Origin of the sequence: Stutzerimonas chloritidismutans AW-1, from assembly GCF_000495915.1 — a bacterium.
Classification (GTDB): domain Bacteria; phylum Pseudomonadota; class Gammaproteobacteria; order Pseudomonadales; family Pseudomonadaceae; genus Stutzerimonas; species Stutzerimonas chloritidismutans.
The window spans coordinates 1-114,021 of record NZ_AOFQ01000058.1; the positions used below are offsets into that span (position 1 = coordinate 1).

The 114,021-nt window shown below is 61.6% G+C and carries 106 protein-coding genes and 4 pseudogenes (1 of these 110 only partly in view); 34 read left to right on the top strand and 76 right to left on the bottom strand.

Translation table 11 applies throughout. The annotated features are described in order from the left end of the window. Positions 1-213: 213 nt before the first annotated feature. Together F753_RS43625 and grxD are read right to left on the bottom strand one after the other, a co-directional pair. Entirely contained in the window at positions 214-576 is a 363-nt protein-coding gene (locus tag F753_RS43625; RefSeq protein ID WP_031298192.1) for a VanZ family protein, read from the bottom strand. 190 nt (positions 577-766) lie between these two features. Continuing rightward, a complete protein-coding gene (grxD, locus tag F753_RS43630) occupies positions 767-1,093 on the bottom strand; it encodes a Grx4 family monothiol glutaredoxin (RefSeq protein WP_014819496.1) in 327 nt (108 codons plus the stop codon). 272 nt (positions 1,094-1,365) lie between these two features. On the opposite strand from grxD, the gene argF reads away from it, so the two are divergent. Both argF and F753_RS43640 read left to right on the top strand, forming a co-directional pair. Beyond that, on the top strand, positions 1,366-2,286 hold the full coding sequence (gene argF, locus F753_RS43635) for an ornithine carbamoyltransferase (RefSeq protein ID WP_014819495.1): 921 nt from the start codon (positions 1,366-1,368) through the stop codon (positions 2,284-2,286). Continuing rightward, positions 2,283-3,380, top strand: a complete 1,098-nt coding sequence (locus F753_RS43640) for an ABC transporter ATP-binding protein (RefSeq protein WP_023446467.1) — start codon at positions 2,283-2,285, stop codon at positions 3,378-3,380. The genes argF and F753_RS43640 overlap by 4 nt, the downstream gene beginning before the upstream one ends. On the opposite strand, the gene tadA is transcribed toward F753_RS43640, so the two are convergent. The 22 genes and pseudogenes from tadA to F753_RS43740 all read right to left on the bottom strand — a co-directional run bounded on the left by tadA (position 3,377) and on the right by F753_RS43740 (position 24,536). Beyond that, positions 3,377-3,859, bottom strand: coding sequence for a tRNA adenosine(34) deaminase TadA (tadA, locus tag F753_RS43645; protein WP_014819493.1), 483 nt, complete (start codon positions 3,857-3,859; stop codon positions 3,377-3,379). The genes F753_RS43640 and tadA overlap by 4 nt on opposite strands. Before the next feature lie 19 nt (positions 3,860-3,878). Next, positions 3,879-5,249 carry a multicopper oxidase family protein gene (locus F753_RS43650; RefSeq protein WP_023446468.1) on the bottom strand — a complete coding sequence of 457 codons (1,371 nt, stop codon included), beginning with the start codon at positions 5,247-5,249 and terminating at the stop codon, positions 3,879-3,881. 373 nt (positions 5,250-5,622) lie between these two features. Beyond that, a complete protein-coding gene (locus F753_RS43655; RefSeq protein ID WP_023446469.1) occupies positions 5,623-5,868 on the bottom strand; it encodes a DUF2274 domain-containing protein in 246 nt (81 codons plus the stop codon). Continuing rightward, positions 5,865-7,142: a TraB/TrbI/VirB10 family type IV secretion system protein gene (locus F753_RS43660; RefSeq protein ID WP_023446470.1), complete on the bottom strand. Its 1,278-nt coding sequence runs from the start codon at positions 7,140-7,142 to the stop codon at positions 5,865-5,867. Before F753_RS43660 ends, F753_RS43655 begins: the two co-directional genes overlap by 4 nt. A gap of 2 nt (positions 7,143-7,144) precedes the next feature. Beyond that, complete coding sequence (gene trbG, locus F753_RS43665; RefSeq protein ID WP_023446471.1) at positions 7,145-8,131, bottom strand: P-type conjugative transfer protein TrbG; 987 nt, start codon at positions 8,129-8,131, stop codon at positions 7,145-7,147. Next, on the bottom strand, positions 8,128-8,832 hold the full coding sequence (trbF, locus tag F753_RS43670; protein ID WP_023446472.1) for a conjugal transfer protein TrbF: 705 nt from the start codon (positions 8,830-8,832) through the stop codon (positions 8,128-8,130). The genes trbG and trbF overlap by 4 nt, the downstream gene beginning before the upstream one ends. A gap of 13 nt (positions 8,833-8,845) precedes the next feature. Beyond that, entirely contained in the window at positions 8,846-10,030 is a 1,185-nt protein-coding gene (trbL, locus tag F753_RS43675; protein ID WP_023446473.1) for a P-type conjugative transfer protein TrbL, read from the bottom strand. Next, positions 10,027-10,350 (bottom strand): hypothetical protein, encoded by a 324-nt coding sequence (locus F753_RS43680; RefSeq protein ID WP_023446474.1) that lies wholly within the window; start codon positions 10,348-10,350, stop codon positions 10,027-10,029. Before F753_RS43680 ends, trbL begins: the two co-directional genes overlap by 4 nt. 11 nt (positions 10,351-10,361) lie before the next feature. Next, positions 10,362-11,126, bottom strand: a complete 765-nt coding sequence (gene trbJ, locus F753_RS43685; RefSeq protein ID WP_023446475.1) for a P-type conjugative transfer protein TrbJ — start codon at positions 11,124-11,126, stop codon at positions 10,362-10,364. Further along, a complete protein-coding gene (gene trbE, locus F753_RS43690; RefSeq protein WP_023446476.1) occupies positions 11,123-13,570 on the bottom strand; it encodes a conjugal transfer protein TrbE in 2,448 nt (815 codons plus the stop codon). The genes trbJ and trbE overlap by 4 nt, the downstream gene beginning before the upstream one ends. 16 nt (positions 13,571-13,586) lie before the next feature. Continuing rightward, positions 13,587-13,856, bottom strand: coding sequence for a VirB3 family type IV secretion system protein (locus F753_RS43695; protein WP_023446477.1), 270 nt, complete (start codon positions 13,854-13,856; stop codon positions 13,587-13,589). Further along, the gene (locus F753_RS43700) at positions 13,853-14,236 is read right to left on the bottom strand and encodes a TrbC/VirB2 family type IV secretion system protein (protein ID WP_023446478.1); all 384 of its coding nucleotides are present in this window, start codon (positions 14,234-14,236) and stop codon (positions 13,853-13,855) included. The genes F753_RS43695 and F753_RS43700 overlap by 4 nt, the downstream gene beginning before the upstream one ends. Further along, on the bottom strand, positions 14,233-15,261 hold the full coding sequence (gene trbB, locus F753_RS43705; RefSeq protein WP_023446479.1) for a P-type conjugative transfer ATPase TrbB: 1,029 nt from the start codon (positions 15,259-15,261) through the stop codon (positions 14,233-14,235). Before trbB ends, F753_RS43700 begins: the two co-directional genes overlap by 4 nt. Next, a complete protein-coding gene (locus F753_RS43710; RefSeq protein ID WP_023446480.1) occupies positions 15,258-15,719 on the bottom strand; it encodes a ribbon-helix-helix protein, CopG family in 462 nt (153 codons plus the stop codon). The genes trbB and F753_RS43710 overlap by 4 nt, the downstream gene beginning before the upstream one ends. Continuing rightward, complete coding sequence (locus F753_RS43715; protein ID WP_023446481.1) at positions 15,716-17,722, bottom strand: conjugal transfer protein TraG; 2,007 nt, start codon at positions 17,720-17,722, stop codon at positions 15,716-15,718. The genes F753_RS43710 and F753_RS43715 overlap by 4 nt, the downstream gene beginning before the upstream one ends. A 393-nt stretch (positions 17,723-18,115) precedes the next feature. Further along, positions 18,116-18,379: an EexN family lipoprotein gene (locus F753_RS43720; RefSeq protein WP_023446482.1), complete on the bottom strand. Its 264-nt coding sequence runs from the start codon at positions 18,377-18,379 to the stop codon at positions 18,116-18,118. A 43-nt stretch (positions 18,380-18,422) separates the two neighbouring features. Next, positions 18,423-19,319, bottom strand: a complete 897-nt coding sequence (locus tag F753_RS0125205; RefSeq protein ID WP_031298195.1) for a LysR substrate-binding domain-containing protein — start codon at positions 19,317-19,319, stop codon at positions 18,423-18,425. A gap of 292 nt (positions 19,320-19,611) precedes the next feature. After that, positions 19,612-19,812, bottom strand: a complete 201-nt coding sequence (locus tag F753_RS50250; RefSeq protein WP_156924055.1) for a DUF1329 domain-containing protein — start codon at positions 19,810-19,812, stop codon at positions 19,612-19,614. Further along, positions 19,787-20,815, bottom strand: a complete 1,029-nt coding sequence (locus tag F753_RS43725; RefSeq protein ID WP_031298197.1) for an IS30 family transposase — start codon at positions 20,813-20,815, stop codon at positions 19,787-19,789. The genes F753_RS50250 and F753_RS43725 overlap by 26 nt, the downstream gene beginning before the upstream one ends. 56 nt (positions 20,816-20,871) lie before the next feature. Next, positions 20,872-22,035: pseudogene (locus tag F753_RS43730) on the bottom strand (DUF1329 domain-containing protein); the annotation flags it as partial. A 268-nt stretch (positions 22,036-22,303) separates the two neighbouring features. Next, positions 22,304-23,470, bottom strand: coding sequence for an alkane 1-monooxygenase (locus F753_RS43735; protein ID WP_023446487.1), 1,167 nt, complete (start codon positions 23,468-23,470; stop codon positions 22,304-22,306). A gap of 31 nt (positions 23,471-23,501) precedes the next feature. After that, positions 23,502-24,536, bottom strand: a complete 1,035-nt coding sequence (locus F753_RS43740; protein WP_023446488.1) for a 2Fe-2S iron-sulfur cluster-binding protein — start codon at positions 24,534-24,536, stop codon at positions 23,502-23,504. 147 nt (positions 24,537-24,683) lie between these two features. Here F753_RS43740 and F753_RS43745 point away from each other — a divergent pair, with 147 nt between their 5' ends. The 5 genes from F753_RS43745 to F753_RS43765 all read left to right on the top strand — a co-directional run bounded on the left by F753_RS43745 (position 24,684) and on the right by F753_RS43765 (position 33,945). After that, the gene (locus tag F753_RS43745; protein WP_023446489.1) at positions 24,684-25,691 is read left to right on the top strand and encodes an AraC family transcriptional regulator; all 1,008 of its coding nucleotides are present in this window, start codon (positions 24,684-24,686) and stop codon (positions 25,689-25,691) included. Between the two features lie 435 nt (positions 25,692-26,126). Next, positions 26,127-28,031, top strand: coding sequence for a DUF1302 domain-containing protein (locus F753_RS43750; RefSeq protein WP_031298199.1), 1,905 nt, complete (start codon positions 26,127-26,129; stop codon positions 28,029-28,031). A gap of 30 nt (positions 28,032-28,061) precedes the next feature. Beyond that, positions 28,062-29,435 carry a DUF1329 domain-containing protein gene (locus tag F753_RS43755; RefSeq protein ID WP_023446491.1) on the top strand — a complete coding sequence of 458 codons (1,374 nt, stop codon included), beginning with the start codon at positions 28,062-28,064 and terminating at the stop codon, positions 29,433-29,435. A gap of 330 nt (positions 29,436-29,765) precedes the next feature. Then, a complete protein-coding gene (locus F753_RS43760) occupies positions 29,766-32,105 on the top strand; it encodes a LuxR C-terminal-related transcriptional regulator (RefSeq protein WP_023446492.1) in 2,340 nt (779 codons plus the stop codon). Positions 32,106-32,283: 178 nt separating this feature from the next. Continuing rightward, positions 32,284-33,945 carry a GMC family oxidoreductase gene (locus F753_RS43765; RefSeq protein WP_023446493.1) on the top strand — a complete coding sequence of 554 codons (1,662 nt, stop codon included), beginning with the start codon at positions 32,284-32,286 and terminating at the stop codon, positions 33,943-33,945. Positions 33,946-33,957: 12 nt separating this feature from the next. Here F753_RS43765 and F753_RS49255 read toward each other — a convergent pair. Then, positions 33,958-34,533, bottom strand: a pseudogene (locus F753_RS49255) (IS4 family transposase); the annotation flags it as partial. A 23-nt stretch (positions 34,534-34,556) separates the two neighbouring features. Here F753_RS49255 and F753_RS43775 point away from each other — a divergent pair. Beyond that, positions 34,557-35,519: pseudogene (locus F753_RS43775) on the top strand (GMC family oxidoreductase); the annotation flags it as partial. Positions 35,520-35,564: 45 nt separating this feature from the next. Here the strand turns inward: F753_RS43775 and F753_RS43780 are convergent. From F753_RS43780 to F753_RS43825, 10 genes are all read right to left on the bottom strand, one after another. Further along, a complete protein-coding gene (locus F753_RS43780; RefSeq protein WP_023446496.1) occupies positions 35,565-36,572 on the bottom strand; it encodes an AraC family transcriptional regulator in 1,008 nt (335 codons plus the stop codon). 179 nt (positions 36,573-36,751) lie between these two features. Next, complete coding sequence (locus tag F753_RS43785) at positions 36,752-38,725, bottom strand: relaxase/mobilization nuclease and DUF3363 domain-containing protein (protein WP_023446497.1); 1,974 nt, start codon at positions 38,723-38,725, stop codon at positions 36,752-36,754. A gap of 436 nt (positions 38,726-39,161) precedes the next feature. Then, entirely contained in the window at positions 39,162-39,725 is a 564-nt protein-coding gene (locus F753_RS43790) for a S26 family signal peptidase (protein ID WP_023446498.1), read from the bottom strand. Next, positions 39,722-40,231 carry a DUF2840 domain-containing protein gene (locus F753_RS43795; protein ID WP_245218671.1) on the bottom strand — a complete coding sequence of 170 codons (510 nt, stop codon included), beginning with the start codon at positions 40,229-40,231 and terminating at the stop codon, positions 39,722-39,724. The genes F753_RS43790 and F753_RS43795 overlap by 4 nt, the downstream gene beginning before the upstream one ends. Positions 40,232-40,251: 20 nt before the next feature. Then, complete coding sequence (locus tag F753_RS43800; RefSeq protein WP_031298202.1) at positions 40,252-40,503, bottom strand: hypothetical protein; 252 nt, start codon at positions 40,501-40,503, stop codon at positions 40,252-40,254. Beyond that, positions 40,500-41,138, bottom strand: a complete 639-nt coding sequence (parA, locus tag F753_RS43805; RefSeq protein ID WP_023446501.1) for a ParA family partition ATPase — start codon at positions 41,136-41,138, stop codon at positions 40,500-40,502. Before parA ends, F753_RS43800 begins: the two co-directional genes overlap by 4 nt. 241 nt (positions 41,139-41,379) lie before the next feature. Further along, a complete protein-coding gene (locus F753_RS43810; protein WP_031298203.1) occupies positions 41,380-42,213 on the bottom strand; it encodes a replication initiator protein A in 834 nt (277 codons plus the stop codon). Between the two features lie 26 nt (positions 42,214-42,239). Then, complete coding sequence (locus tag F753_RS43815) at positions 42,240-42,536, bottom strand: helix-turn-helix domain-containing protein (protein WP_023446503.1); 297 nt, start codon at positions 42,534-42,536, stop codon at positions 42,240-42,242. An 84-nt stretch (positions 42,537-42,620) separates the two neighbouring features. Continuing rightward, positions 42,621-43,412 (bottom strand): DUF2285 domain-containing protein, encoded by a 792-nt coding sequence (locus F753_RS43820; protein ID WP_023446504.1) that lies wholly within the window; start codon positions 43,410-43,412, stop codon positions 42,621-42,623. 271 nt (positions 43,413-43,683) lie between these two features. Then, entirely contained in the window at positions 43,684-44,034 is a 351-nt protein-coding gene (locus F753_RS43825) for a DUF2958 domain-containing protein (protein WP_023446505.1), read from the bottom strand. Between the two features lie 296 nt (positions 44,035-44,330). Here F753_RS43825 and F753_RS43830 point away from each other — a divergent pair, with 296 nt between their 5' ends. After that, positions 44,331-44,621 carry a helix-turn-helix domain-containing protein gene (locus tag F753_RS43830; RefSeq protein ID WP_023446506.1) on the top strand — a complete coding sequence of 97 codons (291 nt, stop codon included), beginning with the start codon at positions 44,331-44,333 and terminating at the stop codon, positions 44,619-44,621. Positions 44,622-44,668: 47 nt separating this feature from the next. Here F753_RS43830 and F753_RS43835 read toward each other — a convergent pair whose 3' ends face one another. Together F753_RS43835 and F753_RS43840 are read right to left on the bottom strand one after the other, a co-directional pair. Next, on the bottom strand, positions 44,669-44,977 hold the full coding sequence (locus F753_RS43835) for a DUF736 domain-containing protein (protein ID WP_031298204.1): 309 nt from the start codon (positions 44,975-44,977) through the stop codon (positions 44,669-44,671). A 626-nt stretch (positions 44,978-45,603) separates the two neighbouring features. Next, positions 45,604-46,260 (bottom strand): TetR/AcrR family transcriptional regulator, encoded by a 657-nt coding sequence (locus tag F753_RS43840; RefSeq protein WP_023446508.1) that lies wholly within the window; start codon positions 46,258-46,260, stop codon positions 45,604-45,606. A 122-nt stretch (positions 46,261-46,382) separates the two neighbouring features. Between F753_RS43840 and F753_RS43845 the strand changes: the two genes are divergently transcribed. The 6 genes and pseudogenes from F753_RS43845 to F753_RS50375 all read left to right on the top strand — a co-directional run. Next, positions 46,383-47,384, top strand: a complete 1,002-nt coding sequence (locus F753_RS43845; RefSeq protein ID WP_023446509.1) for an HlyD family secretion protein — start codon at positions 46,383-46,385, stop codon at positions 47,382-47,384. After that, positions 47,381-49,174: an ATP-binding cassette domain-containing protein gene (locus F753_RS43850; protein ID WP_023446510.1), complete on the top strand. Its 1,794-nt coding sequence runs from the start codon at positions 47,381-47,383 to the stop codon at positions 49,172-49,174. The genes F753_RS43845 and F753_RS43850 overlap by 4 nt, the downstream gene beginning before the upstream one ends. Further along, on the top strand, positions 49,171-50,307 hold the full coding sequence (locus F753_RS43855) for an ABC transporter permease (protein WP_023446511.1): 1,137 nt from the start codon (positions 49,171-49,173) through the stop codon (positions 50,305-50,307). Before F753_RS43850 ends, F753_RS43855 begins: the two co-directional genes overlap by 4 nt. A gap of 4 nt (positions 50,308-50,311) precedes the next feature. Continuing rightward, complete coding sequence (locus F753_RS43860) at positions 50,312-51,427, top strand: ABC transporter permease (RefSeq protein ID WP_023446512.1); 1,116 nt, start codon at positions 50,312-50,314, stop codon at positions 51,425-51,427. 14 nt (positions 51,428-51,441) lie between these two features. After that, the gene (locus tag F753_RS43865; RefSeq protein ID WP_023446513.1) at positions 51,442-52,971 is read left to right on the top strand and encodes an efflux transporter outer membrane subunit; all 1,530 of its coding nucleotides are present in this window, start codon (positions 51,442-51,444) and stop codon (positions 52,969-52,971) included. A 337-nt stretch (positions 52,972-53,308) separates the two neighbouring features. Next, positions 53,309-53,422 (top strand): annotated as a pseudogene (locus F753_RS50375) (DUF7740 domain-containing protein); the annotation flags it as partial. Between the two features lie 242 nt (positions 53,423-53,664). Here the strand turns inward: F753_RS50375 and F753_RS43870 are convergent. Continuing rightward, the gene (locus F753_RS43870) at positions 53,665-55,689 is read right to left on the bottom strand and encodes a ParB/RepB/Spo0J family partition protein (protein WP_023446515.1); all 2,025 of its coding nucleotides are present in this window, start codon (positions 55,687-55,689) and stop codon (positions 53,665-53,667) included. Between the two features lie 80 nt (positions 55,690-55,769). Continuing rightward, positions 55,770-56,600 (bottom strand): DUF932 domain-containing protein, encoded by an 831-nt coding sequence (locus tag F753_RS43875; RefSeq protein WP_031298207.1) that lies wholly within the window; start codon positions 56,598-56,600, stop codon positions 55,770-55,772. A 599-nt stretch (positions 56,601-57,199) separates the two neighbouring features. On the opposite strand from F753_RS43875, the gene F753_RS43880 reads away from it, so the two are divergent. Continuing rightward, positions 57,200-58,009: a hypothetical protein gene (locus tag F753_RS43880; RefSeq protein WP_023446517.1), complete on the top strand. Its 810-nt coding sequence runs from the start codon at positions 57,200-57,202 to the stop codon at positions 58,007-58,009. A gap of 56 nt (positions 58,010-58,065) precedes the next feature. Here the strand turns inward: F753_RS43880 and radC are convergent, their stop codons facing one another. Continuing rightward, positions 58,066-58,575, bottom strand: a complete 510-nt coding sequence (gene radC, locus F753_RS43885; RefSeq protein ID WP_023446518.1) for a RadC family protein — start codon at positions 58,573-58,575, stop codon at positions 58,066-58,068. A 615-nt stretch (positions 58,576-59,190) separates the two neighbouring features. Between radC and F753_RS43890 the strand changes: the two genes are divergently transcribed. Then, on the top strand, positions 59,191-59,787 hold the full coding sequence (locus F753_RS43890; protein ID WP_023446519.1) for a hypothetical protein: 597 nt from the start codon (positions 59,191-59,193) through the stop codon (positions 59,785-59,787). A 105-nt stretch (positions 59,788-59,892) separates the two neighbouring features. Here the strand turns inward: F753_RS43890 and F753_RS43895 are convergent, their stop codons facing one another. From F753_RS43895 to F753_RS43905, 3 genes are read right to left on the bottom strand one after another with little or no spacing between them, the layout of a single operon-like run. Next, positions 59,893-61,884, bottom strand: a complete 1,992-nt coding sequence (locus tag F753_RS43895; protein ID WP_031298209.1) for an SMC family protein — start codon at positions 61,882-61,884, stop codon at positions 59,893-59,895. Beyond that, complete coding sequence (locus F753_RS43900) at positions 61,872-62,393, bottom strand: hypothetical protein (protein ID WP_023446521.1); 522 nt, start codon at positions 62,391-62,393, stop codon at positions 61,872-61,874. The genes F753_RS43895 and F753_RS43900 overlap by 13 nt, the downstream gene beginning before the upstream one ends. Continuing rightward, on the bottom strand, positions 62,386-63,627 hold the full coding sequence (locus tag F753_RS43905; protein ID WP_023446522.1) for a hypothetical protein: 1,242 nt from the start codon (positions 63,625-63,627) through the stop codon (positions 62,386-62,388). Before F753_RS43905 ends, F753_RS43900 begins: the two co-directional genes overlap by 8 nt. A 253-nt stretch (positions 63,628-63,880) precedes the next feature. On the opposite strand from F753_RS43905, the gene F753_RS43910 reads away from it, so the two are divergent. Then, positions 63,881-64,252 carry a helix-turn-helix transcriptional regulator gene (locus F753_RS43910; protein ID WP_023446523.1) on the top strand — a complete coding sequence of 124 codons (372 nt, stop codon included), beginning with the start codon at positions 63,881-63,883 and terminating at the stop codon, positions 64,250-64,252. Positions 64,253-64,266: 14 nt separating this feature from the next. On the opposite strand, the gene F753_RS43915 is transcribed toward F753_RS43910, so the two are convergent. The 6 genes from F753_RS43915 to F753_RS43940 all read right to left on the bottom strand — a co-directional run bounded on the left by F753_RS43915 (position 64,267) and on the right by F753_RS43940 (position 70,528). Further along, positions 64,267-64,791: a helix-turn-helix transcriptional regulator gene (locus F753_RS43915; RefSeq protein WP_023446524.1), complete on the bottom strand. Its 525-nt coding sequence runs from the start codon at positions 64,789-64,791 to the stop codon at positions 64,267-64,269. 4 nt (positions 64,792-64,795) lie between these two features. Beyond that, positions 64,796-65,071: a hypothetical protein gene (locus F753_RS43920; protein WP_023446525.1), complete on the bottom strand. Its 276-nt coding sequence runs from the start codon at positions 65,069-65,071 to the stop codon at positions 64,796-64,798. 60 nt (positions 65,072-65,131) lie between these two features. Next, positions 65,132-66,388, bottom strand: coding sequence for a tyrosine-type recombinase/integrase (locus tag F753_RS43925; RefSeq protein ID WP_023446526.1), 1,257 nt, complete (start codon positions 66,386-66,388; stop codon positions 65,132-65,134). 301 nt (positions 66,389-66,689) lie between these two features. Further along, positions 66,690-68,270 carry a glutamine-hydrolyzing GMP synthase gene (guaA, locus tag F753_RS43930; RefSeq protein WP_023446527.1) on the bottom strand — a complete coding sequence of 527 codons (1,581 nt, stop codon included), beginning with the start codon at positions 68,268-68,270 and terminating at the stop codon, positions 66,690-66,692. A 110-nt stretch (positions 68,271-68,380) separates the two neighbouring features. Further along, positions 68,381-69,850, bottom strand: a complete 1,470-nt coding sequence (gene guaB, locus F753_RS43935) for an IMP dehydrogenase (RefSeq protein WP_014819490.1) — start codon at positions 69,848-69,850, stop codon at positions 68,381-68,383. A 126-nt stretch (positions 69,851-69,976) separates the two neighbouring features. Then, entirely contained in the window at positions 69,977-70,528 is a 552-nt protein-coding gene (locus F753_RS43940) for a hypothetical protein (protein WP_023446528.1), read from the bottom strand. Between the two features lie 130 nt (positions 70,529-70,658). On the opposite strand from F753_RS43940, the gene xseA reads away from it, so the two are divergent. From xseA to F753_RS43960, 4 genes are all read left to right on the top strand, one after another. After that, positions 70,659-72,035 carry an exodeoxyribonuclease VII large subunit gene (gene xseA / locus F753_RS43945; protein ID WP_023446529.1) on the top strand — a complete coding sequence of 459 codons (1,377 nt, stop codon included), beginning with the start codon at positions 70,659-70,661 and terminating at the stop codon, positions 72,033-72,035. 80 nt (positions 72,036-72,115) lie between these two features. Beyond that, positions 72,116-72,940 (top strand): M23 family metallopeptidase, encoded by an 825-nt coding sequence (locus F753_RS43950; protein ID WP_023446530.1) that lies wholly within the window; start codon positions 72,116-72,118, stop codon positions 72,938-72,940. A gap of 19 nt (positions 72,941-72,959) precedes the next feature. Beyond that, positions 72,960-73,517 (top strand): hydrolase, encoded by a 558-nt coding sequence (locus F753_RS43955; protein WP_023446531.1) that lies wholly within the window; start codon positions 72,960-72,962, stop codon positions 73,515-73,517. 78 nt (positions 73,518-73,595) lie between these two features. After that, positions 73,596-74,885: a mechanosensitive ion channel family protein gene (locus F753_RS43960; RefSeq protein WP_014819485.1), complete on the top strand. Its 1,290-nt coding sequence runs from the start codon at positions 73,596-73,598 to the stop codon at positions 74,883-74,885. Positions 74,886-75,050: 165 nt separating this feature from the next. On the opposite strand, the gene F753_RS43965 is transcribed toward F753_RS43960, so the two are convergent. Continuing rightward, positions 75,051-77,246 carry a TonB-dependent copper receptor gene (locus F753_RS43965; protein ID WP_023446532.1) on the bottom strand — a complete coding sequence of 732 codons (2,196 nt, stop codon included), beginning with the start codon at positions 77,244-77,246 and terminating at the stop codon, positions 75,051-75,053. A 53-nt stretch (positions 77,247-77,299) separates the two neighbouring features. Next, the gene (locus tag F753_RS43970) at positions 77,300-77,653 is read right to left on the bottom strand and encodes a DUF2946 domain-containing protein (protein WP_023446533.1); all 354 of its coding nucleotides are present in this window, start codon (positions 77,651-77,653) and stop codon (positions 77,300-77,302) included. Between the two features lie 308 nt (positions 77,654-77,961). Between F753_RS43970 and leuA the strand changes: the two genes are divergently transcribed. The 6 genes from leuA (at position 77,962) to F753_RS44000 (ending at position 83,856) form a co-directional block, all read left to right on the top strand. Further along, positions 77,962-79,632, top strand: a complete 1,671-nt coding sequence (leuA, locus tag F753_RS43975) for a 2-isopropylmalate synthase (protein WP_023446534.1) — start codon at positions 77,962-77,964, stop codon at positions 79,630-79,632. Between the two features lie 299 nt (positions 79,633-79,931). Continuing rightward, positions 79,932-80,987, top strand: a complete 1,056-nt coding sequence (locus F753_RS43980; RefSeq protein ID WP_023446535.1) for an NAD(P)-dependent alcohol dehydrogenase — start codon at positions 79,932-79,934, stop codon at positions 80,985-80,987. 89 nt (positions 80,988-81,076) lie between these two features. Then, positions 81,077-81,934, top strand: coding sequence for a carboxylate/amino acid/amine transporter (locus F753_RS43985; RefSeq protein WP_023446536.1), 858 nt, complete (start codon positions 81,077-81,079; stop codon positions 81,932-81,934). Between the two features lie 99 nt (positions 81,935-82,033). Then, on the top strand, positions 82,034-82,765 hold the full coding sequence (locus tag F753_RS43990; RefSeq protein ID WP_023446537.1) for an endonuclease: 732 nt from the start codon (positions 82,034-82,036) through the stop codon (positions 82,763-82,765). Between the two features lie 82 nt (positions 82,766-82,847). After that, on the top strand, positions 82,848-83,474 hold the full coding sequence (locus tag F753_RS43995; protein ID WP_014819478.1) for a DUF2238 domain-containing protein: 627 nt from the start codon (positions 82,848-82,850) through the stop codon (positions 83,472-83,474). 4 nt (positions 83,475-83,478) lie between these two features. After that, entirely contained in the window at positions 83,479-83,856 is a 378-nt protein-coding gene (locus F753_RS44000) for a DUF2784 domain-containing protein (protein WP_014819477.1), read from the top strand. 122 nt (positions 83,857-83,978) lie between these two features. Here F753_RS44000 and F753_RS44005 read toward each other — a convergent pair whose 3' ends face one another. After that, complete coding sequence (locus tag F753_RS44005; RefSeq protein WP_023446539.1) at positions 83,979-84,773, bottom strand: amidohydrolase; 795 nt, start codon at positions 84,771-84,773, stop codon at positions 83,979-83,981. Beyond that, complete coding sequence (locus F753_RS44010; protein ID WP_023446540.1) at positions 84,761-85,909, bottom strand: pyridoxal phosphate-dependent aminotransferase; 1,149 nt, start codon at positions 85,907-85,909, stop codon at positions 84,761-84,763. Before F753_RS44010 ends, F753_RS44005 begins: the two co-directional genes overlap by 13 nt. A 158-nt stretch (positions 85,910-86,067) precedes the next feature. Between F753_RS44010 and cysE (F753_RS44015) the strand changes: the two genes are divergently transcribed. After that, positions 86,068-86,862, top strand: a complete 795-nt coding sequence (gene cysE / locus F753_RS44015; RefSeq protein WP_023446541.1) for a serine O-acetyltransferase — start codon at positions 86,068-86,070, stop codon at positions 86,860-86,862. A 4-nt stretch (positions 86,863-86,866) separates the two neighbouring features. Here cysE (F753_RS44015) and der read toward each other — a convergent pair whose 3' ends face one another. From der to trmJ, 19 genes are all read right to left on the bottom strand, one after another. Continuing rightward, positions 86,867-88,345, bottom strand: a complete 1,479-nt coding sequence (gene der, locus F753_RS44020; RefSeq protein WP_014819473.1) for a ribosome biogenesis GTPase Der — start codon at positions 88,343-88,345, stop codon at positions 86,867-86,869. Between the two features lie 102 nt (positions 88,346-88,447). Beyond that, positions 88,448-89,596 (bottom strand): outer membrane protein assembly factor BamB, encoded by a 1,149-nt coding sequence (bamB, locus tag F753_RS44025; protein ID WP_023446542.1) that lies wholly within the window; start codon positions 89,594-89,596, stop codon positions 88,448-88,450. Positions 89,597-89,599: 3 nt separating this feature from the next. Further along, complete coding sequence (locus F753_RS44030) at positions 89,600-90,241, bottom strand: tetratricopeptide repeat protein (protein ID WP_014819471.1); 642 nt, start codon at positions 90,239-90,241, stop codon at positions 89,600-89,602. 27 nt (positions 90,242-90,268) lie between these two features. After that, a complete protein-coding gene (hisS, locus tag F753_RS44035; RefSeq protein WP_023446543.1) occupies positions 90,269-91,558 on the bottom strand; it encodes a histidine--tRNA ligase in 1,290 nt (429 codons plus the stop codon). A 16-nt stretch (positions 91,559-91,574) separates the two neighbouring features. After that, positions 91,575-92,687, bottom strand: a complete 1,113-nt coding sequence (gene ispG, locus F753_RS44040; RefSeq protein ID WP_003298158.1) for a flavodoxin-dependent (E)-4-hydroxy-3-methylbut-2-enyl-diphosphate synthase — start codon at positions 92,685-92,687, stop codon at positions 91,575-91,577. Positions 92,688-92,694: 7 nt separating this feature from the next. Then, the gene (locus F753_RS44045; RefSeq protein ID WP_023446544.1) at positions 92,695-93,702 is read right to left on the bottom strand and encodes a RodZ domain-containing protein; all 1,008 of its coding nucleotides are present in this window, start codon (positions 93,700-93,702) and stop codon (positions 92,695-92,697) included. Further along, positions 93,699-94,457 carry a type IV pilus biogenesis/stability protein PilW gene (gene pilW / locus F753_RS44050; protein ID WP_014819467.1) on the bottom strand — a complete coding sequence of 253 codons (759 nt, stop codon included), beginning with the start codon at positions 94,455-94,457 and terminating at the stop codon, positions 93,699-93,701. Before pilW ends, F753_RS44045 begins: the two co-directional genes overlap by 4 nt. Positions 94,458-94,468: 11 nt before the next feature. Beyond that, entirely contained in the window at positions 94,469-95,617 is a 1,149-nt protein-coding gene (gene rlmN, locus F753_RS44055) for a dual-specificity RNA methyltransferase RlmN (RefSeq protein WP_023446546.1), read from the bottom strand. A gap of 19 nt (positions 95,618-95,636) precedes the next feature. Further along, a complete protein-coding gene (ndk, locus tag F753_RS44060) occupies positions 95,637-96,068 on the bottom strand; it encodes a nucleoside-diphosphate kinase (RefSeq protein WP_003284654.1) in 432 nt (143 codons plus the stop codon). A gap of 168 nt (positions 96,069-96,236) precedes the next feature. Next, on the bottom strand, positions 96,237-96,437 hold the full coding sequence (gene iscX, locus F753_RS44065; RefSeq protein WP_023446547.1) for a Fe-S cluster assembly protein IscX: 201 nt from the start codon (positions 96,435-96,437) through the stop codon (positions 96,237-96,239). Between the two features lie 11 nt (positions 96,438-96,448). Beyond that, complete coding sequence (fdx, locus tag F753_RS44070) at positions 96,449-96,787, bottom strand: ISC system 2Fe-2S type ferredoxin (protein WP_003298166.1); 339 nt, start codon at positions 96,785-96,787, stop codon at positions 96,449-96,451. Positions 96,788-96,792: 5 nt separating this feature from the next. Then, positions 96,793-98,655 carry a Fe-S protein assembly chaperone HscA gene (gene hscA, locus F753_RS44075; protein WP_031298218.1) on the bottom strand — a complete coding sequence of 621 codons (1,863 nt, stop codon included), beginning with the start codon at positions 98,653-98,655 and terminating at the stop codon, positions 96,793-96,795. Positions 98,656-98,696: 41 nt separating this feature from the next. Then, positions 98,697-99,218, bottom strand: a complete 522-nt coding sequence (gene hscB, locus F753_RS0125210) for a co-chaperone HscB (protein ID WP_031298220.1) — start codon at positions 99,216-99,218, stop codon at positions 98,697-98,699. 7 nt (positions 99,219-99,225) lie between these two features. Further along, the gene (gene iscA / locus F753_RS44080) at positions 99,226-99,549 is read right to left on the bottom strand and encodes an iron-sulfur cluster assembly protein IscA (RefSeq protein ID WP_003298170.1); all 324 of its coding nucleotides are present in this window, start codon (positions 99,547-99,549) and stop codon (positions 99,226-99,228) included. Between the two features lie 14 nt (positions 99,550-99,563). Continuing rightward, entirely contained in the window at positions 99,564-99,950 is a 387-nt protein-coding gene (iscU, locus tag F753_RS44085) for a Fe-S cluster assembly scaffold IscU (protein WP_003284664.1), read from the bottom strand. 43 nt (positions 99,951-99,993) lie between these two features. Continuing rightward, on the bottom strand, positions 99,994-101,208 hold the full coding sequence (locus F753_RS44090) for an IscS subfamily cysteine desulfurase (protein WP_014819462.1): 1,215 nt from the start codon (positions 101,206-101,208) through the stop codon (positions 99,994-99,996). 31 nt (positions 101,209-101,239) lie between these two features. Further along, positions 101,240-101,731, bottom strand: coding sequence for a Fe-S cluster assembly transcriptional regulator IscR (iscR, locus tag F753_RS44095; RefSeq protein WP_014819461.1), 492 nt, complete (start codon positions 101,729-101,731; stop codon positions 101,240-101,242). A 158-nt stretch (positions 101,732-101,889) separates the two neighbouring features. Then, on the bottom strand, positions 101,890-102,666 hold the full coding sequence (cysE, locus tag F753_RS44100; protein WP_023446552.1) for a serine O-acetyltransferase: 777 nt from the start codon (positions 102,664-102,666) through the stop codon (positions 101,890-101,892). After that, positions 102,666-103,502: a tRNA (cytosine(32)/uridine(32)-2'-O)-methyltransferase TrmJ gene (gene trmJ / locus F753_RS44105; RefSeq protein WP_031298223.1), complete on the bottom strand. Its 837-nt coding sequence runs from the start codon at positions 103,500-103,502 to the stop codon at positions 102,666-102,668. The genes cysE (F753_RS44100) and trmJ overlap by 1 nt, the downstream gene beginning before the upstream one ends. Positions 103,503-103,596: 94 nt before the next feature. Here trmJ and suhB point away from each other — a divergent pair, with 94 nt between their 5' ends. Then, entirely contained in the window at positions 103,597-104,412 is an 816-nt protein-coding gene (gene suhB / locus F753_RS44110) for a type III secretion system regulator SuhB (RefSeq protein WP_023446554.1), read from the top strand. Positions 104,413-104,495: 83 nt separating this feature from the next. Here suhB and ltrA read toward each other — a convergent pair whose 3' ends face one another. The 3 genes from ltrA to F753_RS44125 form a co-directional block, all read right to left on the bottom strand. Next, entirely contained in the window at positions 104,496-105,917 is a 1,422-nt protein-coding gene (ltrA, locus tag F753_RS44115; RefSeq protein ID WP_017517123.1) for a group II intron reverse transcriptase/maturase, read from the bottom strand. Between the two features lie 491 nt (positions 105,918-106,408). Continuing rightward, positions 106,409-107,920 (bottom strand): malate dehydrogenase (quinone), encoded by a 1,512-nt coding sequence (gene mqo, locus F753_RS44120; protein WP_080950556.1) that lies wholly within the window; start codon positions 107,918-107,920, stop codon positions 106,409-106,411. A 322-nt stretch (positions 107,921-108,242) separates the two neighbouring features. After that, positions 108,243-108,530 carry a PA4642 family protein gene (locus tag F753_RS44125; protein ID WP_003302753.1) on the bottom strand — a complete coding sequence of 96 codons (288 nt, stop codon included), beginning with the start codon at positions 108,528-108,530 and terminating at the stop codon, positions 108,243-108,245. Positions 108,531-108,722: 192 nt separating this feature from the next. On the opposite strand from F753_RS44125, the gene dauA reads away from it, so the two are divergent. Then, positions 108,723-110,453 carry a C4-dicarboxylic acid transporter DauA gene (gene dauA, locus F753_RS44130; RefSeq protein WP_023446556.1) on the top strand — a complete coding sequence of 577 codons (1,731 nt, stop codon included), beginning with the start codon at positions 108,723-108,725 and terminating at the stop codon, positions 110,451-110,453. 37 nt (positions 110,454-110,490) lie between these two features. On the opposite strand, the gene F753_RS44135 is transcribed toward dauA, so the two are convergent. Then, on the bottom strand, positions 110,491-111,402 hold the full coding sequence (locus F753_RS44135; RefSeq protein ID WP_023446557.1) for an SDR family oxidoreductase: 912 nt from the start codon (positions 111,400-111,402) through the stop codon (positions 110,491-110,493). 693 nt (positions 111,403-112,095) lie between these two features. On the opposite strand from F753_RS44135, the gene F753_RS44140 reads away from it, so the two are divergent. The 3 genes from F753_RS44140 to F753_RS44150 all read left to right on the top strand — a co-directional run. Next, on the top strand, positions 112,096-112,683 hold the full coding sequence (locus F753_RS44140) for a cytokinin riboside 5'-monophosphate phosphoribohydrolase (protein ID WP_023446558.1): 588 nt from the start codon (positions 112,096-112,098) through the stop codon (positions 112,681-112,683). A 405-nt stretch (positions 112,684-113,088) separates the two neighbouring features. Beyond that, complete coding sequence (locus F753_RS44145; RefSeq protein ID WP_023446559.1) at positions 113,089-113,565, top strand: DUF2726 domain-containing protein; 477 nt, start codon at positions 113,089-113,091, stop codon at positions 113,563-113,565. Positions 113,566-113,683: 118 nt separating this feature from the next. Continuing rightward, on the top strand, positions 113,684-114,021 hold the 5' portion of the coding sequence (locus F753_RS44150; protein ID WP_023446560.1) for an SgcJ/EcaC family oxidoreductase. The gene runs 148 nt beyond the window's last position; 338 of the gene's 486 nt are visible here — the first part of the coding sequence; its start codon is at positions 113,684-113,686; the stop codon falls past the right edge of the window.

The following is a 114,021-nucleotide window of genomic DNA, read 5'->3' on the forward strand; positions in this document are numbered from 1 at the left end:
ATACCGGGGCTTTTTTATTGCCGCTGGACTCTCACCAGGGACTGCGTCCCAGGTTATTCGCTTCGCTCACCCCTTCGGGGCCGCGCTAAAGCGCGTTCAGCTTCGCTGTCGAGTCTAGGTCGCGGAGCCAAATTTCAAAGCCTCGGTTGATACCGGGGCTTTTTTATTGCCGCTGGACTCTCACCAGGGACTGAGTCCCAGGTTATTCGCTTCCTACTCGGTCAGCGGTTCGCCCAGCCGCTGACGCCACCAGCCCTGCGCCACAACCGAGCAGCCCCAGCCCAGCAGCACGCCCAACACATTGGCCAGCATGTCCCAGCGCGAGGCGGTCCGATAAGGCAGCATGCCCTGCCCGATCTCGATCGACAGTGCCGCAATAACTGTCAGACCCAGCCCCCACAGGAATGGCACCCGCGGGAACGCCAGACGAAGGGTGAACGCCAGCGCGGCGAAACCCAGCAGATGATGCAGCTTGTCTTGCTGATCGAACAGCTGCGGTACCGGTTCCGGCTTCAAGCCGTTGAACAGGACGACCGCCAGCACGATCAGAAAGGGCAGCATTCGCATATAGGGCATCAGGTGGCGTCTCTCACTTCAAGGGATCAAACAGAACAGAGGGAAACACCCTCACCGCGACCTCTGACCCGGGAAAGACCATAAAGATCAACGCGTCAGCCGAGCGGCGTTATTCAGCAGAGCGGCACAAACAAAAATGCCCGCATCCTTCGATGCGGGCATCAGCAAAGCCTACGCGGTCAGACCGGGCTTAGGCCTCGGTCTTGCCGACAGCGGACTTGATCAGGGTCTGCAGCTCGCCGTTCTCGAACATCTCGAGGATGATGTCGCTGCCACCGACCAGCTCACCATTCACCCACAGCTGCGGGAAGGTCGGCCAGTTGGCATAGGTCGGCAGGCTGGCACGAATTTCCGGGTTCTGCAGGATGTCGACATAAGCGAACTTCTCGCCACAGCCCATTACCGCCTGGGTCGCGCGAGCGGAAAAACCGCACTGCGGGGCGTTGGGCGAACCCTTCATGTAAAGCAGCACCGGGTTGTTGGCGATCTGTTCTTTGATGGTTTCGATGATATCCATGGAGTACCTCGGCTAGACACGGTTGCCGCGCATTGTAACGGAAAAAGCGTGGGAAAGCCGAGCGGAGGACTCGGCTTTGTTGCGGCGCAAAGGCCGTCAGCACGGCGATTCAGCCCACCGGAGGCCGTGGGCTGCGGATTTGCGCCTATGCTCGCTTTCTGGATAAGATCGCGCCTTTCCCGTTTCGTCGCTCCCCGTGCGACCCCCAGTCGTCGGTCCCCTTTTTCTGTCGAAAAGCACTGGATCGCGCTGCGGCAATAAAGGTAGTTGATATGAGCGCAAGGCATTTTCTCTCACTGATGGACTGCACGCCCCAGGAGCTGAACAGCCTGGTCCGCCGCGGCATCGAGCTGAAGGATCTGCGCGAGCGCGGCGTCCTGTTCGAACCCCTGAAGAATCGCGTGCTAGGCATGATCTTCGAGAAGGCCTCGACCCGCACCCGACTGTCGTTCGAAGCCGGCATGATCCAGCTCGGCGGCCAGGCGATCTTCCTGTCCCCGCGCGACACCCAGCTCGGGCGCGGCGAGCCGATCAGCGATTCGGCCATCGTCATGTCGCGCATGCTCGATGCGGTAATGATCCGCACGTTCGCCCACTCGACCCTCACCGACTTTGCCGCCAACTCGAGCGTGCCGGTCATCAACGGTCTTTCCGATGACCTGCACCCCTGCCAGCTGATGGCCGATATGCAGACCTTCCATGAGCACCGCGGAAGCATCGCCGGCAAGACGGTGGCCTGGATCGGCGACGGCAACAACATGTGCAATACCTATATAGAAGCCGCCATCCAGTTCGACTTCCAGCTCAAGGTCGCCTGCCCCGAGGGCTACGAGCCCGACGCCGAACTGATGGCGCGCGCCGGTGATCGCGTGCAGGTAATGCGTGATCCGCGCGAAGCGGCTGCAGGCGCACACCTGATCAGCACCGACGTCTGGGCCTCCATGGGCCAGGAAGACGAGGCCGCCGCGCGCCTGGCCACGTTCCGCCCCTATCAGGTGGACCGCGCTCTGCTCGATTGCGCTGCCGAGGACGTGCTGTTCATGCATTGCCTGCCGGCCCACCGCGGCGAGGAGATCAGCCACGACCTGCTCGACGATCCGCGCTCCGTGGCCTGGGATCAGGCCGAGAACCGCCTGCATGTACAGAAGGCGCTGCTGGAGTTTCTCGTCGAGCCGGCCTACCACCACGCATGAAACACGAGCCGCCGCTGCTGCAACTGCGTGACCTGGCCTGCGGCTACGGCGAGCAGAGCATCGTCCAGCACCTCAACCTGCATCTGAACCGCGGCGACATCGGCTGCCTGCTCGGCCCGTCCGGTTGCGGCAAGACCACTACGCTGCGTGCCATCGCCGGCTTCGAGCCGGTGCACCAGGGCGAAATCCACCTGGCGGAGTCGGTCATTTCCCGCTCGGGCTTCACCCTGGCGCCGGAGAAGCGCCGCATCGGCATGGTCTTTCAGGACTACGCGCTGTTTCCCCATCTGACCGTGGCGGAGAACATCGCCTTCGGGATTCGCAAGCAGCCTGACTGCTCGCAAATCGTCTCCGAGATGCTCGAACTGGTGCACCTGGCCGCCCTTGGCAAACGTTATCCACATGAGCTCTCCGGCGGACAGCAGCAGCGCGTCGCACTGGCCCGCGCCCTGGCGCCCGAGCCTGCACTTTTGCTGCTGGACGAGCCGTTCTCCAACCTCGACGTCGAACTGCGTCGGCGCCTCAGCCATGAGGTGCGCGAGATCCTCAAGGCACGCAACACCAGCGCCATTCTGGTTACCCACGACCAGGAAGAAGCCTTCGCCGTCAGCGATCAGGTCGGCGTGTTTAAGGACGGCCGCCTGGAGCAGTGGGACACCCCGTTCAACCTTTACCACGAACCGCTGACGCCCTTCGTGGCCAGCTTTATCGGCCAGGGCTATTTCATCCGCGGGCAGCTGCTAGACCCGGAAACCGTGCAGACCGAACTCGGTGTGATTCGCGGCAACCGTGCCTACACCTGGCCTGCTGGCAGCTCGGTGGATGTGTTGCTGCGCCCGGACGACATCGTCTACAAACCGGACAGCCCGCTGCGGGCGCTTATCGTCGGCAAGACCTTTCTCGGCGCATCGACGCTGTACCGGCTGCAGCTGCCTACCGGCAATCAACTGGTGGCGATCTTCACCAGCCATGCGGACTACCCCACCGGGCAGGAAGTCGGCATCGCCATCGCCGCCGACCATCTGGTGGTATTTCCGGCACAGGGCAGCATCGCCGCCCATGAAACGCTGCAGCCGACAACAGCGGCGCGCTAACCCTTCTGCCGGCGCTGGCGGAAGAACTCGCTGAGCACCATCCCGCACTCCTCGGCCAGCACACCACCCTCGACCAGCACCCGGTGGTTGAGAAAGCCCTGATCGAAAAACTGGCCGCGACTGACAACCACGCCGGCCTTCGGCTCGGTGGCGCCATAGACGACGCGCTGGATCCGCGAATGCACGATCAGACCGGCGCACATGCTGCACGGCTCCAGCGTGACGTAGAGCGTCACGCCGGGTAGCCGATAGTTCTGCAGCACCTGCGCCGCATCCCGCACCGCGACCATTTCCGCATGCGCACTGGGGTCGTGTCGGGAGATCGGGCAGTTGAAGCCGCGCCCGATGATCTGTCCATCCTGCACCAGCACAGCGCCGACCGGCACCTCTCCCAACGCAGCGCCCTGCGCCGCCAGCGCCAGGGCTTCGCGCATGAAGCGCTCGTCCTGGCTGCGGTCGATGATCTGCGGCTTCCTCACTGCCCTACTCCGCCCTGTCTCATACCACCTCGATCGCTGCCATCAACCCGGTTTCCATGTGGTCGATGACATGACAGTGAAACATCCAGACACCCGGATTATCAGCGACCAGCGCGATACGGGCCGTCTCGTTCTTGCCCAGCAGGTAGGTATCGGTGAACCACGGATCGATCTTGCGGCGATTGGACGAGATCACCTTGAAGGTCATCCCGTGCAGATGAATCGGATGCTGGTACTGACTGAGGTTGCGCAGCTCGAAGATGTAATGGCCATCCTTTTTCAGCGTCGCAATCGGGCGATCGGCACAGGTCTTGTCGTTGATGTCCCAGGCCTCGCCGTTGATCTGCCAGAAGGTATAGGCGCCGCCCTGTGCGGCGTCTGTCGACAAGGTACCGGCCCACTCGAAGTTGAAGCGCAGCGTTTCCGCGCGCTGCAGATCCGGCTCCGCCACGGGATTGGCCGGCAACGCCGGCGGCCAGTCGCCGGCGACTTCGTCATGCGCCACCGAGCGCAGCGTCGCCAGCCGTAGCGGACCATTGCGCAAGGACAGCTCCACGCCGGCCTCCGGCACCTTCAGCGCCAGGTCGATACGCATGCCCGGACCGAGCCAGTACTCCTTGCCCAGCGGCATCGGAACGACCGGATGTCCATCGAGCGCATAGATGCGCGCCTCGCTATCTGGCAGGTTCAGGCGATAGGTCAGGGTGTTGTCGAGATTCAGCAGCCGCAGCCGCACGACCTGCCCGGCCGGCAGATCAAGCGTGGGCGCATGTGTGCCATTCACCGTCGACAGCACGCCCGGCGTGCCGCCACGGGCCGCCTCGCGCGGCACGCTGAATTCGGTGAACGCCCCCTGCTTGTCGACATGCCAGCTTTTCAGGTTGAGCGTGCGCTCGTGCCTGAAACCGCTTGGTTCGCGCTCCTCGACAATCAGCGGACCGACCAGCCCGCGACCTAGCTGCGCGGCACTGCTGGTGTGCGGGTGATACCAGAAGCTGCCGGCATCGTGCAGCTGGAAGCGATAGTCGAAGAACTCGCCGGGCAACACCGGCAACTGCGATACGTAGGGCACGCCATCCATTTCCAGCGGCAGACGAATGCCATGCCAATGGATGGTGGTGGGCTCGGGCAGATTGTTGATGAAGCGCACCCGCAGCCAGTCGCCCTGACGGCCACGCAGCTCCAGGCCAGGCGCTTGCCCGCCATAGGCCCAGGCAGGCGTGACGTGACCAGGCACCAGCTCCACGTCCAGCGGGGCGGCAATCAATTCGTAGTCATGAGTGGTGATGTCGGCCGGGCGACCGAGCCAGTAGCGCGCGCCACTGCCGGCGAGACCGACGACACCAAGACCGGCCAGGCCGGTGAGAATCTGTCTACGGGTAAAGGACATGCATGGGCTCCAGCCAGTCCGAATTGATGGGCCCATCAGGCTCGACGCGCCTCTCTGCGGAGGCTGCGCATAGCATGAGGGCAGCCTGGGCTGCCCTCATTGCTTCAGATCATTCCCACTCGATCATCAATAGGTCGCCTCAACCCGCATAGCTAAAGGGATTGGCTGTGATCGACATGGAGTCTTACCGTCGCTTTTACCGTCAACCGCGCAGAGCTTTTGCTGGCGCGGGAGATGGAGCGATTTGCGGGGCGACGACTTTAGCGACACCATTATCAATCAGCTCTGATTTTATCCCTCCATGGTCACCGGCGCGAGGCCTAAAGGTTCGACATCTACTTGGCGACCGCAGTCTGCCCGCCGAAGCCTTCTATTAAATAGTGGGAAGCTGACAATCAGGATCGTTTCCTGCCCTCTTGAACCCCCGATCACCTGCAATGAACGTCTCCAGCATGTACGGAATGAGCGTTACGGCATCGACCGTATCACCATACATCCGCACGTGCAGTGCGGCGTAACGGTCAAGGTCAGCCTTCAGGCTGGCCGGACATGTGAAGGTCAGCTTGACGCTCTCAGCCTTGGGCAGCGGTCCCAGCCGCAGCTTACGTGTGTGGCTCATCGTGAAGTCCCCCTATTAAAGAACAGCGGTTGATAGGGCCGCAGCACCAGATCCCGATTGACGATGATGCGCACCGGCAGGCCGGGTCGCTCGGTCAAGGTGGGCTGGATGTTCATGTTGCGCCGGGTCATCTCCTGCCCGACCTGATTCACGCTGTCCTGCAGGCCGTCACGGCCTGCGATGATGATCCGGTCGCCGTCCTGGCGGTTCTCCGGCGCGGCCAGTTCGGCACCGATACCCAGCAGCGTCGTCAGCGCCGCGCCGGCGAAGACGCGATCCCAATGCCAATCGACGCCGTCCTCCAGGCCGGAGTAGCCGGCAGGGTCGGTGCCCACGAGGTTGTCCAGCGTCAGTGAAGATGTGTCCGGCAATATGATGCGATTCCACACCACCTGCACCCGGCTCTGCCCATAGCTGACCTGGCTGTTGTAGCGACCGAGGATGCGCGAGCCCTGCGGGATTAGCAGGTGCTTGCCGGTTGCCGTGTCGTAGACCGGCTCCGTCACTGTGCCGATCACATCACCCGGAAGATCCGACTTGATACCCGTCACAAGCGCACCGGCGATCACCGTGCCAGCCATGACCTGGTAGGGCGACGCCGGCAGCTGCAGGTTCCCGGAATTGCGGGTTTCCGTGGCTCCGGTTTGCAAGAACGACTCTTTCTGCTCCTGCCGGTTCTGCGCGGCTGTCGGATCGACGGCGTTCACCGCCGTCGAGGCGGGGCCGGCGGCCAGCGGATCGAAGCCGGTCAGTGTTGCTGCATCCGAGGCAGGCTGTGCAGGCGCAGCCACGGCTAGGCGCTGGCTACCCGCGCGGAAAAACACCGATGAGGCGGCCGCTTCTTCGGCCTCTTTCAGCCGCGCCAGCCGTTCGGCCTCGGCGGGATCGTGGCCAGGCGGCGTGTAGTTGGGCGCTGCCGGCCGCTGCGATTGCACGATGGCCGGGCCAAGGTCGCCCGGCAGCGGCGGCCCCAACGCGGGTGGTGGTGGCGGCAGCTTGGAATAGTCAGAGGGAAGTCGGTCGAGCCCTTCAGAGCGAGAAACGCGATCGACATTATATAGTTCCGCCGGATCGCTCCCTCCCCGAGGCTTCGGCGGCTGCAAGGACCAGATGGTGGCACCCAACACCGCGACGGAGAGCCCACCGGCAAGCGCTGCCAGGGTGCGCCGGTTCAATCGCGTGACTGGGCGTGGCTGGGCGCGCAGCGCTACCGTTTCGGGCGGGACCTTGTCCGCCTGCGGCGCGGCAAGGTCGGGGGTATTGTCCTGGCTCATGCTCAGTTCCCCCGCGCCGCGCCATCCGTGCGTTCGATGCGCACCACGTCGCCCTTGTCGCCTCCCAGGCGCAGTTCAGCCGCGCCAAACAGCCGATCCACGATGTAGTACGGCGAACGGAAGCGGTAGTTGACCAACTGCCCATCGCCTTGCGCCCCAATCACGAACAGCGGTGGCAACTCGCCCTGGGCGATACCGGCGGGAAACTGGATGTAGACCTTCTCGCCGTCATCGAAGGCGCGCAACGGCTGCCACGACGAATTGCTGCCGCTGATCGCGTAGCGGAAGCGGAGATTCTCCAGCGAGAGACCGCTATCGACCGGCGCGCTCGCCTGCGCGGCCTGTGCTTGGCGCTGCAAGGCCAACATGCGGTCCTTCGGATAATCCCAGGACACCGAGGCCATCCAGGCTTTCTCAGTCGAGGTCAGCTCAATGAGATAAGTGCGCCGACTGGTGGTGATGACCAGATTGGTCTTGAGGCCCGAGCGGATGGGTTTGACCAGCACGTTGACACGCAGCGCGTCGCCGGAACCGCTGGAGGTGTCGCCGACGACCCAGCGCACCGTGTCGCCAGCGGCCACCGTCACCAGTTCCTCACCGGCCTGCAGCGCGATCACGGTCACGCGCCCCGGCGCGGCATAGACCTGATAAAGCGCTCCGTCGCTGTAGGGCCAGACTTGGATCGCATTGATGTAGCCCTCTCGCGTAGGCACCACCCTCGCCTCCTGGTTGGCGCGCGACACCCTCACTTTCTCGTCGTCCGGCTCCGGCGCAGGACCGGCTTCGTCTGGCAGCGGCTTCATCTGTGCCGGCATCGGCAACACCGTGGGCACCGCCACCACGGTCAGCGGCTTAGGTGGCTCGGGCAGCGGCTGCGCCTGCACCGGCTCGTCGAGCGAAATACGCGGTGGTGGCTTGCCCTGGCCGCTACAGCCGGCCAAGGCCAGCAAAACCAGGGGGAGCGCGGATATACGAAAAAACAGGTTCATGGCTTGGCTCCTTCGGACGCATCGAGTTCGCGACTCCACGACAGCCCGTTGACGTAGATGCCCAGGGGGTTCTTGCGCAGGCGCTGTTCGGTACGCGGGGTTTGCAAGACGGTGGAGATCACCGCGTTCCAGCGCTCGGTGCCGACGGGCGAGCCGTGGACGAAGCGCTGCTCCGTCCAGCGCACGTTGAAAGAGGCGTCGCTGGCCCGCACGACGCTGCTAACCTGCACCGTCACCGACTCCTTGCCGACGCGGGCGAAGGGATCGTTGGTGCGCGCGTAGTCGTTGAGCACGGCCGCGCCACGATCAGTGGTGTAGTCGTAGGCATCGAGCCAGTTCTGCCGTACCACGATCGGGTCGATGGACAGCGAGCGCACCAGCGTGACGAAGCGCGCCAGGTGATAGGCGACCTGCGCATCGGCCGGCCGGTACGGTGTGGCGGCCTCGCCGACCGCGCGAACCTGGCCAGACCTGTCCACCTCCACCACATAGGGCGTGACGATGGACTGCGCCGAGCGCCAGACCAGGCCGCCCGCCATCAGCAGTGCGAGAGCCAGACAGCCAAAGGCCATGAAGCGCCAGTTTCTCGCCTGCACACGGGCCGAGCCGATGCGCTCGTCCCACGCCTGCGCAGCGGCCTGGTACGGGGTGGCGGGTTGCGGCGTCTCGGCATAGCGCACCCGCGGACGGTTGAAACGCATGGTTCGTCCTCCTTTATGAATCCGAATCCCGCAAGTTCGGGCCACTGCCCGAACCGCCGCCGTCGCCACCGCGCAGCGTGTGCGCGAAGGTGGTGGCGGCATGGCTGATCTGCTGGCGGCGCTGCAAGCGCTTGGCCCATGCGGGTTGCGCCTTGGCATCGGTGGCGACCTGGTGCGCATTGCCCAGGGCGGCCGCGCTGCCACCAGAGGAAGCTCCACCTCCACCAGCAAACCGGCCCTTGAGCGAGCGCATCCCGGCAGCCAGCTTCGCGGCCGGTGCCATGCGCGCTCCGGCCGCGACCGCAGCACCCACGCCGGTTGCGGCGGCACCGACGGCGACAGCCATGCCCGCCGTACCGAGCGCGGCACCCGCCATCGCCCCCGCACCCAGCTGCGGGCCACCGGAAATCAGCCCGGTGGCGATGCCCGGGCCGAAGATGCCCAGGGCGAGCAACGCCAGCGAGGCCAGCATGACCACCAGCGCGTGGTCGATGGACGGCTCGTCGGGATGTACCTGGAACTCGGCGAACAACCCCGTGCCAATACCGACGATCACCGCCAGCACCAGCACCTTGACGCCTGAGGACACCACGTTGCCCAGCACCTTTTCGGCCAGGAAGGCGGTCTTGCTCCACAACGCGAATGGCACCAGCACGAACCCAGCAAGCGTGGTCAGCTTGAACTCGATCAGGGTGATGAACAGCTGTATCGCCAGCACGAAGAAACAGACGATGACCACCAGGTAGGCCAGAAACAGGATGACGATGGGATCGAGGTTGACGAACACCTCAGGGAAGCCGGTCATCTCGCCGATCTGCTCCAGGATCGGTGCACCTGCGTCGATGCCGGTTTTCGCCAGCCGTCCCGGCTGCAGGAAGGTCTCCATGCTGAGCGCACCGGTCGCCGTCAGACCCAGCCCGGCAAAGGAGCGGAAGACGATGCTGGCCAGCCAGTTGAAGTTACCGATGATGTAGGCGAAAGCACCGACGTAGAGCACCTTGCGAATGAGCTTCGCCATCACGTCTTCACCCTGGCCGGTGGCATGGCCAAGCGCCCAGTAGAGTCCGGCGAACGTCATGTCGATGGCGATCAGCGTGGCGGTCAGAAAAGCGACCTCGCCTTGCAGCAGCCCGAAGCCCGAGTCGATGTAGCGCGAGAACGTATCGAGGAATCGGTCGATGACCGTTACGTCATTCATCGTGTGGTATCCGAGGCAAAGGCAGCCAGCGCATCGCGCCCGGTCTCAGCCTCATCGTCGACGGGGCTGTCAAAGGTCGGTGGAATCGGCGGCAGCTCCTCCAGAGCCACGTACTCTTCCGGGCCGCCGTGGCCAGCAAAAAAGCGGCGTCGATACGCCTCGGCGGCGCCTCTACAGACGCCCTCGCCCACGCTCCTCCAATCCGCTGCGCACTGGGCGCGCAGCACCTTGAGTCGCACAGGGTCTGCGGCCAGGCCTTCGCTGGACTGCTGATCGCAGCCCCCCAGCAGCGCAGCCGACAACGCAAGGACGTATCGCATGGCGACCTCCGTCAGTTCCCGTAGAACTGAACAGACTGCGGCGTATACGGCGTGCCCTCGCCCAGGAAGCGCCGCCGTACTTCGCGGGCGCGCTCGCTGGCCGCCGCCTGCCGTGCCAGCTCCAGCGACGCAGCGCGGTCTTGGGTGAGCTGAAGCTGTTGCGCTTGGATGGATTGCTTGGCCTGCAGGGCCAGCAGCTGGTTGGTCGCCTGCATGGCCTGCAGGGCGCCGGTGGCCGATTGGCTCTGGCCCACCAAAACAGTCAACGCACTTTCATCGTCGCTCAGGTTTCGCGACACCTGCGCCTGCATGCGCATCGCGGTGTGCAGGCCATCGAGTGTGTGCGCCCAACGCTTGCGGGCATCCTGGTACATCTGGTCGCCGCTGACGGTGGCGGCGTACTCAGTAGGGTAAAGCCGGGCGAACTCGCTATCGAGGTTCTGCACATCGTAGGCAAGCCCCTGCGCCTCGGCGATCAGTTGCTCGCTCCTGACCAGCGACGCGTGAAGCTGGTTGACGACACTGAAGTCGAGGCTGGCCAGGTTGCGCGCCTGATTGCTGAGCATCTGCGCCTCGTTCTGCAACTGCTGCACCTGGTTGTTGATCTGCTCCAACGTGCGAACAGCCGTCAGCGTGTTCTGCACCAGGTTGGTGGGGTCGAGCACGATGTCGCCGACACCGAACAGGGCGTGCGCCGGCGGCGCGGAGGCCAGGGCAAGGACACTGGTCACGGCGAGCGCGCTCAGCTTGGGTTTGAGCAAGGACTGGAGCTTCATGGCAGGTTCTCCTGTGGGCGGGAAGCGAGGAAGGACGCGGCGGACGGCAGCAACTCGGCCGCCCAGTCGAGGCCGCAATGACGCAGCCAGGCAGCGGCGAAGCCAGGCACTCCAGCATCGCGGAGCACGCTGTCGATGGCGCGCTGGTCCTGGGGCCTCGAGGCACCAGCGAACGCAAGCGCGACGGGCCCCAGGTCGAGGTCGAACAGGCGATTGCCCGCACGGGACTGGTAGTAGTAATCGCGCTTGGGCTGCGCGGTGGCGACGATCTCGATCTGCCGCCCGCTGAGGCCGAAGCCCTCGTAGATCGCGCGGATCTGCGGCTCGGTCGCCTGCGAGTTGGGCAGGAAGATGCGGCTGGCGCAGCTCTCGATGATCGCCGGGGCAATGGTCGAGTTCTTGATGTCGGCCAGCGACTGGGTGGCGAAGATCACGCTGACGTTCTTCTTGCGCAGCGTCTTGAGCCACTGGCGAATGCGCGCGGCGAACACCGGGTCGTCGAGGAACAGCCAGGATTCGTCGAGGATCAGCAGCGTCGGCGCGCCATCGAAACGCTCCTCCAGACGCGCGAACAGATAGCCCAGCACGGCCAGCACCGCGGCCTTGCTGTGCATCAGCTCCTCCATCTCGAAGCACTGCACATCGGCCATGCTCAGGTAGTCGAGGTCGGCATCGAGCAGCTTGCCGTGCGCGCCACCCAACACATAGGGCGCCAGCGCCTGGCGCAGTGCATTCGATTGCAGCAGCACCGATAGGCCGGTGAACGTGCGCTGTTCGACGGGCGCTCCCGCAAGACTGCCGAGCGCGGACCAAATGGCCGCCTTCTCCTCTGGACCGACGGCCACGCCCTCGTGCAACAGACGCCCTTCGACCCACTCGGCCGCCCAGCTGCGGCAGCCCTCTTCGTCGATGCGCGCGAGCGGTTGGAAGGCGATTGAGCCATCGGCGCCCAGGTCGTAATGCTCCCCGCCCAGCCCCAACACCGTTGCTCGCATGGAACGCCCCATGTCGAAGGCGAAGATGCGCGATCCGGGGTAACGGCGGAACTGCATCGCCAACATGGCGAGCAGGACGGACTTGCCCATGCCAGTCGGGCCGACGACCAGCGTGTGTCCCACATCGCCGATATGCGTCACCAGACGGAACGGCGTCGAGCCCTCGGTGCGGGTCACGATCAGCGGCGGCCCGTCGAGGTGAGCGTTACCCTCCGGTCCGGCCCATACCGCCGACACCGGCATCAGGTGGGCGAGGTTCAGCGTCGAGACGATGGGTTGGCGCACATTGGCGTAGGTGTTACCCGGCACCGAGGACAGCCACGCCTCCACAGAATTGAGGGTCTCCGGGATGGTCACGAAGCCCCGCCCCTGGATAACGCGCTCCACCCTGCGCAACTGCTCGTCGGCTGTATCGGCGTCGGCGTCGGCATCGAGCACCGTCACGGTCGCGGTAACGAAGCCAAAGGCGACCTGATCGCTACCCAGTGCCTGCAGAGCGGCATCAGCATCGGCCGCCTTGTTGCTGGCGTCGGTGTCGACCAGCGGGCTTTCCTGCTGGAACAGGGTTTCGCGTAGCAGCGCCAGGACGCTCTTGCGCTTGGCGAACCACTGACGGCGCAGGCGACCGAGCTCCTTTTCTGCCTCGGCCTTGTCCAGGCACAGAAAACGCGTGCTCCAGCGGTAGGCGAAGCCCAACCGGTTGAGGTCGTCCAGAATTCCCGGCCAGGTCGAGGTCGGGAAACCGCGCACCGTCACCACGCGCAGGTGCGCATCGCCCAACATCGGCGCCAGGCCACCGAGCAGCGGCATGTCAGCCAGCAGCGTGTCGAGGTGGAACGGCACTTCCGGAACCTCGATGCCATAGTGCCTAGTCGAGACGGTCGCATGCAGGTAGCTCAGCGTTTCGCCGTCGCCGAGCCAGTCGATCTCCGGCATCACGCCATCGAGCAGGTCGAAGATGCGCCCGGTCTCCGCGATGAAGGCCGCTAGACGCTCGCGCCAGTCCACGCCGGCCGTCGGGGAGTTCGCGTAGAGCAGCTTCGCCGCGCGAGCGTGCGACTCTTCTGGCGGCAGGTATTGCAGTGTGAGGTGGTAGCCACTCTCGAAGTGGTTGCCGGACTCCTCGAACGTCGCGCGCCGCTCCTCGTCCACCAGCCACGACAGCGGCTCGGGAAAGTCCGAGTGTGGGTAACCCGCCGCCGCCCGGCGCTCAGCCTCGACGAACAACGCCCAGCCAGCGCCGAGCCGACGCAGTGCGTTGTTCAGCCGTGCAGTGATGGCCACCAACTCACCTTGCGTCGCGCTGTCGAGGTCGGGACCCCGGAAACGCGCAGTGCGCTGGAACGAACCGTCTTTATTCAGCACCACACCCGGCGCGACTAGGCCGGCCCATGGCAGCCAGTCGGCAAGCAAGGCCGGTCGCTGGCGGTATTCGGCTAGGTTCAGCATCGCGGCGCTCTCCCCGTCAAATGTCCAACAGCGGCTTGTGCTTGAGGTGTCTAGCAAACACCTGCATGAACTGCGGATCGACGCGCGCGCCCCATACCGCAAGCGCATGCCCGACCAACCACAGCACCAGGCCCGGAAGCCAGAGCTGCAGGCCCAGCCCAACGGCGGCGGCCAGCGTGCCGTTGGCAATGGCCACGGTGCGCGGCGCGCCGCCCAGCAGAATCGGTTCGGTCAGCGAGCGGTGCAGCGGCACCTCGAAGCCCGGCAGGTCGCTGGCCGTGCTCATACGATGGCCCCGCCGGAGAAGCTGAAGAACGACAGGAAGAACGAGGACGCCGCGAAGGCGATGCTCAAGCCGAACACGATCTGGATCAGCTTGCGAAAGCCACCCGAGGTGTCGCCGAATGCCAGCGCCAGGCCTGTGGAGATGATGATAATGACGGCCACGATGCGCGCGACCGGCCCCTGGATCGATTCGAGGATGGATTCGAGCGGGCCTTCCCAAGGCATCGAGGAGCCAGCGGCCCTCGCCGTGCCGGTCGTCATCAGCATGACGACGGCCAGCTGCAGGCCATGCTGTGCAGCCGCGACCAAGCGGCGCAGGTACGCGAGGCACGTGGCCGGATTTACGGAAAAACGGGAAACAGTGACATGTGTCTGCGTCATGGCAGTTCTCCAGGCGTGGTCGGGGACAGGAAAAATGGCGTGAGCTGATCGGCAAGCGACTCTCCCAGCACATCCACCAGGTGGTAGCCGGCATCGTCGAAGCCGGTCACGCGAGCGATGCTCTCGATACGACGCAGGCCGCCTCGGCCCGCGATGAAGATCACCACGTTGATCGCCTCGGCGATCAGCACACGCGGCGGATTCAAGGCCACTTCGAGCACCAGTTGTTCCAAGCGCAGCAGTGCACCCAGGGCGGAGCCGGCATGGAGGGTGGCGATGCCGCCCGGGTGGCCGGTGCCCCAGACCTTGATGAGATCTAGCGCCTCGCCGCCGCGCACCTCGCCAACGACCACGCGGTCGGGGCGCAGCCGCATCGTGGCGCGCACCAGCTCACGCATAGACACCACGCCCGCACGCGTGCGCAGCGGCACGTGGTCGCGCGCGGCGCATTGCAGCTCGATGGTGTCTTCGAGCACCAGCACTCGGTCGCCGGTGGCGGCGATCTCCGCGAGCAAGGCATTGGCGAGCGTGGTCTTGCCGGTGCTGGTACCGCCGGCGATCAGGATGTTCTGCCGCTCGCGCACCGCGCCACGCAGGAACTCAGCCTGCGCGGTGGTCATCATCCCGTCGGCCACGTAGCGCTCCAATGGAATGACACCCACGGCGCGCTTGCGCAGGGCAAAGGCCGGGCCGGGCGCCGCCGGCGGCAAAATACCCTCGAAGCGCTCGCCCGTTTCAGGCAGCTCGGCGCTCAGCAGCGGCTGGCCGCGATGCACCTCCGCGCCGACATGCGCAGCCACCAGGCGGATGATCCGCTCACCGTCCGCCTCGGACAGCTTAGCGCCCAGCGGCGCACGCCCCGACGACAGGCGATCCACCCACAGCGTCCGGTCGGGGTTGAGCATGATCTCCACCACATCCGGATCTTCAAGCGCGGCGGCAATAATCGGCCCCATCGCTGTGCGCAACATGCGGATGCGCCTATCCAACGAGGTCGCGCTGAAGGATTGCGGCGCGGCGCTCATGAGACACGCTCCCGCGCTTCGTCCAAGGCGGCTTCATCCATGCGCGGGCTGTCCGGATGCAGCTCCTCCACTACGTCTCGCACCAGGCTGCGGCCTCTCAGCAGGTGGCGTCCGAGCTGCTCGACGAACTGCTCGAAGCGTACCTTGCCCTGGGCCTTAGCCGCTTCTTGATGTGCCTCGGGCACGGGGGTGCTGACGGTCAGGAAGTAGCGGACGAACAGCGCCAGCGTCTCGATCTCGATGGTCTGGTCGCGCTCCAGACGCTCGAACTGACGCGACAGGCGATCCAGTCGCTTGGCGATGGCTGCCTCGCGCTGGTCGCCAGCGTCCGGCGACAACCAAGACGCCAAGGCCGCCGCGACGATAGAGGACTTGGACACGCCCTTCTTGGCGGCCAGCTCGTCCAAGCGGCGGGCATGTTCGGGCTGGATAAACAGATTGAGGCGGTACTGGCTCATAACTGGATTCCGTCGTCGGGATCGAGAGCAGCCTGGTGGGCGACACACTGCATGGCAGGGTCAAACTGGCGAGGGAGAACGGGCTGCAAGTCATCGTCATCGAGCAGCGCCAAGTCGCTGTATGCCCACTCTTGCTCGGGGCTGTAGACGACGGTCTCGGAGAGTTCGGGCTGACGGCGTGGGCCGCCTTCGTCGGCAGAGGTCGCAACTGAGTCATCGCCAAGTCCCACGTTCGTAGGTGCCGCCGGTACGGCTGGCATGCCCAGGCCGCTCCAGTCATCCGCGTGCGACGGCGGTGCATCGGCATAGCACCCAGCCACGAGAACGGGGGGCGGCAGCACGCGGCGCTTGAAGTTGGCATCGGCGTAGTAGCGCAACTTCCTGGCCTTGATCGGCACGACGCCGGACACCATCACCACGGCCTCTTCGGGCGGTAGTTGCATCACCTCGCCGGGCGTCAGCAGCGGCCGCGCCGTTTCCTGGCGCGACACCATCAGGTGCCCCAGCCACGGCGCGAGACGATGCCCCGCGTAATTGCGTTGCGCACGCAGTTCCGTCGCGGTGCCCAACGTCTCGGAAATACGCTTGGCCGTGCGTTCGTCGTTGGTGGCGAAGGTCACGCGCACATGGCAGTTGTCGAGGATGGAATGGTTCTGCCCATAGGCCTTGTCGATCTGGTTGAGCGACTGCGAAATCAGGAATGCGCGCAGGCCGTAGCCCGCCATAAATGCCAGGGCCGACTCGAAGAAGTCCAATCGCCCTAGCGCGGGGAACTCGTCGAGCATCAGCAGCAGCTTATGACGTCGCTCCACGCCATCGCTGCCGTCGAGCGATTCGGTCAGACGCCGGCCGATCTGATTGAGGATCAGCCGGATCAGCGGTTTGGTGCGGTTAATGTCCGAAGGTGGAACCACCAGGTACAGCGATACCGGATGTTCGGCGGCAATCAGGTCTGCGATGCGCCAGTCGCAGCGCGACGTGACTTCGGCCACCGTAGGGTCGCGGTACAGCCCCAGAAATGACATGGCGGTGCTCAACACCCCCGAGCGCTCGTTATCGCTCTTGTTGAGCACTTCGCGGGCGGCGGACGCCACCACCGGATGCGTCCCGGCTCCCAGGTGCCGCGTCGTCATCATCCGGTTCAGCGTCACCTCGAACGGGCACGCCGGATCGCTCAGGAAGTTGGCGACGCCGCGCAGCGTCTTGTCCTCACCCGCGTAAAGCACATGCAGGATGGCGCCAACCAGCAGCGCATGTGAGGTCTTCTCCCAATGGTTGCGACGCTCCAGCGCACCCTCCGGATCCACCAGGATGTCGGCGATGTTCTGTACATCGCGCACCTCATGCGCACCCCGGCGTACCTCCAGCAATGGGTTGTAGGCAGCCGAATGCGGATCGGTGGGATTGAACAGCAGGCAGTGGGAAAAGCGCGAGCGCCAGCCGGCGGTGAGGTTCCAGTTCTCGCCCTTGATGTCGTGGATGACTGCCGAGGCGGGCCAGCTCAGCAGCGTGGGAACCACCAGGCCGACGCCCTTGCCGGAGCGAGTCGGCGCAAAGGCCAGGACATGCTCCGGCCCTTCGTGGCGCAAGTACTGGTCGTCATACAGCCCGAGGAAGACACCTGCAGCACGATCCAGTCCCGCCTTGCGGATGTCGTCGACCTGGGCCCAACGCGCCGAGCCATAGGTCGTGACCTGGCGCGACTGACGCGCCCGCCAGACCGACATGGCAATGGCGACGCCCACGGCCACCATGCCGCTGGCAGCGGCGATGGCGCCACCGGTATCGAAAATATGCGGCGCATAGGCACCGAAGAAGAACCACCAGTCGAACAGCCGCCAGGGGTGATAGATCGGCGTGCCGAAGCAGTCGAACCAGGGCGAGCCCAGGCGTACCTGATAGCCCAGGGCGGCGGCTGTCCATTGTGTGGCGCTCCACACGCCGGCGATCACGATGCCGAATATGGCGGTGATCTGTCCGAACAGCACGTTCGTCCCTTGCATTTTCCGGCTCCCGATTTCTCCCGTGAAAACAGCAAAAATGCTGCCTGCACGGTCGAGATTCGGTGCCGAGTCAGTGCTGGTCAAAGACCTTTATCGGGACAAAGCTGGACTGGGACGCATCAATTCATGCGAGAGCTAATGGAAGCAATCCACCGCAAGTCCGAGCGTATTGCGACCTGCCGGGAGAGACGGCTGGAATCTGAAGCTGTGCCAGTCTTCTCGCTTTCAACATCCGGCCTGAGTCCCAGGCCGTAATGACTTGACCTCGCTCAACAATCCGCTAGGGGTTGGGCACGGTCTTCCCTGAGACCTCCCCTGCGGCAAGGATGCTGCTGCCCCTTCGGGGGCCTCTATTCAGAAGCCTCGCCACACGGCGGGCCTTTTTCACATCAGTCAGAACTTGGGCTGCTCTTTCGACGGTGTATAGGGCACCTGCCCATCACCATAGAAGCGCTTACGTGTCGCTTCGGCGACGCGGCTGCATAGTCCGTCACCCAACTTGACTCGGTCCTGCTTGCACTGCAGGCGCAAATCCTTCAGCAGTGCGGGCTCAGCCGCGAGTTCATCAACCGTGGGCAACGCCAGTGATGCCGGTGTTTCGGATTGGCCGCAGGCCGTGATGGCCAGGACACATAGAAACGGCATGACCTTCTTCATGGCTCGATTTCCTCCGAGTTATTACTGGTTGAGTGATGTGAACCTAGGCCTCCTCCGAAGACTCGATGGCTTGTACCCGCTCGAGGATGCGGTTCAACGTCACCGACGGTTCACGTGTCGGGTGTAGCAGGTAGGTGGTCAGTAGCGGGCAGCCCCCTTCCAGGGGACGACCTACAACTCCCGACTCCCGGCATGCCGCAATGTTCGACTCTCCCGTCAACCCCAAGGCGAACCCCGCAGCCACGAGCGCCATCATCAGGTCACAGGAGGCCACTTTCTCCGCGACCAGTGGCTCCAATCCGGTTTGCCGCAGGAAACGTTCAACTTGGCGCGCATGCCCCTCACAAGCCTGTGGATCGCATAGCACCAGCGGGTAGCGCAGCAGCTCTTCCACCGGAATTCGCCGGTACAACAGGATGGGATGACGCGCAGGTACCGCCACCATCAATAGATCACTCCAGGCCGGAATGGCGACGATGCCATCTCCGACCTCATCCGACTGAGCGAACCCTACGTCATAAAGATCGTCGAGCAGCCCCTTGATCTGCTGAGCCAACGGCACTTCAAATAAGCGAATCTCGACTTCCGGTTCCTCTTGCCGACAGAGTGCCAGGAATGAGGAGAAGCGTGCTGGAGATATCCCGTCCGAGAGTGCCATCCTCAGCTGGCCACGAAATCCATTGGCAGCGGCCTTCACGCTGTCCCGCGCCTGTTCTAACGCAGTGAATACGCGCGGTACACACTCCAAAAACAGCCGTCCAGCGTGTGTGAGCCTTGTACTCCTTGTAGTTCTCAAGAAAAGCAGTGCCCCTAACTCTTCTTCAAGTTCTTTAATTGCACGCGACAGAGGCGATTGCTCAATATGTAGCCTCTCAGCAGCACGCGCGAAGTGCAGTTCCTCGGCGACAGCAAGAAAACAGCGAAGATGTCGAAGTTCCATTGCTCCATCCTCTCCATCGGCGCGCAATCAGGCCGTGCCTCCATACGGCTCGGCGCTGAAGAACACTGCACAGCTGTTCGCCCTGTCAAACCTGTGGATGGCGAATCGGCATTTTCTGACCTCCACAGGTGAGACGCGTCTGTAATGCGAGAAATGGCCGCAGCGAGGTGCTCACGGCAGCGAAAAAGATACGGAAACGCGGATGATCTGAATGTTTTTGGTAAATTAGCCACTTCCAAAAAATGGCTGGAGCTGAAGTCAGCCAGAAATAAATGAATACTTCAGATCACCTCTAACGGACCCCCACCCGCCGGAGCGACGCAGGGGTATATCGCGCCGCAGCAGTCTGAGCACCAAAGACAATACTCTGTGCCTCTTCATTCTTAAGGCCCATGACCGAATAGCGCCCAGAAGAAATATCGTACAACACCTCAGCAGGGCGGTTGCAGGAGCTGAGTGCAACACGGTTATTGAATTGAAGCTGGAGCATCATGCCGCATAGCCATAGCTTCCTGCATCACCTCGTCCATAACCTCGATCGGACACTTGAAGTCGAAGCGCTTACGGGGGCGCATGTTCAGTTGCAGTGCGATGGCATCCAGTTCCTCCTGGCTATGCACCGACAAGTCCGTGCCCTTGGGCAGGTACTGGCGGATCAGGCCATTGATGTTTTCGTTGCTGCCGCGCTGCCAAGGGCTGTGCGGGTCGCAGAAGTAAATCGCCACCCCGGTCTGCTGGGTGATTTCAGCATGCCGCGCCATTTCTCGGCCCTGGTCGTAGGTCATGCTCTTGCGCATCGCCAGCGGCATGCCATTGAGCGCTGCACTGAAGCCTTCCATCGCCGAGGTCGCCGTCGCGTCGTTCATCTTCACCAGCATCAGGTAGCCACTGGTGCGCTCCACCAGCGTACCTACAGACGAGGCGTTGGCCTTGCCCTTGATCAGGTCGCCTTCCCAATGCCCTGGCATCAGTCGGTCTTCGATCTCCGGCGGACGTACATGAATACTGACCATCTCAGGGATCTGACCGCGCCGATCCACGCCGCCAGAGCGCGGCCTGCGCATCGTCTTGCTTTGGCGCAGGCAGATGATCAGCTCTTTACGCAGCTCGCCGACTGGCAAGGCATAGATCGCGTTATAGATCGTCTCGCGACAGACGTAGGCATCTCTGAGGCTGGGAATATTCATGCTGCGCAGCTTGCCGGCAATCTGCTCGGGAGACAAACGCTCACGCAGCATATGCGCCACCAATTCGAAGCGCTCGCTACCCGGCAACAGCTTTTGCTTCGGTCGACACACCTGACGGCGGGCCTGCATCTGCTGCTGGGCCACGCGGGCCGAGTAGCCGCCACAGGCATCTCGATTGCGGCGCAGCTCCCGGCTGATGGTCGAAGGGGATCGGTTGATCAAGCAGGCAATCCCGCGCAGGCTGAAACCTTGAGCTTGACTGAGTTGAATGATGGCGCGCTCTTCGACGCTGAGTTCGGAATAGGACATAGGGGCAGCACCGTACCGGAAAGGTCAGGTGTTGCACTCAGTTTTCGCGGCCGCCCAGTATATCCAGGAGCCTGCTTGTGGTAGTACTGCTGCATATGGCCCTCACCGACACGCCACAACTGGCCACGATTGTCATAGTGATCCACTAACGCCAACTGCCAGCTATCCTCATCGAAGTACATGTGGCGGACAGCATAGATATGACGCTCACCTTGCTTAAGAGTTGCAACCACCTCCCATACGCGATGCAACTCGTAGCGTGTCAGACCCTGATTTATGTGACCTGCCTTAATTACATCCTCATATTTCAAATCAGGAGAATCTAGCCTGTAGCTATTATAAGGAACATATATCTCTCGCTTGCCAATTAACTGCCAACTGTAGCGATCAGGCGCCCCGTTAAACATGTCATAGCTATCCATAGTAGCCAGACCATCGGCGGCTGGAGCCGGAGCATCGTAAGCTACCTGCGGAGCACGACGAACACGACGCTGCCCCGCATTATAAAGCCAGGCCATACGCGGCTCTTTGACCTGATCAATGGTCTCGTGCACCAGCAGCACATCACCGGATAAACGCGATGGAGACTTCACCTTCTGGATAAAATAATAGAGTATGTTTTCGCCCCTCCCCTTACCAAGATCAGGGAGGTACATAGGATAAGAAATTTCATCATCAAACGACACAACATTAAATGCACCATTTTCCAGAGGCTGCATTCTCGTTATTTGACGACTTATATTCCCACCGCGATAACGCGTAGCATGATTCCACACCACCTCAACGCCGTTCTTAGGGATCGGAAAGGCATAGTAGCGGCTGCCACTGAAACCCTTGAGGCCGTTGCCGCCGTCGACGCCTTCGGTATTGAGGGCGCTGATCTTGATCGCTTCATAGATTTCGTCCGGCAGCACCGCGCTGCGGTGGGTCGGGTACACCGGAATCTTGTAGGTCTCCGGGTAGCGTTTGAACATCGCTAACTGTCCGGCGGACAGCTTGTCTTTGTACTGATCGGCGTTGGCCGCGGTGATGGTGAACAGCGGCTGCTCGCTGGCGAAGGGATCGGAGAGGAAACCTTTGGCGTCTACTGTACCGGCGTTGGTCGGCAGGCCGCCGGTCCATTCGGGAATACTGCCGTCGGCGTTCCCGGCCTTCTCTGCGCCAATCGGGGTCAGGCTGGCGCCCAACTTAGCAGCCTCATCTACAGAAACCTTTGCCATGGCAATATTGGCAAAGGAAAACCCAAGAAATACCGCAAGCAAACCAAATGAAGCCCTACCCATAACCACATTAGCCTCCATTTATTCTTGTTTTAATATATTCAACTGTATATTTACGCAAAAAACGACAGCCTCAGACGAGCATCCTGAGTCGAACTAGAAACCATCAAATATGTGTAGCTTTAAGTCCAGACCGGAGAACTCAGGAGGGAGCCCCAATGGCTTTTAGCCCCTCCTTTATAACTATTACTATTTTCGAAATAGGACTTTATTTATTTGCCGCCATTAACTTTTTAACGCCACTTCTTACATTCGCCTCGCGAGCCAGCACACGCTCTTCAGCACTTGCATAGTCACGATCCCAAGCCAGCACTTTCGGCGTCATCAGCTTGTTCCACAGCGGCGGAATCATGGCAACTATGATAGTAGTCAGGTAACCACCGACCATCATTGGCGCATCAGGAAACGGCTTGAGGTCTTGATAGGGAACTTCACCTTGAGCATGGTGGTGCGAATGGCGGGTCAAGTTGAACATGGCCCAAGAACTGATACGTTTATTGGTATTCCAAGAGTGGCGCGGCTGCACAGGAGTGGCCGGGTTGCGCACCATGCCGTAGTGCTCCATGTAGTTGACAATTTCCAGCAACGCCTTACCCGCGAGAGCACAGGCGACAAAGAATAGTGCTGCGCCCACACCCCCGATGACATAGGCAGCAGCGACCAGAAGAACACTCATCAGGTGACCGCGAATAACCGCATTGTGCCAACCGAAGCGACTCTGCCCTTTACGCATTAGGCGCTTGCTCTCGATCATCCAAGCGCTGACATTGCCCTTGATAGTCGAAACCAGAACATGCCAATAAACATTACGGCCACGCGGGGCTGTAGCCGGGTCCTCAGTGGTCGAGACATAGCGGTGATGACCGTAGACGTGCTCAATCGAAAACACCGTATCGAAGCTAAAGGCCAGCAACCAACGACCAACTAGCATCGATACAGGATCCCATGTGCGATGAGTGAGCTCATGCGCAGGAATAGTGCCAGTCATACCAATCATCAGCCATGTTAGTGCCCAAGTAGAAATATAATGGCCGGCGAAGGTGGCGTCACGGGCAGCGATAAGATCGTATCCGGTTAAACGACTTAGAGCCGCACCGAAGCCCATAAAGTCGCCACTGCTGACACTCCATACCGCCGCGAAGACGATAAACGCCAATAACGGCAGAGCCAGCCACAACTGAAAGGTCAGGATGGCGGGGTATTTGAAACTCGGGGTGCTGGTGTCATCCCCGGCAATGGCATCGCCGATGACGTAAATGAATACCACGGCTATCAGGCCGATTGTTATCCAAGCACCACCGGCCAAGATAGCTGCGGCAGACAATAATCCAACCACATGAAAGAGAAAGTATTTCAGGTAATGCAGCGCGTTCATGGTCGTCTCTCTTGTTATTACTAGAGGAATATCAGGCGGTAGCCGCCAGTAAGTCATGATGAGTGGTGAAACGATCGGCGTGGATGTGATCACGGGGCACCGCAGAACCGCGCAACATCAAAACCGCGCTATCGATCATGACGGGGGGGCCGCACAGGTAGGCGTGAGCACCATCCTCCAGAAATGCGGGGATGAGTTCAGTGACCAGCCCCCTGGCACCTTGCCAGCTGGAGTCACTTGTCGCTCCAGAGAGAACCGGTACGAAATTGAACGAAGCACGCCACTGGGCTGCCAGAGCGCTAATTGCATCAAGCGCATAAAGGTCGCGTTCTTCGCGAGCACCGAACAGCAAAGTGACAGATCGCTGAGCCCCTGCGACAAGAGCCTCTTCGAGGAGAGCCAGGATTGGCGCCAGCCCACTACCACCTGCCACCAAGAGCAGTGGAGCAGTGCTCGTGCGCAAATAGAAGTCGCCCACAGGCCCCTCAACCATCGCCCCCTGCCCAAGCAGCGACTGATCGTTGATTAGGCTTGTTACACGGCCGCCTTGCACCTTACGAATGAAGAAGGACACCTTGCCGTCAGGCTGCGGCCTACTCGCAAAAGAAAAGCTACGGGCATACTGCGGCAGAGCGTCGAGGCAAAGATCCGCGTACTGACCAGCCTTGTAAGGCAGGCCCTCCTCTAACTGGATAACCAGCCGAGTGATGTCGTGTGTGAGCCTGTCTTGCGCTACCACCTTACCCCGTACGTGCCGCCGGGCTTGAGCAGCAGCAAGATCGACTTCAATGCTCACCTCACCCTTGGGAACACTCTGGCAAGCCAGTATGTAGCCTGCATCCAGCTCCTCATCACTGAGGATATAACCGGTTTCAGTCAACTCCTTGACCTGGCCCGATATCAGCTTGCATTTGCAACTGGCACAACCGCCCACGCGACAACTATGGGGGAAATCAATGCCCTGACGCAGGGCAGCGTGCAGCAGGGTTTCACCCGGCCTGACGTCTACCCCGATACCATTGATAAGCGCTGCTGAAACCTTGCGCTTGGCGAAAAATGAAAACATGTGCCCTCCGAGAGTCATTGTTGGAGTAGGAGCTGCGGACGTTCACATCCTAGCGACGACCTGGGGCGGGCAAGAGGTTCCGGATTGACAAATAGGGGTCATTTATTGACAATCAGCGTAACCTGAATCATCGAGGGAGTGGTAGCCATGCCCGACTTCGTCTTGCCTGTGCAGTACTTACGGCAAATCGCCGAGCTGGTTCGGATCTTTGGCGTAAACCAAGAAGATTGGCTAGCGCGCAGCCAACTGACCCTGAACCAGATAGACGAAGCTAGCTTCCAGCCCAGCTTTGAGGTGTTTTGCCATCTAACTGAAGACGCCTTGCTACTGACCGGCGAGCCGGCGCTCGGCCTGTTACTGGGTGAGCGGCTGGTTATCAACACACATGGAATTCTTGGTTTCGCGGCACAGCAGAGCGAATCGCTTAGCCAGGCCATTCAATTGGTAAAGCGCTATCTAGCGTTACGCACAACCCTGTTTGACCTTCAGCACGAGCACGACGAGACAACCCAGCTAGAGCACCTCCGCTTCCATGCAAACTTCACTCTGGGTGCCTGCGAGCGAACACTGCTTGAAGCAGTGATGCTGGCGGTAAAGAATATTTTCGACGCGATCACCTTGGGTTGCGCCCGGCCTCGACAAGTCAGTTTCCCCTTCCCGGAACCCACTTATGCCAACCTGGCAATCGACATGTTCGGTTGTGAAGTAGCCTATGGGCAGAGCTGGGCTGGCTTCACCCTGGACACCGAGCTACTTGCACAGCCGCTCAAAATGGCCGACCCGGCAGCTTTCCGAGAAGCCGAAAAAATCTGTCAGCGAGAGCTTGGAAAGCTGGCAGCCAAGACGTCAACAAGTGCAGGCGTGCGAAGAATAATGCTGGAGAAGCAATACGGCTTCCCAAGCCTGAACGTTACCGCACGGCTGTTCCACCTAACACCACGCACCCTCCATCGCCGACTACTTGAAGAGGGCACGTCCTTCAAAGAGATCCTCGAGGAAGTGCGCTGTACACTGGCGGTTGAACATCTCAAAGCTGGCCATTTAACGATGGGGGAGATCGCCTATACATTGGGCTACACAGATCTCGCAAACTTCCGTAGAGCCTTCAAACGCTGGACGGGCATCCCCCCCTCTCACTACCTCAGGGACAACTGAAGCAGCAAGATAGACAGTGAAAAAACACCCACTGTGTTCCAGCGATGCTGACACCTAATTCCAGTGATTGTGACCCACCGCACTGATGACTCTGCCCAGAGACAGGAGGGCCCACCTCACTTTTACGGACGATCGATAGCGTGCTGCTGGCTCGGAGTTGCTGAAGCCTGAGACTAGAACACCACGCGCACGCTCAAAGGCTCCCCATACAGCACACCCGCCCCACTGTTACCACCCCACACACGCAACGCGTAGCCAGACCGCAAAGCCTATTGCCCCTGTAACTCTGGCCTCTCAAAACCCGCAAACAACCCGCAAACAACCCGCAAGCTCATTACAAAGTATGAGCCTGAGGATCACTCTTTCATCCGTTACCCGCCCCGTGACGATTGATTACCTTTGCCGGCGATCAACCACCACACACAGGGGTAGCGCATGATTACAACAATAAGGCGCGCGAGTTTTCGACCGCATGCACTGGCGGCAGCAATCGCGCTGGGTCTCTCAAACGGAGTACAAGCAGCAACCTTCAATATTGGCGAGATTGAGGGCCAGCTCGACTCCTCGCTTTCCGTCGGAGCCAGTTGGTCGATGCGCGGCGCTGATCCGGAGCTGATCGGCGGCCACAACGGCGGCACGGGACTGTCGCAGACCTCCGACGACAGCCGTCTGAACTTCAAGAAGGGCGAAACCTTCTCCAAAATCTTCAAGGGCATCCACGATCTCGAACTGAGATACGGCGATAGCGGTGCCTTCATCCGCGGCAAGTATTGGTACGACTTCGAACTGAAGGATGAGCAGCGCCTGTTCAAGGGCATCGACGACCACAACCGCAAGGAGGGCGCTCAGGCGAGCGGCGCACAGCTCCTCGACGCCTTCGTTTACCACAACTATTTCATCAGCGGGCAACCTGGTTCCGTTCGCCTGGGCAAGCAGGTCGTGAGCTGGGGCGAGAGCACCTTTATCCTCAACTCGATCAACTCGATCAACCCAATCGACGCGGCAGCCTTCCGCCGACCGGGGGCGGAGATCAAGGAAGGCTTGATCCCGGTCAACATGTTCTATGTCTCGCAGAGCCTGACCGAGAACCTGTCCGCCGAGGTCTTCTACCAGTTGGAGTGGGATCAGACTGTCGTCGACAATTGCGGAACCTTCTTCGCTCAGTTCGACAGTGTGGCCGATGGGTGCGACGGCAATCTGAATGTTCTGACACCAGCATTGACACCCTTCGGCAATGCGCTCGGTTATCAGGCAACATCGGAAGGCGTAATCGTGCCACGCGACGGTGATCGCGACGCACGCGACGACGGCCAATGGGGTCTGGCGCTGCGCTATACCTTCGAGCCGCTGGATACCGAGTTCGGCGCTTATGCGATGAACTATCACAGCCGTACGCCGTTCCACAGTACCAGAGCAGCAGGTCAGGCTGAGTATCTGGAGTCCCTCGACGTGCTGCTAGGCAATGTCCCCGGGGTTCCAGGTGGCGTGCCAGGAATAGCCATCGCCAATGTGGCCGGCGGCAGCCAGTACTTCATGGAGTATCCAGAAGACATCCGCCTGTATGGCCTGAGCTTCGCCACCACTCTGCCTACCGGCACCGCATGGTCTGGCGAGGTCAGCTACCGCCCGAATGCTCCGGTGCAGCTCAACTCCACCGATGTGACTTACGCACCGGTTCGCGGCCTGGCGCAATTCGATCCCGCGTTCAGCCAGTACTCACTGCTGGGCGGCGATCCTGCCTCGATTCCCGGCAGTACCCTGCATGGCTACAACCGCAAGGAAATCACCCAATTCCAGACCACCTTTGTCCACTTCCTCGATCAGGTGATGGGAGCCGCGCGCGTGACCCTTATCGGCGAAGTCGGCGTGGTACACGTCGGCGGCCTGGAAAAGACCTCCGAGGCACGGTATGGCCGCGACACGGTGTTTGGTCCAGGCGAGTTGCCGGGCGTCCTGACCGGAGGCCTACCAAGCTGCACGGCGATCAACGCAGGAACCTTCGCCGGCACACCGGCTTTGGCCAATGCCAGCGCGCATTGCAACGATGACGGTTTCGTCACCAGCACGGCCTGGGGTTACCGCACCCGAGCCGTCTGGGACTACAACGACGTGTTCGCCGGGGTGAACCTCAAACCGAGCGTAGCCTTCTCGCATGACGTCGACGGCAATGGCCCCAACGGCCTGTTCACCGAAGGTTCCAAAGCCGTCAGCCTGGGCCTGGATGCCGAATACCAGAACACCTACACCACCAGCCTGTCCTATACGGATTTCTTCGGTGGCGATTACAACACCTCGATTGACCGCGACTTCCTGGCACTCAGCTTCGGCATGAGCTTCTAAGCGCAGAGCGGAATAACAATGGATAAGACGATGATCACCACCAAATTCCTTATGCAAACCGGTGCCCTGGCACTGTCTCTATTGGCCACCAGTGTGATAGCCAAGGTTTCCCCGGACGAAGCAGCCAAGCTGGGCGTCAACCTGACCCCGATCGGCGCAGAGAAGGCCGGAAACGCCGACGGCAGCATTCCCGAATGGACCGGCGGCCTGCCGACCAACGCCGGCGCGGTGGATGGCAAAGGTTTCCTGGCCGACCCCTTCGCCAGCGAGCAGCCGCTGTTCACCATCACTGCGAGCAATGTCGAGCAGTACAAGGACAAGCTATCGGCCGGCCAACTGGCGATGCTCAAGAGATACCCGGACACCTACAAGATTCCGGTGTACCCAACCCACCGCAGCGCAGTGCTGCCCGACGATATCTACGCGGCCACCAAGATCAGTGCACTCAATACCGAAGGCGTCGACGGCGGCAACGGCCTCAAGGGTTTCGGCGACAGCCGCTACTACGCCTTCCCAATCCCGAAGAGCGGCGTCGAGGTGGTGTGGAATCACGCCACCCGTTACCGCGGCGGTAATATCAAGCGTTACTTGACCCTCGTCCAGCCGCAGGTCAACGGCACCTTCAGCATGGTTCATCTCACCGACGAGGTGTCTTACCCAGCTAATCTTCCGGACTTGGACAAGCACAAGGCAGAGAACATCTTGTTCTACTTCATCCAGAACGTGACCGCTCCGGCACGCCAGGCGGGCAACGTGCTGCTGGTTCACGAGACCATCGACCAGGTCAAGGAGCCGCGCATGGCCTGGCTTTACAACGCGGGGCAACGCCGCGTACGCCGCGCACCTCAGGTGGCCTACGACAGTCCGCAGACTTCCTCCGATGGTTTGTCCACTACCGACAACTACGACATGTTCAACGGCGCCCCGGATCGCTACACCTGGGAGCTGGTCGGCAAGAAGGAACTGTACATCCCCTACAACAGCTACAAGCTGGACTCACCAAACCTGAAATACGAGGACATCCTCAAGCCCGGGCACATCAACCAGGACCTGACCCGCTACGAGCGGCACCGCGTCTGGGAAGTAGTGGCCAAGCTCAAGAGCGGCGAACGCCACATCTATGCCACGCGCCACATGTACTTTGATGAAGACAGCTGGCAGCTCGCGTTGGTAGATCACTACGATGGTCGAGGCCAACTATGGCGTGTGGGTGAGGGGCATATGCAGCAGTACTACCACAAGCAAGTACCCGGCTATACCGCCGAAACACTGTATGACCTGATTTCCGGCCGATACTCGGTGCTTGGCCTGAAGAACGAAGAGAAACAGAGCATCGAGTTCGGCGCCAAAGCCACCGCCTCCAGCTACACACCGGCGGCACTGCGTCAGGTCGGCGTGCGCTGATCCCTCCGTTGCTCTTCGTGCTACTCCGTGCTTAGGCGGCCCCAGGGCCGCCTTTTTTCTTTCCGAATTTGCCTCGCGGCGCCAAGCTCTGCAAGGATGATTCATCCCAGAACAAGATAGTCGAGCGCACCCATGGCACCCTCGCCACTCCCCCCCCTACATCCAGCCGACTTGCCGCGCTTCCCTCCGGGCCACCTGTCCCGCCCGCGCCTGCGCGACGCCTTGCTGCAGGCCAGCTGCCGCCTACGCCTGCTATGCGCCCCAGCCGGCAGCGGCAAGAGTGTATTACTCAGCGAATGTATGCGGCTAAAGCCAGAGGACACTCGCACAGTGCATCTCGACCTGCGTGGCCAGCCACTGGGCACCGAGTCTTTTGTGCAACGCCTGGGAGCGGCTCTAGGCATAGACGAGGTCTCCCAGGTCGCCATTGAGCGCCGCCTGCAGGAGCAGACGCAGCCGCTCTGGCTGATGCTCGACGATTACCCGCGCCTCCCCGACGCCTCGCTCGACCTGCTCTTGAACGAGCTGATTCTTGGCTCGTCAACCACGGTGCATTGGTGGATCGCCAGCCGGCGCCGGCCGCAACTGCAGCTAGCCAGACTGCTACTGGATGGAGAGCTGTTCGAGCTGGGCAGCCAGGAGCTGGCATTCAGCGAAAACGAACTGGGAGAGCTACTGCAGCTCGCAGGCCATCAATGGCCGCGATCAACCCAGTTGGAGCTACTGGAGCAAACCCATGGCTGGTGCGCAGGCCTGCGTGTGCGCCTACATGGCATCAAGCCAGGTCAGCCCTTGGCGGCCGACGGTAGCGGTGCGCTGCTTCTGGACTACCTCAAGCGCGAAGTGCTGAATGAGCTGCCCGACGATTGGCAGCAGGCCCTCTACACTCTGGCGCAGTTCCCGACCTTTGAGCGCGAGATGTGCGATCATCTGCTCGGTGTCGGCGAAGGAATGCAACTTCTGGAGCAGTTGCGCGATGCTGGCGTGTTCATTGAGGCTGCAAGCCAAGACGGCAGACTGCTTCGCGTACAGCCTGCCGTAGCCCTCCTCCTGCAAGGGCAGCTGCCGAGCAGCATGACCAAGGCCCTATTCCGCAAGGCGTGCCAGTGGTACATAAGCCGCGAGCAAATCCGCCCAGCGCTGGAATACGCGCTAAAAGCGGATCAGCCAGAAGTGGCCGCCAGCCTGATGCAACGCTACACCCAGGATCGCCTGCTCCAAGGCCGCGGCCTTGCTTTGCTACTGGAGTGGCGCCGAGAACTTCCAGCCTCTTTGCTCAGCTGCACCCCGCGACTGACCCTGCTCAATGCATGGGCCCTGTTACTCAGCGGTCGGCTCGACGAAGTCGCGGACTACTTGGTGGTGCTAGAGCAATTCCTACCACTGCCCGACGCACGACACCAACAGGAACTGATCGCTGAGTGGAAAGCTCTAGCTGGCAAACTGGCCTTTCACAGCGGTGATGCCGAACGAGCCCGCGTTCTGCTGGCTGAGGCTGTCGCTGAACTGCCTGAAAGAGCCTGGGGCCAGCGCCTCCTCTGTCATCTGGCACAGATCGATCAAGCACTTATTGAGGGGCACTTCGATCAGGCCCAAGAGTTCATCCGCGCGTCCATCAAGCAGGCCCGTGGGCACGCCAGCCTGGCCTTCGAAAGTCTAGTGGCACTGGAGCACGCCAAGCTGCTAGAAATCCGCGGCGAGCTGCTACGCGCAGAGACCTTGCTCAGCCGCCTATATACCGAGCTATCCGACGCCCGGGATGATATCGAGCCAAGCCCAATACGCGGCCGTACACAACTTCTGCGAGCGGGTCTGCTGTTACAACGTGGTTGCTACCAAGAAGCCGAAGCTGCTTTTACTTCAGGCCTGCAGGAATGTCAGGCTTGTGCCGACCCGGCTGCTGTCTGGGGCCACCTGGGTTTGGCTGAGCTGAGCGCCCTGCACGGCGATCTTGCCGACGCTTTCACTCGTATTGCCGATGCCGAGCGTCTAATGCAATACAGTCACATCAACGCAGAGCTCTATCAAGGCCTACTGTTGCTGACCAAGGCAAGACTATGGCTCAGTCAGGGCCGCCACGCGCAGGCCGAAAAGGCTCTGCGCGCCCTGCTAGTGAAGGGCCCCCGACTACCACCGTTCGGCGCTCCTGAACTCAACCTGCGCTTGCGCCTGTCACTGACCCAGGCACAGCTCGCCAGCGAGAAACCGGAACTGGCATTGGCCAACCTGCACGCACTGCTCAATCAGGCAATGGATGCGGGCCGCCGACCACTAGCCTGCGAGATCGGCTTCAGCCTGGCCGAAGGCCTCCACGCCAGCAACAGGCAAGCGCAAGCCAAGCAAGCTCTGCTTGATGCCCTAGCACTAGCCCGGCAAATGGGGTTGGCCAGCGTCGAGCGAGCCTTTGCTCAGCGCAACCCGGCGATGATGCGCTGGGCCGCCGATAGCAGCGGAGCTGGTGACGGCAGTCCAGCCGCCCTGCTAAGCAGGCGTGAGCTGGAGGTGCTCAAACTGATCGCTCAAGGCTGCTCCAACCAGCAGATCGCCGAGAGCCTGTTCATCTCTCTGCACACAGTGAAGACTCACGCCCAAAGCATAAATTTTAAGCTCGGCGTGGAACGCCGAACCCAGGCTGTGGCGCGCGCCAAGGAGCTTGGTCTGGCCGGCTGAACCCGATCCTGCTATCCCCGGCACTACGCCTTTACATGGAGCACCCGAACGACGCGGGTGTAGCGCTTGCCTGCGAGTCGTTAAAAGTCAAAAAATGGTCGTAATAAGCCAATAAAACCCCCGCCACAACCACTGAGAATTCCACTGTTGTCCTCGCCACCAATCGAGATCTGCACAGATGGAATTTGACTACATAATCGTCGGCGCCGGCTCTGCCGGCTGCGTATTGGCAAGTCGTCTGACGGAAGATGCGAGCGTGTCGGTCTGTCTGCTTGAAGCAGGCCCGAGCGACTGGCATCCCGCCATTCATGTACCCCTTGGCCTGCTGTGGATGATGCGCAGCTCAGGGATGAACTGGAACCTGGATACTCAGCCCGAACCGGAACTGGCCGGTCGCCGCTTGTTCTGGCCACGTGGCAAGACGCTGGGTGGCAGCAGCTCTTCCAACGCTATGTGCTACATCCGAGGTCACGCAAAAGACTACGATGACTGGGCCGCGCTGGGCTGTAAGGGGTGGTCCTTCAAGGAGGTGCTTCCCTACTTCAAGAAATCGGAGAATCAGGAGCGCGGTGCCGACGAGTTCCACGGCACGGGTGGCCCACTCAACGTAGCCGATCTAAGGTCGTCCAACGAACTGTGTCATGCCTTCGTCAAGGCCGGCGTCGAGGCTGGATATCCGCACAACCGGGACTTCAATGGAGCTCGGCAGGAGGGCGTCGGGTTCTTTCAAGTGACGCAGAAGAACGGCGAGCGTTGCAGCGCGGCGAAAGGCTATCTAACGCCTGTACGCGCCCGCCAGAATCTCACCGTTATTACGGGTGTCCAGGCCACGCGTATCCTGACCGAACTCAACCAGCGCGGCGTGCCGCGCGCCACAGGCGTTCAGTATGTGAAGGGGGGACGGCAACTCGCTGTGCAGGCCACACGCGAGGTGCTGCTGTCGGCAGGCGCCATCTTCAGTCCGCAATTGTTGATGCTGTCGGGCATCGGCGATAAGGCCGAACTGGCGGCTATGGGCATCGACTGCATCAAACATCTGCCGGGCGTGGGCAAGAACCTCCAGGATCACCTAGACGTGATGGTGGTGCAGCAGTCGCGCAAGCGGGTGTCCTACAACTTAGGTGTGGGCAACCTTGTCAAGGGGCCGTGGTTTCTCACTCGCTATGCGCTGCGGCGCGACGGCATATTAACCACTAACGGCGCGGAAGCCTGTGGCTTCATCAAGAGCGATGATCAGCAGGCCATTCCGGATCTGCAGTTCCACTTTACGTCAGCCAAGCTCAAGGATCACGGTCGCAACCTGAGCTTCCTGATGGGGCATGGCTATTCTCTGCATGTCTGCAATCTGCGGCCCCTGAGCCGTGGCACGGTCTCGATGGTTTCCAAAGATCCCTTGCAGCCCCCGGCCATCCATGCGAACTACCTGTCCCACCCGGATGACATCGCGAAGATGGTCAAGGGTGTCAAGCATGCGCGCAGGATCCTGTCGCAGGGGGCCATGGATAAATATCGTAGTGACGAGGTGCTGCCCGGCAAGACTGTTCAGAGCGATGCCGACATCGAGAAGTTCGTGCGCCAGTATGCGGAGACGATCTACCACCCCGTAGGTACCTGCAAGATGGGAGTGGACGATATGGCGGTTGTTGATCCGGAACTGCGCGTGCTGGGAATCGAGCAGCTACGCGTGGTCGATGCATCCGTCATGCCCTTGCTGGTCGGTGGCAATACCAACGCGCCCACTATCATGATTGCCGAGAAGGCCGCCGACATGATTGTGAACACCGATTATTCAACTCGGGAAAGTCGCGCCATGCGGGTCCAATTGTCAGGCTCGCTGTAGCCATAATGCTGTTCACTTAAGCGGAGAAGCATTGCGGTCAACCGGATAGCGGGTCTTGGAAATCTTCACCGTCCTGGGTCGTGAAGGCCTCGGGCGGTGATCGAGAAACAAGCCTGCTACTCCTACCCTTAGCGCCGACAAGCGCCTTCCTGTTACGGATAGCGGATTAGCTGCGGCCATTACGATCCGCTGCACGGCGATGTACTGGCAGACGGGCTTGAAGCGTATATCCGATGGCGTTCGGCCGAACGCCACTGCGGCCAGGCGCATTTCACTGCGCCGATAGGGACTCAACTGGGCATCCAGAATCAGGTACGAGCGCACATTCATCAGGGCCACTAGGCGCATCATGGGAAACGGTGTCTGGCACTCGGTTGAGGTGTTGCCAGAACCGAAGTGTTCGCGCAGCTCGGCAGAGTCTGAGGTGCGCAACAGCGCGCCATCGATGGCCAGAACCTGCAGCCCCTGCCAGCTGTCGCCGGCATAGCGCTCGCGGCCCCACTGGTTGCCCGTCTTGCGGAACAGCCATTCGACCGGGTCGGCGCCCAGCCGCTTGCGGGATTCCGTCACGCCACTTTTGGCCAGCAAGCAAACCGATCCGCCACCGCTAAAACCTCACCGTACTCACTGGCGCCCACGTCGAGCGTTTGATGCTGCAGGGCAAACAGGCTACTGGCGTGCAGGTTCTGATCAAGGGACGACGCTTGGAACTAAAGGCGCGCAAGGAAGTGCTGCTGGCCGCTGGCGCCTTCGGCAGCCCGCACCTGCTGATGCTATCTGGCGTAGGCCCGGAGGCCGAGCTGAAACCACTGGGTATCGCCATGCAACACGAACTGCCAGGCGTCGGCCAGAACCTGCAGGATCATCCGGATATCGTGCTCTGCTACAAAAGCAGCGATACCTCGCTGCTGGGCATCTCTCTCGGCGGTAGCATGAAGATGGGCAAGGCTCTGATCGACTACCTACGTAACCAAAAAGGCCCACTGGGAAGCAATTGTGCCGAAGGCGGCGGCTTCCTTAAAACAGCGCCCGACTTGACGCGCCCGGATATCCAGTTGCACTCGGTGATCGGCACAGTCGATGACCATAACCGCAAGCTTCACTGGGGCCACGGCTTCAGCTGCCATGTCTGCGTGCTGCGGCCCAAGAGTATCGGTAGCGTCGGCCTGACATCCTCGGACCCAAGCGCAGCACCGCGCATCGACCCCAACTTCCTTGGCCACGACGACGATGTACAGACGCTTCTCAAAGGCTATCGCATAGCTCGTGAGATAGCAGCACAAACTCCCATGGCGCGCTTTAGCCTCAAGGACATGTACAGCCAGAACCTGCACAGTGACGAACAGCTGATTGAATTGCTACGTCGCCGCACCGATTCCATCTACCACCCGATCGGCACCTGCAAGATGGGGCAGGACGAGATGACCGTGGTCGACAGCCAACTGCGAGTGCACGGCATTGAGGGCCTGCGAGTGATAGACGCCTCCATCATGCCGACCTTGGTCGGTGGCAACACCAACGCAGCCTCGATCATGATCGCCGAGCGCGGTGCCGAATGGGTAGCCTCTGCCTGAGGCGGATAACAACACAGAAAGACCCCGATGCACGGGGGTTGGGGCCTACTCTCTCTCCAACAGCTGACGGCGCCGCGCCCGTGGCGCCATGCTGAACCAACGTCGGCAAGCACGGTTGAACACACTCTGCTCGCTATAACCGAGCAAGCCGGCGACCTGTGACATCGGCATGTCCCGCTCGGCCAGGTAACAGTCGGCGCGCTCCCGGCGCACTGCCTCCAACAGGTTCTCGAATCCACTGCCCTGCTCAGCCAGGCGCCGCTGCAACACCCTCTCGTGCAACCCCAGCTGTTCGGCCACCAGCGGCAGGCGGCAACGCTGGGTCGGCAGCATGCGCAGGATGAGAAACTCCACCTGAGAGCGCAGGTCTTGAGGCCGTGCTGCATAGGCACTGAGGTACTGGACCAAGGTGCGGTAGAGCAACGGATCCTGAAGCTCGATGGCCTGTTCCAGCTGATCACGGCGAAGGACCAGGGCATTGCAATCCTGCCCATTGAAAACGCCAGTGTTGAAGTAACGGCGATAACGGGCGACGGGTAACGGACTGATGCCGCTGAATAGAACAGCCTGAGCGCTGAAGCTTGAGCCACAAAGCAGCTTCATCGTGTTGTGGGCAACCCCGATAGCCAGTTCCTGTAGCTGCCGTTGCTGTAGAGCGCCCGGTAAACGGATATCGATGCGCAATCGCGATGTCTCTGGCTCGCCGCTGTCCAGCTCAAGACGAATCCCTGGGCTGTGGTAGCCAATGAAACGGACTATTTCCTCCAAAGCCTGACCGACAGTTGCAGCACTGCGCGCGATCAGAGCGATCGGACCCAGTACATGCACGTCCTGATACTGAGCCATACGTAAACCGAAGTCGGGGCAGTCCAGAACCAACGCGGCGTGCTCCAGCACCTCAATAAACGAGCGAAGCGGAACGCGTGCCTCCTCATCCCCAAGCAACCGGGGGTCAATGTGGTACTGCCGCAACAAGGACTCAGACTGGCCACCCAACTGGCTCACCAGTTCGCTGAATCCCCAAAAGGAAGTGGTACGAATAAGAGTAGTCATGCTGACTGGAGTCCAATCACCATCAGAGCAGCCTCACAAGCCGTAAACAGCCCCTTCGTCAAAGACGCACCACCTGGCTGCAAATGGGCATGCCTACGAGACGCGCATTGTCGAATGCCTCTTAGCATACCCGCCACCATCAAGTATGAACTACCCCCGCTCCGGTAGGCATCCCCGGCCTATACACCCCGCGACCGACTGATTTCCCAGGACACGCCGCCACCGTGCACGGTGGCGGTAATCTGCTGCCCCAGGCGCTGTTCGATCACCGGTCTCCATGGCACCAGACTGAATCCTTTGCCATCATCCAGCACAGCGTAACGTCCACTGGCGAGCATGACGCTGCGCCGATAGATGCCGGCCATACGCTGCCCGTCGTCCATAGGCCGATGCTCCAACCCGGTTTCGGCTGCGATGCCCCGAGCGGCCTGGGCCAGCTCCCGGCCGCGCAGCGTCGCCAGCAGGTTACGCGCCAGGATCACGCGCTGACCTTGTCTCTCGGCCAGCCCCTGCTCGACCAGGAAGTCGGCACGCTGCTGCATGGCCTGCCTCACCTCACCAGCAAATCCGAGATCACCCAACCCTCGCCCGCCGCCGATCAGTTGCTGGTCCAGCCAGGTGGCTCCGATCATACGGGCCTGTCGCTCAATAGGTAGATGCGATTTCAGCTCCACAGACACTCCACCTAGACGCTGCGCGTCGTACTGGCGGCCACGCTCGGGCAGATCGTCAGGTACCTTCCAAAGCCCCTCAGCTATGCGTTCCACGATGCCGGCACGTCGCAGGGCTTCCAGACGGCGGACGTGGGCCGCGACGATTTCCTGCGGGGCACAGCCATCCTTAGCCTGCCCTTGGGCAATCGCAAGGTGATGATCTGTGCGGTACAGGCCGTCACTCGACAGCGCGACGATGGTACGGTCGGCCACGCGTATCTCGGCCGAGGCACGCACCTCCACCACCGATCCTGCGGGATAGTTCGCCAGTTCGTCGCGGGCATTGAGAGAAACGTAGTGGGCCTTGCCGTCGGCCCCATCTATGACCAGGTAAGCCCGGTCACGCAGCTCGTCGGCCAGCCCCTTGGCGGCCACCCGGCCGATCACCGCACGCGCCCCCTCACCCGGCTCGAACACCGCCAAATCACGCGACTGGCCGCTCATGGCGCGCTGCAGGGTGCGGATGATGTCACCCCGCTCGCCCAGCACACGCAAGGTCTTCTCCGCATCGTCCTGAACGATCCAGATGCCGGGCCGAACCTCATCGGCCAAGCCCATACGCTGCAAGCACTGCAGGCGGCCGATCAGCAACAGCCGCTGGCGCTGCAGCCGCGGTTCGTTGAGGCGTTCGATCTGCAGCAGGCCCTCGCCACCAGCCTCACGCTGCAGGGTGCGATCCAGGCTCGTCCAGCGCTCCTGTTCTACTTCGCGCTGCAGGGTCTGTTGGATCTCCAGCTCGGTGCGCGGCCCCAGCCATTCGGTAGTGAGTTCAGCGGCCCGGTGACGGAAGCCATGGGCGATGTAATCGCTCGCGATGATGAGGTCCTTGCCGGTATCGTCACGCCCGCGCAATACGATATGGGTATGCGGGCTATCGGTGTTCCAATGATCCACCGCCACCCAATCCAGCCTCGTGCCCAGGTCAGCCTCCATGCGCCCCATCAGTTGCCGGGTGTAGGTACGCAAGTCGTCCAGCTCGGCACCATCCTCGGGTGCGACGATGAAGCGGAAATGGTGTCTGTCGTCGGTGCAGCGCTCCCTGAAGGCGCCGAGGTCGGCATCGTCCGCCTGCGGCCCGTAGGCCCTCCCCGGTTCGCCATCACGACCGGCGCCGTCGCGCTCGATGTAGCGCAGATGCTTGACCAGCGATTGCGGGCTGGCCTGGCGCTGATTGACCAGCAAAGTCTTGATGGTCACCCGGCGCGAGAATGGCGTGAGCGAGGCGCCGGCGAAACGTGCCGCCGTGTACCCTCGCCCCAGCCGCGAGCCGGGCCGCTGGCCGGCGTGTTGCCCCTTGCTGCCGGCCAGTGCCGGCCGGCGCACAGCCGACTTGCCGCCGGCCTTGCCGACCTGCTTGAGCACCTTGGACACGAAGCACTTGTCGCGGTTTTTCGGCGCGCTGGGGCGCACGCGGAAATCGTCACCGCGTCGTTCGGTCATGACTGCTCCCTCGGTAAGCCAGGGCGTGTTCTGGCGTGCGAAGCACGCGGACATGCCGGCATCTGCGCGTGCTGCATGCACCACACGGCACGGCGGCGAAACCGCACCGTGCCGCTCCTCCCCCACGTGCAGACTGAAGTTGCGGGAGGCCAAGTGCCGCCCCCTTTTGTCTTGCCTTCCGCCTTTGCCTCTCGCATGCGCTCCAGGCGTCGTCGGCCCGGAGGCGTTACGCTGCTCGAAGCCAGTCCACCGGCGAACGCTGTGACGGCCACGGGCCGCGTGCGCTCGAGGCAAGACGCCTGCACATTGGACGAATGCGCCGGAGGTTGCGCGAAGCGCGGTGCGAACGCACCTGTACGGCACGCGCAAAGACACGGCGACAGCCAGCAGGGCGACACGCCGGATGGCACGACGAAGTGCAGCAAGTCGGTACCCATCATCGGCCCGTCTCCAGCCAGAGCGAATGCGCAACGCCGAGCACGGCGGAGGCGGCAATTGGCCCAAAATAGCGACTGTCGAACGACGCAGGATTGGTCGTACTCAGCAGGAACAGCTCTCCGGGCCGAAGTCGGCGACAACCCGGCCAGGCCCGCAATGACCGGCCCATTCGATCGGTATGCAATGCGACGGCCACGGGCACGCCGTCGATGCGCACAGATCCATCAGTGACACACACTTCCTGCGGCGCAACCGCCCCCACACGCTTGAGCAACGGGATGCCCGCTGGCAGGTAGCCACGCTGCTCGGCAAACACTGCGAGGGGGGCCGGGAGGCAGATCAACACGATGCTGCCAACCAGCGGGGAGTCGGTCTGTCGCCACAGAGGATCGACGTGATACCAGCCGACCGGCACGCTGTCCGAAGCGTTGTAGACGACGCGGGCATCGGGCTGCACGAATGACGCCCAAGCGAGCGCAGCCAGGCCGCAGGCGGTCAGACCCGCCAGCGCGATGCGGGCGCGCAGGCGCGAGCGAGGACGAGTGGCGGCGACGATGGTCATGACAGCAGCCTCCCCGTCAGCCAGGCTGCATGCCGCTCGGCCGTGTACGCTGGCAGCGGCAGGCGCGCGGCGAGCCGGTTGCCCAACGTGCGCCAGTACGCGGGCGAAACGGCGCCCGGCGCGATGCCCAAGGCCTCGATAGCGTCGATCTGTGGAAGCACGGCGCGCACGGCTGGCTCGCTCTCGGCGTGCAGCAGCAGTCGCGCGCCCGGCAGCACGCCGGGGATGCGCTGTGCCGCGTCCAGCGACGTGCAAGCCTGCATCACCATGAGCTGCCAGCGGATCGTGCCGTAGTCGTTGGCCTGCCAGCGGATGCGGCAGAAGACGACACCCGGCAGGAACATCGCGACACGTCGCCAATGGTCCAGGCGGGTGATACGCGCCGGCTCGCCGAAGCGCAGGTAGAGCTTGATGCGCTGCTCCACGTAGGCGAGCGAGACGCGAGTCAGTTGCGCGGCATCGGTCTGGCCAGGGAGCACCATGTGCGACGGCAGCGGCGCAGGCATTGCCACCGAGGGCTGGGTATTCATGGGGTTTTCTCCGGGAACTCGCGTTCCAGCAGCACGCGCAGCAGATCTGCGACCGTCACCCCCTGGGTGAACGCCGAGACCTTGATGCGAGCGCGCATTGCGGGCGTGATGTCGAGGGTCAGGCGCGCGGTGTAGAGGTCGCCTTTCTGCAGATCCGTTGCGTCGCCCTGGCGAACCCAGGCCTCGGCATACGGACTCGTTGGTGGACGCGTACCGATGGCCGTGCGCTTGCCGCGCTCGGTGGTCATGGCGTCCACCGCAGCAGCTCGTCGACCAGCGCGGCGATCTCGCGCGCGGCGGCGCTGTCAGGCGCCGTCTCGCGGGCGAGCCGGCCAGCGGCCACGCTGTCGGCGAAGACGATGCGCTGGCGCACCTCGGCGCTCAGCGCTGGCAGCGGCTGATCAGCCAGGGCCTGGCGTGCCTCGCGGCCGATGATGGTGGTGCTGACGCGCCGGTTGATGACGAAGGCCGCCGCTAGCTGCGGCCGGAACACCTGAGCCTCGCGGATCAGCGCCACCATCTCGGCGCTGGCCCACAGGTCGTAGGGGCTGGGCTGCACCGGGATCAAAACGTGCTCGGCCGCCAGCAACGCTGAACGCGCCAGGGCGGCGATGCGGGGCGGGCCGTCGATGATGACATGATCGGCGCGACGCGCCAGTTCGGGTGCTTCCTGATGCAGGGTTTCGCGGGCGAGGCCCACGGCGCTGAACAATCTTGGCAGACCTCGCTGGCTTCTGCGCTGCGTCCAGTCCAACGATGAACCCTGTGGGTCGGCATCCAGCAGGATGACGTGCTGGCCGCGCATCGCCAGCTCACCGGCGATGTGGGTGGCGAGCGTGGTCTTACCGACGCCGCCTTTCTGGTTGAGCAAAGCAATGATCATGGCACGGCCCTCCCTGCGGAGAGGTCGACCTGGCCGTGCCGTTTTGCGGTTGTCCACCGAAACGGCGCGCCCCTATAAAAAGTTAGAGCTTTTAAGTTAGAGAAGTTAAGGGAGCCTGGAGCCAGCGCAGGCTCTGGCTTCCAGGCGATTTCGCACGCCTGATAGCACGATAGGGACACGCCCGATAGCACGATACCCCTTACGCCTGATAGCACGAGCCCGTCCACAGGTTTTCCCGCAGTTACCCCCGTGCCGTGGGTGACACGGAGCGGAAGGTCAGCAACTCCGTGCTGACCTCCGGTATGCGCTCGATACCAAGCATGTAGCCGGGCAGCGACTGCCGCGCCACCAAGGTGCGCAGGTCGCAGGCGAAGTCGCAGAACCTCGCCGAGCTGCCAGACTTGCGGTGCAGGTGGCGGAAATCGAACTGCCAGCCGTCCGGCTGCTTGCCTCCATGCTTGCGCACTAGGCGATACAGCCAGCGCTCGATGCCGCCAGTGAGCCGGAAGTACGCCGGGTCGATGGTCAGCACCAGGGCGGCGTCCAGCACGCCCGCGTAGAACCAGTCCGGCAGGATCAGCTCGATGCCCAGCGGTATGCCGCGGGCATCGGCCAACTCCTTCCACTCGTTGATCCAGGAGAAGCGGTGTAGGCGTCGCCCTGTGGTCTCGCGAATGGAGGTGGCCACCGTGGTCGACTGCAGCCGATCCAGGGCGGCCTTGAGGCGCTGGTAGTCGCGCAGCGACACCCCGCGCCCGATGAAGCGCAGGATCTCGTAGGGCGTGGCGCGCATCAGGCGCGATGTGTGCAGGCCCGCGTCGCGCGCCGAAACAATCTGACTGGCCGCCCAGATCAGCACGTCGGCATCCCAAATCGTGGCGATGCCGTGCTCCTGCGTACCCTCCACTCGCACGGTGACACGCGCGGTGCAAAAGTCGATCGGCGTCGTACGTCGCGATTTGGCCAGCGAGAAGAATGGGTAGGCCATCAGATCCTGGCTGTCGCGCGGCGCCATGTCGCCCGGTAAAGCTCGGAACAGATCGAGCTGCTCCCGCTCCGGCATGGGGCCGGTCATGGCGGTGGCCACAGTCGCGCCGCCGATCAGCGCGCACGGCTGTCGGCCGAGTGCTGCTCGGCGTACTCGGGATCGGACGTGGCCTCGAAGCTGTGCTGGTCTGCCCAGGCATCGAGGTCGGCGACAGCGTACATGACGCGCCGGCCGAACTTGCGAAAGCGCGGACCACCGCCGATCACTCGCTGCTTCTCCAGCGTGCGCGGCGACAGGCGCAGGTAGACGGCCGCCTCGTCATTGGTCAGGTAGCGCTGCGGCTGGGCAGTGACTGCGGGTTGCAGGGACTTAGGGTGGGTGACAGCAGGTCGCACGGGAGCAGGTCGCATGAGGTGAGCCTCCATCGTTCAGGACTGCCCGGCCACACCAGCGCAGCCGGATGGAGGCAGTCTCAGAAAGGCTTGGCGGTCTGCTCAGGGTCGTTTTGCGGACTGCGCCGAACGGCCCTCCCCGCACTCGTCGAGTTGTGCCAGACGGCGATAGCCGCCGAGCATCAGCGTCCGACCGCGGCGCACCAGACGACGCACCTTCGAGCGCAGGCCACCGTCGGCGTGCCAGCCGCCGGTGACCATGGCTGCCCCAAACAGCCCCACAGCCACCTCGCGCAAGGACGCCCCCGCCAGGGTGGCATCAAGCGCTTGAAGGGTATGCAGCTCCAGCAGCACGGCTGGGCTGGGGCGGCACAGGGTCGCCGCAAACGGTGCGGCATCAGCGGCTACAGCCAGCTTGTCCAGCTCGGCCGCGAGAACGCAGTAATGTGTGCAGGGCCTGGCGCAGGCCCGCACGGCGTGGACATAGGCCATGCCCTGCTCCAGGTCGGGCGCAACGGCTAGCCGCAGGCAGCAACACGGCCAACGCGCCATCAGCAGCAGGCGCCGGCCATCATGGATCAGGCCTTTGCTGCCAGAGATGCGCCAGAAGTCGAATGCCGCGGAGTCGGGCATGGGATCGACATCGGGATAGAGGTGAATCAGCTCCGGGGGATCCGGGAACCAGGCCGGCTGCGCATCGCGCGCATCCAGGTCAGGATCCTCCAGCAGACGTAGCCCCCAGTGTTGCGCCGCCTCGGGGCGACGTTGCCGGTTATGCCAGTCGCGACGGTACTCAGGATTGCGCCGCAGGTACTCCCAGGCCAGGGCTAGATCGTCCAGGTGCAAAACATAGAGGTAGGCCGCAGCGGGATACCACTGCTCGTGATCGACCATACGGCAACCTCCCTTTGCACATGGGGCAGTCACCACGGATCGCAACGCGAGGCAGCAGATGGAAACACGTCAAACGGTAGCATCAAGACCGATTGACTCCGAAGTGTTGCGCAGCTCATCCGAATGCGACAGCGCCACCGACCATCAATGGTGCGGCACAGGGCATATCCTGCTGGCTTGAGCGGTAGGAATCCTGACCGATTTGGTCAGGCTGGCAGGGCCTAGCAGAAATAATGCCGATTGAGACCGAAGCGGTCTGAATTCGGATCGCTCAGTCGATGATTGAGCCGTTTCGCTGCGCCAGCTGGGTGTATTGAGCCAGCGTACGCGTCGCCTGGAAGTGCAGGTCGCGCATGACCGGGCGCTTGAGCGGCCCAACGATGGACGCCAGCTCGGACAGTTTCACGAAGCCCAGCGCCGGCATCCCGATACCCACGTCGCACAGACCATAGGCCGTGTCCTCATCGGCAGGGTCGAGCGCGGCCAGCAGCCAGGTCGCGTGTGCATCGGGGGTGAACAGGCGCACCACCGGGCGCTGGTCGATGGCATGGCCTGCAACCCGAGCGCGGCCGTTCACTAGCAGTTGCTCGCGCTCCGTGTCGGTGATGAGCAGCCGGGTCATGGCCGTATGCCAACCGGTGTCGATGCACGAATGTGCTTTTGTCCGGAAGCGCCAATCCGCCGATGCGGATTTGTGCATCTGATCAGAAACACAGATCCGCATGCAGGCAAATCCGTGAAGGCGCCAAGGCGTGGAAGCGGCATTGTGCAAATCGGGAAAGACACGGAGACGCCTCTGCGGTTCTGATGAAATCCGCCGATGCGGGTTTCCGTAAAAGCACGAAAGCGGCGGAAATACCGCGCAATGAGTTAAAGATAACGTGGTTTTGATTCTCCCTCGGTCGGACGCTTCTGTCCATGCAGAAGCGATCCGTTCAGCCCGGCCGACCGACCGGCTCCACCACCTTCGATGCCGAGCTGGCGCAAGCCTTCGGCGCAGCGGTGCGCGCGCTGCGAATGGAGCGTGGCATCGCGCAGGAGTCGCTGGCGAACCTGGCCGGCATCGAGCGCTCGCACATGGGCAAGGTCGAGCGCGGCGAACACATGCCCACGCTGGCGATCATCTTCAAGATCGCCAGTGCGCTCGATTGCAGTACAGCAGTGCTGATGGCTGCGACGGAAAGCCAGCTCGCTACTTCCAGGGCGTAGGCCCGCACCAGCCCCCCGCCGCAACGGGCGGGGCATCGAGGTGGCCGTCAGGCCGCCGACTTGCTGCGCGACCAGATCAGGTTATGTGTACCGTCCTCCTCAATCAGCCGGGCGTAGATCGTCGCCGGGAACGAAGGATCGTCGAGGGTCACGGACAGGTAGGGCCGCTCGGCCTGGCTGACTTTCTTCCAGGCCGCGCCGATGTCGTAGCCGCCGGCCGCCTGGATGCGGTAGTCGGGGACGTTCTCGCTGTTCCTGTCGTTGAGGACGAACTTGACCTTGACGTTGAGCGTCAGGGTGCGAACTGTGCCGGTGAAGCCGTCGTTCTGAGCGGTGAAGGTGCCGATGTTGGCTATGATGATTTCTCCTTGCGGGGTAACCAAGGTCGCGCCATCGCGTCCTTGTTGTGATCCGGCAGGCGGAGGACGGGCTGGCCGTACCGCGCAGCGGCCGCAACAGCGTGGAGGACCGGGAGGTGCACAGAATTTGTGGGCGAGGAATCCGCGCAGCGGAGGGGAAATTGTTTGCGCCGGACGGTTGCAGCCATGAAGCCCGAGGCGAAGCCGGGCCACCGCCAGGATTCACGACAAGCCAAGGACGCACCGGGCCGAACTTCCCCGACAAGGAGACAGGGCCGACTCGGTCTCTCCGCATGACGGCTCCACCGGCCTGCACCCTGACGCGGACAAGGCCAACACCCCGACGACGGGCGAGAACGCCCTTACCGCGTCCAGTGGCAACAGGCTTTAGGGGTGGGCTGGCAGGGGCTTAGAAAGGCCTAGCGGCCTGTCCGCGGCCATCCTTCAAGACCTGGAGCGGCGAACCGCCAGAGTCGAGGACGGTGCTCCCCCATGCACAACCTGTCGCATCAAGTCGGAACATAGCACCCAACGCCTTACTGTCCAAAGCTGCCATTCGTAAATGAACATGAACTAGTGGCGATCAGTCTGAAAATAACTTCGCTATAAGAAGTGGCACCTGACTATTTACCAGAAGCATACCGACGACCAGCTGCATCAAGCCCCGCCAGGGCGAAGTGGTACAGGTGATCAACAATTTCCTCACGGGGCATCTTGCTAATTTCCTGAATCGGGCCGGGTATACCGCGTCGACCGATCAGCAGCATCAGGCAGGGTGCAACTACGCTGAGCAGGCAGCGCAGCAAGGCCGGGGCGCCCATGGGAATGCCGGTGATTTCCGCGACGATGGTCATTGCCAGGGACACCTTTATCGGAACTTCCGATTGCATCAGCACCTGGAGGTGAGAAGAGGGCGCGAGGATTTCTGCGGCCAGCACGGTGAGGTGCCAGCTGTCAGCACCATCAGTTGATTTGGGCACCAATTGTTCAAGCAGGCTTCTGAGTTTTCCCGCTACCGGTAGATCGCTCTCTGCGATTTGCTGCAGCGCAGTGACGTCCAGCAGGCGGCGGTGCGCTTCCACCAGCACGGCCTGGTAGAGGCCGTCACGCCCGCCAAAGTGGTAATTGATGGAGGCCAGATCCACTTCAGCCAGAGCCGCAATGGCCTTGCTGGTGGTTTCGGCAAACCCTGCCGTACCAAACAGTGCCCCAGCCGCTTCCAGTATCCGCGTGCGGGTGACTTCGCCATCTGCACGAGCAGCGCGGGGAATTTTGCTCATTTAGCCTATTTCCATCGAACAACACCGAGGTCGATGATTTTGCTTGAGCTATAGTTTAAATTCAATTTAATCTATGGGTCGTTAGACGACTTCGTCGCCCCTTCACCTCGTGGAAACAGCCCATGAAGAAACTGCCCATCATCCTCGTGACCCTAGCCACCGTGGCGCTCGCATTCTGGGCAGGGCTGCAGTTCAGCTCCGGAAAAAAGGACGACACGTTGGTGCTGCATGGCAACGTCGATATCCGCCAGATTTCGCTGGCCTTCGATGGCAACGGCCGTATCGCCACGCTCAAAGTTGATGAGGGCGAGAGTGTGCATCAGGGCGATGTGTTGGCCGTTCTCGACACGCGCACGCTTGAGCTGCAAGCCGAGCAAGCGCAGGCGAAAATTGAGGTGCAACAACAAAATCTGAAGTTGCTGCGCAGCGGTTCACGGCCGCAGGAAATCGCCCAGGCGCGCAGTCGCACGGCCGCTGCACAAGCCGATGCAACACGCGCTGCGCAAGACCTGGCACGCCTGCAAGGCATCGCCGACACCACCAAAGGCCGCGGCGTCAGTACACAAGACTTGGACCGAGCCAAGAGCAGCGTACAGGTGGCCAGGGCCACCGTAGCTGAACGCCAAGAAGCCCAGCGCTTGACCGAGATAGGCCCCCGCCAGGAAGAATTGGCCGGTGCCGAGGCTCAGCTCAAGGCATCGCAAGCGCAACTCGCGCTGTTGCAACACCAAGTCGACCAAGGCCAACTCATGGCGCCCGCCGATGCCGTGGTGCGTTCGCGGTTGCTGGAGCCGGGCGACATGGCCACCCCGCAACGTCCCGTCCTGGCGTTGGCATTAACTCAGCCCAAGTGGGTGCGCGTGTACGTTAATGAGCCGGACCTGGGTCGCGTCAAACCTGGCATGAGCGCAAACGTATTTACCGATGCCGCCCCCGACCGGGCCATTGCCGGCACCGTGGGCTATATCTCCTCCGTGGCCGAGTTCACCCCCAAGGCAGTCCAGACCGAAGAGCTGCGTACCAGCCTGGTGTATGAAGTGCGCGTGCTGGTTAAAGACCCTGACAATTCGCTGCGCCTGGGCCAACCGGCGACGGTGCAGTTGGCAGCCGGCGCCGCGCAATGACCGACGCAGTCATCACCGTTGCGGCCGAGGGCTTACGCAAAACCTTCGAGGCGCCGGGCGGCGGCCCCCTGCATGCCGTCAATGAGATTGCCATGACCGTGCGCGCCGGTGAGCTGACGGCCTTAGTCGGGCCCGATGGTGCGGGCAAAACCACCCTGCTACGCATGATGGCGGGGCTGTTAAAACCCGATGCCGGCAGCCTACAAGTGCTTGGCATCGATGTGACGGCGCAGCCACAAGCCGCGCAAGACCGCATTAGCTACATGCCCCAGCGTTTTGGCCTGTATGAAGATTTGAGCGTGCAGGAAAACCTCAACCTGTACGCCGATTTGCATGGCGTGCCGCAGGAGGTTCGCCGCGAGCGTTTCGCCCGCATGCTGGCAATGACCGACCTCACGCGGTTTACCGATCGCCCGGCTGGCAAACTGTCTGGCGGCATGAAGCAAAAGCTCGGCCTGGCCTGCACCTTGGTGCGCTCACCCGATCTGCTGTTACTGGACGAGCCGAGCGTGGGCGTCGACCCCTTGTCGCGCCGCGACCTGTGGAAAATCGTGCAGCAACTGGTGGATGACGAGAACCTCAGCGTAATTGTCAGTACCGCGTACATGGATGAGGCCGAACGCTGCGCCAATGTATTTGTGATGCACCAAGGCAGGCTGCTGGCCGAGGGTACGCCGGCGGCTCTGACGCAAAAGGCCCATGGCTTGACCTACGTGGCGACACCACCGCCGAACGCGCCGGCTCGGGACCTGCAGGCGCGGTTGATCGATGCCCGTGAGCTAATTATCGATGCCGTGCCCAAGGGCGGCGCCGTACGTTTTATTCGCCAGCCAGACGTCGACAGCCCCGCGCTGGAAACACTGCTCGAAGGCATTGAATACCAGCCGCGCGAAGCCGAACTCGAAGACACGTTCATGATGATGCTGCGCAAGCATCACGAGGATGAGCAGGCCGCACCGGCACCTGAAGCTGCGAGCGTGGATGAAAGCGCTGGGGTAAACAATGCCCTCGAAGGAACCGACGGCAAACCCGCCATCGAGGTGCACGACCTGGTGCGCAAATTTGGCGACTTCACAGCGGTTGCCAGCACGTCGTTTGAAGTGGCACGCGGCGAGATATTTGGTTTGCTGGGCCCCAATGGCGCAGGCAAAACCACTACCTTTCGCATGCTCTGCGGCCTCCTTCCCGCCACCAGCGGCCAACTAGAAGTGGCCGGGTTGAACCTGCGCAACGCCCGAGCCCAAGCCCGTGCGCGCATCGGCTACGTGTCACAAAAATTCGCGCTGTACGGCAACCTTACGGTGCTGGAAAACCTTGAGTTTTTTGGTGGCGCGTACGGCCTGCGCGGCCAGGCGCTGGAGCGGCGTATAGCGGCCACAATTGAGCAATTCGGGCTGAAACCCAAAGCCGTCAGTGAGCTGCTGCCGGGCGGTTACAAGCAGCGTCTGGCCATGGCCACCGGCCTGCTACATGAGCCGGAAATCCTCTTTCTCGACGAGCCTACCAGCGGCATCGACCCCCTCGCCCGGCGTGCGTTCTGGCGCACCATCACCGCGCTTGCCCAGAGCGGCGTCACCATCATTATCACCACTCACTTTATGGAAGAGGCCGAGTACTGCGACCGCATCGCCATTCAGGATGCCGGCAAGATGCTCGCGCTCGGCACCCCAAGCGAAGTGCGCGAGCAGGCCGGGGACGCTGCCGGCGCCGACATGAACAGCGCGTTTATCGCCATCGTTGAACAAGGCCGTGCTGCCAGCCGCCCCGCAACCGAGGGAGCCGGCGCATGAGCAAACGCGCATTGGGTTTCAGCAGTCGTTTCACGGCGCTGTTACGCAAAGAAGTGCGGCAACTGCTGCGCGATAAAAGCAATCTGGCGGTGGGGTTGCTGTTGCCGTTAGCGCTGATTCTGCTGTTCGGTTACGGCCTGTCGTTCAACGTGGAAAACGCGCCGGTCGCGCTGGTGCTGGAAGACCACTCGGTAACGGCCCGTGATGTGGTGGCCGGGATGGAAGGCTCGAACTACCTAGAGCCGGTGTGGGTGGCCAACATGCCCGAGGCTGAGCGGTTGCTGCAGGCCGGTGAAGTAGACGGCATTGTGCGCATCCCCCTGGATTTTTCCAGGCGTTTGGCGGCCGGCGATGCACGCATTCAACTGATGCTGAATGGCGTCGACTCCACGTCCGCGTCGATCATCGAAGGCTACGTCAGCGGCGCCATTGGCGGTTGGGCACAACAGCAGGCCGACCGCAGCGGCAACAAACCGGCGGCCGGCGGCAGCGTGGAAGTGGTGCAGCGCATGTGGTTTAACGAGACCGGCGAAAGCCGCTGGTACTTGGTGCCTGGTTTGATCGTGCTGGTGTTGACGCTGATTGGTGCATTCTTGACCTCGTTGTTGATCGCCCGCGAATGGGAGCGCGGCACCTTGGAGTCGCTGTTCGTTACCCCTGTGCGGCCGCTGGAGTTAGTGCTATCCAAGCTGGCGCCGTACCTGGTGATTGGCGCTATCGATCTGGTGATGTGTTTGCTGGCCTCGTCCTTTCTGTTCGAGGTGCCGATGCGAGGCTCGCTACTCATTATCGTGCTGGCGTCGATGTTGTACTTGGCGGTTTCGCTGCTGCTGGGCTTGTACATTTCCGGCGCCACGCGCAACCAGTTTCAGGCCAGCCAGATGGCACTGCTAACCAGCTTTATGCCGGCCATGATGCTGTCCGGCTTTGTTTTCGACCTGCGCAACGTGCCGGTGGTGATTCAAGTGATTAGCCAACTGCTGCCCGCGACGCACTTTATGGCCTTGATCAAAACCTTGTTTCTGGCTGGTGACCACTTTCCCACCATTATGCGCAGCAGCGCCGTTCTCTGCCTGTACGCGGTGGTGCTGACGTGGGCCACCACCCGCACCTTGCGCAAAACGCTGGAGTGACGCCATGACTTCGTTTTTAGCCAGCCTGGCGCAGATCGGCGCCCTAGTGCGCAAGGAGCTCCTTGCGCTGATCAAGGAACCTGTCAGCCGCGTGGTGCTGATCGGGCCCGCGCTGATTCAGGCGTTGCTGTTCGGCTACGGCGCCACATACGACCTCAACAGCGCGCCATATGCGGTGCTCGATCAAAGTCATGGGCAGGCCTCCAGGGAGTTGTTGGCGCGGTTGGACGGCACCGGCGTGTTCAAACGTGCGGCCACGCTGACCACCCCGGCGCAGATCGCCACGGTGATAGACGACGGCAAGGCGCTGATGGTGCTGAGCATTCCGTCCGACTTCCAGCAGCGCTTGGCGAATCAGCAACGCGCGCCGCTGCAGGTGATTCTGGACGGTCGCAACTCGTCTTCCGCCGGCCTGGCCGGCGGCTATGTCGGCTCCATCGTGGCTGATTACAACGCCTCACTGGGCGGGGGCGCGCAGGGAATTCGTATCGAGCGCCGCGCTTGGTTCAACCCCAACCTGGAGTCCCGCTGGAACCTGATGCCGGCGCTGATAGCTTCGTTGAGCATGTTGCAGACGCTGCTGCTGGCCGCGCTGTCGGTGGCCCGTGAGCGCGAGCAGGGCACCTTCGACCAGTTGCTGGTCACCCCGCTAACGCCGATGCAGATCCTGATTGGCAAGGCGGTGCCAGCCGTGGGGATCGGGTTGCTGCAATCGACGATTATTTTTCTGGTCATCCGCTTCTGGTTTGACGTGCCCATGACCGGCTCCGTGGCCTTGCTCTACCTGGGGCTGTTCACCTTTACCGTGGCTGCCGTGGGTGTGGGACTGTCGATTTCGGCGGTGTCGCTGACTATGCAGCAGGCCATGCTCTACACCTTTTTGCTGATCATGCCACTGATGCTGCTGTCTGGCCTGCTCACTTCGGTGAAAAACATGCCGCAGGCGCTGCAAATCGCCACCTACGTCAATCCGCTGCGTTTTGGCACCAGCATCGTGCGGCGGGTTTACCTCGAAGGCGCGGGGTTAGCCGATGTAGGGCTCGACTTCATTCCCTTGCTGATAATGGGCGCCATCACGCTGCCGCTGGCAGCCTGGCTGTTCCGCAACCGACTTTCCTGATCCAGGTACCCGCCATGTCCAACTCTCAGCTGTTTCGCTTTCGCCCCGCACGCCTGGCGGTAGTGGTCTGCACCGTTGCACTGAGTGCCTGTGCCGTCGGCCCCGACGTGGTCAAACCCACGCCCGCGGCGCCGGACGACTGGACCACGTGGAGCAGTGCCGCCCCGTCGTTGCGCGCTTCCGTCAACCTCACGCAAGCGCCGCGTGCCACCTGGTGGCAAGCATTTTCCGACCCGGTGCTGGAGCGTTTGCAGGTGCAAGCCATTCAAGCCAGCCCCGACCTGAAGACCGCATCGTTACGCTTTGCTCAATCCCGTGTGCAGCGCAGTACCGTCGCCGCCCAACGTGCGCCGGAGGTCGGCCTCAGTGGTTCGGCAACCCGCCAACGCCAGAGCGAAACTGGCGCCGGTACACGGTTGATCGACGCGATAGGCGCCGGCAGCAACGCCGACGACCTGAAAAAATTGCTCGCCGAACCTTTCACCCTCTACCAAGCCGGCTTCGACGCCTCCTGGGAGCTGGACCTGTGGGGCCGCGTGAGTCGCTCCATCGAAGCTGCTGATGCCGACATCGCGCAGCAGGCCGCCTTGCTTGCGCTGGCCCGCCAGAGCCTGGCCAACGATGTGGCGCGCAACTACTTCGAACTGCGCACCACCCAGCGCCAGATCCGCCTGGCACGCGAAGACATCGCCGCCTTGGATGAACAGGTGGAGATTCTCGCCGCACGGGTGCAGGGCGGTATCCTCGACCATCTCGACCTTGAGCGCCAGCGCGCCGAGCAGGCCTCGCTCAAAGCCCAGTTTCCGGCATTGTTGGCCCAAGAAGGCGCCAGCGCCAACCAGCTCACGCTGCTGCTCGGCGAACGCCCCGGCGCGTTGCGCGACCAACTGGCGCCACTCGCTGACAACCGTCAAACTCCCTTGCCCGACCTGGCATTGGGCCTGCCCTCGGAGGTGGCCTTGCAGCGCCCCGACATTCGCGCGGCCGAGGCTGCCCTGGCCAGCGCCACGGCCGATATTGGCGTGGCACAGGCACAGCTCTATCCGAGCATTCACCTGGGCACGAAGTTTGGCTATGAGTCGTACCTGAGCGGTGAATTCACCGACTGGGGCAGCCGAACCTGGTCGATTGGGCCCAGCCTGGACCTGCCGCTGTTTGACCACGGCCGGCGTAAAAGCGTGGTGCAACTGCGCGAGCTGCAACAGCAGGAAGCCGCGGTGACCTACCAGCGCACCGTGCTCAAAGCCTGGCAGGAAATCGACGACGCCCTCAGTGCCTACAGCGCCGAGCAGCAACAGGCGCAGCAACTCGACCTGCAAGTGAAAAGCGCCGGCGAAGCCTACTCATTGGCGCAAGCGCGCTACCAAGGCGGTACGGTGGACTTCATCTCCGTACTCGACAGCCAGCGCAGCTACCTGCAATCACGCCGCAGCCTGGTCGCCAGCCAGGGCCGCCTGCGCACACGCTTCGTGACGATCAAGAAAGCAGTGGGTGCTCCAATACACGTGGTCAGCCCTGGGAGCAATGACGGGACGAAGCACTAGATCCCTGGTTTGAATCGCAAAGCACCTGACCTGGCATAAGGGGATTAGAGAGAAAGCACATAACGTCTGCCGTTGGCCAGTTTCGGGCATTGGCCAATTGCTGCTGTCGGCCAGTTCACGCCCTTCTTGACCGGCAGCTATAGATTGAAAGCGACAACGCAGGAGCTTGTCAGCCACAGGGTAAACCCCTCCTGCATTACAGTGCTCCCCCAGCAAGACTAGGAGTCGTGTAGATCAGGCGCCCAGCTTCCTGCACTTCAGCATCATGACCGCCATAGGCTCATATGGCCGAATCCTTTGGCGACAAGCAATACAACTGTAGAATGCAGCCGCCAAGCGTTGTTCCCAGCGCCTCCCCCGCAGCAAACGCGACCTGATGTTCACCGTGATGAACACTCGCGACCCCATGAAGCTGATTGAGCACATCGCTCAGCATCTGGATCTTGAATAGCACTCCCGAGCTGCCATGCAGCTAATGGCTTCGGCGCTTTTGCTTGCGCTTGTTTGAAACCGGGCACGGCAGAGTTGCCGCGCCCGGCTTTAGGCGGCGCCGGCGTCCCGCGCAGGTGCCGCCGACGGGTTGGCAGCCTGATTTCCGACCAGAGGGTAGCTGGCCTCGGGTGCTTGCCACCTATAGGGGAAACCCCGCTTACGCAACGGCGCCCCGGCTTCCTTGCCGGGGCGCTATGCACATCAGGCGGCGAGCGTGTGACCGTGAACCTTATCGTCGGCCTCTACCGACTCCGGTTCCTCCGTCACGTCCTGAACTAACTGCGACTCCGCCCCCTGCCCTACCGTGAACATGGCCGGCATCCAGCGGGTGCCTTCGACAAGCCGTTCAGCCTCGCTGGCGATGTCGGTCTTCTTGAGCTTGGCCAACTGGTTGACGTGCTTCGGTGCAAACTCTCCCACGGCCTCGAGGATCGCCGCCTTGGTGATGTGCTGAAAATAGCTCTCGGCGGTCGGCCTCCACCACGCGGCCATGTCCAGTCCCACGGCCTGGGCCAGCTCGGCTCCGGGCTGGAGCTGAGCGGCACGGAGCGTGATCACGTCGACGCTCGCCGCCACGCACACCGCGAGCAGCCTCACCAGTTCGTCCTGGGGCATCGCCAACAGCGCGGCAAACAGCTCGGCGCCGTCCTGCGGCAGCTGCTCACCCCAAGCCTGGAGCAGCTCATGCAGCGCCACGGCGGCGGGCGACTCCGGCCAGTCCGGGGCCAGACTGTCGAGCCGATCACACACGGTCTGGCGGATGCCGAGCGGCATGCTGTCGCCGTGATGTCCGATCTGCAGGACAGTTTGCACCATACCATGCACCAGTGCCGCCTGCGGGTGCCGGGCCACCTCAATCTGCAGCGCCGCAGTGCGGTGGGCGCTCAAGCGCTGCGCCAACCGGTCGGACAGACTCGCAGCCTTGGGCGGTTCGGCGACATCGCCGACATCGTCGTTCGTGCGCTCGCTGCCGCCCTGCCCCTGGCGCAGCCGCTCCAGCGTGCGCAGCGCGTTGGCCTCGGCCTCGCGCAGCAGCCCGCGATGGGTCACAGCCTCACCGCTGCGGTCGATGGTAACCACGACGCCGGCCACACTGAGCACTTCCGGGGTGTAGTCCTGCAAGGACTCACCCAGCGCGTGCAGCTCAGCGGCCATCTGCTCGCGCCGCCGCTCCAGGGCCGGCACCCTGTCTTCGTCCTCGACGTCGTAGGCGTCCTCCAGCTCGGCATCGACCTTCTCCAGCCGGGATTGCAGCGAGGCAATGCGGCGCGCTTCGCGAGTGGTCGGTTCGCGACGGGTGCGCGGCGCATTCTGGAAGGCCTGCCGATCCGCATAGCTGAACTGTGGCACGGCCTCCACCCAGGCCCAGCCCTCGGCGCGCACGTCCTCGGCCAACGCCTCCAGCTTCCCGCGCACCAGCGTTTCCAGCAACGCGGCATCGGTGAGATAGGTGCCGCTGTTGTCGTCGGCGAACAGGTCACGACGGATGCCACCGCCCGCCTCCGTGTAAGCGTCCAGCCCGACGAAGCCCACCAGCGGATGGCTTACGTCGATTTCGCGCTCCGTCAGGCGCGCCCGCAGGGCGGATGCGTTGCGTTGCCATTCCGGCGCGCCGTAGAACGCGGCCTCCTGTGAGGCGTGGTCGTCGGTGATGGTCAGGGCCATCAGTTGCTCCAGGGTGACGGTTCCGGCCCGGTAATCCGCCATCAGGCGCGGCGAGACGTTCGCCAGCTTCAAGCGGCGTTGCACCACCAGCGGAGTCACGCCGAAGTCGGCGGCGATGTCTTCGATGGGGCGGCCTTCCTTGACCAGCGCGGCGAATGCCTCGAACTGGTCGGCGGGGTGCATCTGCTCGCGCAGCAGGTTCTCGGCGAGGCTGACGGTACGGGCCGAGGCGTCAGGCACCAGCAGGCACGGCACCTCGAAATCGGCGGCCAGGCATTTCTTCTTCGCCAGCAATTTCAAGGCGGTCAGGCGGCGATCACCGGCCACCACCTCGAAATGCTCGCCATCGGCGGCGAGGATGACGACGAGGTTTTGCAGCAGGCCAATACGGGAAATGCTCGCGGCCAGCTCGTCGATGGACAGGCGCGGCGTGGTGCGCGCATTGCGTTTGGAGCGACGCGGCAGCAACTGCGCGAGCGGCAGCAACAGCAGGTTCTTGGTCGGGTCGGCCACTTGCAGGGCGGACACGCTGACAGCTTCGGTGGGGATGATCGCGTTCATGGTGGTAGCTCCATTCAAGGGATAACGACTGCGGTTGAAATGGAGGGGCCGTACAGCTGACAGCCACCTCCGGGTGGGGGTCAGGCTTTCAACTGGCGCAGGCCATCGGCCAGCAGCCAAAGGGCGCGGTTCAGGCGCAGGTCTTGGTCGATGCCCTGCACGGGGCGGGTGCGCTGGCGGCACCCGTTGCCGCCGCGCCCGGCCAGCCCGCCGCGAATGAGGTTTTCCTGGGTGCGGTTGAACACGCTCCACAGGTCGGCCCGGTTGTCGTCGAGGCGGCGTGCGGCCAGCACCTGCCGTTCGGTGATCGGTGCCGGCTTGCCGGGGTCGTCGTACTTGAGGGCGAGTGCGGCACGGGCAAAGACTTCGGCCTCGCCGCCGTCCAGGGTGACAGCGCGCATGGCCTCGCGGGACGCCTGCGCCTGCTCGAAACCGTGCAGCACCTCGTAGGCGCCCTCGATCACCTGGGCGGCTACGTCGCCCTTGTGCGGCACGCGCACGTCCGCCACGGTGTCACCGCAAACCAGGCCGTTCTGGCAGACGAAGCGGAACATGCCGGCGAGCATCTGGTAGCTGCTGGTGCCGTCGTGCGAGTTCAGCAGGATGATTTCGTTGGCTTCACCTCGGGCGTCGATCTGGCTGGCATGGCGCAGGCGGATCATGTGTTTGGTGAAGTCGCGCCGGTCGTCATGGCGCACGCGGGTCTGGCACACCATGAAGGGCTCGAAGCCTTCACCGCGCAGCTCTTGCAGCACGCTGGCGGTCGGGATGTAGGTGTACCGCTGCGAGCGGCTTTCGTGTGGAGCCTCCGCGAAGATGGACGGGGCCACGGCGCGGATCTGGTCATCCAATAAGGGAGACTCCGAGCGCAGCACCGGGGAGCGGTAAGAGAAGTTAGAAGCAAGTTGCATGGTCGTTCTCCTGACAAGGATTGGCTGTCGAAAACCACCACCGGATTCCTAGATTCGGAGCCCGCTTTCGGCTCTACCGGTGGGGTCGGCGCGGAGACCTGGGCCGGCCTCGTTGCCACCGTCTTTCCTGAGTTCATCGCCCGCGACGGTCAGGAGCGCGCGGACTGGAGCCGTCAAGGAGGCAAGCGCCGGGTGGTGCGGCCCGCAGGCGCAGCCGAGGACACGGCCCGGCGCGCCTTGATGGCCCAAGACCGCGCGCTACAGTCGCGACAAGGTGATGAAGTCAGGGAAAGACGGATCGACAGGCAATGGCCGCAACGTTGTCGCAGACTCCACGCAAGCGCAGCGCGCAGGCCCAGATTCACGAAGCCGGGCCGTAGGCATCAGCCGAGCACAGCGAGGGAACGATGGAAGCCCAAGGGGGCGAGACTCTCGCAGCGAGGCTCGCTGCACAGCACGACAGCGCGCCCGGCCACTGGCCGGGGATGCCCAAACAACAGGAAGTACCTGAGAGCCGGTCGAGCAATGTGGCCTGGGGTACCGACACGCCCGCCTGGGTCAAATAGGCTGCAAAGCACCTTCAACATAAGGGACGACACATGCGCACCGTACAGACCACCAGCCCGCAGCAAGCCTGCGAAAACATCCTGATCGACGAAAAGCGCTACAACACCGAGCGCGACATCCTGCGTAGCGAGAATGCCGTCATCGATCGCCTGCTCGCTCGCAGCCTCGAGATGAAACAGGCCTACGGCGAACTGCACGAAAAGTTGTCCCCGCAGCCACCGGCACTCAGGGTATTTCTAGGCCTTTTGCTGAGTACCGCAGCTTTTTGGAGCCCGGAAAGGATCGCCAAGTCCCGCACCCAACGGGACGAACTAGTCGAAACCAACCGTCAGATCGCGCGAAAAGCCGAAGACTTGGCGCAGCTACTGGAACAGCGCTCCCGACTGCATGAAACCTCCGGTTTCAGCAGCCACACCCACTATCACGTCTGCGATGTGATCGAGGCGGCAGCCGGGAACCACTCTCTGTTCAATGCCTACGTGAAAGAACGCCTGGACACCCTCTGCGGCCAGTTCGACCTGAAATACTGGCCCTCGCTGGATCAGCTTGTCCGCGCGGTGTCGACGGACGCAGAAAATGCCACTCTGGAAGCCACAGATCCGCTGACCCTGGCTGCGACGGCCGCGACGCGTCCCTCTCGGGCCGACTTCTTCAAGACACTGTTCGCCGCCATCGAGGAGAACAGCGCGCACCACCATGGACAGCTTCCCGAAGGCTTCCGGCTCACCGATGGTACGTTGGCCTCATTGGCGAACTGCGCGTTGGACCTGGTGCCGGACGAGCTGGCGGACAGCGCCTATGTGAAACGGCTTCGCCAGCGCGAGCGCAATGGCGACATGTGATGCTGTTCTGGCCGCATTCGGCGGTGCAGCAAAAAGGGGGCCGAAGCCCCCTGCAGCTAGAGCAATCCCTGCTCTGCGAATGAAACAGTGTCCTCGCCGCCCACGATGATGTGATCCAGCGCGCGCACCTCCACCAGCGCCAGGGCCTCCTTGAGGCGCTGGGTCAGCACCTTGTCCGCCTGGCTTGGCTCTGGATTTCCGCTCGGATGGTTGTGCGAGAAGATCACCGCCGCTGCGTTGACTCGCAATGCCTCCTTCACCACTTCGCGCGGATACACCGAAGCCTGGTCGATGGTGCCACGGAACAACTCCACGTATTCAAGCAGCCGATGCTGACTGTCGAGGAACAGTGCCGCGAACACCTCGTGCTCGAATCCAACCAGTTTGGTGCGCAGGTAGTCCTTGACCAGCTCCGGCGCGGTGAACAGCGCCCCGCGCTGGTATTTCTGGTCGATCACCTGGCGCGCCACGTTCAGGATCTCGTCCACAGACGCGGGCAGGTAGCGCCCCTGCGCGTCACGCACCAGCAGCATGGAATCGAACGTGAAAAAGGAAAATTGCGACATGGTCGTGCTCCGGTTGCACGGGCGGAATTGCCCGGAACCGGTGCCAGCACGGCGCAGCGCAAGCTGTCAGGGGTCCACGACGGCCACAGGACGCCAGCGCGCAACGCGCGCGCAGCCCTTGACAGCGAGAACGCCGTGATACGGTGAAGGGAACAGCAAGACCGCCCCCACTCCACCCACGCCACGGATCGGCAAGCGGAGCGCGCAGGCCCACAAGGGCCGGAGGTGTCAGGGATCAAAGCCGAATGGCCGCGACTCGGCACGAGGCGTGGGGCGCAGTCCGCGAGCCCGACGGCGGAACGCCGGGACACACTAGCGAATAGCGAACACACGAACTCGCAACTTCAAGTCAAACAGAATGAAGGGATAAAGCTCATCGGCGAAGGATGAACACTCGTCCAATTGGCACGGTCTACCAGAAGAACAGGCAGCACGAAGATATTGATCCGTTATAAGGCCACTGCTAGGATCGAAAACGGTTCTGGTCTCCGCCTTGCTGCCTCGAGGAAAACCAGCTCAAATCGAAGCCCATATTTCCCTTGTGGCCAGCCCGGCAAGCAGCATGCTCAGCAAAGCGAAAGCTTTAAAGGCTGCATTTTGTCGAGGAAATTTGTGATGTTCGATTTCGAATGTGTAACTAACGCGGTTCGAGCCATGGAGCTGGACAGCGTGCCCGACGACCTTTCCCGCTGTCGTCAGCTGGAGCTCAAAGCAAAGCACTTGGGCTACCAAAACTGGAACCATCTGCTCGACACTTTGAAGAACGAGCCCGCAAAAGACCGCCTTCATAAAAGCACAATGCGCCTGATGCAGCGGGTTTGCCAAGTGCGCTTGCCGCTCCGCAACAAAGCTTACGTGCAACTGACTGTCCTACCTGTGGGCGGAGTTGGTCATTACAGCTACTGGATAGGCTGGGATAAGACAGGCAATGAAGTTCGCGTGCCGCGCCCAATTGATGGCCGGGAACAAGCACGAAAACTCCGCAAACTTCAGCCGTCTCCCGTTTTTGCTATCGAAACGGAAAGAGAACTCATAGCCTGGCAGCATTTGTGGTTTTCGACCGCAATAGTGCTACCAGACTTAGCCAGAGAGTTCTTTCCAGCGTTGTTCAACAAGACGCACCTTGTGGCAAAGAATCCGCCCATTGATATCATCAAAGAAAAGTACGAGGCCATGGGTGACCTCTATGCAAATAACCTCGAAGAAAATTAAATAAAACTTCAGCGGCTCTCCTCGGAGCCGCTGAAACTGCCACCCAAAGCTAGCGAACCATAATTTTCTGAGTCGCCCTTAGCCATGTATGCTCTAAAATAGCGCCTACCATGGTTTGAGCAATGCTTGCTTTTTGTTGGGGAAATAAATCACCCTATACTTTTCAAGCTCGCTTGGATATTTCTTCAAGCCAGTTGTTAGTATTACTTGAAAATCAACCTTCGAGTCCCGCCTGATCTCTTCGATTTTACCAAGACAGGTTTTAAGCTTATCAAGCTCGATCCCTGCTGTTTCTGGTGTATCAATGAGCAGAAACCTAGGAAATGGCATTTCCAGGTCATCTAGAGACATTTGAAGAAGAGTCAGATAATACATAAGTCGCATTGAAACACTGGAACTATGCTCTTTGTATTCCCCCTCATCAAGAATAGGCAAGTATGAATCACTGCTAATTCTTGCCGTCCGGCACTCAGCCAAGGTCTCGGTCATCAGCTTTTTATAGATATCACTAAAATAATTAACCTTATCATTGATATCTATTTTTGTTTGGGCATCGAGTCTCTTTAGGTCGAGTTCAGATTTCTGAAATTCAGTTCTTTTATTATCAAAATCCTTCTGGAATCCATCAAGCCTTGACTCAACATCTATGAGCTGATGAAGCTTCCCAAGGTCCTCTCGTAAATCAAGTATTTTGTCATCTATAGAATTAATCGTTTCGAGATCTATAGGCTCATCGATACCTGAAAGCTGCGTTTGGAGATTTTTATTTAGAAGAGGCAGCTCAGATTCAAACGATGAGATCTCCTGCTTAACTGCCAGTATGTCAGCATTGCAATCGGAAACCGCTAAATCAATGGTTTCAAGCGACTTCATCTTAGACTTCAAGATATTCTTATACTCAAGTGAGGTATAAGAGAATCGCTCATATTGCACTTCATCAATCTCAGAGCCACACACACAATGACCAGCCGCTCGATCGACTTTATTCAAGCAGTACGGACAACTGTCGGACGAAAATAAGTTCAACTGATCATGTGAGTGAATAATTTTTACGACTTGGCCGATCTCTCTTGTCGCATTTTCTTTTATTGTCGAAAGCTTATATTTTTCATCTAGGAGATAAATTAACTCCTCTTTCTTTTCGCTAAGCTCAAGCTGTTTTTGCATAAGCTTTTCTTTAGTACTAGTTATAGTAGCTTCAAGTGTGGAGTCTGAAGATCTGTTCCGCTTAAACTTAGACCTTGCCCCATGCAGCTTTTCCAACTGGACTTCTTTTTCGGCCAATTCTGACACCAAGAAGGTCATATTTCGCGGAGCATCGCTACCGCTTAGCTCACTAGCAAGCCGCTTGTACTCCTGCAAAAGTCCATTGGCGACATTTTTTTGTTTTTCAAGAAATTTGGTATTGATAATAGCGTCGTAGTATTCGGAAAATGACTTACCCACGAGCAATTCAAATATTGCACGACGAAGAATTACCGAGTCAGATACGAAATTATCTTTCTTGTCTATTTTCTTGTAAATTTGCTTTGTGTCAGATTGCTGATCCAAATAAATCAACCGAAACAGGTCGGAAGAATTTATCTTGAATGACCCTATACCCTGATAAATATCTACAACAGAGATTCCGAGGTTGCCCAGGAGCCAGTCCGAATAAGTTTCAGGATTTGCCGGCGATCTATTTACTGGAAGAATCTTTAAAAACTTGGCCTCCAGTTCAACTCTAAACTCGTCGTCAGCACCTTGACTCCCCTCTCCTTCTTCATCTTTCGGGCCGGGCTTTATCACTTGATATGGAGTAATGGTGACATCATTATCATCTATAAACCGAATTATTTGATAATTTTCATCATTGATACTAATGTACAACTCCACAAAGTTGTCTCGATCACCAGTGATCTCCTTGTGCCGCTCCTTCTCATCCTTTAAGAACTCTGCGACCCTACCACCTAACGCATAATAAATCAGGTTACAAAAAGTAGTTTTCCCAGTCCCGTTATCTCCCTCCACCAGAACAATATTCTGATCAAATACTGGAGACTCGTAGTGATATAGATTTCCTTTATAGTTAAGCTTATTTATCCTTAAATATCCCACATCTTGATCCCTCGAACCTGATAAATCTTGCTAAGAGCCGTGCTCAAGGTTAGCCGAGTGAGTTGTTTGACTGCGACACTCAGCCTGCTTGCATTTGAATATTCTTGAGTGAAAATCGCTTTATCAAAGAATCCATCGGGAACATCACTCGATAGAGAGACATCAACCAGTGAATGCGCGTCCCCTTTTCGCAGGATAACCAAACCCGATTTTTCAAGCCGAAAAAGTATCTTCAGAACTTCGCTTCTCCGACCAAGCCCGCTTGTATAACTCTTAAACAGATGCTCCCTATCGACGCGATTCAGAGCTTTTTGCGTAGGATATTCCAAAATACTCAGCAATCTCTCATCAGTAGTAAACTCGATAAGAAAGCCAAGTTTTCTATAGTCCTTTAAATATCTATCCTTCCTGCAACCTAGAGCATCCAGCGCTATTAAAATTGCATAGGTCAGAAAATAAAAATCATCCACCGATGCAAACATAATCCTCTTCTTTACTGCCTCAGTCATTACTTACCCCTTTATCAAAAGAGGCAAAGCACTCATCATACAAATTGAAAATTATCCGCTCAATCGTCACGCCATTAGAAACCGCATAAGTGTAATCGCTTTTTAATTGTTTAACGTTTTCCTCAGCTATGGTTTTTATTGAATTTACTACAGCCTTTATTTCTTCAATTCTAACCGGCACTTCAATCAACGGCTCTTCACTATAGTATTGATCACAAGCTTCAAACACGCGATATTTTAGGGATTTAAAACTTCGATTGCTTTCACTTTCTTCATGCTTAGATAAACTCGCCATTCGCGCGTACCGGCCAGCCTTTTGGACGTCATAATCAGGGCAAACTGCACGAATCTTGTCTTCCAGGTTCCTTTTATCCGTGATCCTGGCCTGCTGTTTCTTCAACTCAAGCCAAGCCGGATCAGTGTTTATATCTAACGATTCAGACTCAACCTCTTTAAAAATCAGTTTTACGTCTGATCTATAGATAAATCGATCGACTAAGTTTGGAAGATTTTGACGTTCATCTAAGCGTTCCATCAGAAGCGAAAATATGAACTCTTCTTTCTTTTCGGTTTGAATATTTTGCAGTGAGCTATTTTTTATTAAAGCGATTACACTATCTTTAAGGGCGATCTCGTTTTCCTGACCGAAACACCACTGTATTTTTGACAAAAATACGGAAAGCTCCTCAAGAGAGAGGGATTTCAGATTTTCAAGATTACCGTGACCGACCACTTTTTCATACTGCTTCTCATATTCTTCAAGTAGCGCATATTTAATAGCACTCAGGACTGATTCAGATAGCTCCTCTTTATCTTTTAGAAGCTTTAAAATAGGGCTGTCTGGAAGGGTCAGTATTGTTCCATTCTGAAGTGATGCCTTTCGCTCCTTTCCTATGCCTGCAGTTGTGTAGAAGCCAAATACAACACCATCACTTTCCTGCCATTTTGAAAAATAAATATCTGAAAAGCTGACTAATGTATTTAGTACTGCACCGGAAAATAGCGTAAAGTTTGTGTCTTCATCATAATTTTTATCTTCCTCGAAATACGTCGAGGTTTCTTGATCACCAATTTTAACAATAGAGACGTCTTCTTGAACTTCGATTGACGCATAGAACATAACGTTTCTGGGGCTCTCAATTTCATCGAGCATATGCTTAATGGCTCGAATCTTTTGCAGTCTGAACCCTTTTGTTTTGTCGGATGCGTCGCGGTCGATAATGTGCTGCGTCATACGGCCTGTATTCCATTACTAGCGTTGCGGAGACGATGGGCATAGGTGACGGAGTGTTACCCTACCCAGAAACAAAGCTGATGTCGATTAGCTATCAGTCTGATCGTAGGGCCAGCTGCAGTCTGGGGTGAGCAGCAGTAACTGATTGGTAGGCATCGCTTGCGCGCTTTCGCTCCACTACGCTGCTGCAGGTTGTCTCAATAGGCACTGAACCTCACCATGTTCCCGGCCAGCCAGACTCGTGGAGCTCGAGATGGAACATCTATCGCACCCATCCAGCGCACTAAGTACCGAGAGCATTCAGTCTCTTTCCATGCCAGGTACAGAAGCCTATGACGCGTTACCACAGTTCCCGAAGCGCAGCCCCTTGCCTTTCCGGCGCACCATTCGCCGACATGAGCTGAGACAGATCATCCCCCTGTCCGAAACGACGATCTACGAAATGGAACGCCGTGGAGAGTTCCCCCGTCGCTTCAACCTGACACCGCGTTGCGTAGTGTGGGACTTGGCCGAGGTCGAAGCGTGGATTGAGGAGCGCAAGCAGGCACCTCGCACGAACATCAGCAGGCCGGATGTCCGCCTAAGAAAAACCCGCCCTGTCCGGACGGGTTCAGATCAGGAATGAGGCCGGCGACGCCCTCATCCAACAAGGGCTTCCAGCTCCTCGGAAGTCGAGCGCGATAATCGCCGACCTTCTTTGGCCACGTTGACCTGCAAAGCCACACGCGCTACGTCCTGAACGTCCCTGGCAAGCGAGTAGCTGCCCTTGGCCTGCAGCCAGGCCAATACGTCCGCCAAGTGCCAGATCGACGCACTGCCCTCATGAACAGGTGCTGGGAAGCTGCTTGGGTGGGCCAGCATGAGCTTGCGCATGTTCTGCCGCGACACGCCGACCATCTCTGCCACGTCGGTCAGACCGACCAGATCCGGGGCTACCTCAATCAGTTTGGCCGACGGTATGGCACTGCGCACGTCGGCCAACGCACTGCGCACAGCCGCATCTGCGCTTTCCGCTTCGCGGGTAAACTCCAGCGCCAGCCGCCCCGGCTGGCCGATGCCGACTAGGGCATCGTCGCAACCGGCCTCGCCAAGGCGTTCGACCAATGCATCCGGGTCACGATCCTCGTCGGCAAGCTGGTACTTCAGAGTAAAGGTATATTCCATCGCGTTACTCCTCTGCACCGTCAGCGGCCTCTTGCTGCTTACGGTGCGTGGTGCAGTTGTCCACGACACGCCCCAAGGCGCGTGCGTGATTGCTAGGGCTCTTCGGCGTGCTCCATACGCTGGTGATGCAGAACTCGCCGCAGCGACACTCCTCATCGTTGTACGGACAGTAGATCCGCCCCCAGGCGTGGCTGCCACCTACTTCTACGCGCCAGCCCTGCTCTTCGGCGTGCCTCAGTACTACCTCGACCTCTTTCTTCGGATGAGAGGGACGGGCCATCAGTGATCTCCAGTATTGGCATGACTAGCGAGGTTGTCAACTGACAACCTCGCCATTCCTTTAAACCGCAGCACTCAGCACCGGCACGGCCACATTGTCCGGCAACAGCTTCGGCACATGAGTGCGACCATCGATCCAGGCATCAACCATATCCGCCCACTCCTGCAGCATGTGGCGCCGCTGCTCAGCGTACTCGGCCTTGTTGTAGACCGAACGCGAAGAACGCCCATCCTCGTGCGCCAGGCATTTCTCGATCCAGTCGCCATTGAAGCCTACTTCGTTAAGCAACGTAGAGCCCGTCCTGCGCAGGTCGTGAACCGTGAATGGCTCCAGCGGCAGTCCCGCCTCCTTGGCACGGGACGCGATGAGTTGCGTGATCCGGTTCAACGTTGCGTGCGACATGCAGCGATAAATCTCATAGCGCGATGGCAGCACGAACTTGGAGCCACCAGCACAGGTGTGCAGTGCCACGAAAATGTCTAGGGACTGGCGAGATAGGTAGACCACGTGCGGATTACGCCCCTTCATCCGCTGCTTCGAGATCGTCCAGGTGGCGCTTTCAAAGTCCACCTCATCCCAGGTCGCCTCGATCAACTCGCTCTTGCGCACCAGGGTCAGCAGCACCAGTCGCAAGGCCAGCCTGATGGTGGGGTACGCCGCGATGGATTCCAACTGATGGAAAGCCAGACGTATCTCCGTTGGAGTCAACGCCCGGTCCTTCGGCACAAAGGTGGCAATCGAGGCCGCCTTCACATCGTTGGCCGGATTGTCGACTTTCTCCCCATGCAGGGTCGCGAACGCATACACCTGCTTCACGATGTCACGAATGTGGACGGCCGTGGCCGGGGCACCGCGAGCTTTTACCTTGGTACAGAGTGCCCGCAGGTCGTCAGGAGTGACTTCGGTCAGGAGCCGGTTCTCGAAGACCGGCAGAATGTCGCGGTCGATGATGCTCTTACGCATTGCCCGCGTACTGTCGGCCATGCGCGCATCGACCAGCCAGCTCTTCAGCATCTCGCCGAACGTCTTAGCAGCAGTCAGGCGTCGCTTGGCCCTCTGCTTCTCCAGGGAGGGGGAGCTTCCCTGGGCGACCATGCGCTTGGCATCGAGCAACTTTTCGCGAGCCATGGCCAACGAAATACCCGCCGAGCCATACCGCCCGATGGTCAGCGTTTCCCGCCGTCCGTTGAGACGGTAATCGTAGCGAAAGGTGACGGTACCGGTAGGCGATACCGTCACGTACATGCCATCGCGGTCGGAAGCCTTGTAGGGCTTGGCTTTGGGCTTGAGATTGCGGAGTGCAGTGTCGGTCAGCATCGAGGTTTTTCCTCCTGTTCATAACGGCTTTTACCGTCAAGGGCCAGGAGACCTGCTGATGCCGGGAAAGCCGCGTAGCAGAAGCTTTCCCAAGTAGAGATTTACCGTCAAAGACCGGTTTGGTCTCGATAGTAAACGGGAGGGTCTTAATCCGACCTCCGGCTCCTACCGTCACCGCTACCGCCAAACCATTCTGCTGCCTGGCGATAGTCACCGATAGATGTCGTAACATGTTTTCTTTTAAATCAACACGTTACAGCATCTTATCGATAGGTACCGATAGTCCCCGAAGGACCTGATTTCACTCCCACTCGATGGTGGCCGGCGGCTTGCTCGACACATCGTAGGTCACGCGGGAGATGCCTTCGATTTCGTTGATGATGCGGTTGGACACCTTTTCCAGCAACTCATAAGGCAGGTGCGCCCAACGTGCGGTCATGAAGTCGATGGTTTCCACCGCGCGCAGCGCGACGACCCAGGCGTAGCGGCGGCCGTCGCCGACCACACCGACCGATTTCACCGGCTGGAACACCACGAAGGCCTGGCTGGTCTTGTGGTACCAGTCGAAGTTGCGCAGCTCTTCGATGAAGATGTGATCTGCGCGACGCAGCAGGTCGGCGTATTCCTTCTTCACTTCGCCGAGGATACGCACACCCAGACCCGGGCCCGGGAACGGGTGACGGTAGACCATGTCGTAGGGCAGGCCGAGTTCCAGGCCGATCTTGCGCACCTCGTCCTTGAACAGTTCACGCAGCGGCTCGACCAGCTTGAGGTTCATTTCCTCCGGCAGGCCGCCGACGTTGTGGTGCGACTTGATCACATGGGCCTTGCCGCTCTTGGCGCCGGCCGACTCGATCACGTCGGGGTAGATGGTGCCCTGGGCGAGGAACTGAATGTTGTCCAGCTTACTGGCTTCTGCATCGAACACGTCGATAAAGGTACGACCGATGATCTTGCGCTTCTTCTCTGGATCGGCCTCGCCCTCGAGGTTACCGAGGAACTGTGCCTCGGCGTCGGCGCGAATCACCTTGACGCCCATGTTCTCGGCGAACATGGCCATCACCTGGTCACCCTCGTGCAGGCGCAGCAGGCCGTTGTCGACGAACACGCAGGTCAGCTGGTCGCCGATCGCCTTGTGCAGCAGCGCCGCGACCACCGACGAATCGACACCGCCGGAAAGGCCGAGCAGCACGTTGGCATCACCGACCTGAGCGCGCACCTGGGCGATGGCGTCTTCGACGATGTTGGACGGCGTCCACAGCGCTTCGCAGCCACAGATTTCGAGAATGAAACGGGAAAGGATGCGGCCGCCCTGGCGGGTGTGGGTCACTTCCGGATGGAACTGCACGCCGTAGTAACGGCGGTCGTCGTCACCCATGGCTGCGATCGGGCAGCTCGGCGTGCTGGCGAGGATATGGAAACCTTCCGGCAGCGTGGTCACCTTGTCGCCGTGGCTCATCCAGACGTCGAGGCCGAACACACCGTCGTCATCCATGTGGTCTTCGATGCCGTCGAACAGCTTCGACTTGCCGACTAGATCGACGCGGGCATAGCCGAACTCGCGAACGTCGGAGCCCTGCACCTTGCCACCCAGCTGCTCGGACATGGTCTGCATGCCGTAGCAGATGCCGAACAGCGGCACACCGAGATCGAACACGGCCTGCGGCGCGCGCGGGCTGCCTGCCTCGTGAACCGACTCCGGGCCGCCGGCGAGAATGATGCCGCGTGGCGCGAAGGCACGGATGTCGTCCTCGCTCATGTCCCACGGATGCAGCTCGCAATACACGCCGATCTCGCGCACGCGGCGGGCGATCAGCTGGGTGTACTGGGAACCGAAGTCGAGGATCAGGATGCGGTGGGCGTGAATGTCTTGGTGAGCCATGAGCTTTCCTTCGGAAAGAGCCTGAAGCTGAAAGCCGGAAGCTGGAAGCCGAAGCCAGGATTTCTCCCCGCTCCCGCTGCCAGCTTCCGGCGCCTGTCTAGCTGAGCGGATCAACCCACTCGGTAATTCGGGGCTTCCTTGGTGATCTGCACGTCATGCACGTGCGACTCGGCCATGCCGGCACCGGTGATGCGCACGAACTGCGGCTTGCTGCGCATCTCGTCGACGGTGGCGCTGCCGGTATAGCCCATGGAAGCACGCAGGCCGCCCATCAGCTGATGGATGATCGCCGCCAGCGAGCCCTTGTACGGTACGCGGCCTTCGATACCTTCCGGCACCAGCTTCTCGGCACCGGCGGCGGAATCCTGGAAGTAGCGATCCGAGGAGCCCTGCGCCTGGGACATGGCTCCCAGCGAACCCATGCCGCGGTAAGCCTTGTAGGAACGGCCCTGGAACAGCTCGATCTCGCCCGGCGCTTCTTCGGTACCGGCGAACATCGAACCCATCATCACCGCGTTGGCGCCGGCGACGATGGCCTTGGACAGGTCACCGGAGAAGCGGATGCCACCGTCGGCGATCATCGGCACGCCGGTGCCTTCCAGCGCGGCGGAGACGTTGGCGATGGCAGAGATCTGCGGTACGCCGACGCCGGCAACGATACGGGTGGTGCAGATCGAGCCCGGGCCGATACCAACCTTGACCGCGTCGGCGCCGGCCTTGACCAGGTCCAGCGCGGCTTCGGCGGTGGCGATGTTGCCGCCGATCACCTGCACCTGCGGGAAATTCTCCTTCACCCAGCGCACGCGGTCGATCACGCCGCGGGAATGACCGTGAGCGGTGTCGACCACCACCACGTCGACACCGGCAGCGGCCAGCGCTTCGACGCGCTCACCGGTATCGGCGCCGGTACCGACCGCTGCGCCGACGCGCAGACGACCCTGGCTGTCCTTGGAGGCCAGCGGGTAGGTCTTGGCTTTCTCGATGTCGCGGAAGGTCACCAGGCCGCGCAGGTGGAAATTGCCGTCTACCACGAGCATCTTCTCGATGCGGTGCTTGTAGAGCTCGGTCTTGATTTCTTCCAGGGCGGTGCCTTCGAGCACGGTGACCAGCTTGTCCTTGGGCGTCATGATCGCTGCGACGGAGTCGCCGGCATTGGGTGTGAAGCGCAGGTCTCGACCGGTGACGATGCCGACCAGCTCCTTGCCGGACACTACCGGAAAGCCGGAGAAGCCCAGTTCATGCGCCTTGCGCAGCAGCTCGCTGATCTTGGTTTCCGGCGTGACGGTGACCGGATCGTGAACGATGGCGGTCTCGTGACGCTTGACCTTGCGCACCTCGGCAGCCTGCTGCTCGATGCTCATGTTCTTGTGGATGATGCCGATGCCGCCTTCCTGAGCCATGGCAATGGCCAGGCGCGCTTCGGTGACGGTGTCCATGGCCGCGGAAACCAGCGGAATGTTCAGCTCGATTTCGCGGGTCAGACGGGTCTTCAGGCTGACATCCTTCGGCAAAACCTCGGAATATCCCGGGATCAGGAGAACATCATCGAAAGTCAGGGCTTCTTGGCTGATACGCAGCATGGCGGGGGCTCCCAGGCGGGAAAAAGGAAGCGCGGCATTATACCCACGCACCCCTTCACGCTCAATGCGGATGTGAGGCGCGTCGCGCACGGCGAAATGCGCGGCATCGCCGAAATGACCGAGCGGTCACGTCCGATCAATCACCAGCGCCACCTTGAAGCCCAGGCGTTCGGCGAATTCATCGAGAAACGACTGGCGAAGGCCGGCCTCGCCCCAGCCATTGAAGATAAAGCCGAGATTGGAAAAGCCGCACGCCGGAATGAACAGGAAGCCGTTGATGTCGTCTTCGAAGCCACATTCCGGACAGGTGAAATTGTCGGTCTGCTTAGGCATCCACTCGTCGAGGCTTTCAAACAACGCCTCGCCAATCTCGCGACGGCATTCGGGGCAGCCTGCCTCCTCGGCGAAATCCCGTGTTGGCGTGTAGATGCAGCGCTTGGTCACCACTTCAAGGCCGTTGATGGCTTCGCCAAAAGGCAAGCGTTCCGGATGCTGCACGACACTGCGCGCGCCGGAAGCGATAGCGTAGCCCATGCCGCCAACACCGCGACCGCAGGTGGTCGGCAGCGCCTCGACAATGCGCCGCTCGGCCAGCCAGCGCAGAATCATCCGCGCCTTGGCTTCGTGCGCTGGGAATGTGGAAATGCGCGGCACGATGATCGCTTGACTGTGGCTCATGGCGGCTCGGAACGGGAGATGAAGAAAGGCCGCGCAGCTTAGCGCCACCCATTGGCCGGTCAAGGCCCGCTGGACGGAGGCGAAGCAGATTCGGTTTCCGCCTGGCCGCGCCCGGCTTATCATCGCCGCCATGCTCAAAGATCCTTTCCAGCGTCTCAATCTCGATCGCGAAGTGCTGACCGTCAGTCAGCTCAACGGTCGCGCCCGCCTGTTGCTCGAGGACGTGTTCGCCCAGGTCTGGGTCGAAGGCGAGATTTCAAACCTCGCCCGCCCGGCTTCCGGCCACATCTATTTCACCCTCAAGGACAAGAACGCCCAGGTGCGCTGTGCGCTGTTCCGGCAGAACGCGGCGCGGGTTCGCCAGGCCCTGCGCGACGGCCTGGCGGTGCGGGTACGCGGCAAGGTCTCGCTGTTCGAGGGACGCGGCGACTACCAGCTGATTCTCGATACGCTGGAGCCGGCCGGTGACGGCGCTTTGCGCCTGGCCTTCGAGGCGCTCAAGGAAAAGCTCAACGCCGAAGGTCTGTTCGCTGCCGAACGCAAGGCCGCCCTGCCCGCCCACCCGCGACGCATTGGCATCGTCAGCTCGCCGACCGGCGCGGTGATCCGCGACATCATCTCGGTGTTCAAACGTCGCGCGCCGCAAGTCGAGCTGACGCTGATCCCCACCGCCGTGCAAGGTCGCGAAGCCACCGGGCAGATCGTCCGCGCACTGCAGCTGGCCGATGCCCAGGGCTTCGATGCGCTGATCCTGGCTCGCGGCGGCGGTTCGCTGGAGGACCTCTGGTGCTTCAACGAAGAAGCGGTGGCGCGCGCGGTGGATGCCTGTGTCACGCCGATTGTCAGCGCCGTGGGCCACGAAACCGATGTCTCGATCGCCGACTTCGTCGCCGACGTCCGCGCGCCAACGCCATCCGCGGCTGCCGAGCTGCTGGCACCCAGCAGCGCCGACCTGCAACACCGGCTGAGCGGGCTGCAACAGCGTCTGGTGCTGCGCATGCGTGATCGTCTGCACCGTGACGCCATGCGACTGGAAGGCCTGACCCGTCGCCTGCGCCACCCCGGCGAACGGCTGCAGCAGCAGGCCCAGCGCATCGACGACCTCGAGCAGCGCCTGCTGCGCGCCGTTGACCGCCGCCTGTGCAGCGCCCGGGAGCGTCTGGCCCGCCTGGAAACACGCCTGGCCGCGCAACACCCGGGGCGTTCGCTGAATCTGTTGCGCCAGCGCCTCGAGCATCTTTCCTCGCGTCTGCCGCGGGCGATGCAGGCCAATCTGAAAGGCCGCCGGCAACAGCTACAGGGCCTCGCCCAGACACTCAATGTGGTCAGCCCGCTGGCCACACTCAGCCGCGGCTACAGCATTCTGCTCGACGAGCGCGGCCAGGCGATCCGCAGCGCCAGCCAGACGCAACCTGGCCAGCGCCTCAAGGCCAGGCTCGGCGAGGGCGAATTGGAGGTGCGGGTGGAAGACAATCATCTGGCACCGGTCACGCTGCCGCTGCTCTGACCGGCGGTCGCCAGATGGCCAGCCTTTTCCCCAGCGCAGCTTTACGCGAGGATGGGCCGTTTATTCCAGCGGATCCTTTCATGCCACGCCTTCTCGCCCTGCTGTTATGCCTCGCCCTTCCCCTTTGCGCCCATGCCGAGGGCTTCATCACCCGCCTGCTGAACAAGCCTGTGCCCGGCGGCGTTGCCGTGATCGAGCTAGGTGACGGCGCTAGCGCACCGCAGGCTCGCTATCAGGGCAAGCCGACCCTGGTGGTGCGTGAGGATGGCAAACGCTGGATCGCCATCGTCGGCATCCCGCTGTCGGTGAAGCCGGGCGCGCAGCAGCTGGAGATCGATGGTCGACCCCAAACCTTCCAGGTCGAGAGCCGCGACTATCGAGCGCAGCACATCACGCTGAAGAACCAGCGCCAGGTCAATCCGAATCCGGCAGACCTCAAGCGCATCGAGCGCGAACTGGACGAACAGACCCGCGCCTATCGGCAGTTCAGCGCCAACCAGCCAAGCAATCTGTTGTTCGATCGCCCGGTGGACGGCCCGCTGTCGTCGCCGTTCGGCCTGCGCCGTTTCTTCAACGGCGAGGAACGTAACCCGCACTCGGGCCTGGATTTCGCCACCAAGAGCGGCACGCCGATCAAGGCACCGGCGGCCGGCAAGGTCATACTCACTGGTGACTACTTCTTCAACGGCAAGACCGTTTTCGTCGACCACGGCCAGGGGCTGATCAGCATGTTCTGCCATCTCTCCGAAATTGGCGTGAAGGTCGGCGACCAACTGGCGCGTGGCCAGGTGCTCGGCAAGGTCGGCGCGACCGGGCGTGCCACCGGCCCCCATCTGCACTGGAACGTGAGCCTGAACGATGCCCGCGTCGACCCGGCCATCTTCATCGGCGCCTACAAACCCTGAACCACGAGGAAGCACTGCGATGCGTATCAAGGCAACGGATTCCACCCTGCTGATCATCGACATCCAGGAACGCCTGTTTCCGGTGATCCTCGACAATGCAGCCATGGCCGAGCACACCGCCTGGCTGCAACAGGTGGCGCAGCGAGTCGGTGTGCCGGTGCTGCTGACCGAGCAGTACAGCAAGGGCCTCGGCCACACGATTTCGGCTCTGCGTGACAACGTCGACGAGACCGCCATTATCGAGAAGCTGCATTTTTCCGCGGCCGGCGACGGCGAACTGTTCCAGCGCCCGGGTGGCGAACGCCAGCAGTTCGTCATCTGCGGCTGCGAGACTCACGTGTGCGTGCTGCAGACGGTGCTGGACCTGCGCGCCCGTGGCAACGAAGTCTTCGTCGTCGAAGAAGGCGTCAGCTCGCGGCGGGCCAGCGACAAGGCGCTGGCCCTGGAGCGCATGCGCCAGGCCGGCGCGGTGATCGTCTCGCGGGAGATGGTTGCCTTCGAATGGATGGAACGCGCCGGCACCGAACTGTTCAAGAGTATCAGCCGCGAATTTATCAGCCGCGAATTTATCCGCTGACCAAGCCACACCGACAAGCCGGGCAGCGGCCAAGGCAATTTGCCAAGGCCGCGCCCTCACCTCTCAATGGAGATTCACATGTCTGACGATCTGGCCGGCTGGCTGGACTGGCTCAGAGCCCACCCCGAACTGCAGACGCTGCTCGCCAGTGCCACGCTGATCTTCGCCGCCTGGCTGTCCAACTGGATCGTCAAGCGCATCCTGGTGCGTGGCCTTTACCGTTTACTGCGCCACACCCGCGATGGCGAACTGCAGGATTTCGGCATCATCAAGCGGCTGTCGAACATCGTCCCCGCACTGGTGCTATCGCTTGGCGTGACGACCGTACCGGGCCTGCCGGAAGCCGCGGTGACCGTGGTGCAGAACGTCTGCGGCGGCTTCATCGTGCTGACCATCGCGCTGGCGCTCGGCGCGGTGCTCGACATCATCAACGTGGTCTACCAACGCCGACCGGACGCGCGCCTGCACCCGATCAAGGGCTATCTGCAGGTGGTGAAGATCGTCATCTACGCGATCGCCACCATCCTCATCATCGCCACTCTGATCGACCGTTCGCCGCTGATCCTGCTCTCCGGCCTCGGTGCCATGGCGGCGGTGCTGATGCTGATCTTCCAGGACACCCTGCTTTCGCTGGTGGCCAGCGTACAGATCACCTCCAACGACCTGATCCGCGTCGGCGACTGGGTGGAGATGCCGCAGCTCAATGCCGACGGCGACGTGATCGATATCGCGCTGCATACCGTCAAGGTGCAGAACTGGGACAAGACCATCACCAGCATCCCGACCAAGCGCTTTATCTCGGATTCGTTCAAGAACTGGCGCGGCATGCAGGAAAGCGGCGGCCGGCGCATCAAGCGCAGCCTGTATCTGGATCAGCAGAGCGTGCATTTTCTCGATGCCGACGAGCGCAAGCGGCTGTATCGCTTTAGCCTGCTGGAGGATTACCTGGTCAACAAGCGCAAGGAGATCGACGAGTGGAACGCCAAGCTCGCCGAGCGTGGGCAGGACCCGGTCAACACCCGCAGGGTGACCAATCTCGGGACGTTCCGCGCCTATGTCGAGCGCTATCTGCGCGCCCACCCCGGCGTGCACCAGAACATGACGCTGATGGTGCGCCAGCTGAGCCCAACTGCGGACGGCCTGCCGCTGGAAATCTACTGCTTCACCAATACGGTGGCGTGGACGCAGTACGAAGCCATCCAGTCGGACATCTTCGACCACCTGCTGGCGATCCTGCCGGAATTCGGTCTGCGGGTATTCCAGCACCCAAGCGGCGGCGATGTACGCGATTGGCGCGATTCACTGCGCCAGCCGGGCGCGCCCGCATTGCAGCAACCGGAAGGACATCCGGCCGAGGAAAGAAGTTAATCGTAGGTTGGCGCTGAGGCACGAAGCCGCTGAAACCGCCTTGAGCGCTGCCCGTGCGTCATCCCTGATGCCAGCGCCGCGAGCCGCTCCAGCACGCCCCGCGCCTCAGCGCCAACCTACGTCCGGAGCGAGGCGAACCCTCGCTCCTTTACCGCCGTTGTCTCGTTAGAAGCTCATGTCGACCCGCGCCCAGTAGGTGCGGCCCGGTTCATTGACTCGGCTGGTGGGCTCAAGGCCGTAATCGGCGAAGCCCGCACTGCCGGCTAGATTGAGATGCTCGCTGTAGGCCTTGTCCAGCAGGTTGTCGACGCCCGCACTGAGCTTGAAGTTCTTGTTCAGCCGGTAGGCGCCGTTGACCGCCAGCACGCCGAAGCCGGCGCTCTCGTCGAAGTCCTTGCCGACCACCGTGCCCTGGTTCTCTGCAACCCGACCCTGCGAGGCGACCACGCGCCAGAGGCCGCTGGTGCTCCAGTTGTCTCGCTCGTAGGTCACGCCCAGACGTCCTTCCAGTGGCGGGATCTGCGGCATGGCACGATCGTCGCTGCGGTTCTTGCCCCAGGCATAGGCCAGACTCGCATCACCCTTCCAGTTGCTGGTGAAGCGGTAGCTGGCGCCCATCTCGGCTCCAGCGATGGTAGCGTCGATGTTGCTGACCTCGGCGCGAAGCATGCCGGGCATTACGCCGGGCACATAGCTGAACAGAATGTAATCCTCGACCAGGCCGGCATAGACGGAAACCCAGGCCTCCAGCGACCCCTTGGCGTATTGCAGGCCGACGTCCAGCTGCGTGGTCTTCTCCGGCCGCACCGAGTCGAAGGGTTGCAGCGTGCCCACCGGGCCGGGATTGGAAACGAACAACTCCCAATAGTCGGGGAAGCGTTCGGCATGGCCGAGGCCGGCATACCAGGTCGCGGGCAGGCTGACGAGTTCCTCCTCATAGCGCAGGAAGCCGCTGTAGAGCGTGTCGCGACGCGTTTCACCGGCAGTAGGGTTGTCCCAGTTGCGGGAAACAATGGGCATGCTCGAAGCGTCATGACTGCGGAAGAACTCCCGCTCGTCGGTCGCTTCGTGCAGGTCCAGGCGCAGGCCGCTGATGAGCTTCTCGCGCTCGCTGAGCTGCCAGGTCAGCTCGCCGAAGACGCCGTAGCTGTGCAACATCGCGTCCGGCACCCAGGGCAGTGCGTCGCTTCCCGCAGCGTTGACCATCTGGTTGGCAGCGCCGGCCGGGTTCATGACCTTGCGGTGCTCGCTACGCTGGGCATCGACCCCGGCCTTGAGCTCGACATCCGTCCATTGCCAGGTGCCGACCAGCCGGCCACCCAGCGTACGCCGGTCGACCCGCGACAGCGTCGGGTTGGGCATCATCATCGACGGCACGAAATCGCGCAGGCTGTAGTTGTCCATGATGTGGTCGGCGTAGTTGTAGTAGACCTGCGCCTCCAGCCCGTAGAAGGTCTCGCCGAGATTGGTCTTCTCGAAGCGCAGCCCCAGGCTCTCACGCTGGAACTGGCTGCCGTCCATCCCGCGCCCGGCATAGCGCGCGTAGCCATCGCCGCGGCCGGCGGTCAGCTCGACCAGGGTGTCCGCATCCGGCGTCCAGCCCAGGGCGATGTCGGTGTTCCACTTGTCGTAACGCGACGGCACGGTATCGCCGTTGCCATCGGCGTAATCGTCAGCCTGGGAGCTGTTGGCCATCAGCCGCGCATAGCCCTGACTGTTGCCGGCGGCGGCGTCCAGGTTGCGGTCGAAGCGACCGTTGGAGGCGGTCAGCAAGCTGCCGTTGAGGCGGTAATCCGGCTCGCTGAACTGCTCCGGCTCGCGCTCGAAGAGCACGGTGGCGGCCGAGGCACCTGGCCCCCAGAGCACGCTCTGCGGCCCTTTGATGACCGTGAGCTTGTCGAAGGTGTCCGGGCTGATGTACGAGCTCGGCGAATCCATGCGATTCGGGCAGGCGCCGAGCATTTCGCCGCCGTTGGAGAGCAGTTTCAGGCGCGAGCCGAACATGCCGCGGAACACCGGATCGCCGTTGACGCCGCCGTTGCGCACGGCAGAGAAGCCGGGAATGGTCTTCAGGTAGTCGGCACCGTCGCTGGCCGGCATCGGCTGACGGGGAATCTTGGGGTCGGTCACCACGGTCAGTGGGGACTGCTGGCCGACGCCGGTAATGACCATCGGCGCCAGTTCAACGGCTTCGGCGTGCTCCGCATGGCCGGCATGCTCAGCCTCCGCGGCCAGTGCGCCACTGGCGAGCATTCCCAGCAGCGCGGCATGGGCGAACTGCCAACGCAGGCGGGATGGTTGAATCAAAAAACGCTCAGACAGGCGCGCTCGCGCCGTACAGCCATGAGTAATGCTGGACATAAGAACTTCCACTTCTGCATGTGATTAGGCCGCAACGAGGCGGCTGATTACGGTCAGCAGTGGATAGACGGTGGCGCGCGGGGGTGGCCGCTGCTGCGGCGCAGCGCAGGAGCCTGCGGCTGCTCGGGAAGTGGGTGGAAGTAAGCCGGCGCGTGGCGAGGCAGCACCAGATCGACGGACAGGCTGAGCGGCGGATTGACCGTCAACAGCTCGCAGTAGCCGCAGAGTTCGAGCGCTGCCAGCCAGGCGGGATCGCCCGCACGTGCCTGGCCGTGATGACCGTGGGAGGTTGGCTCATGCTCGGCATGGTGATGATGCTGCGCACTGCCCTGGGCGGCCTGGACGGCGGAGAACAACGGGCCGACATGAATCATCAGCATGGCGAACAGGCCAAGCCAGATGCTCATTGTCGAAAGCCTTTTGCGTGTCACCGGCGTGTCCTTCGTGACATGACCCTATGAAGTGGCGGGATGATCGCACAGCCTTTTCGCCCCGGCCGCTGCGACATGAGGCCGCAACACAGCCGCGCAATCAAGCTTGGATTTTCATGACCAAACCAGCACCAATCACCAATAAGCATCAATTACAGCAATAAACCATCAATTTTTTATCAACCCTTGCAATGCATAACCACGAAGCACTAGCTTTGCACCATAAACCGATGCCCGTAATGGGCAGACAAGTTGCTAGCTCAAGGATCGCCTGGGGAAACACCATGACCATGCTCAAGAACCCATCGAAAAAATATCGCGCCTTTCCGGCCATCGACATCCCGGATCGCACCTGGCCGTCGCAGGCCATCACCCAGGCACCGATCTGGCTGAGCTCGGATCTGCGCGACGGCAATCAGTCGCTGATCGAGCCGATGGATGCCGCGAAGAAGATGCGTTTCTTCAAGACACTGGTGCAGGTCGGCATCAAGGAAATCGAGGTCGGCTTCCCCTCTGCTTCGCAGACCGACTTCGACTTCGTCCGCGAGCTGATCGAAGGCGGGCACATCCCTGACGACGTCACCATCCAGGTGCTGACCCAGGCGCGCGAAGACTTGATCACCCGCACCTTCGAGTCGCTGAAGGGCGCCAAGCAGGCCATCGTCCACTACTACAACGCCACCGCGCCGAGTTTCCGCCGCATCGTCTTCAATCAGGACAAGGCCGGCGTGGTGAACATCGCGGTCAACGCGGCACAGATCATCAAGCGCCTGGCTGCGCAGAACCCGGAAACCGCCTGGCGTTTCGAGTACTCGCCGGAGATCTTCAGTTCCACCGAGCCGGAGTTCGCCGTCGAAGTCTGCAACGCGGTGATCGAGGTGTTCCAGCCGACGCCCGAGCAGAAGCTGATCCTCAACCTGCCGGCCACGGTGGAAGCCGCCACGCCCAATATCTACGCCGACCAGATCGAGTGGTTCTGCCGCCACGTCGACCGTCGCGACAGCGTGCTGGTCAGCCTGCACACCCACAACGACCGCGGCACCGGCGTGGCCGCCACCGAGCTGGGCCTGATGGCCGGCGCTGATCGCGTCGAAGGCTGCCTGTTCGGCAATGGCGAGCGCACCGGCAACGTCGACCTGGTCACCGTGGCGCTGAACATGTACACCCAGGGCATCGACCCGCAACTGGACTTCTCCGATATCGACGCCGTGCGCAAGGTGGTCGAGGAATGCAACCAGTTGCCGGTACACCCGCGCCATCCCTATGTCGGTGATCTGGTGCATACCGCGTTCTCCGGCTCGCACCAGGATGCGATCCGCAAGGGCTTTTCCCTGCAGGACCCGGAAGGCGTCTGGGAGGTGCCGTATCTGCCGATCGACCCGGCCGACATCGGCCGCAGCTACGAGGCGGTGATTCGCGTCAACAGCCAGTCCGGCAAGGGCGGCATCACCTTCCTGCTCGAGCAGGAATACGGCATCAGCCTGCCGCGGCGCATGCAGATCGAGTTCAGCCAGGTGGTGCAGAAGGAAACCGACCGCCTGGGCCTGGAGATGAGTGCCAAACAGATCTACGCGCTGCTGGAAGCCGAGTACCTGCAGGCCACCGCGCCGTACACGCTCAAGGGCCATCGTCTGCAGGAAGAGAACGGCACCAGTGCGGTGGATGTGGAAGTCGCGACCGATGGCGAGATCGCTCACTGGCGCGGCATCGGCAAGGGGCCGCTGGAAGCGCTGGTCGCCGCGTTGCCAGTGAAGCTGGAGATCATGGACTACCACGAGCACTCCATCGGCGCCGGCAGCAACGCCAAGGCCGCTGCTTATATCGAGGTACGCCTGGACGGCGAGCGCCCGCTGCACGGTATCGGCATCGACGAAAACATCACCACCGCCAGCATCCGCGCGCTGTTCAGTGCCATGAACCGGGCCTTGCGAGAGGCGCAGGAGCAGGCCGCCTGAGCCCCTGCGGCGAGCCCATCGGGCTCGCCATTCCTGAGCGCTGCGCCGGCAAGCTCGTCCCGCCGGCGCCATCACCGATGGCGCCGGCACATTGTTGCGGCGCCGCCACGCGTCGCCGGTCGCGCCCGACTGCGGTGAGCGACTGAACTGTTCGCCTCCCAATACCCTCCCAACTCAGTCAGCCAGGCCCGGCAATTCGGCAGAAACACGTCAGCCATCGGCAGGATTGTGCAAACGCTCCTGTTTCCGGTGCCATTAGGCTTGGCCTCTGCAAATCCCGAACGAACAAAGGAGCCGCCATGAGCAACAGCATCGGTTACGCCGCCCTCGACCCGAGCGCCCCGCTCGCCCCCTACTCGTTTTCGCGCCGCGAAGTTGGGCCTAACGATGTACGGATCGAGATTCTCTTCTGCGGCGTCTGCCATTCGGACCTGCATACCGCACGCAATGAGTGGAACAACACGCTGTATCCATCCGTGCCCGGCCACGAGATCGTCGGCCGCGTGAGCGCGGTCGGCGCGAACGTCAGCAAGTTCAAGGCGGGCGATATCGCCGGCGTCGGCTGCCTGGTCGATAGCTGCCGCAGCTGCTCCTCCTGTGGCGAGGGGCTGGAGCAGTATTGTGAGAACGGCTTCGTCGGCACCTACAACGGTCCGGCCTTCGGCGGTGGCGAGAACACCCTTGGCGGCTATTCCGACAACATCGTGGTGGACGAAAAGTACGTGCTGCGCATCAACCACACCGACAACCTCGCCGCCGTCGCGCCGCTGCTTTGCGCGGGCATCACCACCTACTCGCCACTGCGCCAGTGGAAGGTCGGCCCGGGGCAGAAGGTCGGTGTAGTTGGCCTCGGCGGTCTTGGCCATATGGCGGTGAAGATCGCCAACGCCATGGGTGCAAAGGTCGTGCTGTTCACCACCTCGCCGGACAAGCGGGAAGATGCGCTGCGCCTCGGCGCGTCGGAAGTGGTGGTGTCGAAGAACAAGGAGGAGATGGCTGCGCACGTCAACAGCTTCGACTTCATTCTCAACACCGTTGCCGCGCCGCACAACCTCGATGCGTTCGTGAATCTGCTCAAGCGCGACGCCACGATGACGCTGGTCGGCGCACCGGCTTCGCCGCACCCGTCACCCAGCGTGTTCGGCCTGATCTTCAAGCGCCGCCGCATCGCCGGCTCGCTGATCGGCGGCATCGCCGAAACCCAGGAGATGCTCGACTTCTGCGCCGAGCACGGCATCGTCTCGGACATCGAGATGATCCGCATGCAGGACATCAACGAAGCCTACGAGCGCATGCTCAAGAGCGACGTGAAGTACCGCTTCGTCATCGACATGGCCACCCTGAAAGCGGCCTGACCGCTCGGCTGGCGAGCCTGCGGGCGCGCCAGCCCTTCCCTCTTTCATGCGCAGCCGCTAAGGTCGCCGGCCTTCGTCGTGGAGGCGGTATGCGCTATCTGATCTTCGTCACCCTGCTCTGGGCCTTTTCCTTCAACCTGATCGGCGTCTACCTGGCCGGCCAGGTGGACAGCTATTTCGCAGTGCTGACCCGAGTGATTCTCGCCGGCCTGGTGTTCCTGCCGCTGACCCGCTGGCGCGGTGTCGCCCCCGGCTTCATCGCCGGCGTGACCCTGGTCGGCGCGCTGCAGTTCGGCGTGACGTATCTCTGCCTGTACATGAGTTTCAACGTTCTGACGGTCGCCGAAGTGCTGCTGTTCACCGTGCTCACGCCGCTGCACGTGACGCTGATCGACGACGCGCTCAACCGTCGCTTCAACCCCTGGGCGCTGGTCGCGGCAGCCGTCGCGGTGTTCGGCGCCGGGCTCATCCGTTACGACGGGGTTTCCGGCGATTTTCTCGGCGGCTTCCTGCTCATGCAGCTGGCCAATTTCACCTTCGCCGCCGGCCAGGTGTTCTACAAGCATCTGGCGCAGCGGTACCCCTCCGACGTGCCGTTGCATCGCCGCTTCGGCTACTTCTTCCTCGGCGCACTGCTGATCGTGCTGCCGGCGTGGCTGCTGTTCGGTAACGTCGAGAAACTGCCGACTACCACGACGCAGTGGACCGTATTGGTCTGGATGGGCGTGCTGGCCACCGCGCTGGGCCAGTTCTACTGGAACAAGGGCGCGACCCTGGTGGATGCCGGCACCCTGGCGGTGATGAACAACATGGCCGTGCCGGTGGGCCTGCTGCTCAACCTGCTGTTCTGGGGCACCACGACCAACCTGATTCTGCTCGCCGTCGGCGGCGCGATCATTCTCGCCTCTCTGCAGATCAACCGCCTGGGCCGTATGAAGGCCTGGTGACATCATGCAAGTTATTGTTTTTTATTACTTTTACTTAAACGAAAGGTAAGATGCCGGCCCGCGCATGGATGCGACACTCGTTCAGTTGTCGAGAATTCCATGCGCCGCCTCAGTCTCTTTCTGCTTGCTCTGTTCTACTGCACCAACACTTACGCCGATGCGCCTCGCACCTTCCGCGAAGCGAAGAAGGTCGCCTGGACGCTCTATGCCGACCGACCGGTGGACTTCTACTGCGGCTGCAGCTTCAAGGGCAATCGCATCGACCTGCGCAGCTGCGGCTATGTCCCGCGCAAGCAGCCCAAGCGCGCTCAACGGGTGGAGTGGGAGCACATCGTCCCGGCCTGGGTCATCGGCCATCAGCGTCAGTGCTGGCAACAGGGCGGGCGCAAGCAGTGCACCGCCAAAGACCCCATCTTCAGCCTGGCCGAAGCCGACCTGCACAACCTGGTTCCGGTGGTCGGCGAGGTGAACGGCGACCGCAGCAACTTCGGCTTCGGCATGCTCAGCGAAAAGCCCAGCCAGTACGGTGCCTGCCCCTTCGTGGTGAACTTCAAGCAGCGCACGGCCATGCCACCCGAGTACAGCCGCGGTGCCATCGCCCGCACCTATCTGTACATGAGCGAGCGCTACAAACTGCGCCTGTCGAAACAGGACCGGCGCCTGTACGACATCTGGAACCGCCGGCATCCGGTCAGCGAATGGGAGCGCACGCGCAACCAGCGCATCGCCTGCGTGCAGGGCAATGCCAATGCCTATGTCGGTGCCGTCGACCTGCGGCGCTGCAAACGTTCGATCTCCCGCTCGGCAGCGGCGCCCGCCCGCCAGGGTTGAAGCGCCCTGACCCTGCGTCCGGTTGCAGGCCGACTGGCTCCCCGGCATGCTGCCGGCTGGATCGATCACGACGGCTAACTTGATGCAGGACAGAACACTCTATTCAACGCTGGGGTTGGTAGTGCTGCTGGCGCTGGCCTGCTCCGCGATCGCTCCGTATGACCGTGCCACCTGGTTGCTGGAAGTCGCTCCGGTACTGATCGCTGCGCCCCTGCTGCTGTGGAGCCACCAGCGCCTGCCGCTGACGCGACTGCTCTACGTGGTGATCGCCGTTCATGCGCTGATCCTGATCCTCGGCGGCACCTACACCTACGCGCGGGTACCACCGGGATTCTGGGTGCAGGAATGGTTCGACCTCAGCCGCAATCCCTACGACAAGCTCGGCCATTTCATTCAGGGTGTGACGCCTGCGCTGCTAGCACGGGAGATCCTGCTCCGCCTGCGCTTCGTCGCGCCAGGAAAGATGCTCGGCTTTCTCGCACTTTGTGTCGCGTTGGCCTTCAGCGCCTTCTATGAGCTCATCGAATGGTGGGTGGCGCTTATCGCCGGGCAGGGCGCGGAGGATTTTCTCGGCACCCAGGGCGATCCATGGGATACCCAATCGGACATGTTCATGGCAATGCTCGGCGCTCTCCTGTCCGTCACCCTCATGGCGCGCCTGCAGGATCGCCAGATCCGCGGCATGAGTCGCGCAGACGCGACGGCGTAGCCCAATGCTCTATCGAGTTGGCGCGGACGCCGTGTTGCTCCTGCACCTCGGGTTCATTCTCTTCGTGCTGTTTGGCGGCTTGCTGGTCGCATGGAAACGCGGCTTCGTGTTGCTGCACATTCCGGCGATCGTCTGGGGCGTTTTCGTCGAGCTGACCGGGAGGCCGTGTCCGCTGACGTACTGGGAGAATCTGCTGCGACGGCTGGCGGGTGACGCGGGGTATGAGGCGGGCTTTATCGAGCACTACCTGCTGCCATTGATCTACCCGGCCTGGCTGAGCATACCGGTGCAATATGTGCTGGCGGCAATAGTGCTGCTGGTCAATCTGCTGATCTATGGCTGGCTGTTGTGGCGTCGACGGCGCCACAGCACAACGCACTAACCAGCGGGTGCCCGGCCGCCAGCGTGGGAGCCTCCCCACAACAGCCGTTCACGCTCCCCGCCGTTAGCGCAGCACCTCGCTGCCTCGCCTTAGTGCAGCAGGCTATCGCCCGAGGTCCGGGCCTAGGGTTTGAGCTCGAACTGATCGCCATCGTGGTAGGCCGGGAAGCGCTCGCGGAACGCCGCCAGATCGCGTGAGCGCAGCGTGCAGCGCAACACGGCATCACGCTCTTCGCCGTTCAGCAGCGTGTCACCCTTGAAGTCGAGCACCTGGCTGTCGCCACTGTAGGGATAGCCCTTGCCGTCTTCGCCGACCCGGTTGACCGCCGCGACATAGCACAGATTCTCGATGGCCCGCGCCGGCAGCAGGCGGTTCCAGGCATCGCGGCGCGCGGCTGGCCAGTTCGCCGTATAGAGCAGCAGGTCGGTGCCGTGTGGATCGCGGCTCCACACCGGGAAGCGCAGGTCGTAGCAGATCAGCGGGCGCACGCGCCAACCGTTCACCTCGAACAGCGCCTGCTGCTGCCCAGGGGTGTAGTGCTTGTGCTCACCCGCCATGCGGAACAGATGACGCTTGTCGTAGTGCAGCACCTCACCATCCGGGCGCGCCCAGAGCAGTCGGTTGCGGTGACTGCCGTCGGCCGCCTCGATGATCACGCTGCCGGTGATCACCGTATCCAGTCGCGCGGCCTGAGCGCGCAGCCAGGCGTAGGTCCGCCCCTCTTCCGGCTCGGCCAGCGCGGCCGAATCCATGGAAAAACCGGTGGTGAACATCTCCGGCAGGACGATCAGGTCCGCACCGCTGGCCTGATCCAGCAGTACGGCGAAGCGCTCGCGGTTGGCCGCAGCGTCCTGCCAGATCAGGCTGGTTTGCACCAGCGCCAGTTCGAGGTCGGGCAGATTGTTCAGATCGCGCATAGTCTTTCCGCCGCCTGACGCAGCGTCTCCTCTCGTTTGGCGAAGCAGAAGCGCACCAGCCTCAGATCGGCCGGGGGGCTCTGGTAGAAAACCGAAATCGGAATGCTCGCAACCCCGTGCTCGCGGGTCAGCCACTCAGCCATGGCGACGTCATCCAGATCAGGACGGATAGCCGAATAGTCGGCGAGCTGGAAGTAGGTTCCGGTGGCACGGGTAAAGCTGAAGCGCGAGCCCGCCAGCAGGTCACAGAACAGATCGCGCTTGGCCTGGTAGAACGCCGGTAGCTCGCTGATGTGCTCGGGATGCTCGGCCATGAAATCGGCCAACGCCCACTGCAGCGGAGTGACACCGGTGAAACTGACGTACTGGTGCACCTTGCGCAGCTCGCTGCTGAGTGCAGGCGGCGCCACCACGTATCCAGTCTTCCAGCCGGTGACGTGGTAGGTCTTGCCGAAAGAGCTGATGACGAATGCACGCTGATAGAGCTCATCGTGGCGCAGCACGCTGGCATGCTCGCGGCCGTCGAACACAAGATGCTCGTAGACCTCGTCGCTGAGCAGATAGATGTCACGCTCGCGGATCAGCGCCGCCAGACGGTCGAGATCATCAGCATCGATCAATGCACCGCTGGGGTTGTGCGGCGTATTCAGCACGATCATCCGCGTGTGCGGGGTAATGGCATCGGCCAGGCGCTGCCAATCGATATGGAAATCCGGCAGGCTCAGTTGCTGGTGAATGCAGACGCCACCAGCCAGCTGCACCGATGGCTCGTAGCTGTCATAGCACGGATCGAAGACGATGACCTCATCACCCGGCCGGATCACTGCCTGGATCGCACAGAAGATCGCCTGGGTAGCACCCGGGGTAATCGTGACCTCGGTGGCAGGATCCACTTTCCGTCCGTACAGCCCGGCGACCTTGACCGCGACCTGCTCGCGCAGGACCGGCAATCCGGTCATCGGTGCGTACTGGTTGTGTCCCGCCATGACGTGGCGGGCCAGTGCCTCGCGCAACGCGTCGGGGCCATCGAAATCGGGAAAGCCCTGAGAGAGATTCAGCGCACCGGTGTCCGCGGCCAGCTGGGACATGGTGGTGAAGATGGTCGTGCCAACGTTGGGCAGTTTACTGATGAGCATGTCAGCCTTCCGACAAGCCTGCCGCACGGGGGTTCGGCAGGAAGGCAGACAGGATAGCCGAACAGCGATGCACGATACGAGGGTGCACGGCGCCTGCCATCGGGCTGCTACAGTGCAGCGAACGAGCACCCTCGCGTATCGACAATAAGGAACCTCGCATGTCCAGTCATTCAGTCAGCACGCTGTGGAACGAGCTACGCGCCCAGGCGCTTCACGCGCTGGATGCGGAGCCGACCCTGGCCGCGCTATTCCAGCGGGCTATCCTCGACCATCCCGATTTCGGCTGCGCGCTTGCCCAGCGCATTGGGCAAGCACTGGCGGAAGGCACCGAGCAGAGCCGTACGCTGACTGATCGTTTCGCTGGCATTCACCAACAGGCCGCAGCGCTCGCCGAGGTGGCGTGCTCTGATCTGCAGGCAATCGTCAGCCGCGACCCGGCGTTCGACACCGCGCTGGAAGTGTTCCTGTTCTCCAAGGGTTATCTGGCGTTACAGGCCTATCGTGTCGGGCACCACTTGCATGAACGGGGCGAACGCCTGCTGGCAATGTTCATCCAGGCACGCAGCAATGAACGCCTGGGCATCGACATCAACCCGGCCAGCCGCATCGGCAGTGGCATCATGCTCGATCACGGGACCGGCATTGTCATCGGCGAAACCGCTGTGGTGGGCGATGACGTGTCGATCCTGCAGGGCGTTACCCTGGGCGGTACGGGCAAGGAAGGCGGCGACCGCCATCCGAAGGTGCGCAGCGGCGTGATGATCGGCGCTGGAGCGAAGATTCTCGGGAACATCGAGATTGGCGAAGGCGCCAAGGTTGGCGCCGGCAGCATCGTGCTGCATCCCGTTGCGCCGCATACCACGGTGGTTGGCAATCCGGCTCGTCAGGTCGGCACGCCGCGCCACGCACGACCGGCCCTGGATATGGACCAGTCGTTCGACGGAGATCGCTGAGCAGTCAGCGCTTGTCGCGGCGCTTCTTCTCGGCCTTCTTGTGGTGCGACATGAGACGGCGCTTCTTGTTGACCTGGCGGTCGGTAAGCGTGTTTTTCTTGCCCTCGTAAGGGTTTTCTCCGCCCTTGTACTCGATACGGATCGGCGTACCGACCAGCTTCAAAACGCGTCGGTAGGTGTTTTCCAGATAACGGGTGTAGGACTTTGGAATCGAGTCAACCTGGTTGCCATGGATCACGATCAGAGGCGGGTTGGCGCCGCCCAAGTGCGCGTAACGAAGCTTGATCCGGCGGCTGGCAACCATGGGCGGCGCATGCTCGCGGACCGCATCTTCAAGGATCTGCGTCAGACGGCTGGTGGGCCATCGCGTCACGGCTGAAGTGAACGAGGCCTGCACGGACTTGTACAGATTACCGACGCCGGTGCCATGCTTGGCGGAGATGAAGTGGATGTCGGCGAACTCGACGAAGAACAACCGACGCTCCAGCTCGGTCTTCACATAGTCGCGCTCACTCGGCTCCATGCCGTCCCACTTGTTCAGCGCGATGACCAACGCCCGACCGCTTTCCAGCACGAAGCCGAGCAGGTTCAGATCGTGTTCGACCACGCCCTCGCGGGCATCCATGACGAAAATCACGACGTTGGAGTCCTGAATCGCCTGCAGCGTCTTGACCACCGAGAACTTTTCTACGGCCTCGAAGATCTTGCCGCGACGGCGCACACCGGCCGTGTCGATCAGTGTGTACTTCGCGTCGTCACGTTCGAAGGGAATGTAGATGCTGTCGCGGGTTGTACCGGCCTGGTCATAAACGATGACCCGTTCCTCGCCGAGCATGCGATTGACCAACGTCGACTTGCCCACATTGGGCCGGCCGATGATCGCGATCTTGATGCCATCCTTTTCGCTCGGTCCAGGGATGCGCTTGAGCTCTTCTCCTTCGGCAACCGTCTCGCCCTCTTCACCCTCGGCTTCGGCAACTTCGGCGTTGTCCTTGGGGAACATGCCGAGTGCCTGCTCGAGCATATGGGTGATACCACGGCCATGGGCGGCGGCGATCGGCAGGGCGTCGCCCAGGCCCAACGGGCTGAATTCCGCTCGGGCGATATCCGGATCGATGCTGTCGACCTTGTTCGCCACCAGGAAATGGCGCTTGTTCATCTTGCGCAGGTGTTCGGCAATCATCTGATCGCCAGGCGTCATGCCGGCACGCGCGTCAACCATGAACATCACCGCATCGGCCTCTTGCATGGCTTGCAGGGACTGCTCGGCCATCTTGGCATCGATGCCCTCCTCATCGCCGGTCAGACCACCAGTGTCGATGACGATGTAGGTGCGGCCCTGCCATTTGGCCTCGCCGTACTGGCGATCTCGGGTCAGACCGGCGTACTCGGCCACGATGGCGTCGCGGCTCTTGGTCAGACGATTGAACAGGGTGGACTTGCCGACGTTCGGGCGGCCCACCAGGGCGATTACGGGAACCATGCGGCTCTCCACTGCGATATTTCAGAAAACACGAAGGCCGCTGCATTGCAGCGGCCGAATATTCAGGACTCCGCCAGGCGGAGCCGTGGGCGCAACTTGCGGTCAGTCAGCCTGACGGATAGTCAACGCCACCAGCTTGCCGTCATTGCCGAAGGCATACAGCCAGTCGCCCTCGACTACCGGACGGGCACGGACGCCAGAGCTGTCGATACGCTCGCGAGCGACGAAACGACCATCGACCTGACTTAGCAGGTGCAGATAGCCTTCGATGTCACCCACCACAACATAGCTGGAAAATACTGCGGGAGCCGAAAGCTGGCGGCGCGCCATGGACTCATTGCGCCACAGAGCAGTCGTGGAGCGCTCGTCGATCCCCTCGACAGTGCCGTCGGCAAGGCTCAGGTAAACGCTACCGTAGCCGAGCGCAGCACCCGAATAGCTGGACGCATCGCGCTGCCAGAGGACACGACCACTTTCCAGTTCCAGTGCCGCGGCACGGCCCTGATAGCTGGTGACGTAGAGCGTGCCACCGGATAGCAGCAGACCACCGTCGATGTCGACGACCCGCTCAAGCTCCGAACGTCCTTGCGGAATGGCAACGCGCTGCTCCCAGACCGGAAGCCCGCGACGGGTATCCAGTGCGACCACTTTGCCGCTGGACAGGCCGGCAACGGCCAGCTGATTGGTCAGCAGCGGTGCGCCGGTCCCGCGTAGCGTCAGCACCGCAGGAGAGCTCTCGTAGCTCCAGCGCTGCGCGCCGGTATCCATCTCCAGCGCGAGCAGCCGATCATCCTGCGTCTGCACCAGGACGATGTCGCCATTGACGGCCGGGGCAGCCAGCACTTCACTGCTGACCTGACTGCGCCAGCGCTCCTCGCCCGTGCTGACGTCCAGCGCCAGCACTTCACCGCGCAGGGTGCCAACCAGCACCAGGCCGTACCCGGCGCCTACCCCGCCGGAAACCGGCGTATCAAGCGTCTTCTTCCAGTTGACCTTGCCGGTCAGGCGATCCATGGATACCACCAGCCCTTCGACATCGGCGGCGTAAATCTGGTCGCCATACACCACCGGCGTCAGCAGGTTGTAGGTCTTGCCCTGCCCTTCACCGATCGAACGACTCCACTCCTTCTTCAAGGAGATTTCCGCCTCGAACTTGGTCAGCTCCGCCGGTTCCGGCTCTTTAGTGTCCTTGCTGCTACAACCCGCGGCCAGTACGGCCAGGGTCAGCAATGCTGCAGTCTTCCAGCGCATCGTTTACGCCTCCCCTCGGGCCAGATCATCCAGCTTCATTTGCAGACCACCGATGGCCGCATCCTGGGACAGCGACTCTTTCGCCGCGGTGTAGGCCGCATGTGCCTCGTCGCGTCGGCCAAGCTGCACCAGCAGATCGCCGCGCAGTTCCTCGCGACTGGCAGCGAAGGCCTGATCAGCCTTGCCGTCCAGCAGCTTGAGCGCTTCTTCTGCCTTGTCCTGCGCAGCCAGAACGCGTGCCAGACGCTGACGAGCCAGCTCGTCCAGCGTCTTGTCGGCGGGCTTGTCGACCACGGCGCGAAGCTCGCTAGCCGCTTCGTCCAACCGCCCCGACTCGACCGCCACCTTCGCCACGAACAGGCTGCCGTACTGCGCATAATGCGTGCCGGCGAAATCTTTCTTCAGCAGATTGCCCAATCGCGCAACTTCCGCCGCATCGGCTTCACCTTCTTCCAGCGCTGCGCCGAGCAGCTGCTGATAGATCACCGAGGCACCCTGCGCCTGGTTGACCTGATGGTTCTGCCAGAATTGCCAGCCGAACACCAAGACCAGAGCGAGCACAGCCCCAAACAGAAGAGGCTTGCCGTTGCGCTGCCACCAGTCTTTGATCTGCGCCAGTGTTTCTTCTTCGGTACCCGAGGTCACGCTGTCACTCCTTTCATTCGCTTAGTCTCAGACCTGCTCGAGGCAGGCAGCCAGACGCTCGGGCAGAGCATCCCAGGCAATGCTTTGTTGCTCGCTGTCGTCGCGTAGCGGCTTGCAACCTACCACGCGCCCTGCCAGTTCGTCGTCACCCAGGATCAGCGCAAAGCGCGCGCCGCTCTTGTCCGCTTTCTTGAACTGACTCTTGAAACTGCCGCCACCGGCGTTCACCAGCAGGCGCAGCCCTGGCAGCATATCGCGCAGGCGCTCGGCCAGAGCCAGTGCTGCCAGCTCAGCAGGCTCACCGAATGCGCAGATATAGGCATGCGGCGCCGGGCTCAGGGCGTCCGGCACCAGACCAAGGGTTTCCAGCAGCAGCACCAGGCGCTCGACGCCCATGGCGAAGCCGACACCCGGGGTAGGCTTACCGCCAAACTGACTGATCAGGCCATCGTAACGGCCGCCAGCGCAGACGGTGCCCTGCGAGCCCAGTTTGTCGGTAACCCACTCGAACACGGTTCGACCGTAGTAATCCAGACCACGCACCAGCTTCGGGTTGATTTCGTAGGCGATGCCGACTGCATCGAGGCGCGCCTTCAGGCCTTCGAAATGCACGCGCGACTCATCGTCGAGGTAGTCATGCAGCGTCGGTGCATCGGCCAGCAGCGCCTGAGTCTGGGCATTCTTGCTGTCGAGAATACGTAGCGGATTGGTCGTCAGGCGTCGCTGGCTGTCCTCGTCGAGCTGATCGAAACGCTGCTGCAGGTAGGCCACCAGCGCATCGCGGTAGCGCGCACGTGCTTCGCTGGAGCCCAGGCTGTTGAGCTGCAGCGTTACAGCGTCGGCCAGGCCGAGCTGCTTCCACAGGCGCGCCGTCATCACGATCAGCTCGGCGTCGACATCAGGCCCAGGCTGGTTGAAGACTTCCACGCCGATCTGATGGAACTGCCGATAGCGGCCCTTCTGCGGCTTCTCATAACGGAACATCGGCCCGGTGTACCAGAGCTTCTGCACCTGGCCGCCGCCGGTCATGCCATGCTCGAGCACGGCGCGCACACAGCCGGCAGTGCCTTCAGGACGCAGGGTCAGCGACTCTTCGTTGCGATCGAGGAAGGTGTACATCTCCTTGTCGACCACGTCGGTGCCTTCACCGATGCCGCGAGCGAAGAGGTCGGTGAACTCCAGAATAGGCAGGCGAATCTCGCTGTAGCCGTAGCTGTCGAGCAGTTGCGCGAAGGTGCTTTCCAGATAACGCCAGGTCGGGGTCTGCGCAGGCAGGATGTCGTTCATGCCACGAATGGCTTGCAGGGACTTGCTCAATGGGATTCCTTAAAGATCAGCTGCGCGCGATGACCGCCGCGTCGGCCGCGAGCTTCTCGGCGGCCTTGCGTCGGATGAGCTGCTCCAGCTCATCGACGAGATTTTCGTTGTTCAGTTTTTGCGCCGGCTTGCCGTCGATGTAGACCAGGTTGTTAGGGCTGCCACCGGTCAACCCGACATGGGCCTCCTTCGCCTCTCCCGGGCCGTTCACCACGCAACCGATCACGGCAACGTCCATCGGTACCAGCAGGTCTTCCACGCGGGTTTCCAGCTCGTTCATGGTCTTGACCACATCGAAGTTCTGCCGCGAACAGCTCGGGCAGGCGATGAAGTTGATACCACGTGAACGCAGACGCAGCGACTTGAGGATATCGAAGCCGACCTTGATTTCCTCGACAGGATCGGCCGCAAGCGACACGCGAATGGTGTCACCGATGCCTTCAGCGAGCAGCATGCCCAGCCCGACCGCGGACTTCACGGTGCCGGAACGCAGTCCACCCGCCTCGGTAATGCCCAGGTGCAGCGGCTGTTCGATCTGCCCGGCCAGTAACCGATAGGCCTCGACCGCCATGAATACGTCGGAAGCCTTGACGCTGACCTTGAAGTCCTGGAAGTCCAGGCGATCGAGATGATCGACATGGCGCAGGGCGGACTCCACCAGCGCCTGCGGGGTCGGCTCGCCGTACTTTTTCTGCAGGTCCTTTTCCAGCGAACCGGCATTCACCCCGATGCGGATCGGGATGCCCTTGTCGCGCGCCGCATCGACCACCGCGCGCACGCGATCTTCGCGACCGATATTGCCCGGATTGATGCGCAGGCAATCAACGCCGAGCTCGGCCACGCGCAAAGCGATCTGATAATCGAAATGGATGTCGGCCACCAGCGGCAACTGCACCAGTTGCTTGATGCGCCCAAAGGCCTCGGCAGCCTCCATGGAAGGCACTGAAACCCTGACGATATCGGCACCTGCATTGGCCAGGCGCTGGATCTGCGCAACCGTCGCCTCGACATCACAGGTCTCGGTATTGGTCATGCTCTGTACGGAAATCGGCGCATCACCACCGACCGGCACATTGCCCACCCAGATCTTGCGGGATTGGCGACGCTTGATAGGAGATTCGGAATGCATGGTCAGCTTACTGTCCGAGCTTGAGGCGCGCTGTCTCGCCGCGCATATGAGAGGCGAGGTTCACAGCTTCGCCGTTGTAACTGAGTTGGGCGCCGCGAGCGTAGCCCAGATGTACGTCCAATGGTGCCTTGCCGCTGACCGCCCTGCTGGTCCCGGCCTTGGCCAGCGCGCTGAACAGTACTCGTCCGTCGGCATCGCTGACTCGCGTCCAGCAATCGGCGGTGAAACTCAGCTCCAGCTGCGCCTCGCCGGCTACTGGCGGGGCGGTGTCGTTCGAGGCACTCGTGGGAGCCGGGGAGGCCGTTGCGTCAGCGCTTTGCGTGGGGCTGTCAGGCAGCGTCAGCGGCAGAGACTGCGCGGCCTCGCCCGCCGGCTCGGTGATGGTGCCCTGCACATCAGTGGTGGCTGGCGCCTGTTGCTCAGACTCGATCGCTTCACTCTCGTTCGAATCGGCTAGCGGTGCTGTTTGCTCGACTGGCTGTTCGCTCTGCTGCTCGGCACCCTCGTCAGCGCGATCAAGCAGATGGATCTCGGTGGTTCCATCCGCGCCTTCCACTTCGATTCGCTCCAGCGCCGAGACCGGTGGCGTCGTGGCCTCTCGAGCCATGCGTTCCTGCCACCAATACCAGGCGACTGCAGCCAGGAGCAGCAACAAGGCAAAGCCGAAGAAACGCATGAAGCTTCGCGACAGACGGCCGGGCTCTTCGATGCGCCCCAGGCTGTTGACATTGCTTCCGGAAGCGTTGGTACCGGTGTGCAGGTCGAACTCCTGAACCAGGCGATTCTGATCCAACCCCAGCAACTTGGCATAGGCACGAACGTAACCCCGGGCAAAGGTGTGCCCTGGCAACTGACTGAAATCGCCGGCCTCGATGCGAGCCAGCGAGCGCTCGGTGAGATTCAGCTGCTGTGCAACTGCAGACAGCGGCCAGCCCTTGTCTTCGCGAGCTATACGCAGCGTCTCGCCGGGGTTGTTGCCCATCGGTGCAGCGGATTCTTGGTGCGGCGCGGTCATCGTTGCTCCGAAAGATATTGCTTGTATTCATCCGTACCGGGATACAGTCGCCTCAGCTGCAGCGCGAGGCTTGCAGCAGTGTCGCGGTCCTGATGGATGTTGGCCAGACGGATACCGAGCAGCAGACTCCGTGCGTTCTGCTCGGCCAGTTGGCTGAAGCTATCGTAGTAACGCTTGGCTGGAACGTATTGCTTGTCCTCGAAGGCCATGAGTGCAAGCTCGAGCAACGCGCGGGGCTGGCGACTGTCGAGGCGCAGCGAGCGGGTGAAATGGAGTTCGGCCTCTTCACGCTGGCCCAACTGCAGTGCAGTCATACCCAGATTCTGAAAGACCCGCGCCCGCTCGGAATACATGTTGTCTTCGGAAGCCTGACGGAAACGCTCCATGGCTTCGGGGTAGCGCTTCTGCTCGAACAGAAAGCTGCCGTAGTTGTTGAGTATGCGGGCGTCCTTGCGACTGGAGAGCGCTTCCCGGTAGTGCTTGTCGGCCAGGTCGTTTTCCATTTCGGTCTGGAATACCAAAGCCAGGGCGGCGTGTGCATCGGCGCTGTTCGGATCAATTTCGAGGGCCTTGCGCAGTGGCGTCTTGGCGCGCGCGGCGGCGCCCTGCTGCAGGTAGCCGATCCCCAATTGAATATAGGCGTCGCGGGCCTGCTGGCGACCTTCGTCGGTTCTCAGCGGATCAGTGGATCCAGAAGACACACAACCGGCCAACAGGCCGGTCAGTAGAAGCAGCAGCGCAGCGCGCAAAATCATCAGCATCCCCCTCAGGATCGGTTCGAAGCGGTTTGCGCAGCACCTGGCTCGCTCTGTAGCTCACGCACAGCGATGTATCTCTCGCTTCGACGCGTCCGGTCCAGCACCTGGCCGACGAGCTGACCGCAAGCCGCGTCGATGTCTTCGCCGCGGGTGGTACGCACCGTTACATTGTGCCCACCTTTGTGCAGGATGTCCTGAAAACGGCGGATAGCATTGTTGCTCGGCCGCTCATATCCGGAGTGAGGGAACGGATTGAACGGGATCAGATTGATCTTGCACGGGATATCCGCCAGCAACGTGATCATCTGCTCGGCATGTTCGGGCTGATCGTTGATGCCCTTGAGCAGGGTGTACTCGATGGTCAGCACGCGCTTCTCGCCAAGCCTCGAGATATAGCCCTTGCATGCCGCCAGCAGCATGTCCAGCGGGTACTTCTTGTTGATCGGCACCAACTGATCACGCAACGCATCGTTGGGTGCGTGCAGCGACAATGCCAGAGAAACGTCGATGACCTTGGCCAGCTCGTCGATCATCGGCACGACGCCGGAGGTCGAGAGCGTCACCTTGCGCTTGGAAATCCCGTAACCAAGGTCGTCCATCATGATATGCATGGCAGCGACGACGTTGTCGAAATTCAGTAACGGCTCGCCCATCCCCATCATCACCACGTTGGTGATCGCGCGATCGATTTTCGCCGGGATGGAGCCGAATGATTTGTTAGCAATCCAGACCTGACCGATCACCTCGGCCGCTGTCAGGTTGCTGTTGAAGCCTTGCTTGCCGGTGGAACAGAAACTGCAATCCAGCGCACATCCGGCCTGCGAGGACACGCACAGCGTTCCACGTCCGCCCTGGGGGATGTACACAGTTTCCACACAGCTGCCCGAGGCGACACGCACGACCCATTTGCGGGTGCCGTCGCTGGAGATGTCTTCACTGACGACCTCCGGGCCGCGAATCTCGGCGCAGGTCTTGAGCTTTTCGCGCAAGGCCTTGCCGAGATTGCTCATGGCGTCGAAATCATCGACACCAAAATGGTGAATCCACTTCATCACCTGACCGGCGCGAAAACGCTTCTCCCCGATGGACTCGAAGAAGCTCTCCAGTTGCGACTGGGTAAGCCCGAGCAGATTCACTTTACCGGTCGTGGCAATCATTGAATTCACCTTCGCTCAATCAGCGAATGCGTGCGCACACTTCGGTGGCAGCAAAGAAGTAAGCGATTTCACGAGCAGCGGAAGCTTCCGAATCGGAACCGTGCACGGCGTTCTCGTCGATGGAAACGGCGAAATCGGCGCGGATGGTGCCGGCAGCAGCTTCTTTCGGGTTGGTGGCGCCCATCAGCTCACGGTTCTTGGCGATGGCGTCTTCGCCTTCCAGAACCTGAACGATGACTGGACCGGAAGTCATGAAAGCAACCAGATCCTTGAAGAAGCCACGCTCGCTGTGCTCGGCGTAGAAGCCAGCCGCTTCGCGCTCGGACAGCTGAACCATCTTGGAAGCGACGACGCGCAGGCCGGCCTTCTCGAAACGGGTAGTGATTTCGCCGATGACGTTCTTGGCGACAGCGTCGGGCTTGATGATGGAGAAGGTGCGTTGCAGGGCCATGTAGGACTCCAAAACTGATGGGTTAAAGCGAACGAGTAAACCCGCGGATTATACGCGGGTTCATGTCAAAAAACATAAGGGTAGAGGGTAGAAGCCCGGATGGCGCCAGGGACCGCCGAACGGTCCCGAGATACCCAACCGGAGGAAAACGAAAACTTCGAAACCGCTCTATTCGGCCTCTTCGATCCAGGCCGACTGGATGGCTTCGAGCACTTTCTCGCCGCCCCGACCGGGCTCATCGGCGAAGCCCGGAAGCTCCACCACCCAGCGATGCAGATCAAGGAAATTCACATAGCGCGGATCTACATCGATCTTGCGCTCGGCCAGCTCGATGGCGATTTCCTGCACGTCACTCCATTTCAGCTGCATGACGCCCACCCTCAGTGCCCTTCGGAAACCTGATTGATTGTGTACTTCGGAATCTCCACGACGAGATCGGCATCAGCCACCACTGCCTGGCAGGACAGCCGGGAATTGGGCTCAAGCCCCCACGCCTTGTCGAGCATGTCGTCCTCCAGCTCATCGGAAGCTTCCAGTGACTGGAAGCCTTCGCGAACCACGACGTGGCAGGTGGTGCAGGCACAGGATTTTTCGCATGCATGCTCGATGTCGATGCCATTGCGCAGCGCGGCGTCCAGCACCGTCTCGCCGGTCTGCGCCTCGATAACGGCGCCTTCAGGGCAATGGTCGGCATTGGGCAGGAAAATGATCTGCGGCATCTGGGTCAATCCTCGATATCGTTTAGCCGCCGCCCGGCCAGCGCGGCCTTGACGGTCGAATCCAGCCGGCGCGCAGCAAAGGCGTCGGTGATCTGGCTCAGGCGTTTGGTCTGGCGCTCGATGGCCAGCACATCCTGGCTGTCCAGCAATCCGCGCAACTCGGCGACCTGGGAGTCGATCGCCACGCGCTCGTCAGCAGACAGCAAGCGCTCACCATCGACGGCCAGCGCAGCCTCGACCGCCTCGAGCAGGCGCTGGGCATCAACCAGCTGCTCACGCAACGCCCGGGCGTCACGGTCCTCGTCCGCCTTGCGGAAAGAGTCCTCCAGCATCCTGGCGATTTCGCCATCGGTGAGGCCATAGGAAGGCTTGACCTGAATACTCGCCTCCACGCCGGATGCCAACTCACGCGCGGACACGCTGAGCAAGCCATCAGCATCGACCTGGAAGGTGACGCGAATCTTTGCCGCCCCGGCGACCATCGGCGGAATACCGCGCAGCTCGAATCGAGCCAGCGAACGGCAGTCGGAGATCAGCTCGCGCTCGCCCTGCAGCACATGAATCATCATGGCCGACTGGCCATCTTTGTAGGTGGTGAAGTCCTGCGCGCGCGCCACCGGAATCGTGGTGTTGCGCGGAATGATCTTCTCCATCAGCCCGCCCATGGTCTCCAGCCCGAGGGACAGCGGGATCACATCGAGCAGCAACAGCTCTTCCCCATCGCGATTATTGCCAGCCAAGGTCTCAGCCTGAATCGCCGCGCCAATGGCCACAACCTCATCAGGGTCTATGTCGGTCAGTGGCTCGCGACCGAACAGCTGCCCAACTGCCGAGCGCACTCTTGGCACTCGGGTCGAACCGCCGACCATGACCACTGCGGTAATCTCCTCAAGCTCCACACCCGAGTCCCGCACGGCACGCCGGCATGACTTGAGACTGCGCGCAATCATCGGCTCGATCAGCGCATCGAAGGTCTCGCGTTGCAGCTCGCCTGACCAGCCGGCATACGCGACATCCACCGCATCCACATCACTCAGATGCTCCTTGGCATCGCAGGCAATCTTCAGCAATTCACGCTGCGCGCCCGGCTCGAGATCGTCGGACACACCGGCACGCTCGAGAATCCAGTCCGCTACGGCATGGTCGAAATCATCACCACCCAGAGCCGTGTCGCCACCAGTGGCCAACACCTCGAAAACGCCCTTGGTCAGGCGAAGAATCGAAATATCGAAGGTACCGCCTCCGAGATCGTAGATCGCGACGACGCCTTCGGCATGACGATCCAGACCATAGGCGACGGCGGCCGCGGTCGGCTCGTTGAGCAGGCGCAGCACGCTGAGCCCAGCGAGCCGCGCGGCGTCCTTGGTCGCCTGACGCTGGGCATCGTCGAAATAGGCCGGAACGGTAATCACCGCACCGACCAGTTCACCGCCCAGGGTCGCCTCGGCACGCTGACGGAGTGCGCGCAGGATCTCAGCCGAGACTTCCACAGGGCTCTTGGCGCCCTGAACGGTCTCGATGAACGGCATTTGCGACTCAGCCTGACGGAAGCGGTACGGCAGCTGTTCGCCCAACTGCTTCACATCGGCCAGCCCGCGACCCATCAGCCGTTTGACCGAACTGATGGTGTTGAACGGATCGGTGGCCGCGGCAAGTTTGGCTTGTGCGCCAACCTCAATCCGGTCAGCGTGATAGCGCACCACCGACGGCAGGATCACTTGCCCATCAGCATCGGCCAACGGCGCAGTGACACCACTGCGCAGGGCAGCTACGAGGGAGTTGGTGGTCCCCAAGTCTATTCCGACAGCCAGGCGCCGCTGATGGGGCTGGGGGGTTTGTCCGGGCTCGGCAATCTGAAGTAAGGCCATGTCTGTCTGATATCGGGCGCAACGCCGGGCGCTGCGCGGGGTTAATCGTCGAGGCGCTCTTCGAGTTGGCGCACTTCCTGGGTCAGCTTGTCGAGAAACTGCATGCGTCGAACCAGACGCTCAGCATCGGCACGCCGCTCAGAATCCTGCCAGATGCGGGCGAAAGCATCGTTCAGCCCCTGCTGCGCCTGCTTCAAGCGCGACTTGAACGCCGCTACGCCATCCAGATCGGCCTGCTCATGGAGCTCTTCAAGCTCCTCGCGCCAATGCATCTGCTGCATGAGGAACGCGGGATCCTGAACAGTCGCTTCCAGTGGAACCTCATGCCCCTCGATGGCCAACAGATACCTTGCCCGGCGGCTCGGACTCTTGAGCGTCTGGTAGGCCTCATTGAGGTTGGCGGAGCGCTCAAGGGCCTGACGCTGCTCACTTTCGCCAGCGTCGGCAAAGCGATCAGGGTGAACCTGGCGAGCAAGCTCTCGATAGCGATCGGCAAGAGACGCGAGATCCAGTTCGAACTCGGGCTTCAACTCGAACAATGCAAAATGACAGGGAGTACCCACGGCGTCCTCAGATATTGAAGCTCTCGCCGCAGCCACACTCGCCACGAACGTTCGGGTTATTGAACTTGAAGCCCTCGTTGAGCCCTTCGCGAACGAAGTCGAGTTCCGTGCCGTCGAGATATACCAAGCTCTTGGGATCAATGATCACCTTGACCCCATGACTCTCGAACACCGAATCTTCGGCTGCCGTTTCGTCGACGAACTCAAGTACGTACGCCAAGCCCGAACAGCCGGTCGTACGCACCCCGAGTCGCACACCTACACCCTTGCCTCGCCCGTCCAGCGAACGGCGAACGTGCTGGGCTGCAGCGGGCGTCATGGTGATAGCCATCGCAACCTCCCTATTTAAAGCAGACCTTTCTTTTCGCGGTAGTCACGCACAGCTGCCTTGATCGCATCTTCGGCGAGCACGGAGCAGTGAATCTTCACCGGTGGCAGCGCCAGCTCTTCAGCCAGCTGCGTGTTCTTGATGGTTTCCGCTTCTTCCAGGGTCTTGCCCTTCATCCACTCGGTAGCAAGCGAGCTGGACGCGATGGCGGAGCCGCAACCATAGGTCTTGAACTTGGCATCTTCGATGACGCCCTGCTCGTTGACCTTGATCTGCAAACGCATCACGTCGCCACATGCCGGCGCACCTACCATGCCGGTACCGATGCTCGGGTCTTCAGCGTCGAACTTGCCGACGTTGCGCGGGTTTTCGTAGTGGTCGATGACCTTATCGCTGTATGCCATGGTGCAATCCTCTTAGATCAGGCTGTGCGGCGCTTGACGCCGGTCAGTGGGCTTGCCACTCGACCTTGGAAATGTCGACGCCGTCTTTGAACATGTCCCACAGGGGCGAAAGCTCGCGCAGCTTGGTGACGGCCTCGCAAACCTTTTGCGCTGCGTAGTCGATTTCCTCTTCAGTAGTGAACCGACCGAAGGTGAAACGGATGGAGCTATGCGCCAATTCGTCGTTACGACCCAGTGCACGCAGCACGTACGACGGCTCCAGCGAAGCGGACGTACAGGCAGAGCCAGACGATACCGCCAGATCCTTGAGCGCCATGATCAGCGACTCGCCCTCGACATAGTTAAAGCTGAGGTTCAGATTGTGCGGTACACGGGCGGTCAGGCTACCGTTCACATAAAGCTCTTCGAGATGCTCGACCTGCTTGTAGAAGCGATCACGCAGGGAGCGGACACGCTCGTTCTCCTGGGCCATTTCGTCTTTCGCGATACGAAAGGCCTCGCCCATGCCGACCAGCTGGTGGGTAGCCAGCGTACCGGAACGCATGCCCCGCTCATGGCCACCGCCATGCATCTGTGCCTCAAGGCGGACGCGGGGCTTACGGCGAACGTACAGCGCACCCACACCCTTCGGCCCATAGGTCTTATGAGCGGAGAAGGACATCAGATCGACCTTCATCTTCTCCAGATCGATTTCGACCTTGCCGGTCGACTGCGCCGCATCGACATGGAAAAGAATGCCGCGAGAACGGGTCAGCTCGCCGATGGCGGTGATGTCGTTGATAGTGCCGATCTCGTTGTTCACGTGCATGACCGACACAAGAATAGTGTCGTCGCGCAGCGCAGCTTCGACCATCGCCGGCGTGACGATGCCATCCTCGCCCGGCTCGAGATACGTAACCTCGAAGCCTTCGCGCTCGAGCTGGCGAGTGGTATCCAGTACCGCCTTGTGCTCGATCTTGGTGGTGACGATGTGCTTGCCCTTGGACGCATAAAAATGCGCGACGCCCTTGATGGCCAGGTTGTCCGACTCGGTTGCACCGGATGTCCAGACGATTTCACGGGGATCGGCGTTGACCAGCTCAGCAACCTGACGGCGCGCATTCTCCACGGCTTCCTCGGCTTTCCAGCCAAAGGCATGAGAGCGCGACGCCGGATTGCCGAAGTTGCCTTCGTTGGTGAGGCACTCGATCATCTTGGCGGCAACACGCGGATCCACAGGTGTGGTCGCAGAGTAGTCCAGGTAAATCGGCAATTTCATTCAGATATCTCCTATCAGGCAGTCGCCCTGCTCAATCGATGGCGGACGTTTCTATCTTGTCCATATGCGGCGAAGTGCCGCCAGCCTTGCGCATGTCTTGGCGCAGGGCGACCTGCTGCACGTCCTGGCGCTTGACCAGGTCGGCCAGGCTGATGCCGCTGAGGAATTCATGAATCTGCTGGCTGAGGTCACACCACAGATGGTGAGTCAGGCAGGTATCGCCAGAGTGGCAGCCGCCCAGACCTTGGCAACGCGTGGCATCGACCGACTCGTTCACAGCGTCGATGACCTGGGCGACCTGAATGCCGGCCATGTCGCGAGAAAGCTGATAGCCGCCGCCGGGCCCTCGCACGCTCGTCACCAGGCTGCCGCGGCGCAGCTTCGCGAAGAGCTGCTCGAGATAGGAAAGGGAAATACCCTGCCGCTCGGAAATATCGGCCAGGGAGACCGGCCCATGCTGCGCATGCAGCGCCAAATCGAGCATGGCGGTCACGGCATAACGGCCTTTGGTGGTTAATCGCATCGGTCTGCACCAAGCATTACGGTTTGGCGCAATTATGCAATTCCCGAGTATTTGAGTCAACTATAAGACCTATTAATTCAGTAGGTCTTTAGTCTGGAACCACGCCCAGCCGGAGGCAGCGGGCCGGCATGATACCAGCTGCTGCCAGCCCGCGCACTTCAGGTGCGGGCATCGCCAGCGTCGGACTTCACTTCAACGAAGTATTCTTCTCGCAGCTCCGGAAGGTCCTTGGCGCAATAATCGCTGCCCAGCGCCTTGAGCGCGCCACACATGCCCTCCAAGCGCTCCTCTACGGCCTGAACATGATCCAGCAACTGCCCAATGGCTCGCGCGACGGGATCAGGCATATCCTCGCTGACGCCATAGGCGTCGAATCCGATCTTCTCGGCAATGGCCTTGCGCTTGGCTTCCTGCTCATCGCTGGATTTGACGATCACCCGCCCCGGAATCCCAACCGCCGTCGCTCCCGGCGGCACTTCACGGGTAACCACCGCATTAGAGCCGATCTTCGCGCCCGCGCCGACGGTGAACGGCCCAAGGATCTTCGCGCCGGCTCCCACGATTACACCATCTTCAAGCGTCGGATGGCGCTTGCCCTTATTCCAGCTGGTGCCACCGAGTGTCACGCCGTGATAGAGCGTCACGTCATCGCCAATTTCCGCGGTCTCGCCAATGACGATGCCCATCCCGTGATCAATGAAGAATCGCCGGCCAATCCTGGCGCCCGGATGGATCTCGACCCCGGTCAGCCAGCGCCCCAGATTCGAGGACATCCGCGCAAGCCACTTGAATTCATGCACCCACAGCCAATGGGACAGGCGATGAATCCAGATGGCGTGCAGCCCCGGATAACAGGTCAGAACTTCGAACGCATTGCGCGCCGCCGGATCGCGATGGAAAACGCTCTGAATGTCTTCGCGCATGCGTTCGAACATCAATCACTTCTCCGCTTGTGAGGCTCGCCGCGGGCAGCCTTTTGTGTCTCGGTGAGAATACCGCGCAGGATATTCATTTCCAGCTTGCTAACACCGCTGCGCCCGTAGAGCCGACGCAATCGGGGCATCAGATGCCTGGGCTTGGCCGGATCGAGAAAGCCGATATCCACCAGAGTCTGCTCAAGATGACCGAAGTAATTCTCCAGCTCGTCGACAGTCACGGGCTGGGCATCCAGCATCGCCGTGGTTTCCAGTTTTTCGACCTTGGTTGGCCGCCCCTCGGCAGCCAACCAGGCCATGCGCACCTCGTAGGTAAGCACCTGCACGGCCGCAGCGAGATTCAATGAACTGAACTGCGGATCAGACGGGATATGGACGTGGTACTGGCAGCGCTGCAACTCCTCATTGGTCAGCCCCGCGTACTCGCGACCGAATACCAATGCGACTTCGCCGCCCCCGGCAGACTGCTCCACGGAAACCGACGCGCACTCCCGAGGATCGAGCAACGGCCAGGGAATGCGCCGATCACGAGCGCTGGTTCCGAGCACCAGACTGCAACCAGCCAGCGCCTCTTCCAGCGTTGCAACGACCCGTGCACTATCGAGAATGTCTGTTGCACCGGACGCCCTGGCCACAGCGTTCGCACTCGGGAAATCCTCGGGATCGACCAATACCAGGCGCGAAAGCCCCATGTTCTTCATGGCGCGAGCCGCACCACCGATGTTGCCGGCATGACTGGTATTGACCAGCACGACACGAATGTTCTGCAGCGACACAATAATTCTCTGCTTGAAAGCGAGCAGAAAGCTTACAGGAAGCGGCTCCCGATCCGCCATCTGCCGCCCCCTGCAACCACCACCGTGACGCTACATGCGCCGGCGCTTTCCTGATAGAATTTCGCGCTTTCTTTAACGACCAGGTAATTGATCCATGCAGCCCATGCTGAATATCGCGCTGCGCGCCGCCCGCAGCGCCGGCGAACTGATTGTCCGTTCCACCGATCGCCTGGATGCAATCTCGGTCAACGAGAAAGAAGCGAAGGATTACGTCACCGAAATCGACAAGGCCGCAGAGCAGAGCATCGTCAATGCGCTGCGCAAGGCCTACCCGAATCACGGCATCCTGGGCGAGGAAGGCGGACTGCTCGAAGGCAGCGGGGACGGCGCCGATTACCTGTGGATCATCGACCCGCTGGATGGAACCACCAATTTTGTCCGCGGCATTCCTCACTACGCCGTCAGCATCGCCTGCAAGTACCGCGGGCGCCTGGAACACGCGGTCGTGCTGGACCCGGTACGCCAGGAAGAATTCACCGCTAGCCGCGGCCGTGGCGCCGCCCTGAACGGCCGCCGCCTGCGCGTTAGCGCACGCAAGAGCCTGGACGGCGCACTGCTCGGCACCGGCTTTCCGTTCAAGGATGGCCAGATGGACAACCTGGACAGCTACTTGAAGATGTTCCGCAGCCTGGTCGGCCAGACCTCCGGCCTACGTCGTGCCGGCGCCGCAAGCCTCGACCTGGCTTATGTCGCTGCAGGCCGCTTTGATGCGTTCTGGGAGTTTGGCCTTTCCGAATGGGACATGGCTGCAGGCGCACTGCTGATCCAGGAAGCCGGCGGCTTGGTAAGCGATTTCAGCGGCGGCCATGACTTCCTTGAGAAGGGTCAGATCGTTGCCGGCAACACCAAATGCTTCAAGGCGGTACTGACCACCATCCAGCCGCACCTGACACCTTCTCTCAAGCGCTGAGAACGATAGCGGATCGGGTAGGAGGCGGCCTCACGGCCGCCGTCCTCCCACACCACCGTGCGTACGGTTCCGTACACGGCGGTTCAGGCCATGCGGTTAAGCCGATTGATCGTATCCAGTATCGAGACCAGTCCAAGTCTGTCCCATAGCTTCTTCGGCAGCGCCTGATTCATATGCGGCGCTCCTGAGTTCCACCACGGGCCTCGGCCATTGAAGGCCGACTTGCAGGCACGCTCCTCGCTCAATCCCAGGCGCATCAGGTTGCGCGCCCTCGTAGAGGGCTGCTTCCATTGCCGCCAGATGACACAGCGAAGTTTGTGCCTGACCCAGCCATCCAGCTCTTCCAGTGGACGCTTGCTCTGGCTGAGCTTGAAGTAGCCTGCCCAGCCTCGCAGCACCGGGTTTACCCGCTCGATGACATTCGCCATCTTGTGGCCCCGCACCCCTCGCAGCAGTTCCCTGAGACGGTCGCGCACACGGCGCAGGCTCATGGTTGCCACTCGCAGTCTAGGCAGCGAGTGCCAACTCATCCCATACCCCAGGTAGTCGCATTTCCACGACCCAGCCACGCGACTCTTGTCCCGATTCAGTCTCAGTTTCAGACGGTGATTCAGGAACCGCTCGACACTGGCCAGCACTCGTTCGCCAGCACGCGGACTACGGACATAAATGTTCGCGTCATCGGCATAGCGCACGAAGCGATGGCCTCGCCGCTCCAACTCACGGTCGAGTTCATCGAGCAGGATGTTCGACAGCAGCGGCGAAAGCGGGCCGCCTTGCGGCGCCCCCTCCTGCCGATGGCTGACAACCCCGTCCGACATGACGCCCGCTTCGAGGTAACGGCGGATGAGTCTGAGCACCTGTTTGTCTTCGACATGGCGCTCAACACAGAACATCAGGATGTCGTGGTTGACCCGATCAAAGAACTTCTCCAGATCGAGTTCCACGCAACACCTATGACCCGCCGCCACATGGGTGCGGGCCATCTCGACAGCCTGGTGAGCGCTTCTGCCCGGACGGAAGCCGTAGCTATAGTCCGAGAACAGCGGATCGAAGATCGGCGTGAGCTGTTGCAGCAGGGCTTGCTGGATCAGGCGATCCACGACACTGGGAATGCCCAGTTGCCGCATACCGCCCTGCGGTTTGGGAATTTCGACCGCCCGCACTGCCTGGGGATGGTATTCACCTGCCAGCAGCCTGACCTTCAGGATGGGCCAATACTGTTTCACGTAGCCTGCCAAGTCGGCGACCGTCATGCCATCGGCACCCGGCGCCCCCTTGTTGCTGACCACGCGCTGATACGCACGCTTGAGATTCGCCGGTGCAAGCACCCGCTCCATCAGCGTGTCCGGCTCCGCGTTCATCCACGTCACCGACGCCGCCGATACCTCTGCGCTGTCAGGCGTCATCCTCGGCCTCTGGCCGGGACTCGGGGTGACAGTCTTCTCTTGGAGAAATTTCTGCATTTCGGTTATCGACGAGACGCTGACGCCTACTGGCGGCATGACCTGTTCGGCCCTTGATGGCGTGGTTGACCGCCACTTACTACGGCCTCGGCTGACTTCTGCACGCCCATCCCGTCGCCTCTCGACAATCGGTAGCACAATGGCAAGCGTACAGATCTCCCAGGGTAATTCGCGCGACCTTCCTGCTTATGCCTGTCGGATCTACGTCGCAGCGTTCCGTGCAAGTATCGGGCTTTGGCGATTATGGCCACCTCACCCCGCTGCGCCGCCTCATCCGCTTCCTGTTCGTCAGGCCAGCATTTTGCCTCGGGCTTCCTTCAGATTCGCAGTCGCCCGCGACACCCTTGCCTTCAGCTAACACTTCCCCTTGCCGGGTGTGTAGAGGACTTTCACCTCCAAGTCGCCAGGCTCACCACCACAGTGAACCCGACAGCGCCAGTCACGGCGCTACGCGCCATGCCTGGCGCACCACAAAAAAGCCCCGTAGGTTCGTACGGGGCTTTTCGTTCGAGCCGGGACTGGCCTGCTGGTCAGTACTCCAGGCCCAGGCGCTTGTCGGCCATTTCGCTGATTTCGCGGTAGGCTGCTGCGTCGTTCTGCAGCGTGGTTTCGCGAGCCGGGAACATTTCCTGCAGCTTGCTGGACCAGGCCTGCGAACGGTACTGCTCGGGGAAGCAGCGCTCGAGCAGGTCGAGCATGATCGAGACGGTCACCGAAGCGCCCGGCGAAGCGCCGAGCAGCGCGGCGATGGTGCCGTCTTTCGCCGCGACCAGTTCGGTGCCGAACTGCAGGATGCCACCCTTCTTCGGGTCCTTCTTGATGATCTGCACGCGCTGGCCGGCGATCTCCAGACGCCAGTCCTCGGCCTTGGCCTCGGGATAGAAACCACGCAGGGTTTCCAGGCGGTCCTCCATGGACTGCATCACTTCCTTGATCAGGTAGCGGGTCAGGTCCATGTTGTCTCGCGCCACGGCCATCATCGGGCCGATGTTGCTCGGCCGAATCGACAGCGGCAGGTCCATGAACGAACCGCGCTTGAGGAACTTGGTGGTGAAGCCGGCGTAGGGCCCGAACAGCAGGGACTTCTTGCCGTCGACGACACGGGTGTCCAGGTGCGGTACGGACATCGGCGGCGCGCCGACTGCTGCCAGGCTGTAGACCTTGGCCTGGTGCTGCTTGACGATTTCCGGGTTGTCGCAGCGCAGCCACTGACCGCTGACCGGGAAGCCGCCGAAGCCCTTGCCTTCGTCGATACCGGACATCTGCAGCAGCGGCAGCGCAGCGCCACCGGCGCCGAGGAAGACGAAGCCGGATTGCACCTGGCGCGATTCGCCGGTGCGAGTGTTCTTGATGTCGACTTTCCAGCCGCTGGCCGTACGGTCGAGACCGGTGACCTTCTGGTTGTAGGACACCTTGACCCCAGCACTGCGCGACAGATAGCCGAGCAGTTGGCTGGTCACCGCACCGAAATTGACGTCGGTACCGTTCATGGCGCGAGTTGCAGCGATAGGCTCGTCGGCGGCGCGGCCCGGCATCATCAGCGGCATCCACTCGGCCAGAGTCGCGCGATCCTCGCTGTACTCCATGTCAGCGAAGGCGTGATGGGTCTTCAGCGCATCGAAGCGACGCTTGAGATAGTCGATGTTCTTGCTGCCGCGCACGAAGCTCAGATGCGGAACAGCATTGATGAAATCACGCGGGGAACCGAAACCTTCACGGTCGGCGAGATAGGCCCAGAACTGCTTGGAGACCTCGAACTGGGTGTTGATCAGCACGGCCTTCTTGATGTCGATCGCGCCATCTTTGCTGTCGGGCGTGTAGTTCAGCTCGCAGAGCCCGGCGTGACCGGTACCGGCATTGTTCCACGGGTTGGAGCTTTCGATGGCTCCGGATTCCTGCAGCTCGACGATTTCCAGCTTGATATTGGGATCGAGTTCCTTGAGCAGTACCGCGAGGGTCGCACTCATGATGCCGGCTCCCACCAGCACCATATCCACTGCTTCGCTATCGTGTTGCGTCATCAACGCGTTCTCCAGAATCACAGCATTAAACTGTCGAGACCGCAGTACGCGGCCCCGTAAAACCCACCAGCCAGACGGTCAGGAACGGAGCATGTGCCTGGACCGCTGCTCGGGAACATGTGCCCGAGAACAGGAAGCCTGCGGCTGCCTGCCAGCTGTCGGAAGGGCGGCTTTTGGCCTCCTACCTCTCGCTGCGATCCATCCGGAGCGGGCCTTGCCCAGTGCTCGACGGTGGACGCTGCGAGGAAAACGATTGCGAATCATGTTGCCGAAGCCAGCCGCAGCCTTCGCCGCTGGCAGCGGACTGTGCCGATACGTTCGATACGAAACGGCGGCCCTCAGTTCAGCCGCGCATGGCCTCGATCAGTTCGATATAAGGTCTGGCCTGACGCTGGTTGGCGACCAGATCGATAAAGCTCTGCCCTTTGCTATCCCGGGCATCGAGGTCGTAGCCGGCGGCCACGAAGAAGCCGAGAAAGCGCTCGAAATCATCAATGCGCAGGCCGCGATAGGCCTTGATCAGCTTGTGCAGCGAAGGGGGGGTATCGTCAGCCGGTTCAGGCTGAAGAAACAGCTTGATCGACTCATCCGCGATCTCGTCGCCAATCACCTGCTTCTTGTCTTTACGCATGCCGCCTCCGGTCCACGGGGTCTCACGGGGGCGGCAGTTTACTCCTCGCAGGCGACGCACTCAACGCGCCAGGCCGGCTTGCGACCAAGGTCGTACATCGCCGCCTCGGTATACCGGGCGATCTTTCAGCACAAAGAACAAGAGCTGCCCGCGCTTATAATGGCGCCTTCGCCTACAAGGAGCGTCCCAGGCATGAAGCTTCCCCCACTGTTTGCCGCCTGGCACCAGGTCCTGCGTCTGGGCTACGGTGCCCGCGCACTGCGCGGCGATATCAGCGCCGGCCTGACGGTCGGCATCATCGCCATCCCGCTGGCCATGGCCCTGGCGATCGCCGTTGGCGTGGCGCCACAGCACGGTCTCTACACCGTATTGATCGCCGCGCCACTGATCGCGCTGACCGGGGGATCGCGCTTCAATGTCTCCGGGCCGACAGCGGCTTTCGTGGTGATCCTGTTGCCGATCACCCAGCAGTTCGGCCTTGGCGGCCTGCTGCTGTGCACCATGCTCGCCGGTCTGATCCTGATCGCACTGGGCCTGCTGCGCGCTGGACGCCTGATCGCATTCATCCCCTACCCTGTCACCCTCGGATTCACCGCGGGCATCGGCATCGTCATCGCCACCCTGCAGATCAAGGACCTGTTCGGCCTGACGCTGACCGAACAGCCACAGCACTACGTCGAGCAGGTCAGCCTGCTGCTGCGCTCGCTGCCGGGCGCCCGGCTCGGCGACGCGCTGGTAGCGGCGATCTGTCTCGCGGTGCTGATCATCTGGCCGCGCTGGGTACCGAAAGTACCCGGGCACCTGGTGGCACTGACCGTCGGTGCGCTGGCAGGTTTGCTGCTGGAATCGTCCGGATTGTCCGTGGCGACCCTTGGCGAGCGGTTCAGCTACACCTTGGACGGCATCACCCATCCGGGTATTCCACCGTTTCTCCCAGATTTCGCCTGGCCCTGGCTGCTACCCGGTCCGGATGGCCAGCCGCTGCAGCTGAGTTACGAGCTGTTCCGCGAATTGCTCGCGCCGGCGTTTGCCATCGCCATGCTCGGCGCCATCGAGTCGCTGCTTTGCGCCGTGGTCGCCGACGGCATGACCGGCAGCAACCACGAGCCCAACGGCGAGCTGATCGGCCAGGGGCTGGGCAATCTGGTCGCCCCGCTGTTCGGCGGCATCACCGCGACCGCAGCGATCGCCCGCAGCGCCACGAATGTCCGGGCCGGGGCGTTCTCGCCGCTGGCAGCAATGATTCATGCGGGTGTGGTGCTGGTCGCAGTGCTCTGGCTGGCGCCGCTGTTCAGTTACCTGCCCATGGCGGCACTGGCGGCGTTGCTGGTGATGGTGGCCTGGAACATGAGCGAAGCGCCGCACGTGATGCACGTATTGCGCATCGCACCGCGCAGCGATGTGCTGGTGCTGCTGACCTGCCTGACACTCACCGTGCTGTTCGACATGGTGCTGGCCGTCGGGGTCGGGCTGCTGCTGGCAGCCGGGCTGTTCATAAAGCGCATGAGCGAGCTGACCGACACTACCGCTCTCTCGCGCGAGCAACGGCGCATCCTCCAGGACATGCCCGAGCACGTGGCGACCTACGCGATCCGTGGGCCGCTGTTCTTCGGCGCGGCGGAAAAGGCGCTGGGAGCCCTGCGGCGCTTCAATCCCGAGGTCAAGGTGGTGATCGTCGACATCAGCGCAGTGCCGATGCTGGACATGACCGCGCTGGCATCGCTGGAAAACGTGCTGGTGGATTACCGCCGACTGGGGGTAACGCTGATCCTGAGCGGCAGCAATGCGCGAGTCCGCCTGAAATTGCGCCGCGCCGGCATTCACCGCCTGCAGGGGCATCTGCTGTATGTGCGCAACCTGAGTCAAGCCCGCGAGAAAGCACTACGCCTGTTGCGCCCGGAGCCGGGCGAGGCCCCCGTCTGAATGCGCTCCCGGATTGCCCGGCAGCGCAAGCCATAGGTCAGCCTGCGTATTTTTGCAGGTTGGCCATCATCTCCTTCAACGCTTCCATGTTGTCAGCCGGGTGCGCCGCGTTCTCGAAATTACAGATCTGCTGCCACTGCGCGGCGACATCCTCGGCATCGAAACCGGCCTTCGGATCGAAACCGACGCCGAGACTGCGCTCCCAGCGCACCTTGCCCATCCAGCCGCCGCCCACTTCGAACAGGCCTGAGGTTTCCTGGCACTGCTCGCTAGCCAGATACACCACCAACGGACTCACTAGTTCGGGTTTGAGCTGCTCGAACACCTGCGGCGGTATCAGCCCCTCGGTCATCCGCGTGCCGCCGGTGGGCGCGATGGCGTTGACCAGCACGTTGTTCTTGCGCCCTTCCAGCGCCAGCGTGCGGGTCAGGCCGTACAGACCGAGCTTGGCCATGCCATAGTTCGACTGCCCGAAGTTGCCATAGATGCCGGAGGTCGAAGCGGTGAAGATCACTCGCCCGTAGTTCTGTTCGCGCATGTGTGGCCAGGCGGCACGGGTGACCTTGTAGGCGCCCTCGACATGCACCCGATAGACCAGATCCCAGTCGGCGTCTTCCATCTTGTGGAAGGTTTTGTCGCGCAGGATGCCGGCGTTGTTCACCACCACATCTATGCGACCGAAGGAATCGAGGGCCTGCTGCACGACGCGATCGCCATCGGTTACTGAATCATGATTGGCGACAGCGGTGCCGCCCGCCTGGCGAATTTCCTCCACCACTCGGTCGGCGGCGGAGCTGTTGGCTCCATCGCCCTGAGTGCTGCCGCCCAGATCATTGACCACGACCTTCGCACCGTGGCGGGCGAACAGCAGCGCGTGCGCCCGCCCGAGCCCGCCGCCGGCTCCGGTCACGATCACTACCTTGTCTTCGAAGCGGATGGCATCAGTCATGGCGTACTCCCTCAGCGGTCTTGGATGAATTCAGGAGCGCCGAGTGTCGATCAGGCGCCGGGACCCGACAACCAACCGCCCGGAAATGAATGCCAGTGCATAAGAGTCGAGGATGGGCTGCTCCGCCGCCAATGTTCTGGACGTTTTTTATTCATACCGCCGACAGCCGTGCCATCACTGGCCCGGCGGCGTATTTGCCCAAACAACTCACAGCGTTATCCACAGCCATCGTGGATAACTGAAGCGATCACTACCATTGTGAAACGGCATCGCACATATTACCGATGAACGCGCGAGGCCTTCTGTTATGCGGCCCGTGGTCGCATCAAGCGGGACTGAGCAAAAAACGCACATACTGCTGGAAGTCCCGCGCCGCTTCGCCTGGAGCAGACCTTCCCAAGGTTATCCACAGAACCGCACACATCTATCGGGGATAAATGAAGCGGCAAATAGCGCAAGCTATCACGGCAATGTCGAGAATCTAAGAGCGCCGGGAGCGCCCTGTTCTTAGCATGAGCGCATCAACCGACGGAGAGATCGCCCATGTCCAGTCGCAATCTGCTCGAGAGCCTGTTTGCCAATTACGCGTGCGCCAGCGGAGGTGCATTGAACGGCCGCTGACATCGCCCAGCACGCTTGGCCGTTCGTCCATGCCCGCGTACCCTTCCGCCAGCCCTAAGAGCGGAGTTAACGATGACCTTGCGTTCCATTTGCGTTTTCTGCGGCGCCAGCCGTGGTTCGAACCCCATCTATGAACAAGCAGCCCAGGATCTCGGCCGCACCTTGGCGGCCAACGGCATTCGGTTGATCTACGGCGGCGGCGCCGTCGGCCTGATGGGGGTCGTGGCAGACGCCACCATGGCTGCCGGCGGCGAGGTGATCGGCATCATTCCGCAGAGCCTGAAAGATGCCGAGGTCGGCCACACCGGCCTCACTCTGTTGGAAGTGGTCGACGGCATGCACGCCCGCAAGGCGCGGATGGCAGAGCTCGCGGATGCCTTCATCGCTTTACCTGGCGGGCTGGGTACGCTGGAGGAGCTTTTCGAGGTCTGGACCTGGGGCCAGCTTGGCTATCACCCCAAACCGCTCGGGTTGCTGGACGTCAACCACTTCTACAGCAAGCTCAGTCACTTCCTCGATCACCTCGTCGAAGAGGGATTCGTCCGCTCACAGCACCGCGAGATGTTGCGACGTAGTGACGAGTCGCAGGCGCTCATAGAGTTGCTGGATGCCTGGCAACCGCCCACTCATAGTCGCTGGGCCAAAAATTCGCCGCTGTGATCTGGCTGAATCCAGCTGATCAAATTTCACTCTCCGAGCTGCAGGCCACGCACCACGCAGGCCGCAGCTCAGCCTCCCCATGTTATCCACATGCGCATCCACAGCAGAAGTGGATAAGCGCTCGCTTCGACCTATTGGTGTACGCATGTGCGGGCAATACGACGTTTCAGAAGCCTTGAACCTGCGAACGTACAATTTTCGATCAATAGGCTCGATCGCTAGTGCCGCTAAGGTTGCAGCAAGCAGCTAAAGGGTTATCCACAACTCGGCCCACAGCTGTAGTGGATAAGGTAGCCGAACGAATCGAACGTGCTGGACTCAACAAAAGCATCGCTCGTCTAATTCCGAGGCTTACACCATGGGTTCATCAACAAGGCTTCAATCGCTGCATCAGGACAGACGTCCATGAGCTGGCTGGCCCTGACACTGGTGGCGTTCGTCATCTTCGTGCTGGTTTTCTTCGTCAAGAACCGGCAGCTCAACCATCCCGCGCTGCAATATCCCTATCGCCTCAAGGCGCCACTGTTCTCGCCAGCGGAACGCGAGCTGCTGGAAATGCTGCAACGCACGGTCGGCGAGCGCTATCTGATCTTCCCCAAGGTAAGCGTCGCCGACGTTGTGGAAGTCACCGCCATCGCTCGACGGGCGTACTGGTACCGCGCCACCAACCGCATCGCGGCCACGCGCTTCGATTTCGTGCTGTGCGACAGGGCCGATCTTCAGCCGGTCTGCGTCATCAACCTGCACGACCCTGACACCGATGAGGAATTCATGGATCGACTGTGCGAGACGGTCGGGTTGCCGCAGGTCCGCCTGCCAGCGGATGCAGCGCGCTCCTATAGCGATGTCCGGGAAGCCATCGAGTCGGCGCTGCAGCCCTGATCGACCGCTGGCGGGAATGAGCGCAGCAGCGGACGGTCACAAGTCTGCATGACGTATCCATGCTGTGCAGTACCGCTGCGGAGACATCCGCAATCGACCACCGGCTACGAGTGACACTATGAAATACGCCCTCCCCCTGCTGCTTTCCCTCGCCCCGCTGGCTGCGCTGGCGGACGACCCGACCTGTCATGGCACCAACGAAGCGCAGGTCGCCGCGCTTTTCGATCGCTGGAACGAAGATGTGCAATCAGGCGATCCAAAACGCGTGGTGGAAAACTACGCACCTGACTCGATGCTGCTGCCTACAGTGTCCAACACGCCGCGGCAGACGGTGGAAGCCAAGCTCGACTACTTCGAGCACTTTCTGGCGCTGAAACCGAAGGGCGAAGTTGTCTCGCGAATGATCATGATCGACTGCAACAGCGCGCTCGATACCGGGCTCTACAGCTTCAAGCT

What these genes read in the sequence shown, in the direction of transcription:
- F753_RS43625 (WP_031298192.1), bottom strand. Translation starts at nt 576, where the DNA reads ATGCCCTATATGCGAATGCTGCCCTTTCTGATCGTGCTGGCGGTCGTC.
- grxD (WP_014819496.1), bottom strand. Translation starts at nt 1,093, where the DNA reads ATGGATATCATCGAAACCATCAAAGAACAGATCGCCAACAACCCGGTG.
- argF (WP_014819495.1), top strand. Translation starts at nt 1,366, where the DNA reads ATGAGCGCAAGGCATTTTCTCTCACTGATGGACTGCACGCCCCAGGAG.
- F753_RS43640 (WP_023446467.1), top strand. Translation starts at nt 2,283, where the DNA reads ATGAAACACGAGCCGCCGCTGCTGCAACTGCGTGACCTGGCCTGCGGC.
- F753_RS43650 (WP_023446468.1), bottom strand. Translation starts at nt 5,249, where the DNA reads ATGTCCTTTACCCGTAGACAGATTCTCACCGGCCTGGCCGGTCTTGGT.
- F753_RS43655 (WP_023446469.1), bottom strand. Translation starts at nt 5,868, where the DNA reads ATGAGCCACACACGTAAGCTGCGGCTGGGACCGCTGCCCAAGGCTGAG.
- F753_RS43660 (WP_023446470.1), bottom strand. Translation starts at nt 7,142, where the DNA reads ATGAGCCAGGACAATACCCCCGACCTTGCCGCGCCGCAGGCGGACAAG.
- trbG (WP_023446471.1), bottom strand. Translation starts at nt 8,131, where the DNA reads ATGAACCTGTTTTTTCGTATATCCGCGCTCCCCCTGGTTTTGCTGGCC.
- trbF (WP_023446472.1), bottom strand. Translation starts at nt 8,832, where the DNA reads ATGCGTTTCAACCGTCCGCGGGTGCGCTATGCCGAGACGCCGCAACCC.
- trbL (WP_023446473.1), bottom strand. Translation starts at nt 10,030, where the DNA reads ATGAATGACGTAACGGTCATCGACCGATTCCTCGATACGTTCTCGCGC.
- F753_RS43680 (WP_023446474.1), bottom strand. Translation starts at nt 10,350, where the DNA reads ATGCGATACGTCCTTGCGTTGTCGGCTGCGCTGCTGGGGGGCTGCGAT.
- trbJ (WP_023446475.1), bottom strand. Translation starts at nt 11,126, where the DNA reads ATGAAGCTCCAGTCCTTGCTCAAACCCAAGCTGAGCGCGCTCGCCGTG.
- trbE (WP_023446476.1), bottom strand. Translation starts at nt 13,570, where the DNA reads ATGCTGAACCTAGCCGAATACCGCCAGCGACCGGCCTTGCTTGCCGAC.
- F753_RS43695 (WP_023446477.1), bottom strand. Translation starts at nt 13,856, where the DNA reads ATGAGCACGGCCAGCGACCTGCCGGGCTTCGAGGTGCCGCTGCACCGC.
- F753_RS43700 (WP_023446478.1), bottom strand. Translation starts at nt 14,236, where the DNA reads ATGACGCAGACACATGTCACTGTTTCCCGTTTTTCCGTAAATCCGGCC.
- trbB (WP_023446479.1), bottom strand. Translation starts at nt 15,261, where the DNA reads ATGAGCGCCGCGCCGCAATCCTTCAGCGCGACCTCGTTGGATAGGCGC.
- F753_RS43710 (WP_023446480.1), bottom strand. Translation starts at nt 15,719, where the DNA reads ATGAGCCAGTACCGCCTCAATCTGTTTATCCAGCCCGAACATGCCCGC.
- F753_RS43715 (WP_023446481.1), bottom strand. Translation starts at nt 17,722, where the DNA reads ATGCAAGGGACGAACGTGCTGTTCGGACAGATCACCGCCATATTCGGC.
- F753_RS43720 (WP_023446482.1), bottom strand. Translation starts at nt 18,379, where the DNA reads ATGAAGAAGGTCATGCCGTTTCTATGTGTCCTGGCCATCACGGCCTGC.
- F753_RS0125205 (WP_031298195.1), bottom strand. Translation starts at nt 19,319, where the DNA reads ATGGAACTTCGACATCTTCGCTGTTTTCTTGCTGTCGCCGAGGAACTG.
- F753_RS50250 (WP_156924055.1), bottom strand. Translation starts at nt 19,812, where the DNA reads ATGATGCTCCAGCTTCAATTCAATAACCGTGTTGCACTCAGCTCCTGC.
- F753_RS43725 (WP_031298197.1), bottom strand. Translation starts at nt 20,815, where the DNA reads ATGTCCTATTCCGAACTCAGCGTCGAAGAGCGCGCCATCATTCAACTC.
- F753_RS43735 (WP_023446487.1), bottom strand. Translation starts at nt 23,470, where the DNA reads ATGAACGCGCTGCATTACCTGAAATACTTTCTCTTTCATGTGGTTGGA.
- F753_RS43740 (WP_023446488.1), bottom strand. Translation starts at nt 24,536, where the DNA reads ATGTTTTCATTTTTCGCCAAGCGCAAGGTTTCAGCAGCGCTTATCAAT.
- F753_RS43745 (WP_023446489.1), top strand. Translation starts at nt 24,684, where the DNA reads ATGCCCGACTTCGTCTTGCCTGTGCAGTACTTACGGCAAATCGCCGAG.
- F753_RS43750 (WP_031298199.1), top strand. Translation starts at nt 26,127, where the DNA reads ATGATTACAACAATAAGGCGCGCGAGTTTTCGACCGCATGCACTGGCG.
- F753_RS43755 (WP_023446491.1), top strand. Translation starts at nt 28,062, where the DNA reads ATGATCACCACCAAATTCCTTATGCAAACCGGTGCCCTGGCACTGTCT.
- F753_RS43765 (WP_023446493.1), top strand. Translation starts at nt 32,284, where the DNA reads ATGGAATTTGACTACATAATCGTCGGCGCCGGCTCTGCCGGCTGCGTA.
- F753_RS43780 (WP_023446496.1), bottom strand. Translation starts at nt 36,572, where the DNA reads ATGACTACTCTTATTCGTACCACTTCCTTTTGGGGATTCAGCGAACTG.
- F753_RS43785 (WP_023446497.1), bottom strand. Translation starts at nt 38,725, where the DNA reads ATGACCGAACGACGCGGTGACGATTTCCGCGTGCGCCCCAGCGCGCCG.
- F753_RS43790 (WP_023446498.1), bottom strand. Translation starts at nt 39,725, where the DNA reads ATGACCATCGTCGCCGCCACTCGTCCTCGCTCGCGCCTGCGCGCCCGC.
- F753_RS43795 (WP_245218671.1), bottom strand. Translation starts at nt 40,231, where the DNA reads ATGCCTGCGCCGCTGCCGTCGCACATGGTGCTCCCTGGCCAGACCGAT.
- F753_RS43800 (WP_031298202.1), bottom strand. Translation starts at nt 40,503, where the DNA reads ATGACCACCGAGCGCGGCAAGCGCACGGCCATCGGTACGCGTCCACCA.
- parA (WP_023446501.1), bottom strand. Translation starts at nt 41,138, where the DNA reads ATGATCATTGCTTTGCTCAACCAGAAAGGCGGCGTCGGTAAGACCACG.
- F753_RS43810 (WP_031298203.1), bottom strand. Translation starts at nt 42,213, where the DNA reads ATGACCGGCCCCATGCCGGAGCGGGAGCAGCTCGATCTGTTCCGAGCT.
- F753_RS43815 (WP_023446503.1), bottom strand. Translation starts at nt 42,536, where the DNA reads ATGCGACCTGCTCCCGTGCGACCTGCTGTCACCCACCCTAAGTCCCTG.
- F753_RS43820 (WP_023446504.1), bottom strand. Translation starts at nt 43,412, where the DNA reads ATGGTCGATCACGAGCAGTGGTATCCCGCTGCGGCCTACCTCTATGTT.
- F753_RS43825 (WP_023446505.1), bottom strand. Translation starts at nt 44,034, where the DNA reads ATGACCCGGCTGCTCATCACCGACACGGAGCGCGAGCAACTGCTAGTG.
- F753_RS43830 (WP_023446506.1), top strand. Translation starts at nt 44,331, where the DNA reads ATGCAGAAGCGATCCGTTCAGCCCGGCCGACCGACCGGCTCCACCACC.
- F753_RS43840 (WP_023446508.1), bottom strand. Translation starts at nt 46,260, where the DNA reads ATGAGCAAAATTCCCCGCGCTGCTCGTGCAGATGGCGAAGTCACCCGC.
- F753_RS43845 (WP_023446509.1), top strand. Translation starts at nt 46,383, where the DNA reads ATGAAGAAACTGCCCATCATCCTCGTGACCCTAGCCACCGTGGCGCTC.
- F753_RS43850 (WP_023446510.1), top strand. Translation starts at nt 47,381, where the DNA reads ATGACCGACGCAGTCATCACCGTTGCGGCCGAGGGCTTACGCAAAACC.
- F753_RS43855 (WP_023446511.1), top strand. Translation starts at nt 49,171, where the DNA reads ATGAGCAAACGCGCATTGGGTTTCAGCAGTCGTTTCACGGCGCTGTTA.
- F753_RS43860 (WP_023446512.1), top strand. Translation starts at nt 50,312, where the DNA reads ATGACTTCGTTTTTAGCCAGCCTGGCGCAGATCGGCGCCCTAGTGCGC.
- F753_RS43865 (WP_023446513.1), top strand. Translation starts at nt 51,442, where the DNA reads ATGTCCAACTCTCAGCTGTTTCGCTTTCGCCCCGCACGCCTGGCGGTA.
- F753_RS43870 (WP_023446515.1), bottom strand. Translation starts at nt 55,689, where the DNA reads ATGAACGCGATCATCCCCACCGAAGCTGTCAGCGTGTCCGCCCTGCAA.
- F753_RS43875 (WP_031298207.1), bottom strand. Translation starts at nt 56,600, where the DNA reads ATGCAACTTGCTTCTAACTTCTCTTACCGCTCCCCGGTGCTGCGCTCG.
- F753_RS43880 (WP_023446517.1), top strand. Translation starts at nt 57,200, where the DNA reads ATGCGCACCGTACAGACCACCAGCCCGCAGCAAGCCTGCGAAAACATC.
- radC (WP_023446518.1), bottom strand. Translation starts at nt 58,575, where the DNA reads ATGTCGCAATTTTCCTTTTTCACGTTCGATTCCATGCTGCTGGTGCGT.
- F753_RS43890 (WP_023446519.1), top strand. Translation starts at nt 59,191, where the DNA reads ATGTTCGATTTCGAATGTGTAACTAACGCGGTTCGAGCCATGGAGCTG.
- F753_RS43900 (WP_023446521.1), bottom strand. Translation starts at nt 62,393, where the DNA reads ATGACTGAGGCAGTAAAGAAGAGGATTATGTTTGCATCGGTGGATGAT.
- F753_RS43905 (WP_023446522.1), bottom strand. Translation starts at nt 63,627, where the DNA reads ATGACGCAGCACATTATCGACCGCGACGCATCCGACAAAACAAAAGGG.
- F753_RS43910 (WP_023446523.1), top strand. Translation starts at nt 63,881, where the DNA reads ATGGAACATCTATCGCACCCATCCAGCGCACTAAGTACCGAGAGCATT.
- F753_RS43915 (WP_023446524.1), bottom strand. Translation starts at nt 64,791, where the DNA reads ATGGAATATACCTTTACTCTGAAGTACCAGCTTGCCGACGAGGATCGT.
- F753_RS43920 (WP_023446525.1), bottom strand. Translation starts at nt 65,071, where the DNA reads ATGGCCCGTCCCTCTCATCCGAAGAAAGAGGTCGAGGTAGTACTGAGG.
- F753_RS43925 (WP_023446526.1), bottom strand. Translation starts at nt 66,388, where the DNA reads ATGCTGACCGACACTGCACTCCGCAATCTCAAGCCCAAAGCCAAGCCC.
- guaA (WP_023446527.1), bottom strand. Translation starts at nt 68,270, where the DNA reads ATGGCTCACCAAGACATTCACGCCCACCGCATCCTGATCCTCGACTTC.
- guaB (WP_014819490.1), bottom strand. Translation starts at nt 69,850, where the DNA reads ATGCTGCGTATCAGCCAAGAAGCCCTGACTTTCGATGATGTTCTCCTG.
- F753_RS43940 (WP_023446528.1), bottom strand. Translation starts at nt 70,528, where the DNA reads ATGAGCCACAGTCAAGCGATCATCGTGCCGCGCATTTCCACATTCCCA.
- xseA (WP_023446529.1), top strand. Translation starts at nt 70,659, where the DNA reads ATGCTCAAAGATCCTTTCCAGCGTCTCAATCTCGATCGCGAAGTGCTG.
- F753_RS43950 (WP_023446530.1), top strand. Translation starts at nt 72,116, where the DNA reads ATGCCACGCCTTCTCGCCCTGCTGTTATGCCTCGCCCTTCCCCTTTGC.
- F753_RS43955 (WP_023446531.1), top strand. Translation starts at nt 72,960, where the DNA reads ATGCGTATCAAGGCAACGGATTCCACCCTGCTGATCATCGACATCCAG.
- F753_RS43960 (WP_014819485.1), top strand. Translation starts at nt 73,596, where the DNA reads ATGTCTGACGATCTGGCCGGCTGGCTGGACTGGCTCAGAGCCCACCCC.
- F753_RS43965 (WP_023446532.1), bottom strand. Translation starts at nt 77,246, where the DNA reads ATGTCCAGCATTACTCATGGCTGTACGGCGCGAGCGCGCCTGTCTGAG.
- F753_RS43970 (WP_023446533.1), bottom strand. Translation starts at nt 77,653, where the DNA reads ATGAGCATCTGGCTTGGCCTGTTCGCCATGCTGATGATTCATGTCGGC.
- leuA (WP_023446534.1), top strand. Translation starts at nt 77,962, where the DNA reads ATGACCATGCTCAAGAACCCATCGAAAAAATATCGCGCCTTTCCGGCC.
- F753_RS43980 (WP_023446535.1), top strand. Translation starts at nt 79,932, where the DNA reads ATGAGCAACAGCATCGGTTACGCCGCCCTCGACCCGAGCGCCCCGCTC.
- F753_RS43985 (WP_023446536.1), top strand. Translation starts at nt 81,077, where the DNA reads ATGCGCTATCTGATCTTCGTCACCCTGCTCTGGGCCTTTTCCTTCAAC.
- F753_RS43990 (WP_023446537.1), top strand. Translation starts at nt 82,034, where the DNA reads ATGCGCCGCCTCAGTCTCTTTCTGCTTGCTCTGTTCTACTGCACCAAC.
- F753_RS43995 (WP_014819478.1), top strand. Translation starts at nt 82,848, where the DNA reads ATGCAGGACAGAACACTCTATTCAACGCTGGGGTTGGTAGTGCTGCTG.
- F753_RS44000 (WP_014819477.1), top strand. Translation starts at nt 83,479, where the DNA reads ATGCTCTATCGAGTTGGCGCGGACGCCGTGTTGCTCCTGCACCTCGGG.
- F753_RS44005 (WP_023446539.1), bottom strand. Translation starts at nt 84,773, where the DNA reads ATGCGCGATCTGAACAATCTGCCCGACCTCGAACTGGCGCTGGTGCAA.
- F753_RS44010 (WP_023446540.1), bottom strand. Translation starts at nt 85,909, where the DNA reads ATGCTCATCAGTAAACTGCCCAACGTTGGCACGACCATCTTCACCACC.
- cysE (WP_023446541.1), top strand. Translation starts at nt 86,068, where the DNA reads ATGTCCAGTCATTCAGTCAGCACGCTGTGGAACGAGCTACGCGCCCAG.
- der (WP_014819473.1), bottom strand. Translation starts at nt 88,345, where the DNA reads ATGGTTCCCGTAATCGCCCTGGTGGGCCGCCCGAACGTCGGCAAGTCC.
- bamB (WP_023446542.1), bottom strand. Translation starts at nt 89,596, where the DNA reads ATGCGCTGGAAGACTGCAGCATTGCTGACCCTGGCCGTACTGGCCGCG.
- ispG (WP_003298158.1), bottom strand. Translation starts at nt 92,687, where the DNA reads ATGCATTCCGAATCTCCTATCAAGCGTCGCCAATCCCGCAAGATCTGG.
- F753_RS44045 (WP_023446544.1), bottom strand. Translation starts at nt 93,702, where the DNA reads ATGACCGCGCCGCACCAAGAATCCGCTGCACCGATGGGCAACAACCCC.
- pilW (WP_014819467.1), bottom strand. Translation starts at nt 94,457, where the DNA reads ATGATTTTGCGCGCTGCGCTGCTGCTTCTACTGACCGGCCTGTTGGCC.
- rlmN (WP_023446546.1), bottom strand. Translation starts at nt 95,617, where the DNA reads ATGATTGCCACGACCGGTAAAGTGAATCTGCTCGGGCTTACCCAGTCG.
- ndk (WP_003284654.1), bottom strand. Translation starts at nt 96,068, where the DNA reads ATGGCCCTGCAACGCACCTTCTCCATCATCAAGCCCGACGCTGTCGCC.
- iscX (WP_023446547.1), bottom strand. Translation starts at nt 96,437, where the DNA reads ATGCAGCTGAAATGGAGTGACGTGCAGGAAATCGCCATCGAGCTGGCC.
- fdx (WP_003298166.1), bottom strand. Translation starts at nt 96,787, where the DNA reads ATGCCGCAGATCATTTTCCTGCCCAATGCCGACCATTGCCCTGAAGGC.
- hscA (WP_031298218.1), bottom strand. Translation starts at nt 98,655, where the DNA reads ATGGCCTTACTTCAGATTGCCGAGCCCGGACAAACCCCCCAGCCCCAT.
- iscA (WP_003298170.1), bottom strand. Translation starts at nt 99,549, where the DNA reads ATGGCTATCACCATGACGCCCGCTGCAGCCCAGCACGTTCGCCGTTCG.
- iscU (WP_003284664.1), bottom strand. Translation starts at nt 99,950, where the DNA reads ATGGCATACAGCGATAAGGTCATCGACCACTACGAAAACCCGCGCAAC.
- F753_RS44090 (WP_014819462.1), bottom strand. Translation starts at nt 101,208, where the DNA reads ATGAAATTGCCGATTTACCTGGACTACTCTGCGACCACACCTGTGGAT.
- iscR (WP_014819461.1), bottom strand. Translation starts at nt 101,731, where the DNA reads ATGCGATTAACCACCAAAGGCCGTTATGCCGTGACCGCCATGCTCGAT.
- cysE (WP_023446552.1), bottom strand. Translation starts at nt 102,666, where the DNA reads ATGTTCGAACGCATGCGCGAAGACATTCAGAGCGTTTTCCATCGCGAT.
- trmJ (WP_031298223.1), bottom strand. Translation starts at nt 103,502, where the DNA reads ATGGCGGATCGGGAGCCGCTTCCTGTAAGCTTTCTGCTCGCTTTCAAG.
- suhB (WP_023446554.1), top strand. Translation starts at nt 103,597, where the DNA reads ATGCAGCCCATGCTGAATATCGCGCTGCGCGCCGCCCGCAGCGCCGGC.
- ltrA (WP_017517123.1), bottom strand. Translation starts at nt 105,917, where the DNA reads ATGCCGCCAGTAGGCGTCAGCGTCTCGTCGATAACCGAAATGCAGAAA.
- F753_RS44125 (WP_003302753.1), bottom strand. Translation starts at nt 108,530, where the DNA reads ATGCGTAAAGACAAGAAGCAGGTGATTGGCGACGAGATCGCGGATGAG.
- dauA (WP_023446556.1), top strand. Translation starts at nt 108,723, where the DNA reads ATGAAGCTTCCCCCACTGTTTGCCGCCTGGCACCAGGTCCTGCGTCTG.
- F753_RS44135 (WP_023446557.1), bottom strand. Translation starts at nt 111,402, where the DNA reads ATGACTGATGCCATCCGCTTCGAAGACAAGGTAGTGATCGTGACCGGA.
- F753_RS44140 (WP_023446558.1), top strand. Translation starts at nt 112,096, where the DNA reads ATGACCTTGCGTTCCATTTGCGTTTTCTGCGGCGCCAGCCGTGGTTCG.
- F753_RS44145 (WP_023446559.1), top strand. Translation starts at nt 113,089, where the DNA reads ATGAGCTGGCTGGCCCTGACACTGGTGGCGTTCGTCATCTTCGTGCTG.